This is a genomic window from Streptomyces sp. NPDC088733 (genome assembly GCF_044751185.1).
Classification (GTDB): domain Bacteria; phylum Actinomycetota; class Actinomycetes; order Streptomycetales; family Streptomycetaceae; genus Actinacidiphila.
Genome location: NZ_JBIVLH010000003.1, coordinates 491,734 through 602,637 on the forward strand (window position 1 = coordinate 491,734; position 110,904 = coordinate 602,637).

Genomic DNA, 110,904 nt, shown 5'->3' on the forward strand with positions numbered 1-110,904 from the left:
CCGGACGCGCCCCTTCCGGGGAGTTGAGGGTTGCGCGCGCGGCCCGGACGTGCTCGGACCCGCCCGGGGCGTCCCCCGGATGGGCTAAGTTGCGGGCCATGGCAAGTGTGCTCGTCGTCGAGGACGACCAGTTCGTGCGCTCCGCCCTCATCCGGCACCTCACCGACGCCACGCACTCCGTACGGAGCGTGGGCACCGCCCTGGAGGCGCTGCGCGAGGTGGCGCAGGTCGGCTTCGACGTGGTGATCCTCGACCTCGGCCTGCCGGACCTCGACGGGGCCGAGGCGCTCAAGATGCTGCGCGGCATCACGGACACACCGGTGATCATCGCGACCGCGCGGGACGACGAGTCGGAGATCGTCCGGCTGCTCAACGCCGGTGCCGACGACTACCTGATCAAGCCGTTCTCGGTCGAGCACCTGTCGGCCCGCATGGCGGCCGTGCTGCGCCGCTCGCGCGCCCGCGAGGCCGCCGAGGTGATGCGGGTCGGCGGGCTGCAGATCGACGTGCTGCGCCGGCAGGCCGTCCTGGACGGCGCACCACTGGACCTGACGCGGCGCGAGTTCGACCTGCTGTCCTTCCTGGCGGCCCGGCCCGGGGTGGTGGTGGCGCGGCGCGAACTGCTGTCCGAGGTCTGGCAGCAGTCGTACGGCGACGACCAGACCATCGACGTCCATCTGTCCTGGCTGCGCAGGAAACTGGGCGAGACCGCCGCCCGCCCCCGGTACCTGCACACCCTGCGCGGGGTGGGCGTGAAACTGGAGCCGCCGCTGTGAGATGGGCCCTGGTCAAGGTCTGCGTCGCGGTCACGGCGATGGTCGTGGTGGCCTTCGCGGTGCCGCTGGGACTGACGGTCAAGGAGATGGCGCGGGACCGCGCGATCGGCAACGCCGAACGCCAGGCCGCGGCCATAGGCCCGGCGCTGGCGATCACCACGGACCGGGTCCAGCTGGAACGCGCCGTCGCCTCCACGCAGGCGGGCGCCGACGGCCGGATCGCGGTGAGCGTGCCGGCCACGGAGGGCACCGACGGCGTACGCATCGGCCGCCCGCACGCCCCGGACGCCGACGTGGAGCGGGCCTCCCGGCTGGGCCGGGCCGCCACGGTGCCGGTGCCCGGCGGCTACGCGCTGCTCCAGCCGACCGCCGTCGGCTCCGGATCCGTGGCGGTGGTCGAGGTCTACGTCCCGGACGGCGAGGTGACCCGCGGGGTCACCACCGCCTGGGCGGTGCTCGCTGCCGTCGGCGTGGGGCTGATCATCGGGGCCGTCGCGGTGGCCGACCGGCTCGGTACCCGGATGGTCGGCCCGGCCAAACGGCTCGCGGACGCGGCCAACGGACTCGGCCGCGGCGACCTGACGGTGCGCGTCCCGGAGGACGGCCCGCCCGAACTGCGCTCGGCCGCCGTCGCGTTCAACGCCATGGCCGACCAGGTCGTGCAACTGCTCGCCAACGAGCGGGAACTGGCCGCCGACCTCTCCCACCGCCTGCGCACCCCGCTCACCGTGCTGCGGCTCAACGCCGCCTCGCTCGGCGACGGCCCGGCCGGCGAGCAGACCCGGCACGCGGTCGCCCAGCTGGAGCGCGAGGTCGACCAGATCATCCGCACCGCGCGCGCCCAGCAGGCGCAGGACAAGCCGGTGGCGGTGGGCTGCGACGCGGCCGCCGTGATCCGCGAGCGGATGGCCTTCTGGTCGGCGCTCGCGGAGGACCAGGGCCGCGAGGCCCGCACGGCCGGCGTCGACCGCCCGGTACGGGTCCCGGTGGCCCGCGCCGACCTGGTCGCCTCGCTCGACGCGATGCTCGGCAACGTCTTCCGCCACACCCCGGAGGGGACCGCCTTCGCGGTGGACGTGCACAGCGGTGAGGACGCCGTGATCGTCCTCGTCTCCGACGCGGGCCCCGGCATCAACGACCCCTCCGCCGCGATGCGTCGCGGCCAGGGCGCGGGCGGCGACGGCTCCACGGGACTCGGCCTGGACATCGTGCGCCGCCTCGCGGAGTCCACCGGCGGCGACGTCCGCATCGGCTCCTCGGTGCTGGGCGGCGCCGAGATCCGCGTCTGGATCGCCCTGCGCCCCTACGCCTCCGCCGGCAAGCGCACCCACCGCGTCGTCCGCCGCCGCCGCGGCCGCCGCCCGGCGGGCGCCCGGCCCACCGGCTGAGCCGGTGGAGGGGCACATGGAGATCTGGTCGGTCGTGGACGACGCCGACCGTGCGCGGTGGACGCTCGTGCCGTTCACAAGCGTCGGACCGCTCCGGTTCGGGATGAGCCCCGAGGACGCGACCGCGGTGATGGACGCAGGCGGCTTCGAGGCCGAACCGGACATCCCGTTCCGGCACGGGCCCCTGACGCAGCGGGTCCACTACCGCGTGAAGGGCGGCACCTCCATCAGCTCGCGGCCACCGCCTACTTCAGGCAGTCGGGCGCACTGGCCTCCGTCGCGGTCGACGCCCTTCGCGGGCCGCAGGTGAGCTTCGCCGGCATGTCGTTCGTCGGGCAGGTGCCGTCCGAGTTCGAGGACCGCTTCTACGCGTACGCGCACGGCGGCGGTCTCGCGGTGAACATCGCCACCGACGGCGAACCGGCCTCGGAGGAACTGGGGCTGGTGATCCGCCCCCAGCGGGCCCGCGACCGCCTTCTGACGCGGGCGTTCTTCACCGCCGGGTACGACGACTGGGCGGACACCCTGTTCGACACCGTCCCGGCGCAGGAGTGGAGCTTCCGCTGACGCCGCCACCGCGGCCACCGCGGCCACCTCAGGGACCAGCTGCCTCAGGCGTCGCTTAGCCGCACCTTAAGCGCGTCATAAGAAATCGAACTCACGCCCAGCTCGGGGCGTTTGTCCGAATACCCCTCGGTAGCGTGCCGGTTCATGAGGAACTCACATCGTCGTCGCCCCACGCGCAAGGCCGCCCTTCTCGGGGGCCTCACCGCGGGCGCGGTCGTCGCGGCCGGCGCCTTCGCTCTCGCGGGGTCGGCGCAGGCCGCCACCGTCGGTGCCGCGTACAGCAGGACCAGCGACTGGACCACGGGCTACACCGGCCAGTACGAGATCAGCAACTCCTCGGGATCGACGCTGTCCGACTGGACGCTGACGTTCGACCTCCCGGCGGGCACCAGCATCAGCTCGCTGTGGAACGCGACCTGGACGGCGTCGGGTCAGCACGTGACCGTGCGGCCCGCGAACTGGAACAAGGACATCGCCGCCGGGCAGTCGGCGCAGGTGGGCTTCGTCACGAAGTCCTCGGCGACGGCGGGCAACCCCCTCAACTGCCGGATCAACGGCGCGAAGTGCTCCGTGGACGACGGCGCGCCCGCCTCCCCCTCCGGCCGCCCCACCGCGTCCGCCACTCCGACGGCAACGCCCTCCCCCTCCCCCACCCGGACCGCGACGGCGACGCCGACCCCGACCCGGACCGCGACCCCCACGGCCACCCCCACCGCGACCGTGCCCCCGGCCTCCGGCACGACCGCCCGCTTCGCCCCGTACGTCGACACCTCGCTGTACCCGGCGTTCGATCTGCTCACGCACTCCAGGTCGACCGGTGTGAAGCAGTACACCCTGGCGTTCATCACGGACGGCGGCGGCTGCACCCCCAAGTGGGGCGGTGTGACGGACGTGGCGGCCGACGCGGTGGCCGCCCAGATCGGCGACCTCCGCAAGGCCGGCGGCGACGTCCGCGTCTCCTTCGGCGGCGCGTCCGGCTCCGAACTGGCGACCACCTGCTCCTCGCCCTCGGCGCTGGCCGCCGCGTACGGCAAGGTCGTCGACACCTTCAAGCTCACCAAGGTGGACTTCGACGTCGAGGGCGGCGCCATCGCCAACGCCACCGCCAACTCCCGGCGTGCCAAGGCGATCGCGCAGCTCCAGGCGGGCCACAGCGGCCTGGAGGTCTCCTACACCCTGCCGGTCATGCCGACCGGCCTCACCCAGGACGGCGTCAACCTGCTCGCGGACGCCAAGGCCAACGGGGTGCGCGTCGCCGCCGTCAACATCATGGCGATGGACTACGGCGCCTCCTTCAGCGGCGACATGGGCGGTTACGCCATCGACGCCGCGACGGCCACCCAGGCGCAGGTCAGGAGTGTGCTCGGGCTGTCGGACGCGGCCGCCTGGAAGGCGGTCGCCGTGACGCCGATGATCGGCGTGAACGACGTCAGCACCGAGGTCTTCAGGGTCGACGACGCCTCGCAGCTGGTGGCCTTCGCCAAGTCCAAGGGGCTGGCCTGGCTGTCGATGTGGTCCGCGACCCGCGACCGGCAGTGCCCCGGCGGCGCGAAGAACTCCGCTGACCCCACGTGCAGTTCGGTCGTCCAGGACGCGAGCGCGTTCTCCAGGGCCTTCGCCGCCTACAACGGCTGATCCCGCGGGATCACGCCGGCTCCTCCGGGGGCCACCGCCCCCTCACCAGCCATCTCCCGATCCCCCCACACGAGCGCCCCGGCCGGCAGTTCACATCCGCCCCGGCCGGGGCGCTCTTCTCATGTGCGCGGCCGCGCGGGCCCGTTCAGCAGTCCGTCCAGGAGCGCGGCGAGCCCGGCCTCGTACTGCGCTCGGCCCGACTCCTGCGCGGCGCTGAGCTCGGGGGCCAGGCCGGTCAGCGACGGGTAGCTCTCCGCGGGGAGTTCGGCGAGGCGCTCGCGGATCTGCTCGCGCAGATTGACCTCCTCGTCGCACATGGCGCGCTTGCGGCGCACGGCCCACATGGCGGAGCCCACCGTGTACTGCATGAGTGCGACCTGGCCGGCGGCGGCCGCGGCGGGCTCCAGGCCGGCGGAGCGCAGCAGGCAGAGCATGCGGTCGATGACGGACAGCGCCTCGTCGCCGCGCAGCGGACGGCTCGCCAGCAGCTGGAGGGCGGCGGGATGTTCGCTGAAGAGGCGGTACACCCCCACGCAGAGCTCGATGAGCTGCTCGCGGGGCGCACCGGTGTCCGGGGGGATCTCGATCTCGCCGAGCAGCCGCTCGTTGACGGCGTCGCTGATCTCCTCCTTTCCCTTGAAGTGCGAGTAGACGGCCATCGTGCCCACGCCCAACTCCTGGGCGAGCGCGCGCATGGTGAAGGCCTCGGGCCCGTCACGGTCGAGCAGCGCGACGGCCGCGTCGAGGATGCGGTCGGGGTTGAGCGTGTTGCGGGGGACGCGGCGCCGTGGGGAGCGGGCCGGCGGGGTGACAGTCATGAGGGATGCGTGTCCGGTCATGGGGAGCGGTCGGTGAGCGGTTTCCTTGATTCTCCCGCGTTCACAGGCAACCCATGACGGTCGCGCGGCGTCTTTTCGCACGCGTTCACGAGCACACATAGTTGAACCTCGGACGAACCAGGAGTTACCGGAATAGGCGGGGGTGGTGTTCAGGTTGCCTAGCGTACGTCGTACGGTATTCCGCATGACCTCTCACAAGGAGAGAACGGGGAGAACGGCCCGATGACCATGACCACCACCGCGCCACGAGCCGCCGCCTACCGGGGCGGCCTGCGCTGGTGGACCGAGCTGCCGCTGATCGCGGTGGTGTACGGCCTCTACACGACGGGACGCCTCCTGGTCCGAGGGGACGTGGCGCGGGCGGTGGACCACGGCATCGCCATACTCCACCTGGAGACGGCACTCACCCTGGACCCCGAACGCTGGCTCAACACCCTCTTCAGCCGTTACCGGGCGCTCGGCATTCCCGCCGACTTCTGGTACGCCTCCCTGCACTACCTGGTCACCCCCACCGTGCTGATCTGGCTCTGGCGGCGACGGCCGACCGTCTACCGCTTCGCCCGCACCTGGCTGATGACCTCCACCCTCATCGGGCTGATCGGCTTCACCCTGGCGCCGACCGCCCCGCCGCGGCTGCTGGCCGGGGGGCACGGCTTCGTCGACACCATGGCCCAGTACGGCTCCTACGGCTGGTGGGGCGGCGACGCGAGCGCCCCGCGCGGCCTCGGCGGGCTCACCAACCAGTACGCGGCCATGCCCAGCCTGCACGTCGGCTGGTCCCTGTGGTGCGGCATCGTCCTCTGGCGCCACGGGCGCACCCGCTTCGTCCGCGCGCTCGGCATCGCCTATCCGCTCGGCACGGCGCTCGTCGTCATGGGCACCGCCAACCACTACTTCCTCGACGCGGTCGCCGGCGCGGCGGTCATGGGCCTGGGCCACCTGCTGACGCGGCCCTTCCTGCGTGCCGTGGACGGCCTGCGGGACGCGGTCACCGCACGGTTCGCCCGTCCCGCGCGACCCGTCACCTCCACCGTCGTCGCCTCCTCGCGTGTCGCCGCCCCGGCGGAGCCCGCGGCGGAGCACCCGGCCGGTCACGCGGCCGTCCCGGCCCAGCGCGCGGCCCGGCCACCCGCACGGGAATCCCACGGCTGAACCGCGGTGGCCCCCGTTGTCGGTGGGGAGTGCGAGACTTGCGCGGGTGAGCACTACGCACGATCTGCGAGAGCGGTTGGCGGGGCTGCGCGGCCCGGGTACCGACCCGCGCCCGATGGACGCACGGGCACTGGCGGCGCTGGCGGCGAACCCGGGCTGCCGGCGCCGGGCGCTGCTGGACGCCGCGGGGGTGGACAAGGCGGCCGTGGCCGGCGTGCTGGGCAATCCGGCGCCGTTCGGGCAGTCGCAGTTCGCGTTCATCCGGGGCCACGCCTTCGAGGCCCGGGTCAAGGGGAACGGCTGCGCCGAACTGCTGCGCCTGCTGGGCGCGCCCGAGGACAGCGAGGTCGCGCTGCCCGACCTCACCGCGCCCGGTCCCGAGGGCCGCGTGGAGCGCACCCGCCTCGCGCTCAAGGAGGCCACCGCGGCGGCCCGGTGGACGGTGCTCGACCATCCGCTGCTGGCCCTCGAGGTCGCCGACTCGCCGGTCTACCTGGAGCCGGACGCGATCGCCGTGCGCCCCGACGGGTCGTGGACGGTGATCGAGGTCAAGTCCTTCCCGATCCTGGACGGTTCGGCGGACGCGGTGAAGGTCGGCGCCGCCGCACGGCAGGCCGCGGTCTACGTCCTGGCCCTGGAACGGCTCGGTTTCGGCACCCCGGACCACCGGGTGCTGCTGGTGTGCCCCAAGGACTTCTCCAACCTCCCGGTCGCCGAGGTCGTCGACGTCCGCAAGCAGCTGTCGGTCACCCGGCGGCAGCTCGCCCGGCTCACCCGGATCGAGGAGATCGCCGACACCCTGCCCGAGGGCACGACCTTCGACCTGCGGCTGGCCGACGACCGGCGCACCCCCACCCGCTCCGCGGCGGACCTGCGCGCCGCGGTGGAACTGCTGCCCGCGGCGTACGCCCCCGAATGCCTGGCCAGTTGCGAGCTGTCCTTCCACTGCCGCGACCAGGCCCGGGCCTGCGGCGCCGTGGAGGCACTGGGCCGCGGGGTCCGCGCCGAACTGGGCTCGCTCACCGATGTCGAGCAGGTGCTGGCTGCCGCGCTCGGCGACAGCGGCGCCGAAGCCGGTCCCGACGACCCCGCGGTGGCCGCGCTGCGCCGGGCCGCTGCCCTCCGTGCGGAGGCGCTGGGATGTCGCTGATCTCCGTACTGGCCAGGGCGGAGGCGATGGCGACCGGGCGGGCGACCCCGCTCGCGACGGTGCGCCACCGCCATCTGTCGGACCGGCCGCTGGTCCTGGTGCCGCTGACGACGGCCGGCGAGGTCGGCGCGCCCCTGGGCGCGCTCGTCGGGACCGAGCGCGCGGAACCCCGGCTGCTGACCGTGCCGCAGCCGCGCGACCGCGATCTGCGCTTCGCCTTCCTCGCCGAACTCGCCCAGATCGTGCTGCCCTATCTGGAGAGCTTCGCCGACGACACCGAGACCGAACCCGCGACCCGCAACCGGGAAGAGTCGGAGGTCTGCGCCGACGCGCCCCAGCTGCTGGTGGCCAACTCCGCGGCCGTGGAGTACGTCCGGCTGCTCGGCCGCTCCACCCGCTTCCGCCGCACCGCCGAGGACGACCCGGACGAACCGCACCCCGTGCCCGCCCGGGTGCCGCTGCTCGGCCGGTGGCTGACGCACTACGGGGAGCGCGCCCGCACCCCCGGCTCCTCGCTGCTGCTGTCGGCGACCGAACTGCTGACCCGGCACTGGGCCACCGGCCAGAGCAATCTGGAGGACCAGCACCTGGGCGCCCTGCTGGCCTGGATCGCCCCGCCCGAGGGCGTACCGGGCGCCGAGGCGGCGCGCCGCGCGGAGAGCGGGCGCCGCGCCGACGGGCTGCTGGAGTGCCCGCCGGCCGGACCCGCCACGGACCCCGTGTTCGACAACACGGTCCTCGCGCCCGCCACCGCCCGCTTCGACGCGGGCATCCGCGGCTCGGCGGACGAGATCGCCGCGCTGCTGGACGGCCAGATGCGGCCGACATGGGACGCGATCTGGACGTGCGTCGACCTGCTGCGGGAACTCCCCGAGGGCGCGCACGTCGAGGAGCGGTGGAAGCGCGACCGCTGGTCGTACACCTCGCACCGGGACCGGGTACGGGCCGGGGAGCCGCCGCAGCCGCGCCGCGACGACGCGGTCTCCGCGGCGCAGAAGCTGGCCGGGCGGGAGACCGCCCAGGTGCGGCTGGAGGCGCAGGAGGCGCTGGACGACCCGCTGGAGATGGCGGGCCGCCGGCTGGCCGGCCAGGCGTTCGCGGGCGAGGTGACGGACGTGCTGATGGCGATGAGCGAGGGCAAGATCCCCAAGCCGCGCCCGCTGGTGACCGTGACGACCGGGGACCGGCCGCATCTCGACCCGGACGCCAAGGTCTACCGCGCCCTGCCGGACGGGCGTACCCAGCAGGCGCAGTTCGTGGAGTGGGCCGGGCCCGGCGCCGTGCTGCTGCGGGTCGTCAACGGCATGGGCCGGTCCAAGGTCCCCGACCCCGGCACCGTGCCGGAGCCCGGGGACGCCGTGTGCTGGACGCTGTTCGAGCACGCCCCGCGCGGCGGCGCCGCGCTGCCCGAGCCGGAGGACACCCCGTGGACCCACGGCGGGCCGCCGGGCGCGGCGGCCGGCACCGCCGCTGCCGCCGGCACCCCCGCCGTGCTCGCCGAGAGCGCCGACCCCGCGACCGCGGAGGACTACCTGTGAGCCCGAGCCCGGTGAACGAGGCGGCCCGCGCCGCCGACGCCGCGACCGAGCGGATCCTGCACGACACCCTCCACGGCACGCACCGCGGCGTGGTCGTGGACTCCCCGCCCGGCGCGGGCAAGTCCACGCTGGTGGTGCGCGCCGCCCGGGAACTGGTGGCGGCGGGCGAGTCCCTGATGGTGGTCGCCCAGACCAACGCCCAGGTCGACGACCTCGTGGACCGGCTCGCGACGGCCGACCCCGGCCTGCCCGTCGGGCGGCTGCACGGCAGCGACTCCCCGCCGGACCCGGTGCTCGACCGGCACGCGTCGGTGCTGAAGTCGACCAAGGCCGCCGACTTGCGGGGGGCGAAGGTGGTGATCGCCACCGCGGCGAAGTGGGCGTTCACCGCGGCCGCCAAGGACGTCGAGCCCTGGCGGCACGCGATCGTCGACGAGGCGTACCAGATGCGCTCGGACGCGCTGCTCCAGGTCGCCGGGCTGTTCCAGCGGGCGCTGTTCGTGGGCGACCCGGGGCAGCTCGACCCGTTCAGCGTGGTCGGCTCGGAGCAGTGGGCCGGGCTGAGCTACGACCCGTCGGCCAGCGCGGTGGTCACCCTGCTGGCCCACAACCCGGGGCTGCCGCAGCACCGGCTGCCGGTGTCGTGGCGGCTGCCCGCCTCGGCGGCACCGCTGATCTCCGGCGCCTTCTACCCGTACACCCCGTTCCGCAGCGGCACCGAGCCCGGCGAGCGGCGGCTGTCCTTCGGCGTGTCCGGCGACGGTTCCGGCCCCGACCGCGTGCTGGACGAGGCGGCGCTGTCCGGCTGGGGGCTGCTGGAGCTGCCGGCCCGCCGCACCCCGCGCACGGACCCGGAAGCGGTGCGCGCGGTCGCGCTGGTGACGCGGCGGCTGCTGGACCGCGGCGGGGTGGCGCACTCCGAACGCGGCACGGCCCCGGTCGGCCCGGACCGGATCGCGGTGGGCACCGCGCACCGGGACCAGGCGGCGGCGGTCCGGGCGGCGCTGGCCGACCTCGGCGTCCGGGGTGTGACGGTGGACACGGCCAACCGGCTCCAGGGCCGGGAGTTCGACGTCACCGTGGTGCTGCACCCGCTGTCCGGGCGGCCCGACGCCACGGCCTTCCACCTGGAGACCGGCCGGTTGTGCGTGCTGGCCTCGCGGCACCGCCACGCGTGCGTGGTGGTGTGCCGGGCGGGCGTTCCGGAGCTGCTGGACGAGCACCCGTCGACGGAGCCGGTGCAGCTCGGCGTGACGGTGAAGTTCCCGGACGGCTGGGAGGCCCATCACGCGGTCCTCTCCCACCTCGCCGAGCACCGTGTGACCTGGCATTCCTGACGCGCCCCCGCCCGCTCCCCGCCTCACGGAGGTCCTCTTGCGCGAGGCGGGACAATGGAAGGCGCCGACGAACCTGGAGGTACGTACATGTCCGAGCCGCAGCCGGCTCACAACGCGGCGGGCAAGCCGCCCGCCCCTCGGCTGAAACCCGCCCAGCTGATCTTCGAACCGGCGGCGATCGCCGAGGACGAGGAGCACTTCTTCGACCTGGAGTCCATGGAGGACCCCCGGGAGCTGCTGGCGCGCTCCACCGAGCTGGCCCTCGCCTTCCGGGCGGCCGCTGACCGCGCCACCGAGTTCCAGGCCATGGCCGCGGCGCAGCTCGCCGACCCCAAGCGGTTCGACCGGCTGGTGCCGGCGGCGATCGCCGAGCAGGCGGGCTGGTCGGAGGACTACGCCAAGCGGATGATCGAGTTCGGCCAGGGCCTGCTGCAGGGCGGTTCCAGCGGCTCGTAACGCACGCATATATGCGGCCGGGGCACGGTACCCGACCTGCGGCCCGCGTGTCCCTCCTTCTACCGGATTGGCGTAACGAAACGTTCACGCACGGTAGTTGTATATGTCATGAGTGATGGGCAGTGGCATACATGGCCGGGGGGCACGATCGATTCTGCTTCCTCAGGCGTACCCGACGCGGCGGCCCCCGCCGCGTACCGGCACACGCAGTACGTGACCCCCGACGGGGCCGAATGGCTGGCCTCCGCCAGCTCCTTCCCGCGCAGCGTCCGGGCGCTGTGGTCCGCCCGGCCCACGGCTCCCACCGTGCTGCCCTGCGGCACGGCCTTCGACGTGGTGAACCTGCCCGCGCTCCTCGGCCGCCGGGTGCTGGAGCAGTTGTGGTCCGCGGGCCCGGGCTCCGGGCCAGCCGCCGAGTGCCGCGGGCGCATCCTGCTGCTCGTCGCGCCCGGCGCCGCGCAGCGGCTGCCCGCCCTGCTCGCCTGGGAGGAGTGGGGCAGACCCGTGCCGCCCCTGCTCTGCCACGGGGAGGGCGACTCGGTGTCCCTGCCCCCGCCCTATGCCGACTGCTCCACCGCCCGCTCCCGCTGGCTCGTCGCCCCCGACACCCGCCGCCCCTGGCTCCCGGGCGCCGCCGAGGTGCTGTGGGCCTGCGTACGGGCGGCCTGCTGACCGGCCGGACGGGCATCCGAATATCGATTTTTACCGGCCCGCAAGCGGATGCTAATCTCTACGACGTGAGCGAGCGCCGCTAGCTCAACTGGCAGAGCAGCTGACTCTTAATCAGCGGGTTCGGGGTTCGAGTCCCTGGCGGCGCACCATCATCGACGGGCGTCCTCCCTCCGGAGGGCGCCCGTCGCCGTGTGCGCGGCGGCCCGCGCCTTCTCCGTCCGCCACGGGTGGCGGTTGGTGACCCGCACCGTCCAGCCGTCGTCGTCCGGGTCGTGGGCGAGGACCTCGACGGTGAGCCCGGAGGCGGGGTCGGCGAAGTGCTCGCCGGGCCGGAACGGCGCGTCGTTCAGGGAGTTGAACGAGGCGCTGCTGTACTCGCAGGCCGTGGTGGCCGGGTGGGCGTCGCGGACGGTGATGGGGCCGTGGCCGGAGTCGACGTCGGTGCGGATCCGGTAGACGAGCACGCCCTCACGGCACGCCTCGGCGTCGTTGCCCCGGGCGGCACGGGCCTCGACCACGTAGGCACTGGTGCGGCCGAGCGGGACGACCACCGCCTTGCGGCCGCCGGCGACCTCGACCGGGGAGAGCCGCACCAGGTGCGTCGCGGCGTCGCGGACGCACAGGACCTGCGCGTCGTCGAGCCAGCCCAGACGCCACTTGTGCCAGGCGAACAGGTCGCCCTGGAGCCCCCAGTCCAGGGACATGCTGTCCCACTGGCCGGCCAGGCGGTCGGTGCGGCCGAACGCGTCGACGGAGTACAGGTCGGGCAGCCCGAAGGCATGGCCGTTCTCGTGGCTGAGCACCCGCGCGCCCGACTGGTCGTGACCGTATATCAGCGACACCCGGTCGAGGCGGGCTCCGTCGTCGGTGGTGGCCGCGGCGGCGCCGGTCCAGGTGACGGACAGCACCGCCTGGTCGGCGGGCGGGCCCGCGTTGGGCGTGACCAGGACGTTGACCAGGCTGTAGCCGGAGAAGTCGATCGACTTGTCGGCGACCCGCAGCAGGTCGCGCATCATCGCGGTGTGCGCGTTCCAGCCGTAGCCGCGCCCTATGCCGTACGCGGAGAAGGGGCGGGGCATGCGGATCCAGCGGAGCACCGGTGTGGAGGCGTAGCGCAGCCTGCCGTACGAGGCCCGGTGGAACCACTGCCGCACCGCGGGGAAGAACTCGCGGTAGCGCTCCTCCGCGGGGTAGGGGGCGCGCTTGTCGGGGAAGTCGACCATGAGCGTGAGGGCGCGCACGTCGCCGGTGGCGGCGGCGAAGTCGTGCCCGCCGTCGCCGAAGCCCTCGGACATGGCCGTGCCCGGCGCCGCGCGCAGGGCGCAGGGACGGTCGGCGGGCGGCAGGCCGGCGGCCGTACCGCTCCGGGTGACGGCGCTGCTGCCCGCCGCGAAGAGCAGCACGCAGGCCGTCACGGCCAGCGCCCTCGATCCGCGCACCGCCTAGCCCTGCGTGACCCGGACGGTCCAGGAACCGTCCTGGTGGCGGGCGATGACGTCGATCCGGGAGTCGGAGCCGACCTGGTACCCCTCGCCCGCGCGCAGCGGCGCGTCGGCCAGTGGCGGGTACACCGAGACCGGCGAGCAGCGGGAGGTGCGCGGGTGGCCGTCGATCACGTCCACCGGCCCGTCCCCGGAGGCGACGTCGGCCCGGACCCGGTACAGCAGGACGCCCTCGGTGCAGGTCAGCCGGTCGTTGCCGGTGGCCGCGCGGACCTCGACGGCGACGACGGACTTGAGCCCGGCGGGCACGACGAGGAGCTTGGTGCCGCCCGCCCGTTCGACGGGGGTGACCCGGTAGGTGTGCGTGCCGCTGTCGACGACGCAGTGGACCTGCGAGGAGCGCAGCCAGCCCAGCTTCCACTTGTGCCAGGCGAACAGGTCCGGTGCCAGTCCGAACTGACTGCCCATGATGTCCCAGTCCCCGACGTGGGTGTCCCAGTCGGCACGGCTGCCGGCCGGCGGCCGGTAGTACAGGTCGGGCAGGTCGAAGGCGTGACCGGTCTCGTGCGCCAGCACGTTGACGTCCGGCGGGTGGCTCTCGAAGACGGTGACGAAGCGGCGCAGTTCCACGCCGTCCGCGTGCAGCGGCGAGCCGAGGCTGACCACCTTGGTGGCGTCCGGGTCGACGCCGGGGGCGTCGGGGTCGGCGACGAGGTAGACGACCTTGTAGCGGCGGAAGTCCACGCGCCGGTCTGCGGCCGCCACCGCGTCGGTGAGGAAGCGCGAGCGCACGGGGGAGCCCCAGTCGCGTGCTATCGCGTACGCGGTGGAGGGCAGCGGCATGCGCAGCCAGACCGGCACGATGTGCGGCCGCAGCCGGAAGGCACCGTAGGAAGCGCGTTCGAAGTACTGGGCGGTGGCCGGGAAGTGGTCCTCCGCCAGCTGGTCCGGGGTGAGGCTGGGCCGCGCGTCGGGGAAGGACAGGAAGATCATCACCGCGTCGACGTCCCCGTGGGCCCGCGGATAGGAGGGGTCCCTGGACGACACGCCCTCGGAGTGGTGGGCGGTGCCCCGGGGCAGTACGCACACCTCGCCGCCGGCACCCCCCGCGGAGGGTCCGGTGACCATGGTCCAGGCGACCACGGCGGCAAACACGCTCATCGCCGCGACGGCGGCCCGCAGTGCGCGACGGTCGGCGCGCCGGGAGTCACTCCTGCGAACACGCCGATGCGCACGTATGGGTAGCCCTGGCAGCGGCACGTGGACCTCCCGGACGGTGTCGGGACACCCACATCACGCTGCTATGTTTTGCGGTGGTTCGCCCCCTTGTGCTGCTCCGCCCGGGTTACCGTCCGATCACTACAGTGCGTAATGAGTGACGAAAAACGATCAATTCAATTCACGACGCGATGAGAAATGACCAACGCCACACTCCGCACTTCGAGAATCACCGCGACGGCGGTGGCCGCGCCATTCGGGAAACCTCTATGATCGGCACATTTCCAGCATGAACACCGCCCCTTGGCGGACATCCGATCCCTCCACGGCCATGTGTGCGAGACGACAGCAATACGGGAGTCAGCGATGGGCGGACCCGCGGGAGGCCCCGACCTCGACCCCGAGACGACGGCCCCCACAGTCACTCAGTGTCATGCTCCGGCCCCGGAACGGTCAGCCTCCGAGGCCCACGACTACCGCGCCGCCTTCAACGTGGCGCGACTGCCGATGGCGTTGATCGGCCCCGACGGGCGGGTCCGTGAGGCCAATCCGGCGCTCGGCCAGCTGCTGGGCGCGGACCCGGTGCGGCTCACCGCGCTCACCGCCGCCGAACTGGTCGGCCTCGCGGGGGGCGCTCCGCCGGCCCCGCAGACAGAGCACGCACGACCGGCGGAGCACACCGGGCACGCCGAGGCCACGAGGCACGTCGAGTCCGCCGAGTCCACCGAGTCCACCGAGTCCACCGAGTCCACCGAGAGCCCCGAGGACACCGAAGGCCCCGCGAACGCGGCGAGAGCGGAGTACGCCGAGTACGAGGCCGTACTCACCGGCCGCCGCGAGGAGTTGCGCCGCACACGGCCGGTCCGCGGGCCGGACGGCCGCACCGTGTGGGCCGAGGTCGTCGTGGTGCCCGTCCCCGGCGGCGGGCTGCTGTCCGTGGAGGACCTCGGCGAACGGCACGAACTGCGCGAGCAGCTGCGGCATCTGCGCATGCACGACCCGGTCACCAGACTCCCCAACCGCCAGCTGTTCTTCGAACGCCTGGCCACCGCGCTGGAGGGCGCCGGCAGCCGGACCGGCCGGATCGGCCTGTGCTACCTCGACCTCGACGGCTTCAAGGCCATCAACGACACTCTCGGCCACCGGACCGGCGACCGGCTGCTCAAGGCCGTCGCCGAACGGCTGACCGACTGCGCGGCACGGCTCGGCCGCAGCGGGACGCTCGTCGCCCGGCTCGGCGGCGACGAGTTCGCCGTCCTCGTCGAGGACTCCACCGGCACCGGGCAGGCCACCGCCCTCGCCGAGTCCGTACTGACCGCGCTGCAGCACCCGTTCGACCTGTCCGGGCACCGGCTGGCGGTCTCCGCGAGCATCGGCGTGGTCGAACGGGAGGCGTCGGGGACCACGGCCACCGGCATCATGCAGGCCGCCGACACCACGCTGTACTGGGCGAAGGCGGACGGCAAGGCGCGCTGGACGCTGTTCGACCCCGAGCGCAACGCGCACCGCATGACCAAGCAGGCGCTGTCCAGCACGCTGCGGCAGGCGGTGGAGCGCGGGGAGTTCGTCCTGGAGTACCAGCCGCTGGTCGAGCTGGGCAGCGGCACGCTGCGCGGCGTCGAGGCCCTGGTGCGCTGGGAGCACCCGCACTTCGGGCTGCTTGGGCCGAACCGGTTCATCCCGCTGGCCGAGGAGAACGGCTCGATCGTCCAGCTGGGCCGCTGGGTGCTCGCCGAGTCGTGCCGCCAGGCACGGCAGTGGCAGAAGGACCACCCGGACGACCCGATCTTCGTCAGCGTCAATGTGGCGGTACGCCAGGTCTGGGACTCCGACCTGGTCGCGGACGTGGCGGAGATCCTGGACGACACCGGGCTGCCGCCCGAGCTGCTGCAACTGGAGCTGACCGAGTCGGCGGTGATGGGCTCGGCGGGCCGGCCGTTGCAGGCCCTGCACGCCCTGCACGAGATGGGCGTGCACATCGCCATCGACGACTTCGGCACCGGCTACTCCAACCTGGCCTACCTGAGCCGGCTTCCGGTCTCCACGCTGAAGCTCGACGGCACCTTCGTCCGGGGCTTCCGCGACACCCTGCACCCCAACCCCGCCGACGAGACGATCGTCGAGGCGCTGGTGCAGCTCGCCCACCGGCTCGGGCTGACCGTGACCGCCGAGTGCGTGGAGAACGCCGAGCAGGCGGAGCGGCTGCGGCGGATCGGTTGCGACACCGGTCAGGGCTGGCTGTACTCGCGCCCCGTCCCCCCGGAGCGGATCGCCGAGCTGCGGCGGGACGGCGGCGGGGACCGGGCGAGCGGCGACCGGGGAGAACCGGGGGAATAGGCGGAGCCGCTCTCCGGTTGTGCCTGCCCGTACGCAGCATCGACCGGCCAGGAGGCGACCGACCGCCGTGGAGACGAACGACCCCGTGCGAGGCAGCGCCCTCGGCACCGCACCCGTGCCCCTGTCCGTGCTCGACCTGGCGACCGTCGGCGCGGGCCTGACCGCGAGCGACGCGCTGCGCACCGGCGTCGAACTGGCCCGGCTCGCCGAGGCCCGCGGCTACGAGCGCTACTGGGTCGCCGAGCACCATTCCATGCCCGGGGTGGCCTCGTCCTCGCCCGCGGTGATCCTCGCCCACCTCGCCGCGCACACCGAGCGCATCCGCCTGGGGTCGGGCGGCGTCATGCTGCCCAACCACGCCCCGCTGGTCATCGCCGAGCAGTTCGGCACGCTGGAGGCGCTCGCCCCGGGCCGGGTCGACCTCGGACTCGGCCGCGCGCCGGGCACCGACGGCGCGACCGCCGCCGCGCTGCGCCGCACCGACCGGCTGAACGAGAGCGCCGACGACTTCCCGCAGCAACTCGCGGAGCTGGTGCGGTTCCTGGACGACGACTTCCCGAGCGGCCACCCGTACGCCCGCATCCACGCCATCCCCGGCCCCGTGCAGGGCACCTCGCCCGGCGGTGTGCAGTCGCCCGCGCGGCCGTCGGTGTGGCTGCTGGGCTCCAGCGGCTTCAGCGCCCGGCTGGCGGGCGCCCTCGGCCTGCCCTTCGCGTTCGCGCACCACTTCTCCGCGGCGAACACGGTGCCTGCGCTGGAGCTGTACCGCGAGTCCTTCCGGCCGTCCGCGGTCCTGGACAAGCCGTACTCCCTCATCGGCGTCGCGGCCCTCGCGGCGGACGACGAGAAGGAGGCCGCCCGGCAGGTGCTCACCGGCGCGCTGTCGATGCTGCGGCTGCGCATGGGGCGCCCCGGCCTCGTCCCGACGCCCGAGGAGGCCGAGGCGTACGAGTTCAGCCCCGCCGAGCGGGAGTTCGTCGACTCCTGGCTGGTCAACATCGTGCACGGCACGGCCGAGCAGGTCCGCGACGGGCTGAACGCGCTGGTGCGGCGCACGGGGGCGGACGAGCTGATGCTGACCGTGAACGCGCACAGCCCGCAGGCCCGCCTGCGCTCGTACGAACTGGTCGCCGACGCCTACGGACTGCCCACGGCCTGACCACCGGCGCCGGCCGGGCCGGGGGCAGTACCCCGGCCCGGCGGCCCGCGTCACACGTCGACGGCGACGTACTTGATCTCCAGGTACTCGTCGATACCGACGAAACCGCCCTCGCGCCCGATGCCCGACTGCTTGACGCCGCCGAAGGGCGCCGCGGGGGTGGACACCACGCCCTTGTTGAGGCCGAGCATGCCCGTCTCCAGCTGCTCGGCGTAGCGGATGCCGCGCCGCAGGCTCTCGGTGAAGACATAGGAGACGAGGCCGAAGACCGTGTCGTTGGCGAGCCGGATCGCCTCGTCGTCGTCGGTGAAGGTGACGACGGGCGCGACGGGCCCGAAGATCTCCTCGCGGAGCATCGCCGCGTCGGCGGGGACGTCGGCCAGCACGGTCGGCGGGTAGAAGTAACCCGGCCGGCCGGACAGCGGTTCGCCGCCGGTGATCACGCGGGCCCCGGTGCCCACGGCGTCGCGCACCAGGCGGTCGACCTTGCCGAGGCCGGCGCTGTCGATGAGCGGGCCGACCTGCGCGTCCGGCTCGGTGCCCCGGCCGACGACCATGGAGCCCAGCTTCTCGGCCAGCCGCCCGGTGAACGCCTCGGCCAGGTCCTGGTGCACGTACATGCGGTTGGCGGCGGTGCAGGCCTCGCCGATGTTGCGCATCTTGGCGATCGCGGCGCCCTCCACCGCCTTCTCCAGGTCCGCGTCCGCGCAGACGATCAGCGGGGCGTTGCCGCCGAGCTCCATGGAGGTGCGCAGCACGCCCGTCGCACTCTGCCCGATCAGCTTCTGCCCGACGCCCGTGGAGCCGGTGAAGGAGAGCTTGCGCAGCCGCGGGTCCTCCAGCAGCGGGGTGGACACCTCGCCGGGCCGTGAGGTGGTCAGCACGCCCAGCACGCCGTCGGGCAGCCCGGCATTGCCGAGGATCTCGGCCAGGGCCAGCATCGACAGCGGCGTCTGATGGGCCGGCTTGACGATCATCGTGCAGCCGGCGGCGACGGCGGGCCCGATCTTGCGGGTGCCCATGGCCATCGGGAAGTTCCACGGGGTGATGAGCAGCGCCGGTCCCACCGGCTGCCGCATCACCCAGATCCGGCCGTTGCCGTCCGGCGCCGTCGCCCAGCCGCCGTCGATGCGGACCGCCTCCTCGGCGAACCAGCGGAAGAACTCGGCGGCGTAGAGGATCTCGCCGCGGGACTCGGCGACCGGCTTGCCCATCTCCAGCGTCATCAGCAGCGCGAGATCGTTCTGCCGCTCGACGATGAGTTCGTACGCGCGCCGCAGGATCTCCCCGCGCTCGCGCGGCGCGGTGGCCGCCCAGCCGGCCTGGGCGGCGGCGGCCGCGTCCATCGCGGCACGCGCGTCCTCGGCACCGGCGTCGGGCACGGCGCACAGCGGCTGCGCGGTCGAGGGGTCCTCCACCTCGTACTCCCGGCCGTCCTTCGCCGGCCGCCACCGGCCGCCGATCAGCAGCCCCTTCGGTACCCGCTCCACGACCAGCTGCTCGCGCTTGGCGCTCATGTCGGTGCTGTCGCTCATCGCGGCTCCCTGCCTCTCGCGAACGGTCCGCGCAGTCGGGTACCCCTCCACACTCGCATGAATGCCTCCCGTGCGCCGGGGTAGGCGCGGCCCTCGTGCGGTCGGGTACCGCACGGCGACGAACTACCGGAGCGCAGCGACACCACCCGGGCGGAGGCGTACGGTTCGGCGGTCGTACGCGCGGCGCGATCGAGGCGGTGCCGAAGGGGCGGGCGGCGGCCGCCGTCACACCGGACATGACGCTGTGGCAGCGGATGCGGCTGCCGAAGGCCACCCCGCCGACGTCGCCGATCGCCGTCCGCGGCCTCACCTTCCGCAGGGGCCGGGCGCGTTCGGCTCGTCGTCTCCTTCGCCCCGAGCCCTGCGGACGTCAGCCGTGCACGGCCTGGGCGCCGACGGCGGCGAGCGCCGCCGGGCGCTCTCCGGCGGCCGGCAGCGGCGGGTGGCCGTCCGCCCGCGCGCCCGCGGTGCGACATCTCCCTGCTGTGCGTCACCCACGGGGTTCGCCCGGGACGTCTCCGACCGTGTGCTGATGTTCGACGGCGGGAGGGTGGTGGAGTCGGGTGCGCCGGAGCGGATTTTCGGCTCCCCGGAGCACCGCAGGACCCGGGAATTCCTCGGTGCGGTGCTCCGAGAGAAAGTGGTCCGTGCCCGGGGCATATGCCAGAGTGGCGCGTTCCTGCATATACGTCCGAAGGCGTTCAGACAAAGCTTCAACGGGCTCTACTCGAAACCGCTTTGAGGCTATCGTGGAATGCGGCCCGGCTGCCGGGTCCCGTCCGTCGTGCGCGGTGGCCGTGACCAGCAGCCACAGCAAGGACGCAAACGGTCACACCTGTAGGGGGACACCGTGGCGCTTGAGCACCGACAGGTCGCGCCGGTCTACGCCGTCCAGCACGCGCTGCGCGTGCTGGAGACCGTGGACAAGCACCGGCACGGCGTCAGCGCCGAGCAGCTCGCCCGCGAAATCGGCGTGCCCATCGGATATCTTTCGCAACTGCTCGCCATGCTCAATCGGGAGCGCTATCTCAACGCCCTGCCCGGTGGCGGGTACGCGGTCGGTGAATCGCTCGTCCTGCTGGGCAGCGCCAGCCGCGACACGGCGCTCGCCGAGAAGATCAAGAACGTGCTGATGACCCTGCGCGACGAGGTCGGCGCGGCGGTCTACTTCAGCCGGTACGACGACGGCGAAGTCAAGATCGTCGACTTCGCCGACGGCCCCGCGGCGCCGAAGGTCAACGAGTGGGTCGACTTCCGCTCCGCCGCGCACGCCAGCGCGGTCGGCAAGTGCCTGCTTACCCAGCTCGACCACAACGGCCGCCGCGACCACCTGTCGCGGCACAAGACCGTACGGCTGACCTCGAAGACCACGATCAGCGAGAAGATCCTGCTGACGAAGCTGGAGAGCCAGCCGGCCACCGCGCCCACCCTGGACCTCCAGGAGTACGCGATCGGCACGGTCTGCGCCGCCATCCCGGTCACCATCGGGGCGACGGTCGGCTGCCTCGCGCTCTCCCTGCCCGTCACCCAGGCCCACCGCCTCAAGGGCGCCGCCGACACCCTGAACGAGCGGGCGGCCCCCGTGCTGCTCTCGCTCGCGCTCTGACGTCCGACGGGACACAGAAGGGCGCCCCTCCCGGAGGAGGGGCGCCCTTGTGCTGTGCGCCGCCAGGGACTCGAACCCCGAACCCGCTGATTAAGAGTCAGCTGCTCTGCCAGTTGAGCTAGCGGCGCGTGCGAACGGGACAATCATACGGGGTCGGAGAGGGTGCTCATGACCACTCCCTCCGGACCGCGAGGCGCGGGGGCACACGGTTGTGCGGCACCGACGACATCGCGCCAAAACGCGGGCACCTCGGCGGGTGCCCGCGGTCGCCCTGTTTCCGGGGCGTGCTGAAGGGCCCGGCAAGAGGGGGGAGGTATGCCGGGCCCATCAGCGTGGGGGGAGGGGTGTAGCACTTGGGGGGTGTTGCGGGGTACTGCTCTTGGGGGGTTTGTTGCGCTTGGGGGGGTGTTGTCTTTGTGGGACGGCCCAGGGTGCTACCAGACGATGTCGTTGGCGGTGTGCCAGACGATGTCGCCTGGAGCAGGCTGCGCGGAGGCAGTTGTCGCGCCGATCAGCCCCAACGTAATGGCGGCGACGACGCCCAGAACTGCACGAAGGGCGTTGCGACGGAAGCTAGTCATGGCAGGCCTGTCCTGGGGGTGTGAGCTGGGGTGGTGCTTTAGGGGGTGTCGGTCCGGTCTGGGGGAACCGTACGACTGACTGAATTCTGTCGGACGCCGAGCCACGGGTCTCCACTTTTCACGTTCCGGATTCGGACATGGCCCTATGCGGACACATGGGACCGGATGGCCCCCGATGGGTCCATACGCGAGCGCCGACCCTTAACCTGATCGAAGCCGGGGGTGACGTGAAGCATTGGGGGTGCGAGCAGTGACCGACGACCTTCTGCGCGCCCGGGCGCAGGAACTCTACGCTCTGGCGCTCGCCGACGCCGACTGGACACCAGAAAGCGTCTGTGCGCTCACCGGCTGGTCACAGGGCGAACTGGACGCGACGCTGGACTCGTTGGCGGCCCTGGGCCTGGCCACGCAGTTCCCCGGTGCGCGCAGCGGCTGGTCGGTGCACTCCCCCGCGACGGCGATGGCACAACTCATCGAGGGCGGCCGGCGCCGGACCGATGAACTGGTGAACGCCATCACCGACACCCATCTCGCGCTGAGTCAGCTGGCGGCCGAATTCCAACCGGTCCACATCCGGCAACTGGCCGAGGCACGCATCGAGGTCGCCGCACAGCCCGCGCAGATAGCGGCGATCCTGGACGAGGCCGCCAGCACCGTGACCACCGAGATCCTCTCCATGCACGCGAGTGTGCAGGAGGAGCACCTGGGCGACGACCGCAACCGCGAGGCGCTCGGCCGCGGCGTACGCCAGCGTTCCATCTACCTCGCCACCGCGGCGGCGGTGCCGAACATACGCACCCACCTGCGGACCTTCGTGAACGACGGCGGCGAGGTGCGCACCGCGGCCACCCTCCCCATGAAGATGATCATCGTGGACCACGCGCTCGCCGTGGTGCCGGCCCTCGGGCCGGACGACCGCGCCGGCGGCTCCGCCATGGTGCTGCGCAGCCCCGCGATGGTCGGCGTGCTGCGGCAGATGTTCGAGCACTGCTGGGCGTCCGCGTCGGACCTGTTCACCGACGACGTGGGCGCGGCGCCCGCCGCCCGGCACCGGGAGGTCGTCCGGCTGCTGGCCTCCGGGCTGACGGACGAGGCGATCGGCCGCAAGCTGGGGCTGTCCGACCGGACGGTACGGCGGATCGTGGCGGAGCTGATGCAGCAGATAGGGGCCGACAGCCGCTTCCAGGCCGGGGTGAAGATGGTCCGCCTGGGGTGGCTGGACGACGACCCCGCACTGCTGGAGGACGTGGTCGGGGGCACCCCCGGTGGTCAGGTAGGATCCTCTCTGTCGGTGAGCGCCGCTAGCTCAACTGGCAGAGCAGCTGACTCTTAATCAGCGGGTTCGGGGTTCGAGTCCCTGGCGGCGCACAGACATGAAGGCGTCCCTCCTCCGGGAGGGGCGCCTTCGTTCGTCGTGCCCGCGAATCAACAGGCGGCATCCTCGGGGACTCGGTGCGAAAATATGCCGTAACGACGAGGCAGGGGCTCCAGCGGGGGCTCCAGCGGGCCTACGAGGAGGCCATGCACGCACACGACGCAACGCCGCCCGGTACGGACAGGGAGGCCCGGCCAGCTCCCGGGACCCCTTCGCCCGGAGGCCTGCTCGACCTTCTCGGGGTCGCGGCGATGGTCCTCGACCGGCACGGCCGGATCGTCCTGTGGAGCCCCGAGGCCGAGCGGCTGTTCGGCTACAGCGCGGCCGACGCGCTGGGCCAGAACGCCGGGCTGCTCATGGTGGAGCCCGCGAAGCTGGAACTGGTCACCGAGCTGTTCAAGCAGGTCAGGGCGGGTGCGGTGTGGCAGGGCGTGTTTCCCATCGTGCACGCCGACGGCACGGTCCGTGACATCGAGTTCCGCAACATGCGCATGCTCGACGTCGACGGCGGGGTCTTCGCGCTGGGGCTCGGCGCCGATCTGACGACCGTCCGCCGAGTCGAGACGGACATGGGCCTGTCGAGCAGCCTGGTCGACCAGTCGCCCATCGGGCTCGCGGTCTTCGACAACGAGCTGCGCATCGTGCGGGTCAACGAGGCCCTGGAGGGCATGTACGGCCTGTCGGCCGCGTCGATGCTCGGACGCACCATGCGCGAGGTCTCGCCGGGCATCGACGCCGTGGGCATCGAGGCGGCGATGCGGCGCGTCCTGGACACCGGGGAGCCGCTGCTGGACCTGGAGACGGTCGGCCGCACCTACGCCGACCTGGGGCGGGACCACGCGTGGTCGATCTCGTACTACCGGATCGAGGACCCCACCGGGCGGGTGCTGGGCCTGGCCACCTCGGTGGCGGACTTCACCGAGCGGCATCACGCCGCCGAGGAGATCGCGGCCGCCCGCGGCCGGCTGGCGGTGATCGCGGAGGCGGGCACCCGCATCGGCACCACCTTGGACCTCCAGCAGACCGCGCAGGAACTGGCCTCGGTCGTGGTGCCGATGCTCGCCGACATCGCCACCGTCGACGTGCTGGACTCGGTGATGCGCGGCGAGACGGTGTCCCGGGTGGCCTCCGGCGAGACCGCCGAATTCCGGGCCCTGGCCGTCACCGCGGCCGACGCCGGCGAGGCGATCGGGGCCGTCGACCCGGTGGGCGAGCCGGCCTCGTACCCGACCGACCGGCTGATCACCCGGGCGGTGCGGGAGGGGCAGCCGGTGGTGGTGCACCGGGTGAGCAGCCGCATGCTGCGCCGGATCGCCCGCGACGACCGGGCCGCCGCGCTGCTGCGCCGGGCCGGGGTGCACTCGTACCTGGCCGCGCCGCTCATAGCGCGCGGCGAGGTGCTCGGTGTGATCGGCCTCTACCGCACCCGCAACCAGAAGCCCTTCGACGACCAGGACCGCACCCTGGCGGTGGAGCTGGCGGCCCGGGCCGCGATATCCATCGACAACGCGCGGCTGTACGCGGGCGAGCGGCTGGCCGCCCTCACCCTCCAGCGGAGCCTGCTCCCGCACGAGCCGCCGACGGTGGACGGGATGGAGATGGCCACCCGCTACATACCCGCGGTCCGGGAGGTCGGCGGGGACTGGTTCGACGTCCTGCCGCTCAAGGACGGCAAAGTGGGCCTGATCGTCGGCGACGTGATGGGCAAGGGCCTGCGCGCCGCCGCGATCATGGGGCAGCTGCGCACCGCCACCCGGGCCTTCGCCCAGCTCGACCTGGCGCCGAACGAGCTGCTGCGGCACCTGGACGACATCATCGGCAGCGCCGAGGGGGACTTCATCGCCACCTGCGTCTACGCGGTGTGCGACCCGGGGACCGGCCGCTGCCAGTTCTCCACCGCGGGGCACCTGCCGCCGGTGCTGGTGCCACCCGGCGGTCGTGCCGAGCTGATCGACATCCCGAACGGGGTGCCGCTGGGCGTCGGCGGAATCGGATTCCGCATGGTGGAGCGGGAGCTCGCCGAGGGGGCCGTGCTGGCGCTGTTCACCGACGGGCTGGTGGAGGACCGCCGGCAGTCCCTGGACGTGGGGCTGCGGGCGCTGATGCGCGTCCTCAAGCTCAAGACCCGCCACCGGTCCCTGGAGGACACCTGCGACCTGGTGCTGGGCACCCTGCAGCAGTCGGCGGACGACGACATCGCCCTGCTGCTGGCCCGGATGGGCCCGGTCGCCGCGCCCGTGCCGTGACGGCGGCAGCCGCCTCCCGGGTTTCCCACTGCCCGCATTGTCTGTCTATGTTCGAAAGGTGAGGTCGTCACGCAGGAGAAAGCCCTACAGCGGCGGACCCGCTCTGCGGGTCCTCGATTCGGTCGTACCGGTCGGCAGCGGAATCCTGCTGCCCCTGCTGCTGATCATCGGCATCTCGCTGAGCGACTGGCTGAGCGGCCCGCAGATCTACCTCGCGCCGATGATGGTCATGGCGCCCGCACTGGCGAGCGTCTCCACGACCTGGCGGCGCACGCTGGGCGTCGGCGCGGCCGGGCTCGTCGCGCAGCTGGCGCTGCTGCCGTACGACGAGGTGCGCCTGCCGGACACCGGCACGCTGCTGCGGGCGCAGCTCGTCGCCTATGTCGTGGTCTCGCTCTTCGGCACCTACATCGCATGGCGCTACGAACAGGGCCGGCGGGTGTTCGCCGCCGTCCACTCGGTCGCCGAGGCCGCGCAGCGGGCGCTGCTGCTGCCACCGGGGCCGGTGGTGGGGGACCTGCGACTGGCGGTGCGCTACGTCTCGGCGGCCGACACCGCGCAGATCGGCGGCGACCTGTACACCGTGGTGGAGACGCCGCACGGCGTGCGCGCGCTCATCGGCGACGTGCGCGGCAAAGGGCTGGACGCGGTGCAGACGGCGTCGGTCACGCTGGGCTCCTTCCGGGAGGCGGCGTACGACGAGGAGACGCTGACCCGGGTCGCGCAGCGGGTGGACGCGAGCGTGGCCCGGCACATGGCCCCGGGTGAGTTCACCACGGCGCTGTTCCTCCAGTTCAACGACCCGGGGCAGGTGGGACTGCTGCACTACGGCCATGTGCCCCCGCTGCGGGTCGCCCCGGACGGCACGGTCACCTCGCTCGACCCGCCCGATCCGTGGGTGCCGCTCGGGCTGTCCCAGTTCGCGACGGGGCTGCCGCCCCGGCCCTGGCAGGAGACGCTGGGCCCGGACGACGTCCTGGTGCTGTGCACGGACGGGGTGATCGAGGCGCGCAGCGTCGCGGACGGCTCGTTCTACCCGCTGGCCGAGCGCGCGGCGCGGCTGGCCGCGGCGTCGGCCGGCGACCTGGAGGCGGCCGTCGAACGGCTCTACGCGGACCTGCTGCGGCACACCGGCGGCGGCCTCTCCGACGACGCGCTGCTCATGCTGGTCGCCCGCTCCTGAGCGTCGCCCGAGCGGCCGAACGACCGAACAGACGTACCAAATCGCTCATTTGGCCGGTTAGCGACTCTATTCCCACCTTGCGATCAAGACGGGCATTCAGGAAGGCTGGGGGCGCACGACATCTAAGCGCCAAACGGAATCTATCTGCCCGAAACGGGAGGACGGAGGTCCGTTTCGGCGCCTTTGACCGAGCGGGGCCAAGGGGAGACGGCCCCGGCGAGGGGGTGGGCCACCGGCGTGACCCAGCGCGGTCGCCTCCGCGACGAGCCGTAGCGGCATCGCGGGACCGGCGGCGGACCGCACACGCGTGTACACCCCGGGGGGCGGGGGGCCGCAACGCCCGGGACATCATCGCCGCGCGAGCGGCGCAGTTGCTTCGGGGGGAGCATTCCCATGCCGCTGACACCGACCGGCGCCCAGCAGTACACCACCGACCACCCAGGTACCGGCGCTCCCGGCACCGCGCCCGTCATCCCGCACCAGACCCGCCCGGGCCCGTCCCGGCCGCGGCCCGGCGCGGTGGCACCCCGGTACGACTACGAGCACTACAGCAGACTCGCCGGCCCGCTCACCGAGCCGGAGCCCGGCGTCCCCTACCGGGTGCGCTACCGCAGCCTGCTCGCCGAGGAGCCGCACCGGATCCGCGCGGCGCTGCTGCTCGGCGCGGCCCCGGTGCTCTCCGCGGTGCTGCTCGCCTGGCTGCTGCAGCCGGCGCACTGGACCCGCCGGGAGCACGCGCCGGGCTGGATGACCGCCTGCGACACGGTGATGCTGATATCCATCGGCCTGATCGAGCTCTTCCGGCTGATCAACGTGACGTCGAACGCGCACGCGACCCTCGTCGCCCGCGACCCGGTGCCCGTGGTCCCCGAGGAGGGCACCAAGGTCGCCTTCCTCACCACCTTCGTCCCGGGCAAGGAGCCCCTGGAGATGGTGCGGGCCACCCTGGAGGCCGCGATCCGGCTGCGCCACCGCGGCACGCTGGACGTGTGGCTGCTCGACGAGGGCGACGACCCCGAGGTCCGGCGGCTGTGCGACCGGCTGGGGGTGCACCACTTCTCCCGCAAGGGCGTGGAGAAGTGGAACCGGCCCACCGGCTCCTTCCGCGCGAGAACCAAGCACGGCAACTACAACGCCTGGCTGGACGCGCACGGCGACGACTACACGTTCTTCGCCTCGGTCGACACCGACCACGTCCCGCTCCCCAACTTCCTGGAGCGGATGCTCGGCTGGTTCCGCGACCCCGACGTCGCCTTCGTCGTCGGCCCGCAGGTGTACGGCAACTACGACACCGCGGTGACCAAGGCCGCCGAGAGCCAGCAGTTCCTCTTCCACGCCCTCATCCAGCGGGCCGGCAACGCCTACGGCGCCCCGATGTTCGTGGGCACCAACAACGCCGTGCGGATCAGCGCCATCAAGGGCATCGGCGGTCTGTACGACTCGATCACCGAGGACATGGCCACCGGCCTCGAACTGCACCGCCACCGCAATCCCGCCACCGGCCGCACCTGGCGCTCGGTCTACACCCCGGACGTGCTCGCCGTCGGGGAGGGCCCGTCCTCCTGGACCGACTTCTTCACCCAGCAGCTGCGCTGGAGCCGGGGCACCTACGAGACGCTGATCAAGCAGTTCTGGCGGCTGCCTTTCGCCCTGTCCCCGGGCAGGCTGCTCAACTACACGCTGATGGTCGTCTACTACCCGATGACGGCGGTCAACTGGATGCTCGGCGGCCTCAGCTGCGCCCTGTTCCTGGGGCTCGGCGCCTCCGGCGTCCAGATCGACTCCGAGGTCTGGATGATGCTCTACAGCGACGCCGCGGCCCTCCAGATCGGCCTGTACGTGTGGAACCGGCGGCACAACGTCAGCCCGCACGAGCCCGAGGGCTCCTCGGGAGCGGCCGGCATGGTGATGTCGGCGCTGTCGGCGCCGATCTACGCCCGCTCGCTGATCGACGCCGTGCTGCGCCGCAAGAGCCGCTTCGTGGTCACGCCCAAGGGCGACTCGGCCAGCCCCGACCGGCTGCTGACCACCTTCCGCACCCACATCCTGTGGACGCTCGTGTTCGGCGGGTCGCTGGCCGCGAGCTTCTTCAACGGCCACACCCACGCCGCGATGCGCACCTGGGCGGTGCTCGCGCTGCTGCTCGCCGCCGCGCCGGTCGCCGTCTGGTGGCTGTCGTCCGCCCGTACCAGGAGCGCCGCCCGATGACCTACCGACCGAGCCGCCGACTGCGGAAGATCGCCATCGGGAGCACCGCCGTGAGCGTCCTGGCCGGGATGAACGCGCCCGCGCTCTACGGCTGGACCACCTCGACCTACCACGACTACAAGATCGAGCAGCCGGAGTACAAGGCCGCGTACGGCCACTGGGAGCAGCTGGACGTCCCCAGGAAGTACCGGATCAACGCCATCCACGCCGCGCTGCTGCACACCGGGAAAGTGCTGCTCATCGCGGGTTCCGGCAATGACGAGACGAACTTCGGGGCCAAGTCGTTCAAGAGCGTCCTGTGGGACCCGGTGAAGAACACCTTCAAGGAGATCGACACCCCCAAGGACATGTTCTGCGCCGGCCACACCCAGCTGCCGGACGGCCGGCTGCTGGTGGCCGGCGGCACCGCCCGCTACGAGAAGCTGAAGGAGGCCGTGGACCGGGCGGGCGGCGCCATGCTGATCAAGAACGAGAACCCGGACGCGCCCCGGACGTTCCCGCAGGGCACGGTCTTCGTCAACAACGAGAACGGCCGCACCTTCCGCTCGGAGTTCCCGGTCACCGTGCCGCGGGCGAAGAAGACCACCGACAGGCGCACCGGCAAGGTCACGGTCACCGCGAGCGAGGTCCGGGTCTTCGTCCAGTCGCTGGTCAAGGGCGAGGCGGGGATCGTCAACACCGCCGCCCAGTACGGGATCCGGGGCCTGGAGGGCCGGGACCGGGACAACCTCTACGGGCTGGCCACCAAACTCGGCCTGGACAAGAAGGACTTCCAGGGGATCAAGGAGGCCTACGAGTTCGACCCGGTCGCCGAACGCTACATCCCGGTCGACCCCATGAACGAGGCCCGCTGGTACCCCACCCTGGTCACGCTCGCCGACGGGCGGGTGCTGTCGGTCTCCGGCCTCGACGACATCGGCCAGGTCGTCCCCGGGAAGAACGAGATCTACGACCCCCGGACGCGCACATGGAGCTACACCACCACGCGCTACTTCCCGACCTACCCGGCGCTCTTCCTCATGCAGGGCGAGAAGATCTTCTACTCGGGGGCCAACGCCGGCTACGGCCCGGCCGACCAGGGCCGCGTCCCGGGCCTGTGGGACCTGCGGACCAACCGCTTCACCCCGGTGGCCGGGCTCCGCGACCCGGGGGACCTGGAGACGGCCGCCTCGGTGCTGCTGGCGCCCGCGCAGGACCAGAAGGTGATGGTGCTGGGCGGCGGCGGGGTCGGCGAGTCCCGGTCCTCGACCGCGCGCACCGCCGTGGTGGACCTGAACGCGGTCCGACCCGCGTACACCGACGGCCCCGACCTGCCCGAGCCCACGCGCTACCTGAACAGCGTGCTGCTGCCGGACGACACCGTCTTCACCACCGGCGGCTCCCGCGACTACCGGGGGCGCGGCGGCAGCGACATCCTCACGGCGCAGATCTACGACCCGGTGCGCAACGTCTTCAAGGACGCCGCCGACCCGGCCGTGGGACGCGACTACCACGCCGAGGCCCTGCTGCTGCCCGACGGCCGGGTGGCGGTCTTCGGCTCGAACCCGCTGTACGGGGACGCGGCCGACACCACGCCGGGCTTCTTCGAGCAGCGCGTGGAGATCTACACCCCGCCCTATCTCTACCGGGACTCCAAGCCCTCGCTGGGCGAGGGCCCGCGGTCGGTGGAGCGCGGCGGCTCGATGACCTTCCCGACCCGGTACGCCGACCACATCGACACGGCGCGGCTCATCCGGCCGAGCGCGGTCACCCACGCCACCGACACCGAGCAGCGGTCGATCGCGCTGGACATCGCGCGCGGCAAGGGATCGGTACGGCTGACCGTGCCGCAGGACCCGTCGCTGGTGCCGCCGGGCTGGTACATGGTCGTGGTCACCGACGAGGAGGGCACGCCGTCCGCGGCGCGCTGGGTCAAGGTCTCCTGACCGCATCCGCCGGTGGCGGCCGGCCCGGCGCGCGGTGTCTCAGGACGACGCCGCGCGCCGGGCCAGTCCCAGGGCGTACTCGGGCCACCACTGGCCGGCCTTGGGGCCGCCCTTGCAGGTGCCGTCGGAGTCGCCGGGGCGCTTGATCCACAGATAGGCGTCGACCAGTTCGCTGCCGGTGTCGGTGGTCGGCGGGGTGCCCAGACCCCGGCCGGGCGGATTGCACCAGGCCTCGTCGTGACCGCCGTCGAACGGGCCGCGGCCGTTGCGGCTCGTGTCGATGACGAAGTGCTTGCCGCCGAGCAGTCCCGACAGTTGCGTGCCGTAGGCCGTGTTGGCCTCGGTAGTGTAGAAGTTCGAGGTGTTGAGGGCGAAGCCGTCGGCCCGCCCGATGCCCGCCCGGCGCAGCGGATCGGCCAGCCGCGCGGGGTCGCGCACCCAGCCGGCGTTGCCCGCGTCCAGGTAGACCGCGGTGTGCGGCAGTGCCCCCAGGGCGTCGACGGCGTGGCCGAGCAGGGCGTAGCGCTCCCGCGCGAAGCGTCCGGGGGTGCAGCCGTCGACCAGGTGCGTGAGCGCGTCGGGCTCCAGGACCACCAGGGCCTCGCGGTCGCCGATCCCGGCCGCGACCTCGTCCACCCAGGTGCGGTACGCCTCCGCGTCGGCGGCGCCGCCGCTGGAGTACTGGCCGCAGTCGCGGTGCGGGATGTTGTAGAGGACCAACACGGGGGTGCGGCCTGCGTCCTCGGCGGCGCGCGTCAGGCCCTCGGCCCGGCCGCGCGGGTCGTCGGGGCCGATCCACTCGGCGACCGGCCGGCCCGCGATCCGTTCCAGCAGGGCGGCGTCGGCGGCGCGGCCGGCGGCGCGCCACTGGCCGGCCTGACGCGCGGCGGAGGTGTCCGGGTTGACCCAGAAGGGCGCGCCGGCCATGGGGGTGCCGCGGCGTGCGGGCTCGTCCCGTCCGGCCCCCGCGGGATCGTCGCCGCGGGAGCAGCCGGCGAGGGCCGCCGCGAGCAGCCCGGCGGCGAACGCCGCGCGGGCGGCCTTGCGCGACGGGCCGGTGGAGGTTCCGTGCATCCACTCCCCCTTGGATGGCGGGACGGGACCGGTCTGCGTCAATCCTGACATACCGCGCCGTCAAAGTGCCCTCAGAACAGGGCAGTTGCCGTTTTCCCTGTCGAATGCCGCGGGTCTCCGGCATGGCAGAATCCCGGCGGAGCCGTGGCCGACGATGGCGGGAGCACGTCGTGACCGAACACCCGCACCGCCTCGCCGAAGTCCTGGTGGGGCTCGCCGACACCCTGGGCAGTGACTTCGACCTGGACGCGCACCTCGGGCGCGTGGCCGCGGCCTGCGTGGAACTGCTGGACGCGAGCGCGGCGGGAGCGCTGCTCGCCGGCCCGGACGGCACGCTGCGCGCCGCCGCCTCCGGCGCGGTCCCGGACCTGCTGCCCGCCCTCGACGAGGAAGGGCCGTGCCTGGACTGCTACCGGTGCGCGGCCACGACGGTCGTACCCGACCTGGCGCGCTGCGACGAGCTGTGGCCGCGCTTCGCGCCCCGCGCCCGCGAGGCCGGTCTGCACGCGGCGTACGCGGTGCCCCTGCGCCGGGGCCCGCAGGTGATAGGCGCGCTGGGCGTGCTGCGCGCGGGCCCCGGGCAGCCGCCCGAGGAGGACGTGGAACTGGCCCGCGCGCTCGCGGACGCGGCGGCCGTCGGAGTGCTCCAGCACCGCGCCCGGCGTGAACAGACGGTACTGGCCGAGCAGTTGCAAGGGGCGCTGGACAGCCGGGTAGCGGTCGAGCAGGCCAAAGGGCTGCTCGCCGAGCGGTGGGGTGTGGGCGTCGACGAGGCGTTCGCCGCGCTGCGCCGGTACGCCCGCAGCCACCGGATGCGCGTGGCGGAGCTGGCGACCCGCGTGGTGGCCGGCGGCTTCGACACCGACCGGCTGCGGGACGGCACGCCCTGACCCGCCCGGTCGCCGATTGTCAAGCCCTGGCCATAAGGGGGAAGCTGACGGTCCGTCTGCCCTAGGGTGGTGCCCATGTCCGACACCTCCCTCCTGACGAGCACCCCGTCCATCGCCTCGGTCCGCCGCCGCGCGGAGGGCGACAGCACGGTGGTCACCCTCGACGGCGAGGTGGACGTGCTGACCGCACCGCGGGTCTCCGCCGCGCTGGACCTGCTCACCGGGACGGACCGCCCCGACATCGTGGTCGACCTGCGGCCGGTCGACTTCATCGACTGCAGCGGACTGTCCGCGCTGGTGCGCGCGCGCCGCCGCGCGGAGCAGCAGCAGGGGCGCGTACGGCTGGTGTGCCGGGACGGGTTCACCCTGCGGACGCTGCGGACGACGCGGCTGACCCAGTACTTCACCATCCTGCCGGACTGGCCGGACGGGACGGGACCGACGGGTCCCGGGGCCTGAGGCGCGCCCCGTCCGCGCCCCCAACGCGCCCTGGCAGGGCCGAGATCGGCTGTTCTAGCCTGGCGGAAAGGGCGGCCCGGGACCCCGGTCGCCGGCAGAGCAGCCTCCTACGCCCACAGGACGTGGTCCGGCCATGGCCAAGCTCGCGGCCTCCTCACGACTGTCCCTGTCCGATCCGAAGAGATCCGCCCTCGACGTCTCCTGGACCTGCTCGCTGCGCCGCACACCCGGCAGCGACGCGCTCGCGGCACGCCTGAGCCGTGCCGCGCTGGAGACCCTCTCCTGCGGCCCGTCCGGCGCCCGGATCGCCCAGGCCGTACTGGTGGCCTGCGGCTATGTCGTCACGCACGGCCGGGCACGCCGTTTCCGCGTCACGCTCGGCGTGGAGGACGGGCACTGCTCGGTGTGCGTCACCGACACCGGCTACGACCAGCCGTCCGCACACGACGGCGGGGCGCCGCCGGAACCGCCGTCCTCCGCCGAGACCACCCGGCTGTGCCGGCAGCTCGCGGGCGCCGGGGAGGAGGAACCGCTGGACGGCGTGCAGGTGCACCACACCGCCGACGGCGCCGTCCTGGTCCGCTTCCGCACCCGCCTGCCCGAACCGGGCGGAACGCCGCCGGCCCATCGTTCTCCCCCGGACGCGCCGGACCACTCCCGCGGTCCGGGCACCCGAGGGTGAGGAGCGCCCGGCCGGCGGCCGCGAGGGGAGCGCGCCGCAGGCCGGGCGACCGGGCCGCCGTCAACCGCGGGGCTCGCTTGCCGCCCCCGGACGGTGCGCAGACAGCGCCACCACGGTCCGGCGGCCACGAGGGCAGCGCCCCCGGCGTCGCCGCGGCCTGCGCCGCGGCGACCGGCATCTCGGAGCCGTCGCGCACAGCAGCGAGCAACCGCAGCTCGCGGACGCCCGCCTCAACCGCGGGACGCGACCCGCACCCCGCAGCCCTCCCGGGCCAAGACCCACCGGCATCACGGCCGCCCGCGCCACGGGGACCAGCAACCCGGAGCCGTCCCTGGTCGGCGCGGCCCTCGCCCTCGTCCGCTTCCGCCCGACCGGCGGCCACGAGGGCAGCGCCGGCGCCGCTGCGGCCTCCGGCCCGGTGCCGTCGCGCACAGCGGCGTGCCGGGGACGAACAACCGCTGAACGACGCGCAAGTGCACCACACCGCCGACAACGCCACCCGCCGACCTGTCCGCTGTCCGCACCCGGCCGGCGGCCGTGAGGGGTGCACCGCGGGCCGGGCAATCGGAGCACCGACGGAACCACCCGGCTGTGACGGCAACCCGGGGAGGAACGACTGCTCGACCGCGCGCGCAGGTACAGGCGCCGCCCCCGGGCGCTGCGCGTCCAGCCCGCGGGCCCGTCAGTGAGGGCTCGCCCCTCACGAGCACCGGTGGCCTCGTGGCGGCCCGGGCCCCGGTGAGCGGCGGTACACATGCCGTCCCGGACGGCGTGCAGGTGCAGGCGCCGCCCCACCGGCGCCCCCGTCAGGCGCGGGGCGCGAGCCGCACCGTGCGGCCCTCGCGGGCCGAGACGGCGGCCGCTTCCAGGACCGCCAGCGTCGCGGCGGCCTGGGCCGCCGTGACCGGCGGCTCCGTGCCGTCGCGCAGGGCGGCGGCGACAGCCGCGTAGTACGCGGGGTAGTCGCCGGGGAGCGTCGGCTCGGGACGGACGTCGTCGCCGGCGCCCAGCAGGCCCCACGCGGACTCCGGCTCGGTGCCCCACACGCCGCCGGGGGCGGGGCGGGCGCCCTCGCGCAGATCGGCCTCCTGCGGGTCGAGGCCGTGCTTGACGTAACCGGCGGTACTGCCCAGCACCCGGAAGCGCGGGCCGAGCTGGGCGGTGGTGGCGGTCATCCACAGGTGGGAGCGGACCCCGCCGGCGTGGGTGAGGGCGACGAAGGTGTCGTCGTCGGCCTGGGCGCCGGCACGGCGCACGTCCCGCTCGGCATACACGCTCTCGGCGGGGCCGAAGAGGGTCAGTGCCTGGTCGACCAGGTGGCTGCCGAGGTCGTAGAGCAGACCGCCGACCTCGGCGGGGTCGCCGGACTCGCGCCAGCCGCCCTTGAGGTTCGGCCGCCACCGCTCGAAGCGGGACTCGAAGCGCCACACCTCGCCGAGTTCGCCGCGCTCCAGCAGTCCGCGCAGGGTGAGGAAGTCGTTGTCCCAGCGGCGGTTGTGGAACACCGACAGCAGCAGTCCGCGGTCGGCGGCGAGGGCGGCGAGCGCGTCCCCCTCGGCGGCGGTGGCCGCGAGCGGCTTGTCGACGACGACCGGCAGCCCGGCCTCCAGCGCGGCCGTGGCGAGCGGGACATGGGTCTTGTTCGGCGAGGCCACGACGACCAGGTCCAGCTCGTCCGCGCGCTTCCAGAGCTCGTCGGCGGACGCGGCGAGGCGGACGTCCGGGTACGCGGCGCGGGCCTGCGCCTGGCGCTCGGGGTCGCTGGTGACGACGGTGTCGAGGGCGAGGCCGTCGGTGGCGGAGATCAGCGGGGCGTGGAAGACCGAGCCGGCCAGGCCGTAGCCGACCAGTGCGACGCGAAGGGGTGCGGAAGCCATGCGCCCCACTTAAGCAACGCTGTTGCGAAAGCGCAAGCGTGCCCGACAATGGGCAGGTGAACAACGGAACCGCCGGAGCCAACCTGCCGGTGCTGCGCAGCCACAACACCGCGCTGGTGCTCGGGCTGCTCCGCACCGCGACCGTCGCCGACGGCGCGGGGATCAGCCGGCTGGAGCTCGCCGACCGCACCGGCCTCACCCCGCAGGCGGTCAGCAAGATCGTGGCGCGGCTGCGCGCGGACGGGCTGGTCGACGAGGCCGGCCGCGGCGCCCCCACCGGCGGCAAGCCGCGCACCCTGCTCCGGCTGGCCCGGCGCGCCCGGTACGCGGTCGGGGTGCACCTGGACCGCGACGAGGTCACCGTGCTCCTGGCCGATCTGGCCGGAGAGACCACCGACGCCCGCACCGCCCCCCTCGACCTCGGCCGGCCCGCCGACGAGGTGCTGCGGGCGGTCGCCGGCCTGGTGCACGCCACCGTCGCGGACACCCCGGGCGCGGACGGCGCGGTGCTCGGCGCCGGGGTCGCCTCCCCCGGACCGCTGGACCACGGCACGGGCGCGCTGCTGCGCATCACCGGCTTCCCCGCCTGGGACGGCTACCCGCTGCGCGACGCGCTCGCCGAACGCCTCGGGCTGCCCGTCGTCCTGGACAAGGACACCAACGCGGCCGCCCTTTCGGTGCTGTCGCCGCCGGACCGCACCGGCGCCGGGGACTCCTTCGGCTGCCTGCACCTGGGCAGCGGGCTCGGCGCGGGCCTGGTCCTCGGCGGCGCGCTGCACCGCGGCGCCCGGACCGGCGCCGGGGAGTTCGGGCACCAGGCGGTCGCCCTCGACGGGCCGCGGTGCGCCTGCGGCAACCGCGGCTGCCTGGAGGCGCTCTGCCTGGCCGCCGTCGGCCGCGGCGACCACGCCGGGGCCGCCCGGCTGCTCGGGCTCGGCGCGGCGAACCTGGTCTCGCTGCTCGACATCGACCGCGTCGTCCTCGGCGGGCGCACCGTACTGGCGCGGCCCGAGCTGTTCCGGCGCGAGGTCGGCGCCGCCATGGACGCCCGCACGCGGCGGTCGGCGGGCCGTACCGTCCCCGTCTCCCTCGTCCCGGACGGCGCGCACGCGGTCGCCCGGGGCGCGGCGCTGCTGGCCCTGGCCCCGCTGTTCGGCCAGACGGCGGGCGGCTGACCGCCCGTACGGGTAGCCGCCGGGGACCGCCCCGCGTCGTACACGCATATGAGCGTACGAACGTGGGAGCTTCGCTGCCCATGAGGTGGCGCAGCGCTCTTGCCATGGCGGCGGCCTCGGTCGTGCTGGCCTCGGCCCAGGCGACCGGTGAACCCTTCCCCGTGCGGGCCCGGCTGAAGGACGGCCCACCGGCCTTCGTGGCGGGCGCCGCGGCGCGGGAGTTCCGTGTGGAGCTGGAGAACACCACCGGGCGGGCCCGGCGCGACGTGCACCCGGTCATCGTCCTCGTCGACCGCGACCGCAAGCTGACCGCACGCCAGGTGCGCCTGGAGTACCGCACGTCCGCGACGGGCGGCGCGAAGGGGGCCGGCCGGTCCGGCGGGGCGCGCTGGCGGCCGGTGCCGGTGGCGCACACCGGCAACGACGAGAACATCGCGGTGGTGGGCGAGCACGACCCCGGCGTGGTCCTGCCCGCGCACCGCACGGTACGTGTCGCGCTGCGGCTGCGCTTCACCCCGGACGCGCCGCCGGGGCCGGTCGAGGCCTCGGCCACCGTCGTGCAGCGACGCGGCGCGGACGGCGACTGGGTCGGCGAGTCGGCGCCGTACCGCTTCACCGTCGCGCCGCCGGGGGACGGCTCCGGAGCCGTGCCGCCGACAGCCCCGGGCACTCCCCGGGAGACCGCCGGCGGCCCGGCGCCGGGCGGCACCGGGACGGCCCCTGGGGCGGGCGGCGGGCATCCGGGGGCCGGGGAACACCCCGGCGTACGCCCCGGTGAGGGGCCCGGAGGACACCCGGCCGAACGTCCCGGCGCGGGCCCCGGTGAACGTGCCGGCGACAGCGACAGCGGCGGCGCGGGCCCCGGCACCGACGGCGGCCGGGAGCCCGGCGCCACCGGCCGCCCCGGCGGCGCGGTCACCGGCAAGGGCGACGAGGGGGACCCCGGCCCGCGGGAGACCGCAGGCAGCCGGCTTCCGGACACCCCCGCCGCCTCCGCCGGGCCGCGCACCCGCACCCACCCGCCCGGCCTGGCCGACACCGGTCCCGCCCAGGACCCGAGGCCCGCCCTGCTCCTCATCGGCGCCGGTGCGCTGCTGCTGGCGGGCGGGGTCGTGCTGAGGGTCGGCCGCCGGAGGTGACCGGCGCACCGGCCGCGAACTCCCGCCCCCCGGTGGGTGATCGGCCGGTGAACGCCGCCCGGCGCGGCGCCCCCTGCCGCCTTCCGCGCCCGGTACCGGCGGCCGTCCGCCCCGCTCCGATCTGCGAGGATTCGCCGTGTGAACGACACCCAGGCGGGTGCGCCGGCCCGCGCCGGCATCCCCGAGCACGGCCGGCTTCCCAAGTACTTCGTCGTCAAGACGCGCTTGGAGGAGCTGCTCGGCGAGCTCGGCGAGGGGGTGCCGCTGCCGACGGAACGGGAGCTCGCCGCCCGGTTCGGCGTGGCACGGGAGACCGTGCGGCAGGCGCTGCGCGAGCTGCTGATCCAGGGGCGGCTGCGCCGCCGCGGCCGCGCGACGGTGGTCGCCGGCCCGAAGCTGGAGCAGCCGCTGTCGCTGGCCAGCTACACCGAGGGCGTGCGCCGCCAGGGGCGGGTGCCGGGCCGCAATCTGACCGCGCTCGACCGGATCGCGGCGGACGAGGTGCTGGCCGGGCAGCTGGGCATCGCCGCGGGCGGCACGGTGTGGCACATGGAGCGCGTCCTGCTCGCCGACGAGGAGCGGGTGGGCCTGGAGAGCACCTATGTCGCGGTGGAGCGCGTGCCGCGGCTGGACGTGGAGTTCGACCCGGACTCCTCCTTCTACGCGTATCTGCGCGAGCGGGTGGGCGTGGAGTTCGGCGACGCGGACGAGCGGATCGAGACGGTGCTGGCGACCCCGCGCGAGGCGCTGCTGATCGGCACCCCTCCCGCGCTGCCCATGCTGCTGCTGCACCGCCACAGCCGGGACACCGAGGGTGCGCCGCTGGAGCGGGTCCGGTCGCTGTACCGCGGGGACCGCTTCAGTTTCACGACCCATTTGTCCCGTACGTAACACGGAGAACCCTTTGCACCCTCCTCCAGAGGGCCTATAAAGTCACGAAAAGATAACGGGTCTAGTCCAAGATTGCGGGTCCGTTCACGACCGGTTCAGAAACCGGACCCGACCGCGCCCGCCGGCCGCACGACTGTGGTCCGCATGAGAGTCCTGATCGTGGGTGCCGGAGCACTCGGCACCCTTCACGCCTGGCACGCCGTCGACCGCGGACACGAAGTCGTCCACCTGGAACGGGAGACCGAGGCCCGCGGCGCCTCCGTCCGCAACTTCGGCCTGGTCTGGGTCGGTGGCCGGGCCTCCGGCGCCGAACTGGAGACGGCGCAGCGCGCCCGCGAGCTGTGGCAGCGCATCGGCGAGCGGGTACCCGGCGTCGGCTTCCGCGCCAACGGCTCGCTGACCGTGGTGCGCACCGAGGCCGAGCGCGCCGTCGCGGATCAGGTCCTCGCCTCCCCCGAGGCCGCCGCGCGCGGGCTGAAGTGGCTCGACGCCGCCGAGGTCCGGCACCGCAACCCGGCGCTGCGCGGCGAGTTCACCGGCGCCCTGCTGTGCGAGCGTGACGCGGCCGTCGAGTCCCGCGTCGCCCTCCCCGCGCTGCGCGCGCACCTGGCCGCCACCGGCCGCTACACCTTCCTGCCCGGCCGCGAGGTCCGCGACGTCGCGCCCGGCACCGTCCGCGACGACCACGGCGACACCCACCACGGCGACACCGTCGTGCTGGCCACCGGCGCCCACCTGACCGGACTCGTCCGCGAACTGGCGGGCCCCGGACTGCCGGTGCGCCGGGTCCGCCTGCAGATGGCGCAGACCGACCCGCTGGACGAGCCGCTGACCACCTCGGTCGCCGACGCCGACAGCTTCCGCTACTACCCCGCCTACGCCGGCACCGCGCTCGACGCCCTGCGCGCCGGGCAGCCCCAGCCGCCGGTCGCCGCCGAGCACCGCATGCAACTGCTCATGGTGCAGCGCCTCGACGGCGGGCTGACCATCGGCGACACCCACGAGTACGACGAGCCCTTCGCCTTCGACGTCACCGAGGACCCCTACGACCACCTCACCGCCACCGCGGAAGCGCTGCTCGGCCGCCCCCTGCCGCGCGTGCGCCGCCGCTGGGCCGGGGTGTACGCGCAGTGCACCGACCCGTCCCTGGTGGTGCACCGGCAGCACGTCGCCGACGGCATGTGGCTGGTCACCGGACCCGGCGGCCGCGGCATGACCTGCTCCCCCGCCATCGGCGAGGACACCGCCAACGAGATCGGCTGGTAACGGCAATGACCGACAGCACTTCCCCCACGCTCGTCGTGCTCGACATGGCCGGCACCACCGTCGCCGACGACGGCCTGGTCGAGCGGGCCTTCGTCCGGGCCGCCGAACGCCTGGGCGCCGAGCCCGACCTGGACTACGTCCGCCGCACCATGGGCGAGTCCAAGATCTCCGTCTTCCGCGCCCTGTTCGGCACCGAGGAGCAGGCGCAGCGCGCCAACACCGAGTTCGAGCTCGCCTACGCGGACCTCGTGGACTCCGGCGCCTGCGCGCCGCTGCCCGGCGCGGCCGAGGCCATCGCCGCCCTGCGCGAGCAGGGCCGCACCGTGGTGCTGACCACCGGCTTCTCCCGCACCACCCAGGACGCGATCCTGGCCGCCCTGGGCTGGCAGGACATCGCCGACCTCACCCTGAGCCCGGCCGACGCGGGCGGCCGCGGCCGCCCCTACCCGGACATGGTGCTCACCGCGCTGCTGCGCACCCGCGCCGCCGACTCCGTCCGCGAGATCGCGGTGGCCGGCGACACGGCGTACGACATGCTCTCCGGCGTCCGCGCCGGCGCGCCCGTCGTGGCGGGTGTGCTGACCGGCGCCCACGACGAGGCGGCGCTGCGCGAGGCGGGCGCCACCCACGTCCTGGACTCCGTCGCCGCGCTTCCCGCCCTGCTGGCGAAGGTCTGAGATGGGCATACGGTTCGAGGACGTGACGGTGGCCTACGGCCGCACCACCGTCCTGGATTCCTTCGACCTCACCGTGGAACCCGGCGAGGTGATGGCCCTGCTCGGCCCCTCCGGCTCGGGCAAGACCACCGCGCTGCGCGCCGTCGCCGGCTTCGTCACCCCGGCCCGCGGGCGGGTGTGGATCGACGGCCGCGACGTGACGAAGCTGCCGCCGTACAAGCGCGGCATCGGCATGGTCGTGCAGAGCTACGCCCTCTTCCCGCACATGCGCGTCGACAAGAACGTCGGCTTCGGGCTGCGGGCGCAGGGAGTGCCGCGTGCCGAGACCGCCGAGCGGGTCGAGCAGGCCCTGGCGCTGACCGGCATGGGCGAGTTCGCGCGGCGCTACCCGCGCGAGCTGTCCGGCGGCCAGCAGCAGCGCGTCGCCATCGCCCGCGCCCTGGCCGTACGCCCCCGGGTGCTGCTGCTCGACGAGCCGCTGTCCGCGCTCGACGCGAAACTGCGCTCGGGGATGCTGGCCGAACTGGCGCGCCTGCACCGCGAACTGCCCGACGTCTCCATGCTGTACGTCACCCACGACCAGATCGAGGCGCTGACCCTGGCCGACCGCATCGCGGTGATGGACCGGGCCCGGCTGAGGGACGTCGGCACCCCGCAGGAGCTGTACCGGCGCCCGCGCACCGAGTTCACCGCGTCCTTCGTCGGCAACGCCAACCTGCTGCCGGTCACCGTCGGCAAGGACGGCGCGGTCCGCTTCGCGGAGCACGACCTGCTCGCCCCCACCGGCGAGGCGGCCCCCGGCGCCGAGGCCACGCTCTGCGTGCGCCCGCACGCCGTGGGCCTGGGCGACGGGCCCAACCCGCTGCCCGGCACCGTCACCGGCATCCAGTGGCGCGGCGCCACCCACCGCCTGCTGGTGGAGACCGCGGGCCACCAGCTGATGGCCGACGTCACCGAGCTGCGCGACCCGCCCGCCCCCGGCGACACCGTCACCGTGCACTTCGCGCCCGACGACGCCGTCCTGCTGCCCGCGGGCACCGGGGGCGGTGACCGCGATGGCTGAGGCACGCCCCTGGGCGCCCCGCCTGCTGTGGGCGGGCGTCCCCGTCGCGGCACTGGCGGCGGCCTTCCTGTACCCGCTGGTGCTGCTGGTGTGGCAGTCGGTGTCCCCCGACACCGGCGGGCACTCCTTCGCCGTGTACGGCGACGTCTTCGGCTCCGAGGTCTTCCGGCGGGCGCTGGGCAACACCGTGTGGATCGCGGCCGCCTCGACGGCCGGCTGCCTGCTGCTGGGCTTCGTCCTCGCCCTGGTGATCGCCTTCGTGCCGTTCCCCGGCGCCCGCGCGGTCGCCCGCTTCGTCGACGTCTTCCTGTCCTTCCCGTCCTTCCTGATCACGCTGGCGCTGGTCTTCGTGTACGGGTCGGCGGGCATGGCCAACGGGCTGTGGACGGACGCCACCGGCGCCGCCGAGGGGCCGTTCGCCTTCCTGACCACACCGTGGGGCGTGATCCTCGCGGAGGTCACGTACTTCACGCCCTTCGTGATGCGCCCCCTGCTGGCCGCCTTCGGGCAGCTGGACCCCGCGCAGATCGAGGCCGCCTCCTCGCTGGGCGCCCGCGCCCCGCGCATCGTGCGGCAGGTGATCCTCCCCGACGCGCTGCCGGCGCTGGCGGCCGGCGGGAGCCTGGTGCTGGTGATGTGCCTGAACGAGTTCGGCATCGTGCTCTTCACCGGCGCCAAGGGCGTCACCACGCTGCCGATGCTCGTCTACACCAAGGCGATCCTGGAGTCCGACTACCCGGCGGCCTGTGTCGTCGCCACCGTCAACGTCGCCGTCTCGCTGGCGCTGTACGGCATCTACCGGGCGGTGAGCCGACGTGCTGGTGCATAGCCGCGGCGGCCGCTGGGCCGCGTGGGCGCTGTTCGCCCTGCTCTTCCTGCCGCTGTTCGCGCTGCCGCTGCTGGTGCTGGTGGCCGCGTCCTTCGCGGGCCACTGGAGCGGCGCGCTGCCGTCCGGCCCGACCCTGGACCACTACGACGCCGCCGTGCGCGGCGAGTCGCTGCAGGCCCTGACGACCAGTCTGGCCACCGCGGCCGCCGCGAGCGTCCTGGCGCTGACCGCGGGCACCTGGGCCGCGCTGTCCGCGCACGCGCTGGGCCGCCGGGCCCGGCGGGTGATGGACCTGCTGTTCATGCTGCCGGTCGCGGTGCCTTCGGTGGTCGCCGGACTCGCGCTGCTGGTCGCCTTCAGCAAGCCGCCCGTGCTGCTCAACGGCACCCGGACGATCGTGATCCTGGCCCACACCGTCCTGGTGACGGCCTTCGCCCACCAGTCGGTGACGGCGGCCCTCGGCCGTCTCGACCCCGCCTACGAACAGGCCGCGGCCAGCCTCGGCGCCCGCCCCTGGTACGTGCTGTGGCGGGTCCGCCTGCCGCTGCTGCTGCCCTCCCTGGGGGCGGCGGCCGGGCTCTGCTTCGCCCTGTCCATGGGCGAGTTGAGCGCCACGATGATGCTCTACCCGCCCGACTGGCTGCCCCTGCCGGTCCTCGTCTTCAGCGCCACCGACCGCGGCTCGCCGTTCACCGGCTCCGCCCTCGCGGTGGTCCTCATGGGCACGACGCTGCTCGTCCTGCTCGCTCTCTCCCGCATCCGCACCAAAGCCTCCTACCGATGACCCTCAAGGAGATCAGTCCCGCCATGTCCTCCGTCCCCCGCGTCACCCGCGTCCCCCGTCGCGCCCTGCGCGCCCCGATCGCCGTCCTCGCCTCCTCCCTCGTCCTCGGCGGCGCCCTCACCGCCTGCGGCGGCGACTCCTCCGCCTCCGACGCCAAGGAGGTCACCGTCTACAGCGCCGACGGCCTCAAGGGCGAGAACGGCGACGGCTGGTACGACCAGATCTTCAAGGACTTCGAGAAGCAGACCGGCATCAAGGTCCGCTACGTCGAGGGCGGTTCCGGCGAGGTCGTGCAGCGCGCCGTCCGCGAGAAGTCCAACACCCAGGCCGACGTCCTGGTCACCCTCCCGCCCTTCATCCAGCAGGCCGACGCCAAGGGCCTCCTGGAGAAGTACACCCCGAAGGGCGCCGACACGGTCGCCGCCCCGGACAAGTCCACGGACGGCACATGGACCTCGGTCGTCAACAACTACTTCGGCTTCGTCTACAACAAGCAGCAGCTGAAGACCGCCCCCACCACCTGGGACGAGCTGCTGGACGCCACGTACAAGAACAAGCTCCAGTACTCCACGCCGGGCGTCGCCGGCGACGGCACCGCGGTCGTCATCAAGGCGATGCACGACTTCGGCGGCAAGGACCAGGCCATGGACTACCTCAAGAAGCTCCAGGCCAACAACGTCGGCCCGTCCTCCTCCACCGGCAAGCTGGCGCCGAAGGTCGACAAGGGCGAGATCCTGGTCGCCAACGGCGACGTCCAGATGAACTTCGCCCAGGCCAAGTCGATGCCGAACCTGGGCATCTGGTTCCCGGCCGCCCAGGGCGGCAAGCCCACCACCTTCGCGCTGCCGTACGCCGGCGGCCTGGTCAAGGGCGCCCCGCACTCGGAGAACGGCAAGAAGCTGCTGGACTTCATGCTCGGCGAGGAGGCCCAGAAGCAGGTCAGCTCCATCGGCGGCGGCTTCGCCGCGCGCTCCGACGTGAAGGCCGACGACGCCAACGCCAAGGCGCTGGCCGGGATCCTCCAGGGCGTCGAGGTCTTCCAGCCGGACTGGGCCGACATCGACACCAACCTCGACACCTACGTCAAGGCCTGGCAGGACGCGACCGGCAGCTGACCGACCGCGGCACCCCCCGGCACCACGCACAGCACGCACAGCACGACCTGGACGCCCCTGCCCCGCCAGGGGCGTCCGGCTGTCCGCATCCGACGTGCACGACCCTTCGTCTGGAGGACCGTCATGCCGAACGGCATGTCCCGTCGCACCGTGCTCACCGCCTCCGCCGCAGGCGCCGCCCTGGTCGCCGCCGGCGGCCCGCTCGCCGGGCTCGCCCGCGCGGCCGCCCCCACCCTCCCGAACGGCACCAGCTCCGACAAGGTGCTGGTCATCGGCATGGACGGACTGCGCCACGACCGGATCGACGCCGCCAAGGCGCCGCACCTGAAGTCCCTGATGGCGAACGGGACCTACGGGCTCAGCCTGCTCTACGCCTCCCCGATGGCCGCCACGTCCTCCGGCCCCGGCTGGTCCACCGTCTCCACCGGTGTGTGGCCCGACAAGCACGGGGTGAGGGACAACACCTTCGCCGGCAAGAACTACACCCGCTACCCCGGCTTCCTGGCCCGCCTCGCCCAGGTGCGGCCGCAGTTGTCCACGTACGCGGCCGTCGACTGGAAGCCGCTGGACACCGAGGGCACCGTCACCGCGGGCGCCGACGGCAAGAACGTCTACGACGGCGACGCCGAGGGCTACCCGCTCCACGACGCCCACATCGCCGACGACGCCGAGCGCGTGCTGCGCGACCAGAACCCGGACGTCGCCTTCGTCTACTTCGGCAACACCGATGTCGTCGCGCACGCGGTGGGCGCCGCGAGCAGCACGTACCTGGACGCCATCGACGTCCAGGACGGCTACGTCGGCCGGCTGCTGGCGGCGGTCAAGGCCCGCCCCACGTACGCCTCCGAGCGCTGGACCGTCATCGTCGCCACCGACCACGGGCACCTCGACGCGGGCGGCCACGGCGGCAGCACCGTCGAGGAGCGGCGCACCTTCGTCCTGGCGCAGGGGCCGGGGATCGCCGCGGGCGCGCGGCCCGCCGACACCCGGCTCGTGGACGTCGCGGCCACCGTCTTCCAGCAGTTGGGCATCGTCCCCGACCCCGCGTGGGGCCTGGACGGCAAGCCCGTGCAGGAGCGCTCCACCGACCCCTTCGACGCGCTGCTGCCCGCGCTGGGCGGCCGGGTCGACGAGACCGGCATCCCGGCCTCCGTCCTGGGCTTCACGCACACCGCCCCCAGCGGCTGGTCGGTGGTGAACAGCGCGATGGGCACCGGCGGTGTCACCGAGTGGCGAGGCTGGTCCTTCGCCACCGACGAGTTCTGGTCCCGCTCGCAGCGCGACCAGTGGCGCGAGCTCAACGTCCGCTCCCGCGGGGTGTTCGCCGTCGCCGACTCCGACGAGTGGGACGACACGTCCCACTCGGGCGGCTACGACTCCACGCTGGTCACCCCCGCGTACGCCGTGACCGGCAGGAGCAGCGTCACGCTGTCCTTCACCACCTTCTACCGCCAGGAGGGCGCCCAGACCGCGCAGATCCTGGCCTCCTTCAACGGCGGCACCCCCACCGCCGTCAAGAGCTACACCTCCGACGTGGTCTCGCAGCCCCAGTCCGTGACGGTCGCCGTCCCGGCGGGCGCCTCCAGCGTGAGCTTCCGCTTCCGCTACACCGGGGCCAACAACTGGTACTGGGTCATCGACGGGGTCAAGGTCACCACCGCCTGACTAGGCTGGGGGCGCCGGCACGACGACGTGCCGGCGCCCCCTCACCTCAGCACCCCGCCGCACCGCAGGAGTCCGTCCCATGGCAGAACGCAAGCCGATCGAGTCCTGGCTCACCGACATGGACGGAGTCCTGATCCACGAGGGCACCCCGATCCCCGGCGCCGACGCGTTCCTCAAGCGCCTCAAGGAGTCGGGGAAGCCGTTCCTGGTCCTCACCAACAACTCCATCTACACCCAGCGCGACCTGCACGCGCGGCTGACCCGCATGGGCCTGCACGTCCCGGTGGAGAACATCTGGACCTCCGCGCTGGCCACCGCCCGCTTCCTGGACGAGCAGCGGCCCGGCGGCACCGCGTACGTCATCGGCGAGGCGGGCCTGACCACCGCGCTGCACGACATCGGCTACGTGCTGACCGACGTCGAGCCGGACTACGTGGTGCTGGGCGAGACCCGCACCTACAGCTTCGAGGCGCTGACCAAGGCCATCCGGCTGATCAACAACGGCTCCCGGTTCATCGCCACCAACCCCGACGAGACCGGCCCCTCGGCCGAGGGCGCGCTGCCCGCCACCGGTTCGGTCGCCGCCCTGATCACCAAGGCCACCGGCAAGGACCCGTACTTCGTCGGCAAGCCCAATCCGCTGATGATGCGCGCCGGGCTCAACGCCATCCAGGCGCACTCCGAGACCAGCGCGATGATCGGCGACCGGATGGACACCGACGTGCTGGCGGGCCTCGAGGCGGGTATGGAGACCTTCCTGGTCCTCACCGGGCTGACGCGGCCCGCCGACATCGACCGCTTCCCCTACCGGCCCTCGCGTGTGGTGGAGTCCATCGCCGATCTGGTGGACCTCGTCTGACCCGACCGGAGCAGCCCCGCATGCGGCGGCCCGTCAGAAAAGAGACCTTCGAAGTACCGGGGCCGACCGATCCGACAACGTGAGCCCGGGTGAGTGGAGGTTTTCATCATGGGCTCTGTCAGGGACGCCGCCCGCATTCCCCTGTGCGCCGCCGCGGCGGTGGCGGTGATCGCCGTCTGCGGTCCCGTCGCCGTCGCGGACGACGGCCCGGCCGGGAGCGGGGACGCCACCAGCCGGCTGTGGGAGCGCGCGGCCGGCGGGGGCGGCGGAGCCCAGGGCGGCGACCGCCAGGACTTCGGCAGGCAGGACGGCGGACGCGACAACGGCGACCGGGGCGACGGCGGACGCGACAACGGGGGCCGGGACGACAACGGCCGCGACAACAGCCGGGACAACGGGGGCCGCGACAACAACCGGGACAACGGCAACCGGGACGACAACGGCCGCGACAACGGCGGACGCGACAACGGGGGCCGGGACGACAACGGCCGCGACAACGGCGGACGTGACGACGACGGTGGTGAAGGCGGCCGCGGCGGAGGCGGGGGCGGCGGAGGCGGCGGGGGCGGGGGCGGGGGAGGAGGTGTCGTCGTCGGCGGCGGCGGTGTCGTCGGCGGGGGCGGTGTGACCGTCAACCCCGGTTCCGTCGGCCCGGGCGGCGACGTCGACGTCCGCACCCAGGAGTGCGACCGCGCCCAGTCGGGCACCGTCAGCTCCTCCGCCTTCGTCGCTCCCGTACGGCTCGCCCCGGCCTCGGACGGCGGCATGTACGCCTCCGCGGTGGTGCGCTCCGGGCTGGCGTCCGGCTCGTACAAGGTCTCCATCGAGTGCAACGGCCAGTCGCACGAGGGCCAGATCGAGGTCGGCGAGGGCACCGGGGACGGCGGCTTCCCGTCCGCACCGGTCCCCGCGGGTGGCGGTGCCATGGCCGCCGGCGTGGCACGGCACGCGGCCTCCGCCCCGCAGCCGGCCGGGGTGCCGGGCACCGTGGCCGCGGGTGTGCTGGCCGTGGCGGGGGCGGCCGGCCTGGTGATGCACCGGCGCCGCAGCCGGGACTGAGCGGTGCAGGGACGGACCGTCGCGGCCGCCACGGCCGCGGTCGTGCTCTTCGCGGCGTGGCTGAAGGGCTACGTCCACCCGGCCCCCGGGGACGCCATGGGCGCCCCGGGGGTCACCGCCACGTCCGCGCCCGGGGCGGACGGGCGCCCCACCCCGGTCTACGCCGCGCACACCCCGCTCCACCACGCCCGGCCGCTCAGCATCCGCATCCCCTCGGCCGGCATCGACGCCCCGCTCGTGGTGCGCGGGCTCACCGCCGACGGGGCCGTCGACCCGCCGCCGTTCACCTCGCCCGGGGTGGCGGGCTGGTTCGGCGCGGGCCCGGCGCCCGGCGACGCGGGCGCGGCGCTCGTCGTCGGCCATGTGGACACCCGCACCCGGGCCGCGGTGTTCTACAACCTCAGCACCGTCACGCCCGGCACCCTGGTGGAGGTCAACCGCTCGGACGGCTCGGTCGCGGAGTTCACCGTCGAGGGCGTGGAGATCGTCCCGAAGGAGGGCTTCCGCCCGGAGCGGGTGTACGGCTCGGGCGTCCGCCCCGAGCTGCGGCTGATCACCTGCGGCGGCACCTTCGACCGCGCGACCCAGAGCTACTCGGCCAACGTCGTGGTCTACGCGGCACTGACCGGCTCGCACACCCGGGCCTGAGCCGGTGGCGCCGCGGCGGCCCGAGGGGGCGTCAGACGCCCAGGTCGCGGATGAGCTTGGCCACGTGCCCGGTGGCCTTGACGTTGTACCAGGCGTGCTCGACCTTGCCGTGCTCGTCGACGACGACGGTGGAGCGGATCACGCCGGTCACCACCTTGCCGTACAGCTTCTTCTCGCCGAAGGCGCCGTACGCGGTCAGGACCGACTTGTCGGGGTCGGCCACCAGGGTCACCTTCAGCGACTCCTTCTCGCGGAACTTCGCGAGCTTCTCGGGCTTGTCGGGCGAGACGCCGATGACGTCGTAGCCGGCGCCCGCGAGGACGTCGAGGTTGTCGGTGAAGTCACAGGCCTGCTTGGTGCATCCCGGGGTGAGCGCGGCGGGGTAGAAGTAGACGATGACCTTGCGGCCGGCGTGCTCGGCGAGGGAGACCTCGTTGCCGTCGGCGTCGGGCAGGGTGAAGGCGGGTGCGGTGTCGCCGGGCTGGAGGCGCTCGCTCATGGGTGCAGTTCTCCGGTTCGGGGTGCCGACGGGCGCCGGCACGAGCGGACTGACAGACTGTCTGCACGGTACCGGTCGAGACAACGATGGAGGCTGCACGGTGTCGGATGGCAGGAGCCCGGCTCAGATCGAGGCGGACATCGCCCTGAAGCGGCGGGAGCTGGCCGCCACCCTGGACGAGATCGCCGTGCGGGTGCACCCGGCGACGATCGCCGCCGACACGAAGGCGAAGGTCGCGTCGGCCGTGGACCGCACCGCCGGACGGGCGTACGTGGCGGTCAACCGGGGCGTGACGGAGATCCGGGGGCACTTCGTCACCGAGGAGGGCGCGCCGCGCGTGGAGCGCATCGTGCCGGTCGCGGTGGCGGCCGTGGCACTGGTCACTGTGGTGGCCGGCCTCTCGCTGCGCAGACGACGCCGGTAACGTCGTACCTGTGAGTTCGCCATCGCATGACAAGCTTCCGATCCGCATGCTCCACGACCGTGTGCTGGTCCGTTCCGACACCCCCGAGGGGGAGCGCCGCTCCGGCGGCGGCATCCTGATCCCCGCCACGGCGGCCGTCGGGAAGCGGCTGGCCTGGGCCGAGGTGGTCGCCGTCGGCCAGAGCGTGCGCACCGTGGAGGTCGGGGACCGGGTGCTCTTCGACCCGGACGACCGCGCCGAGGTCGAGGTGCGGGGCACGGCCTACGTGCTGATGCGGGAGCGGGACCTGCACGCGGTGGCCGCCGAGCGGCTCCAGGGCTCGGAGGACTCCACCGGTCTTTACCTCTGATTTGCTATCGTCGCTCTCATCCCCCTGACGAGACGCGCCGTACCAGGGCCCATGCAAAGACGACGCACCGCCTGAGTCTTCAATGATCACGGAGGTGCTCGTCGTGGCATGGGTCCTGCTGTGTCTGGCCGGCCTGCTGGAGGTCGGCTGGTCGGTCGGCATGAAGTACACCGACGGTTTCACCCGGCTGTGGCCGAGCCTGGGCACCGGGTTCGGCATCGTCGCCAGCATGCTGCTGCTGTCGTACGCGGCGAGGACGCTGCCGATCGGCACCGCCTACGGGGTGTGGGTCGGGATCGGGGCGGCCGGGGCGGCGGTGCTCGGCATCGTGGTGCTCGGTGAGCCGGCGACCGCCGCCCGGGTCTTCTTCATCTGCCTGCTGCTGGTGGCCGTCGTCGGGCTGAAGGCGACCTCCGGTCACTGAGCTACTGGAAGCCGCCCCCGCCGCCTCCGTCGTCCCCCCCGACCGGGCCGCCGATCGGCAGCTCGGCGCCTCCGGGGCCGCCCTCGCTCGGCGGCGGGGAGCTGCTGGCCGGCGGCTCGGACGGGGACTGCGGCGGCTCCGACGAGGTCGGCGGCCCACTGGTCGTGGCCGGCGGCTCGGACGGGGTCTGCGGGGGCTCCGAGGAGGACGGCGGGGCGGAGCTGGCCGGCGGGGCCGAGGTGGCCGGGGGCTCCGAGGCGCCGGGCTCCAGCCGCAGGTGGAAGCCCTCCACCGGGGTGCCCTTCAGCGCGCCCGCGGTGTACTGCGCCCAGATCTGCGTCGGGAAGCCGCCGCCGTTGACCCGGTCCAGGCCGGTGGTGCCGTACAGCTGCTTCTGGGCGCCGGTCTGCGAGTCCTGCCCCATCACGGCGACCACGGTGGCCAGGTTCGGGGTGTACCCGGCGAACCAGGCGGCCTTGTCCTCCTCCGCCGTGCCGGTCTTGCCCGCGGCGGGGCGGCCGGAGGCCTGGGCGGCGGTGGCGGTGCCGCCCTGCACCACCGAGCGCAGGATCGAGGTCGTGGTGTCGGCCGCCTCCCGGCTGACCGCCTGCCGCGGCGCCCGCTCGGGCAGCCTCAGGTCCTCGCCGTTCTTGGTGACCTTCACCACCATGGTGTACGGGATGTACCGGCCGTGGTTGGCGAGCGTGGCGTAGGCCTGGGCCATGTCCAGCGGGCTGGCCTCCATGGTGCCGAGCGCCATCGCCGGGGTGCTGACCAGCTTGACCTGCTCGGGGACACCGAGCGCCCGCACCGTGCTGTTGACGTCGTCCGCGCCGACGTCCTGCGCCATCTGGGCGTAGACGGCGTTGACGGACTTGTCCATGGCGCGGGTGACGGTGATCGGCCCGTAGGAGACGTCGTCCTCGTTGGCCGGGGCGTAGCCGGTGCGGCCGTTGGGGCCGACGACCTCGCGCTTGTTGGTGCCGTCGTAGGTCGTGTACGGCGTGATGCGCCGGCCGCCCTGCGTGGTCGAGTCGTTCTGGACGGCCGAGGCGAAGATGAACGGCTTGAAGGTGGAGCCGACCTGGTAGTCGCGGCGCGTCGCGTTGTTGACGAACTGCTTGGTGTAGTCGATGCCGCCGTACATGGCGACGACCTTCCCCGTCGCCGGGTCGATCGAGGCACCGCCGGCCCGCACGTACTGGTCGGTCTTGTGCGCCTTGGGGTCCAGCTTGTCCAGGAGCTGCTCCTCGGCCGCCTTGACGAAGGCGTCCTCCTTCTTGCGGTCGATGCTCGTGGTGATGCGGTAGCCGCCGGAGCGCAGCGTCTCCTCGTCGAGGATGTGCGCCGAGGCCAGGTAGTCCTTGACCGCCTCGACCAGGTAGCCGCGCTGGCCGGACAGGCTGGTGGCGGGCTTGGCCTTCAGCGGGGTCGGGAACCTCAGCGAGGCGCGCTCGGTCCCGCTCAGCCAGCCCTCCTTGACCATGCCGTCCAGGACGTAGTTCCAGCGGGCCTGCGCCTGCGTCCGGTTCTCCGGGTGGGCGATCACGTCGTACTCGCTGGGGGCGTTGAGCAGCGTGGCGAGGTAGGCGCCCTCGGCCGTGCCGAGTTGGTCGGCGTCCTTGCCGAAGTAGGCCTGGGCGGCGGCCTGGATGCCATAGGCGTTGCGGCCGTAGTAGCTGGTGTTGAGGTAGCCCTGGAGGATCTCGCTCTTGCTCTTCTCGCGGTCGAGCTTGATCGCGATGAAGAACTCCTTGGCCTTGCGGACCGCCGTCTGGTCCTGGTTCAGGTAGTAGTTCTTCACGTACTGCTGGGTGATGGTCGAACCGGACTGCTTGCCCTTGCCGGTGACCGTGTTCCAGGCCGCGCGGATCATCGCCTTGGGGCTGACCGCGGACTCGTTGTAGAAGTTGCGGTCCTCCGCGGCGAGCGTGGCGTACTGGGCGGTTTTGGCGATCTGGCCGAGGTCGACGTTCTCCCGGTTGACCTGGCCGTCGCGTGCCAGCTGGCTGCCGTCGGAGTACAGGTACACGTTGCTCTGGGCGACCGCCCCCGCGTTGGCCTTGGGGATCTCCACCAGCTGGTACCCGATGACGAAGGCCCCGGCGCAGGCCAGCACGACCAGCAGGAAGGTGCCGACCACCGTCTTCCAGCCAGGGATCAGTCTGCGGATTCCGGTGCGCTTCGGCTTCTTTCCGGACGGCGCGGTTCCCCCGCCGCCGGGGGAAGCGTTGCTGCTGCTCATGTCTGTACTGACTCCTCCGCGGCCGCCGAGGGTTGTGCCGCGGCGGAACATCTTGGGTCAATCGTGCCGTACGACCCGGCGGACACTCACGCACCTTCGGGACAAAACGGTGCAATAGCGCGCGTCCGTGACAGGGCTGTGACAGCTCTGGAGCACACCGCGGACCCCACCACGGAGTGAAAAACCCGTGGCAGCGCGTGACGGCGGCCGGTAGCGTCGTGCGCTTGCGCCCGCTCCGGACGGCACGGACCGGGCCCGGCAAGAACAGCACGAACAGCATGAACGGCACGAACGGGAAGGTCGGGAGCAGGATGCGCCTGTACGCCGCCGTGGCGGCGAGCGGCTTCCGCCGGCACGCCACCTACCGGACGGCGACCGTGGCCGGGATCTTCACCAACACGGTCTACGGCTTCGTCATCGCCTACACCTACATCGCCCTCTGGGACGAACGACCCCACCTCGGGGGGTACGACCAGTCCATGGCGTTGACGTACGTCTGGACCGGCCAGGCACTCATCGCCGCCTGCGCACTGCTGGGCGGCGGCTTCCAGGACGAACTCATCGACCGCATCCGCAGCGGCGACGTCGCCGTCGACCTGTCCCGCCCCGCCGACCTGCAGGCCTGGTGGCTCGCCGCCGACCTCGGCCGGGCCGCCCACCAACTGCTCGCCCGCGGCGTGGTACCGATGGCCTGCGGCGCCCTCGCCTTCCGCCTCGCCCTGCCCACCTCACCCCTCACCTGGGCGTTCTTCCTGCTGTCGGTGCTCCTCGGGGCCGTCGTCAGCTTCGCCCTGCGCTACCTGGTGGTCCTCAGCGCCTTCTGGCTGCTCGACGGCAGCGGCGTGGTCACCGTCGCCTCGCTCGCCACGATGTTCTTCTCCGGCATGCTGCTGCCGCTCAACGCCTTCCCCGCGGCCCTGGGCGCCGTCGCCCGCGCGCTGCCCTTCTCCTCGCTCCTCCAGGTCCCCGCCGACATCCTGCTCGGCCGCAGCACCGGCACGGCACTCGCCGGCAGCCTGGCCTTCCAGGCGGGCTGGGCGGTGGCCCTGCTCGGCGCCGGCCGGCTCCTGCAGTCCGCCGCGACCCGCAAGGTGGTGGTCCAAGGTGGCTGAGGCACTGCGCACCTACGGACTCGTCGTGGGGATGTGGATCCGCTCCACCATGGCCTACCGCGCGTCCTTCGTGATGACCGCGCTCGGCAACTTCGCCGCCACCGCACTGGACTTCGTCGTCATCCTGCTGATGTTCTCGCAAGTGGACAGCCTCGGCGGCTGGAGCCTCCCCGAAATCGCCCTGCTCTACGGCACCGCCGGCACCTCCCTCGGCCTGGCCGACCTGGCCATGGGCAGCATGGAACGGCTCGGCAGCCGCATCCGCGACGGCACGCTGGACACCCTGCTGGTACGGCCCGTGCCCGTCCTGGCCCAGGTCGCCGCCGACCGGTTCGCGCTGCGCCGCATCGGCCGCGTCGTCCAGGGGCTGCTCGTGCTCGGCTGGGCGCTGGCCCGGCTCGACATCGCGTGGACCCCGCTGACGATCGTCCTGCTGCCCGTCAGCGTGCTCAGCGGCGCCGCCATCTTCGCCGCGGTCTTCATCGCGGGCGCCGCCTTCCAGTTCTGGGCCGGCGACGCCTCCGAGGTGCAGAACGCCTTCACCTACGGCGGCAACACCGTGCTCCAGTACCCGCCCTCCGTCTTCGCCAAGGACCTCGTGCGCGGCGTCACCTTCGTCGTGCCGCTCGCCTTCGTCAACTGGCTGCCCGCCCTGCGCGTCCTCGGCCGCCAGGACCCCCTCGACCTGCCCGGCTGGGTCGACTTCGCCCCGCCCCTGGTCGCCGCCGCGTGCTGCGCGCTCGCCGGCGCCCTGTGGCGGACCGCCCTGCGTTCGTACCGGAGCACCGGGAGCTGATACCGCCATGACCACCCCCGTCATCGAACTCGACCAGGTCGAGAAGGTCTTCGACGTCCGCCGCAAGACCGGCCTGATGCGCCGCGAACGCCGGCAGGTACGCGCCGTCGACGGCCTCACCTTCAGCGTCCCCGCCGGCGAGATGATCGGCTACATCGGCCCCAACGGCGCCGGGAAGTCCACCACCATCAAAATGCTCACCGGCATCCTCACCCCCAGCGCCGGCCGGCTGCGCGTCGCCGGCATCGACCCCTCCCGCGAACGCGCCCGCCTGGCCCGCCGCATCGGCGTCGTCTTCGGCCAGCGCACCACCTTGTGGTGGGACCTGCCCCTGCGCGACTCCTACGAACTGGTCCGCCGTATGTACCGCATCGAGGCAGCGCGCTACCGCCGCAACCTCGGCCGCTGCGTCGAACTGCTCGACCTCGCCCCGCTGCTGGACGTACCGGTGCGGCAGCTCTCCCTCGGCCAGCGCATGCGCGGCGACATCGCGGCCGCCCTGCTGCACGACCCCGAAGTGCTCTACCTCGACGAACCCACCATCGGCCTCGACGTCGTCAGCAAGGCCAAGGTCCGCGCGTTCCTCCGCGACGTCAACACCGAGCAGGGCACCACCGTCCTGCTCACCACCCACGACCTCACCGACATCGAGCAGTTGTGCCGCCGCGTCATGGTCATCGACCACGGCCGCCTGATGTACGACGGCGGCCTCGCCGGACTGCACGCCATCGGCGAGAGCGAACGCACCCTCGTCGTCGACTTCGCACACGAACTGCCGCCCGTGGAACTCCCCGGCGCCCGCTGCGCCCGCGTCGACGGCCCCCGCCAGTGGATCGCCTTCCCCGCCACCGCCAGCGCGGCACCCCTCGTCGCCGAACTCGCCGCCCGGCACGGCGTCGTCGACCTGTCGGTGCGCGAACCCGCCATCGAGGACGTCATCGCCCGCATGTACGCCACCGGCGGCGCCCCCGTGTGACGCCGCCGGCAACCGCCCAAGGGGAGCCCAGGGGGATCAGCGCAGCGAACCCAGCGCCGCCCGCACCCGCTCCACCGCGCCCGACGTGGTCGACGCGTGCGCCGAGAACCGCACCGAGTCCGTCCGCACCGACGGCGTGACCCCCTGCTCGTGCAGCGCCTTCGCGATCCGCTCCGGATCGGTGCCGGGCACCGCGAACGACACGATGCCCGCCCGCTCCTCCCGCGCCACCGGCGACAGCACCTCGCCGCCCGCCGCGCGCACCACCTCGATCAGCTCGTCCACCCGCCGCGCCACATGCGCCTCGATCGCGGCGACCCCCGACGACTCCACCAGCTCCAGCGCCACCGCGAAGGCCGCCGCCGTCACCGGGCTCAGATTGGTGATGCTCCAACGCAGCGCGTCGGGCGCCGGCGGATGCTCCACATCGTCGAAGACCGCGACGTCCGTCACGCCCGTCCAGCCCGAGAGCGTCGGCTCCAGCCGCTCCAGGGCCCGGTCCGACAACGCGGCGAAACCCGTCGCCCAGCTCGCCCGCAGCCACTTCTGGCCGCCCGCGACCACGACGTCCGCCGCCTGCCACGGCAGCTCCGCGACACCGAACGCCTGCATGGCGTCGACGATCAGCAGCCGGTCGCCGATCACCTCGCGCAGCGCCGCCAGATCGGCGCGGTAGCCCGTACGGAAGTCCACCGCACTGACCGAGACCGCCACCACCTCGTCCGTCAGGGCCGCCCGCACCGCGTCCGCGGTCGGCGCCGCATCCAGCCAGCGCGGCACCGCACGGCCCAGAGCCGCACTGCGCCGCCACGGATAGTGGTTCGCCGGGAAGTCCGCCGCGGGCACCAGGACCGCGCCCCCCGCCAGACCGAACGCCGCGTGGAACAACCCCGTCGAGGCATTGGGCAGCAGCGCCACATGCGCCGCGTCCGTACCCGCCAGCCGGCCCGCCGCCGCCCGCGCCCGCGGCTCCGCCCGCATCAGCTCGTTGACGGTGGTGTGATCCGCCTCGGCGGACTCGGCCAGCGCAGCCGCCGTCGCCGCCAGCACATCCCGCGAGGGCGGCCCGTAGCGGGCGAAGTCCAGATAGCCCTCGGGCTCGGTGAAACGCTCGGCGTAACCGGGCAGACCGCCCGCGAGATCCGTCATCGCCGTCCTTTGAATTGCTCGTGAAGTCCGTGCACACCCCGCCCCGCCCCCGGGCCTCCCCCCGTCACACCTTCGTGGCGGCGGAACCCCGCAGCAGCGCCGGCCGGACGGCCTCGGCCATCCGGCGGTAGCCCGCGTCGCCGGGGTGCAGATGATCACCGGAGTCGTAGCCGGGCAGCATCCTCGTCGGACGGTACGGGTCACGCAGCGCCTTGTCGAAGTCGATCACCGCGTCGTACACCGTGCCCGCCCGGATCGCCGCGTTGACCCGCTCCCGCACGGCCTCCGTCGCCGGACCGTACATCCCGTGGCCCTCGAAGGGCAGCAGCGTCCCGCCGATCACCCGGATCCCGCGCGCGTGACCGCGCGCCACGATCTCCCGCAGCCCGGCGACCACGGCGTCCGCGCTGCCCTGCTGCGGCGGCCGGATGATGTCGTTGATGCCCAGCTCCACCACCATCGTGCGCACCCCCGTCTGGGACAGCGCGTCACGCTCCAGCCGGCGCAACGCGCCCTGCCCCGACCCGGCGAAGCCGTCGCGCAGCACCCGGTTGCCGCTGATGCCCTCATTGAGGACACCCAGCCGCAGCCGCGGATCCGCCGAATCCGACAGACGGTCCGCCAGGTAGTCGGGCCAGCGGTGGTTCGCGCCGACCGAAGAGGCGAACCCGTCCGTGATGGAATCGCCGAGGAACACCACCGAACCCGCCGCCCGCGCGTTGAGGACGTCCACCGCGCTGACATACCGCCAGTACGGGCTCGGCGTCCTGAACGACCGGCCCGAGACCTGCCCGGTGTGCTCCCCCCGCGCCATGAACGAGATCTGCCGCGCCTCCGGATGGAACGTCACCGGCCCCGACGGCAGCGCCGCATACGTCGTGACCAGCAGATCGGCCCGCTCCGGCACCGCCAGTTGCACCGGGTCGCTGACAACACCCCCGCCCACCGGGACCGTCACCGACTCCTGCCCGGCGAACGTCAGCGCCCGCATCGTGCCCCGGACCGCCGCCGCCCCGCCCCCGGCGGACCGCGCCACACTCGCGTGCGCGAACACCAGCGGCGCGGCACCGAACGCATTGGACAGGTGCACCCGCACCGAGACACCGCCGACGCTGGTGCGCACCACGTTGCGGATCGACCATCCGGGGTATCCGTCCGCCGTACCCGGCTCCCCGTCGGCCGGAGCCGCGGACCACGTACCGACCCACGAACCCGCGGCCGCCGGCGCGGCGGTCCCCGCGCCCCCGGCCGCCAGGGACGGACGCCCCGTACGCGCCGAGACGTCCACACGGCCGACGATGACGAAAATCGCCGTCGAAACGACCACCACCAGGGCGGCGAGTGCGGCGAGCAGGGCATAACCGGTCGTTCTGGCCACGCAGTGCTCAACTCCTGGGCAGGGGGGTATCGGAAACCGGCGCGATCCGCCCCCACTCATGATCCCATGGAGAACGCCGGACCTGCCCGTCTGCTCTGTCGGACGGCGGGAACCCGTTGTTCGTTCCAACTGGTGAGTGTGGCGTGCGCAATACGCAAAAGGGAAACGAGGGCAACGGATGGAGAGGACTCCGGTGACCGGAACGGGCCAGAACGCGACTCCGGCGTTCTCCTACAGCCCCGCCGACGAGGGCAGGCGGCGCGGCGTCCGCCGCATGAAGGTGATCGCCACCGGCCTGCTGCTGGCCGCCACCCTCGTGTACGGCCTCGCCAAATGGGCCGAATCCGCGGGCGCCGGCGCCTGGAGCGGCTACGTCGCCGCCGCCGCCGAGGCCGGCATGGTCGGCGCGCTCGCCGACTGGTTCGCCGTGACCGCCCTCTTCCGCAGGCCGCTCGGCCTGCCCATCCCGCACACCGCCATCATCCCCACCAAGAAGGACGCCCTCGGCCGCACCCTCGGCGACTTCGTCGGCGAGAACTTCCTCTCCGAGACCGTCGTCCGCACCCGGCTCCGCAAAGTCGGCATCGCCCACCGCCTCGGCACCTGGCTCGAGGACCCCGAACACGCCGAACGCGTCACCGAACAGGGCGCGGCCGCCCTGCGCGGCGCCCTGACCGTACTGCGCGACTCCGACGTCCAGGCCGTCGTCGGCGAAGCCATCACCCGCCGCGCCGACGCCCAGGAGATCGCCCCCGGCATAGGGAAGATGCTGGAACGCATCGTCGCCGACGGCGGCCACCGCCGGATGGTCGACCTCGTCTGCGTACGCGCCCACGACTGGCTCACCGAGCACGGCGACTCCGTCATGAACGCCGTCCAGGGCGGCGCGCCCGGCTGGACCCCGCGCTTCGTCGACCGCAAGGTCGGCGAACGCGTCTACAAGGAACTGGTGCGCTTCACCGCCGAGATGCGCGACATGCCCGAACACCCGGCACGCGGCGCCCTCGACACCTTCCTCGCCGACTTCGCCACCGAGCTCCAGTCCGACCCCGACACCCGCAGGCGCGTGGAACGGCTGAAGAAGGACCTCATCGAACGCCACGAAGTGCAGGACCTCATCGAGTCCGCATGGGGCTCGGTGCGCGGCATGATCGTCGCCGCGGCCGAGGACGAGCACAGCGAACTGCGCATGCGCGCCCGCGCGTCCCTGCTGTCGCTGGGCGCACGCATGACCGAGGACCCCCGGCTCACCGCCAAGATCGACGGCTGGCTGGAGGACGCCGCCACCTACGTCGTCACCACCTACCGGGACGAGATCACCGCCCTGATCACCGACACCATCGCCGGCTGGGACCCCGAGCAGACCACCCGCAAGATCGAGGCCAACGTCGGCCGCGACCTGCAGTTCATCCGCATCAACGGCACGGTCGTCGGCGCGCTCGCGGGCCTGGTCATCTACACGGTGTCGCGAGTCCTCGCGGGATAGCGACAGCCAGACATCGGAGGAATCCCCGGGCCCATTGCCTCGGAGTTCCACACGCCGCACGCTCCACCGCCCGGACCGCCGCCGAGCACGCCCGGCCGCACCGTCCGCACCCTGGGCAGGGGGTTGCGGGCGGCACCCCCTCCGCTGGAGGATCACCCAAGACCTCCGATGACCGTCCCCATCGGAAACGAACCATCCGCCCTCCCTCGACCCACCGGAGAGTCTCGTGAAGCTGCTGCGAGTCGGCCCCGCCGGAGCCGAACGCCCGGCCCTTCTCGACCAGGACGGCGTCCTGCGCGACCTGTCCGCCCTCACCCCCGACATCGACGGCACCCTCCTCGCCGACCCCGCCGCCCTCGACCGCATCCGCGAGGCCGCCGAAGCCGGCACCCTGCCCGCCCTCGACGCCGACGACCTGCGCACCGGCCCCCCGCTCGCCGGCATCGGCAAGATCGTCTGCATCGGCCTCAACTACCACGACCACGCCACCGAGACCGGCGCCGCCATCCCCAGCGAGCCGATCCTCTTCATGAAGGCCCCCGACACCGTCGTCGGCCCCGACGACACCGTCCTCGTCCCCCGCGGCAGCCTCAAGACCGACTGGGAGGTCGAACTCGCCGTCGTCATCGGCCGCGAACTGCGCTACGCCGCCTCCCCCGAGGAGGCCCTCGCCGCCGTCGCCGGCTACACCGTCGCCCACGACGTCTCCGAACGCGCCTTCCAGATCGAGCGCGGCGGCCAGTGGGACAAGGGCAAGAACTGCGAGACCTTCAACCCCCTCGGCCCCTGGCTCGTCACCGCCGACGACGTCCCCGACCCGCAGGCCCTGGCCTTGCGGCTGTGGGTCAACGGCGACCTCAAGCAGGACGGCACCACGGCCGACCAGATCTTCCCGGTCGCCGAAGTGGTCCGCTACCTCAGCCAGTTCATGACCCTCTACCCCGGAGACGTCATCAACACCGGCACCCCGGCCGGCGTCGCCCTCGGCCGCCCCGAGCCCAAGCCGTACCTCCGGGCCGGCGACGTCGTCGAGCTCGAGATCGACGGCCTCGGCCGCCAGCGCCAGGTCCTCAAGGACGCGTAGCCCTCCCGGCCCTCCCCGAAGGGCGCCCGGCGCGACGCGCGCCGGGCGCCCTTCGGCCTTTCCCGGACGGCGTAACCGTCGTACGAACGGGTCATTATTCCGTGCGAAAGTGCAACACCAGATCGCATGGGGGATATGTGGCAGTCAGGTACACACGGGAGCTCGTCGAACGGGCGGTCGCGGATTGCCGGTCGTTGTCGGAGACGATCACCGCGCTCGGCGGGACACCCACGAACGGCAGCCGCGCCTACCTGCGCAAGCTGCTCGCCACCTGGGAGATCGACTGCACGCATTTCGAGCAGGAAGGGGTCCGCCACACCGAGCAGCGGCTACGAGCCGTCGTCCGGGAGTCGACGAGCATCGCGGACGTCGTGCGCCGGCTCGGCATCAGCCCGGTCGGCGGCAACCAGGCACACATCGGACGCCGCATCGCCCGACTGGGCATCGACACCTCGCACTTCACGCCGAACGCCGGGCCACGCCGTCCGCGGGTTCGGCTGGCGGATCGGCTGGTGCTCGGCACGCCGGTGGACGGACGCATCGCCAGCCACCGGCTGCACCGGTATCTGCTCAGCAGCGGCGTCCGGGACAGATGCGCGATGTGCGGTACCGGACCCGAGTGGAACGGCCGGCCCCTGCGTCTGGAGGTCGACCACGTGAACGGGGACTGGTGGGACAACCGCCCCGGGAACCTGCGGCTCCTCTGCCCCAACTGCCATGCGGCCACGGACACCTATCGCGGCCGAAAGCGTCCGGGGGCGGTCCGGTAGATGTCGCGCCTCTACGACAGCCCGGGCTACACCCGGGCCTCCCTCTCGCGCTGTGCGGCGGAGTCCACCAGTCTCGTCGACATGCTCCGGCGGCTCGCTCAGCCGCTCGGCAGCGGTCCTCTGGGCTATTTGCGGGAGCGATTGAAGCACTACGGCATCGACACGAGCCATTTCGTCGACGAACCGCTGCCCCGCAAGCAGCCCCGCAGGTACACAAAGGAGATCCTCGAGGATGCCACGTCCCGCTGCGGTTCCATCCGGGAGATCCTGGAGCACCTGGACGTGGCCCCGTACGACAGCGCCTACCGGCACATCGCCCGCAGGCTCGCCCATTTCGGCGTGGACACCTCCCATTTCTCTCAGCCCGCGACGAGCGGGCCCAGAGTGATCGGCTCTGACGAACTCCGCGCGGCGGTCAACGGGTCGACGAGCCTCGCCGGCATCATCCGGAGCCTCGGCCTGCCCGACAACGGGACGTGCAGGAGGAGGATCAAACGCGCCATCGCGGAACACGGGCTGTCCACCGCGCACTTCACGGGGCAGGCGCACGCCCGCGGCATCCCGTCGCAGAGGCGCAAGCCCGCGGAGGACATCCTGCGGCGGCTCGACGCCGGCAGTCCACGCACGAGCCGTCGCCAGCTCCACAGGGCATTGCAGGAAGTGGGCCTGGCCTACGTGTGCGGCGCCTGCGGCACGGGTCCCGTGTGGCAGGGCCTGCCCATCGCGTTGGAGATCGATCACGTCAACGGTGACCGGCTCGACAACCGGATCGGCAATCTCCGGTACCTGTGCCCCTCCTGCCACAGCCAGACCGCAACTTTTGCCGGGCGCGAGCCTCGGGCGACCGTGGGGCGGATGCCGGACCAGCAGATGTGAGGTCAACGGCACGGCTGTGGAGACGCCGAGCCAGTACCATATAGGCGGCTGGTGGCCGTGGCGGAATGGCAGACGCGCGCCGGTTTAGGTCCGGGTGAGCTTCGCTCGTGTGGGTTCGAATCCCACCGGCCACACCTCCAGAAAGGGCCACGTCGGTCGCTCCGACGTGGCCCTTCGCCTTTTCACCCCACCAGTTCCCGCACCACCGGCACCAGCCCCCGGAAGGCCTGGCCGCGGTGGCTGATGGCGTTCTTCTCCGCCGGGGTGAGTTCGGCGCAGGTGCGGGACTCGCCCAGCGGCTGGAGGATCGGGTCGTAGCCGAAGCCGCCGGTGCCCTCGGGGGTGAAGCGCAGCGTGCCCAGGAGGCGGCCCTCGACGACGTGTTCGGTGCCGTCGGGGAGGGCGAGGGCGGCGGCGCACATGAAGTGGGCGGCGCGGTGGGGGGTGTCGATGTCGGAGAGCTGGGCGAGGAGGAGGGCGAGGTTGGCGCGGTCGTCGCCGTGCTTGCCGGCCCAGCGGGCGGAGAAGATGCCGGGGGCGCCGCCGAGGACGTCGACGCAGAGGCCGGAGTCGTCGGCGACGGCGGGCAGGCCGGTGGCCTGGGCGAGGGCGTGGGCCTTGAGGAGGGCGTTCTCGGCGAAGGTGACGCCGGTTTCCTTGACGTCGGGGATCTCGGGGTAGGCGTCGGCGCCGACGAGTTCCACGCCGAGTCCGGCGTCGGCCAGGATGGCGTGGAGCTCGGCGACCTTGTGGGCGTTGCGGGTGGCGAGGACCAGACGGGTGTGCGGCATGGTCCGATTATCCCGGTCAGCCGGGGGCGCAGATCTTGGTGAGTCCGGCGGCGGCGTCGGCGACGGGAGTGACGTCGGGGGTCCGGCCGGCGTCGGCGGCGTCGCGGGCGTTGTCGACGGCTTTCTGGAGGTCGTCGACGGCCTTGGTGACGTCTGCGTTGTCGGTCTTGTCGCCGAGGGTGGCCAGGTGGTCGGCGATCTGGTCGAGTGCGGTGGCGGCACTTTGCGGGTCGTTGCCCGCGTTGCTCACCGCGTTCTGGAGGTTCTGGACGTCGCCGGCGACCTGGGCGGCGACGGTGGCGCAGTCGAGGGCCTTGTCGACGGCGTCGATGGCGTCGGCGGCGCCGCAGCCGGTGAGGGCGGCAGCGCCGAGGGCGGTGGCGGCGGCGAGTGCGGCGAGGCGGCGGCGGGTGCGTGAGTGCATGTCAGTACACACGCACCGGACCGCCGCCCGGGTTGCGTTCCGCAGACCTGTTCTTGGTCAGTTCTTGGTGGTCTGTTCGAGCTCTTCCAGTGCGGCGCGCTGCAGGGCGTCGAGTTCGGCGCAGCCCGCGACGGCCAGGTCGAGCAGGGAGCCCAGTTCCTTGCGGTCGAAGGGCTGGCCTTCCGCGGTGCCCTGGACCTCGACGAAGCGGCCGTCGCCGGTGCAGACGACGTTCATGTCGGTCTCGGCGCAGACGTCTTCCTCGTAGCGGAGGTCGAGCATGGGGACGCCGTCGATGATGCCGACGCTGACGGCGCTGACGGTGCCGTTGAGGGGCTGGGCCTTGGCGCGGAGGAGTTTGCGGCCGTGCATCCAGGTGACGGCGTCGGCGAGGGCGACGTAGGCGCCGGTGATGGCGGCGGTGCGGGTGCCGCCGTCGGCCTGGAGGACGTCGCAGTCGAGGACGACGGTGTTCTCGCCGAAGGCCTTGTGGTCGATGACGGCGCGCAGGGAGCGGCCGATGAGGCGGGAGATCTCGTGGGTGCGGCCGCCGATCTTGCCGCGTACGGATTCGCGGTCGCCGCGGGTGTTGGTGGCGCGCGGGAGCATGGAGTACTCGGCGGTCACCCAGCCTTCGCCGCTGCCTTTGCGCCAGCGGGGCACCCCTTCGGTGACGGAGGCGGTGCAGAGGACCTTGGTGTCGCCGAAGGAGACGAGTACCGATCCTTCGGCGTGCTTGCTCCAGCCGCGCTGGATGGTGACGGGGCGGAGCTGGTCGGGTGTGCGGCCGTCGATACGAGACATGGCGACGAGCCTAGTCGTATGTGCGCCGCGGGCCCGTGCCGGTTGCGGAACGGGCCCCGTGCGGGTGATCAGTTGTGGGGGGCCGGGGTCAGAGCATGTCCTCGATCTCGGCGGCGAGGGGGTCGGCGTCGGTGCCGATGACGACCTGGATGGCGTTGCCCATCTTGACGACGCCGTGGGCGCCGGCGGCCTTGAGCGCGGCCTCGTCGACGAGGGAGGGGTCGGCGACCTCGGTGCGGAGTCGGGTGATGCAGCCCTCGATCTCCTCGATGTTGTCGAGTCCTCCGAGCCCGGCGACGATCTTCTCTGCCTTGCTGGCCATCTGTAGCTCCTGGTTGTCTCGGCCGTTCGGTCCGATTTCACACGGTAGTGCAGGGGTGGACCGCATTTGCGGGGATGCATCTCTGACACAGCCGCGCCGCAACTGGTCTACACCACATTACCCGCCAGGAGGTAGTGACCATGAGCTCGGACGCCGCCGCAGGTCCGCGCCCCGGCCGCAGGTGGACGGGCACGCTCTTCCAGGGGCTGCAGAAGATGGGGCGCAGTCTGCAACTGCCCATCGCGGCACTGCCGGCGGCGGGCATCCTGAACCGGCTGGGGCAGCCGGACGTGTTCGGCGCGGAGGGCCTGGGCTGGGACAGCGTGGCGAGGGTGTTCAACGGCGCGGGCGGCGCGCTGCTGGACGGCTCGCTGGGGCTGCCGCTGCTGTTCGCGGTGGGTGTCGCGATCGGCATGGCGAAGAGGGCGGACGGTTCGACGGCCCTGGCGGCGGTCGTGGGTTTTCTCGTCTATTACGGGGTGCTGCACCAGTTCCCGCAGGAGTGCCCGCCCGGCACGGTCTTCACGCAGGCGAGCGCGATCAGCGGTGCCTGCGTCCCACCGGGCACGCCGTCGGCGGCGGTTCCCGCCGCGTACCAGGATCCCGGGGTGTTCGGCGGGATCGTGATCGGGCTGCTGACCGCCTTCTTCTGGCAGCGCTACCACCGCACGCGGCTGGTGGACTGGCTGGGCTTCTTCAACGGGCGGCGCCTGGTGCCCATCATCATGTCCTTCGTGGCGATCGCCTTCGCGGCGCTGTCGCTGTGGGTGTGGCCGCCGGTCGGCAGCGGCCTGACGAGCTTCAGCCAGTGGCTGAGCGATCTGGGGTCGTGGGGCGCGGGCATCTTCGGGGTGGCGAACCGGGCGCTGCTCACGGTGGGTCTGCACACGTTCCTGAACGTGTTCGTGTGGTTCCAGTTCGGCAGCTTCACGAAGCCGGACGGGCAGGTGGCGCACGGGGACGTCAACCGGTTCCTGGCGGGCGACCCGACGGCGGGGCAGTTCATGTCGGGCTTCTTCCCCGTGATGATGTTCGCGCTGCCCGCCGCGGCGCTGGCCATCACGCACTGCGCCCGCCCGGAGCGCCGCAAGGAGGTCGGCGGCCTGATGCTGTCGGTGGGGCTGACCTCGCTGGTCACGGGGATCACGGAGCCGGTGGAGTACTCCTTCTTGTTCATCGCGCCGGCGCTTTACGCGATCCACGCGGTGCTGACGGGGGTCTCGATGGCGGTCACCTGGGCGCTGGGGGTGCACGACGGTTTCAGTTTCTCGGCGGGTCTCATCGACTACGTCGTGAACTGGTCGCTGGCGACGAAGCCGTGGCTGGTCGTCCCGATCGGGCTGGTGCTCGCGGCGGTCTACTACGGGCTGTTCCGGCTGGTGATCACGCGGTTCGACCTGGCGACGCCGGGGCGGGAGCCGGTGGAGGTCGCGGAGGAGATGGCACAGGACAACCTCAAGGCGTAGCGGAGCCGCCACGCTCCGAAATGTGGTCTAGACCACACGGAGCCAAACGTTCCTCTGCGCGTCAAGTGCGTGTTAAGACTGGTCTACACCACTGAGTGGTTCAGACCAGGAGGAACTCCATGACGACCGCCACCCCGACGGCGGCTCCCGCAGCGAAGAAGCGGGGCTCCGGCCTTATCCAAGGCCTGCAGAAGGTCGGCCGCAGCCTCCAGCTGCCGATCGCCGTCCTGCCGGCGGCGGGCATCCTGCTCCGCCTGGGACAGCCCGATGTCTTCGGGGCCGACGGCCTCGGCTGGGACAAGGTGGCGTCCGTCTTCGCCACCGCGGGCGGCGCCGTCTTCGACAACCTTCCCATGCTGTTCTGCATAGGCGTGGCCATCGGCTTCGCCAAGAAGGCCGACGGCTCGACCGCGCTCGCGGCTCTCGTGGGCTTCCTGGTCTACAACAACGTCCTGAAGGCCTTCCCGGTCACCGAGGCGAAGGTGCAGAGCGGCGCGGACATCGCCGCCACGTACAACAACCCGGGCGTGCTCGGCGGCATCGTGATGGGCCTGCTCGCCGCCGTCCTGTGGCAGCGCTACCACCGCACACGGCTGGTGGACTGGCTCGGCTTCTTCAACGGCCGGCGCCTCGTGCCGATCATCATGGCCTTCGTCGGCACCCTGGTCGGTGTCTTCTTCGGTCTGGTCTGGGAGCCCATCGGCGACGCCATCAGCAATTTCGGCGAGTGGATGACCGGGCTCGGCTCGGTCGGCGCCGCGCTCTTCGGCCTGATCAACCGCGGTCTGATCCCGATCGGCATGCACCAGTTCGTGAACTCGGTGGCCTGGTTCCAGCTCGGTGACTTCACCAACTCCGCGGGCACCGTCGTGCACGGCGACCTCACCCGGTTCTTCGCCGGTGACGGCAGCGCCGGACAGTTCATGTCCGGCTTCTTCCCGATCATGATGTTCGGCCTCCCGGCCGCGGCCCTGGCCATGGCGCACTCGGCCCGGCCCGAGCGCCGCAAGGCGGTGCTCGGCATGATGCTCTCGCTCGCCCTGACCTCGTTCGTCACGGGCGTCACGGAGCCGATCGAGTTCTCCTTCATGTTCATCGCGCCGCTGCTCTACGCCATCCACGCGGTGCTGACCGCGGTGTCGATGGCGGTCACCTGGGCGCTCGGCGTCCACGCGGGATTCACGTTCTCGGCCGGCGCGATCGACTACATCCTGAACTGGAACCTGGCGACCAAGCCATGGCTGATCATCCCGATCGGCCTGTGCTTCTCGGTCGTCTACTACGTGGTCTTCCGCTTCGCGATCGTGAAGTTCAATCTCCCCACCCCGGGCCGCGAGCCCGAGGAGGAGATCGAGGACCTCACCAAGGCCTAGCGACCGCGGCCGCGCAGACGCACGAGGCCCCCGGAACCGACCAGGTTCCGGGGGCCCCGTGCGTGCCGGGGGCGTACCGGCGGCGTCAGATCTCGTAGACCGCGCCCGCCTTCGCCAGCTCGACCGGGCCGTCGTAGACCGCGCGGGCGTCGTCGAGGTTGACCTGGGGGTCGGTCCACGGCGGGATGTGGGTGAGGACGAGGCGTCCGGCGCCGGCGCGGTCGGCGTACTCGCCGGCTTCGCGGCCGTTGAGGTGCAGGCCGGGGATGTCCTCCTTGCCGTGCGTGAAGGAGGCCTCGCACAGGAAGAGGTCGGTGCCCTCGGTCAGGGTCGCCAGGGCGTCGCTGCGGCCGGTGTCACCGGAGTAGGTGAGGGTGCGGCCGGCGTGCTCGATGCGGAAGCCGTAGGCCTCGACGGGGTGGCTGACCGTTGCCGCGGTGACGGTGAAGGGGCCGAGCCGGAACGCACCGGGTTCGAGGGTGCGGAAGTCGAAGACCTCGCTCATGCACTTCTCGTCGGGCACGTCCCCGTAGGCGCTCGCGAGGCGGCGCTCGGTGCCTTCCGGCCCGTGGACGGGGATGGCGTGGGCGGGGCCGCCCTCGTGGCGGTAGTAGCGTGCGACGAAGTAGCCGAGCATGTCGATGCAGTGGTCGGCGTGCAGATGGCTGAGCAGGACGGCGTCGAGGTCGTAGAGACCGCAGTGGCGTTGCAGCTCGCCGAGGGCGCCATTGCCCATGTCGAGCAGCAACCGGAAGCCGTCGGCCTCGACGAGGTAGCTGGAGCAGGCCGAGTCCGCGGACGGAAACGACCCCGAGCAGCCGACGACGGTGAGCTTCATGTGCAGAAACCTCCGTGGATTGTTCCGGGGGTCTTGCGGTGGCGCGCCACGATGCCCCATTCCGTACGGGAATGGGGGGAGGGCGGGTGCGACCCGCCATGTGCTTGAGCGTAAGGCGCCCGGGCTGCCCGTGCTCCTCTGCGGAGCCCCGTTGTGGGCGGAATCACCAGTACGGCGCCCTCGCCGCCGGAACTTCGCCGGGACGGGGGCGCCGCTGAGGGGTGCGGGCGGGGTTCAGGCCCAGAGCTGGCCGTGGAGGGCGGCGACGGCCGCCTCGGTGGACTCGGCGGTGTAGATGCCGGTCGACAGGTACTTCCATCCGCCGTCGGCGACGACGAACACGATGTCGGCGCGCTCGCCCGCGCGTTCGGCCTTGCGGGCGACGCCGAGGGCGGCGTGCAGGGCGGCGCCGGTGGAGACCCCGGCGAAGATGCCCTCCTGCTGGAGCAGTTCGCGGGTGCGGGCGACGGCGTCGGCGGAGCCGACGGAGAAGCGGGTGGTGAGGACGGACTCGTCGTAGAGCTCGGGGATGAAGCCCTCGTCGAGGTTGCGCAGTCCGTAGACGAGGTCGTCGTAGCGCGGCTCGGCGGCGACGATCTGCACGCCGGGGACCTTCTCGCGCAGGTAGCGGCCGACGCCCATGAGGGTGCCGGTGGTGCCGAGACCGGCGACGAAGTGGGTGACGGAGGGGAGGTCGGCGAGGATCTCGGGGCCGGTGGTCGCGTAGTGGGCGCCGGCGTTGTCGGGATTGCCGTACTGGTAGAGCATCACCCAGTCCGGGTGCTCGGCGGCCAGTTCCTTGGCGACGCGTACGGCGGTGTTGGAGCCGCCGGCGGCCGGGGAGGGGATGATCTCGGCACCCCACATGGCGAGCAGTTCGCGGCGCTCGGAGGAGGTGTTCTCGGGCATGACGCAGACCATGCGGTAGCCCTTGAGCTTCGCGGCCATGGCCAGGGAGATGCCGGTGTTGCCGGAAGTGGGCTCCAGGATGGTGCAGCCGGGGGTGAGGCGTCCGGAGCGTTCGGCCTGCTCGACCATGTGCAGGGCCGGGCGGTCCTTGACGGAGCCCGTGGGGTTGCGGTCCTCCAGCTTGGCCCAGACGCCGACCTCGGCGGACGGGGACAGGCGCGGCAGCCGTACCAGCGGGGTGTTGCCGACGGCTGCCAGCGGGCTGTCGTACCGCATCAGGCCATTCCACCCGCGACGGCGGGGAGGATGGTGACGCTGTCGCCGTCGGTCAGCTTGGTGGAGATGCCGTCGAGGAAGCGGACGTCCTCGTCGTTGAGGTAGACGTTCACGAAGCGCCGCAGGTCGCCGCCGGCGGCGGTGTCGACGATGCGCTCGCGGATGCCGGTGTGGCGGGTGTCAAGGTCGGTGAGGAGCTCGTCGATCGTGCTGCCGCTGCCGTCGACGGCCTTGGCGCCGCCGGTGTAGCTGCGAAGGATGGTCGGGATGCGGACCTCGATGGCCATGCGGGGCTCCAGTCGGAAGGGCTCGTGTGGTGCGGGCGGCGGTGCGGCGTCCCGGTGTGCGCGGCCCGGCGGACGGGGTCCGGTGGGCGGCCCGGAGCGCGCGGGCGGGGTCGGCGCGTCAGGGGCGGGGACATGCCGCGCCGGCGAGGCGGCACAGGTCGACGTACAGCCGCGCCACGAGCAGGGTGCCCGGCGCCTTGTCGCTCACGTCGTGGAGAACCATGGGGTCATCGTATCGATTCCCCCCGGCCGCCAGAGGTGGTCGTCCCATGATGCGGACGTGGCCGTCTCAGGCGTAGGAGTCCACGATCTCGACGGGTTCCTCGGTGACCTGGCCGTCCACGATGCGGAAGGAACGGAACTGGAAGGGCCCGGCGTCGTCGGTGTCGGCGGTGGACACCAGCACGTAGTGGGCGCCCGGTTCATTGGCGTAGGAGATGTCGGTGCGCGAGGGGTAGGCCTCGGTGGCGGTGTGCGAGTGGTAGACGACCACCGGTTCCTCGTCGCGGTCGTCCATGTCGCGGTAGAGCTTGAGCAGGTCCCCGGAGTCGAACTCGTAGAACGTGGGTGAGCGGGCCGCGTTGAGCATGGGGATGTGCCGCTCGGGCCGGTCGCTGCCGGCCGGTCCCGCGATGACGCCGCACGCCTCGTCGGGGTGGTCGGCACGGGCGTGGGCGACGAGGGCGTCGTGCAGGGCACGGGTGAGGGTCAGCATGGTCGTCAGGATATGCAGTCGGTCTCCGTACGGGAGTACGGAGACCGACTGCCGGACACCGGGCCCGGGGGCCGGCCGGCGGGGCTACTCCTGGGCGAAGGCCAGTGGCTGGTCGGTGGGGGTGCGCCGCTTGGCGGCCTGGTAGCCGACGGCGAGCACGGCGAACCACACGAGCCACACGTACAGGCCGAGCCGGGTGTCGGGGTCGATCGCCATGAGGACGACGACGAGCAGCAGGGCCGCGATGGCGAGCCAGTTGGTGACGGGGGCGCCCGGCATCCGGAAGTCGGAGGCGGGCAGCAGCCCGGCGCGGACCCGGGCCCGGTACCGCAGGTGGGCGGCGAGGATCATGGTCCAGGTCCACAGTCCGGCGCAGGTGGCGACCGAGGTGATGTAGAGGAATGCCTTGTCGGGCGAGACGACGTTGACGATCACGCCGATGCCCATGACCAGGGTCGATCCGACAAGTGCGGGCAGCGGCAGGCTCCGGCCGCTGAGGTTGCCCATGGGACGGGGTGCCTCGCCGTTGACGGCCAGGCCGCGCAGCATGCGGCCGGTGGAGTAGATGCCGGAGTTGCACGAGGACAGCGCGGCGGTGAGGACCACGAAGTTCATGATCCCGGCCGCTCCGGGGATGCCGACCTGGGCGAAGACCTGCACGAACGGGCTGACGCCGGCGGTGTACTTGGTCCAGGAGAAGACCGACAGCAGGACGATCAGCGCGCCGACGTAGAAGATGCCGATGCGCACCGGGAGGGTGTTGATCGCCTTGCGCAGGGTCTGCTTGGGGTTCTCGGCCTCGCCCGCGGTGATGCCGACGAGTTCGACGCCGAGGTAGGCGAAGATGACGCCCTGCATGGCGAGCATGGCCTGCCAGGCGCCGTGGGGGGCGAAGCCGCCGTCGGCCCACAGGTGGGTGACCGAGGCGGTGTCGCCGGCGGAGGAGAAGCCGAAGGTGAGCACCCCGACGCCGATGACGATCATGGCGATGATGGCGGTGACCTTGATGCAGGAGAACCAGAACTCCAGCTCGCCGAAGAGCTTGACGGAGACCAGGTTCGCGACGAAGAGCACCACGAGGGCGACGGCGGCGGTGGACCAGACGGGGATCGCCGGCCACCAGAAGTTGATGTACGCGCCGGCGGCCGTGACCTCGGACATGCACGCGGTGACCCACAGCGCCCAGTACGACCAGCCGGTGGCGAAGCCGGTGAAGGGCCCGAAGAACTCGCGGGCGTAGTCGGCGAAGCTGCCGGAAGTGGGGCGGTAGGTGAGGAGTTCGCCGAGGGCCCGCATGATGAAGAAGATCACCACGCCGGCGGCGGCGTAGCAGGCGATGAGGCTGGGCCCGATGTTCGCGATGCCGGTGCTGGAGCCGTAGAAGAGGCCGGTGCCGATGGCGCCGCCGATGGCGATCATCTGGACCTGGCGGGCGTTCAGCGCCCGCTTGTAGCCCTCCGCTGTCGCGGTTCCCTCGGCCCCGCTGCCGGATTCGTGCTCGACCTGCGTCGAGGTCATGTCTGCTGTGCCTTTCTCCATGCCCGGCCGGCCGTGTACGGCTCGGCAGGGCTCCGATCCCCCCGGATGGCTGGAGGTGCACGCCGGGGTCGACCGGCCACGCGACCGACCGCGACTTGGGGTGGCGTCGCGGCCGGTGGTCGAGGATTCGTATCACGGGGCGGGCGTCGGGCACGCAGCGCAAATGTGTCATACGCCTCAGGGAGAAGCGGACAAAAGGTGCGCCGAACGGGAATGCGGCCGCCCGCGGTGACGTGATCGTTATCCGGATTTGAGCGCCCTCTGAGCGGACGGAGGGCGGACGGAGGGCGGACGACGGGCGTACGGCGGGCCGACGCGGGGGTGCCGGGGGAGGGCGGTGCGGAGCCCGGGCGGCGGGCTCCGCGATCACACCTGGAGGGTGGCCACCAGACTCTCCTGGAGGCCGCCGAGCCACAGGTAGGCGAGGACGAGCGGCTTGCGCTCGTCGGAGTCGGGGAGGTGGTAGAGCTCGTTCTCCTCGTCGTCGGTGACCTCCAGCCGGGACCCCAGCGTCAGCCGCAGGTCGTTGAGGGTCCCGAGCCACTGCAGCGCCTCGGCCTCGGTCAGGGTCAGCACCGCTCCCCCGCGGCGGCCCGGGCTCAGCGCGTCGAGGCTGCGCACCACGGCGAGGGCGTCGCCGCGCTTGCGGGCGCGCAGGTCGTTCTCGGTGAAGCGGCGGAACTCCGCCGAGTCGGCCGTCTCCTCGTAGGCGTCGGGGAACAGCCGGGCCAGGGCCGGGTCCTGCGGGGGCTTGGTCGGGCCGTCCTCGAAGAGGCCGGCGAACGGGTCGGCGGGTTCGCCGTCGCCGGTGCCGCTGTCGCCGTCGCCGGGCCCGATCAGCTCCAGGAGCTGGACGGCCAGGTTGCGCAGGATGGAGATCTCGACCTCGTCGAGCGCGACGGCGGCGGTGCCACCGGGCGTGGACTCGAAGTACCCGGGCATGTGTGTCTCAGCCGTCCTCATGGTGCTCGGCGGTGGTGGTCTGCGGGATCGGCGGTGCGTCCGGTCGTGCCGCGCAGCGGTGCGGTGGTGCTCAGCGGTCCTGGGTGAGCGTGGCCCACAGCCCGTATCCGTGCATCGCCTGCACGTCGCGTTCCATCTCCTCGCGGGTGCCGCTGGAGACCACGGCGCGACCCTTGTGATGGACGTCGAGCATCAGCTTGGTGGCCTTGTCCTTCGGGTACCCGAAGTACGCCTGGAAGACGTACGTCACATAGCTCATCAGATTGACCGGGTCGTTGTGGACGACGGTCACCCAGGGAACGTCCGGGGACGGCGCCTCGAAGGGGGCCTCGCTCGACTCGGTCCGTTCGATCTCTGCGGGGGCGACACTCACGGGTCCCATGCTGTCACCAGATCGCGCCCGCAGGGAAACCGGCCCCCGAGAAATCGTCACTCTGACGAGAGTTGGGGGTAGCATCCTCGCCATGAGCTCTGCAGACCTGGGGCTGCCCGTGGCCGTCCCCTCCACCGCGCTCTTCACCGACCGCTACGAGCTGACCATGCTGCAGGCGGCGCTGCGCAGCGGCGCGGCCGACCGCCGTTCGGTGTTCGAGGTGTTCACCCGCCGGCTGCCCGAGGGGCGGCGGTACGGGGTCGTGGGCGGCACCGGCCGCCTGCTCGACGCGGTGGAGAACTTCCGCTTCGACGACGGCATTCTCGGCTTCCTGGAACGCGAGCGGGTCGTCGACGCCGCCACCTTGAAGTGGCTGGCGGACTACCGCTTCCGCGGCGACGTCGCCGGCTACCCCGAGGGCGAGGTGTACTTCCCCGGCTCGCCGATCCTGCGGGTGGAGGGCTCCTTCGCCGAGGCCGTCCTGCTGGAGACCGTCGTGCTGTCCGTCCTCAACCACGACAGCGCCATCGCGGCCGCCGCCTCCCGGATGGCCGTGGCCGCGGCCGGCCGTCCGCTGATGGAGATGGGCGCCCGCCGGGCGCACGAGCTGTCGGCGGTGGCCGCCTCGCGCGCCGCCTACGTCGGCGGTTTTGTCTCGTCGAGCAATCTGGCCGCCGGTTTCCGGTACGGCCTGCCCACCATCGGCACCAGCGCTCACGCCTTCACCCTGCTGCACGACAGCGAGCGGGACGCCTTCACCGCCCAGGTGGAGTCGCTGGGCCGGGGCACGACCTTGCTGGTCGACACCTACGACGTGGCCGAGGCGGTCCGCGCGGCCGTCGAGATCGCCGGCCCCGAGCTCGGCGCGGTGCGCATCGACTCCGGCGACCTGCTGCTGCTCGCCCACCGGGTGCGGCAGCAACTGGACGACCTCGGCGCCAAGGACACCCGGATCGTGGTCACCTCCGACCTGGACGAGTACGCCATCGCCTCGCTGGCGGCGGCGCCGGTCGACGCGTACGGCGTGGGCACCTCCGTGGTCACCGGCAGCGGCCACCCGACCTGCTCGATGGTCTACAAACTGGTCGCCCGAGCCGCCTCCGACGCCCCCGACGCGCCCCTGGTGCCGGTCGCCAAGAAGTCGATGGGCGGCAAGACCAGCGTCGGCGGCCGCAAGTGGGCGGCGCGCCGGCTGGACGCCGACGGCGTCGCGGAGGCCGAGGTGGTCGGCACCGGTCCGGTGCCGGCGGCGCTGGCGGACCGGCAGCTGCTGGTGCCGCTGGTGACCGGCGGCGAGGTCGTCGCCCGGGAACCGCTGGAGGCCGCGCGCCTGCGGCACGTCGAGGCGCGCGCCGGTCTGCCCCTGTCGGCGACTCAGCTCTCCCGCGGCGAGCCGGCCCTGCCCACGGAGTACGCCGGCTGGTGAGGCCCCCTGCCGCGAACGGGACGCGGTACGTACAGTCGATGGACCGCGAGCAACGGAAGGACGGATCCCTGATGCACCGGGCACTGATCGTCGTGGACGTGCAGAACGATTTCTGCGAGGGCGGCAGCCTGGCGGTCGCCGGCGGCGCGGGGGTGGCCGCCGCGATCACCGACCTCATCGGGGACGCCGCGGCCGGTTACCGCTATGTCGTGGCGACCCGCGACCACCACATCGAACCCGGCGACCACTTCTCCGAGCGGCCGGACTACATCCACACCTGGCCGGTGCACTGCGTGGCCGGCACCGAGGGCGTGGGCTTCCACCCCAACTTCGCGCCGGCCGTCGCCTCCGGCGCGGTGGACGCGGTCTTCGACAAGGGCCACTACTCGGGCGCGTACAGCGGCTTCGAGGGCGCCGACGAGAACGGCACGGGACTGGCGCAGTGGCTGGGCGCGCACGGGGTGAGCGAGGTCGACGTGGTCGGCATCGCCACGGACCACTGCGTGCGGGCCACCGCGCTGGACGCGGTCCGGGCGGGTCTGCGCACCCGGGTGCTGCTGGACCTGACGGCCGGGGTGATGCGGGAGACGACGGACCGGGCGACGGACGAGCTGCGGGCCGCCGGCGCGGAGCTCACGGGCAAGCCGGTCGTGGGCGCGGCGTAGGTCGTGCCGCGGTCCTAGTGGGCGGCGGGGCGCCGGGCGGTCGGGCCCAGCAGGGCCGCGATGGACTGCCAGGGCTCGGCGGGGGCGGCGGGGATGCGGCGCCAGACCAGGCCGTCGGGGTGGTGCAGGACGGCGTTGATCTCGTCGCCGGTGGGCGGTTCGAGGTTGCCCGCGAGACGGGCGGTGCGAAAGCCCAGGTTACGCAGCCGGGTGAGGGCGCGCTGCCGGTTCGCGGAGACGACGATCACCCGTATGTGGTCGTCGGGTGAGCCGCCGGGCGAGGGCAGCCGGAGGGCGACGATGACGTCGCCGCTCGGGAGCCTGGTGAACCCGCCGCTGGCCATACGCACATGATCTGCGGATCGGCCCCCGTCCACCAGGGGACGGGGGCCGATCAGGTCACTTCGAGCGGTGTGCGATCACTTGTGGGACGGGCCGACCTTGATCGTGATAGTGCTGCCGTCCCGGGCCTCGTGCTCGATCGAGATGCGGGTGTTGGTGGGGGACACCTTCACACCGCCGGTCGGGTTCGCGGAGGACCAGTAGGTGTTCTTGTCGTCGAACACCGGGTTGCCGGGCTGGCTCGGGATCCGGGTGGCGACGCCGTTCTTGTGCAGGGTGATGGCGTCGGTGCGGGACGTGGTGAACGTGGAGTCGTAGGCCTGCACGCGGTTGCGCTGCAGCGTGCCGTCCTTCCACAGCAGCGGCTTCGGGTGGGCGTCGATCGGGAGGATCTTGCCCGCGCCCGGGTGCGCGCTGACGTTGTTGTCGTTCATCGAGGTGTCCCACAGCCAGACCAGCAGGCCGTTCTGGTAGGCGTAGTGCTCGACCCAGTTGTCCTTGGGCGCGGCCCAGCCGAAGTTGTACGGGCCGACCTTGAGGGTCTTGTCGTACGAGACGTACTGGCGGTTCTCGGCGATGTAGTACTGCGGGTACTCCGAGGAGAACGTGGAGCCCTTGGCGGTGAAGCCGTCGGCGGTCCAGCCGTTGTCGCCGTTCTCGGCGCCGTCGCTGAACACGGTCGCGCCGTCCGCGGTCAGCGTGATCGCGTCGGCCAGGAAGCCCTTCTGGGCCACGCCGCCGTCGCTCTGGTAGCGGAAGCGGAGCTTGACCGACGAGCCGGCGTACGCGCCGAGCGGGAACACCATGTCCTGGTAGGAGGCCGCGGTGCCGGTCAGGGCCGGCTTCCCGCTGGCGTCGCGCGGGAGCGGGGCGCCGCCGACGGTGCCGTCGACCGCGTTCCAGGTGGCGCCGCCGTCGGTGGACACCTCGGTGTAGAGGTAGTCGTAGTTCTCCTCGATGTCGTACCAGCCCTTGAGGGCCAGGCTCGCCGAGGACTTGCCGGTGAGGTCGACCGTGCGGGTGAGGGTGTTGCTCAGGTTGTCACCGCTGCCGCTCCACCACTGCTTGGTGCCCTCCGCCGGGGTGGCGAGCTCCGTGGTCACGGTCTTCTCGGGGAGCGTGACGACCAGGCCCTGCTTGTTCCTGGTGTTGTACTCCGAGACGCCGAGGGTGGTGGTCGACTTCGCACCGGCCTTGGCGGTGGCGTAGTTCAGCCAGCCCAGCTGGAGCTTGTCCCAGGCGGTCATGTCGCCGGGCAGGTCGCCGATGGCGTCCTTGCCGGTGCCGAGCCAGGAACCCGAGGACATCAGCGTCCAGAAGCCGGTGGAGTTCTCGGCGGTGTTGGTGGTGTCGTAGTGGTCCGGCAGACCGAGGTCGTGGCCGAACTCGTGGGCGAAGACGCCGAGGCCGCCGTTCTCGGGCTGCACGGTGTAGTCGCCGACCCACACGCCGGTGTCGCCGATCTGGGTGCCGCCGAGCAGGTTGCCGGCCGGGCCGGTCGCGCCCGCGTCGGTGCCGAAGGCGTACCAGCGGTGGGCCCAGATCGCGTCCTCGCCCTGGGCGCCGCCGCCGGCGGACTCGTCCTCACCGGCGTGCACGATCTGGAAGTGGTCGATGTAGCCGTCGGGCTCGTTGAAGTTGCCGTCGCCGTCGTAGTCGTAGCGGTCCCACTGGTCGTACTCGGCCAGCTTCGCCTTGATCTGGGCGGCGGAGTCACCGGCGGCCCTGCGCGCGTCGACCCACTTGTTCACCGCGTCGGCGACGAGGTTCCAGGTGCAGGTGTCGCACTTGTTGCTGCCGTAACGGGCTTCGTTCCAGTCGACCTTGACCCAGTCGGCGACCTCGCCGGCGACGGAGTAGCGGCCGGAGGACTGCTTCTCGTAGTACTTCGCCATCGACTCCTTGCCGGAGGCCTTGGAGAAGTACAGGTCCTGGAAGTGCTGCTTGTTGTAGTCCGCCTGCCACGCCGTGCTGTTGTCCTTGCGGCGGTCCGGCTTGGCGATGGAGTTGTGCGCGGGACCGGTGGTGCCGCCGTAGGCGGGGTCGGCCTTGTCCCCGAACTCGGCGAGGATCACGAATATCTTGTCGGTCTTCTCGCGCTTGAGCTCGACGTACTTGTTCCTGCCGAGCTTCACCACGCCCGAGGCGCCGCGGTCCTCGACCTTGGACTTGCCGGATATGACCTGTTCGATCGCCTGCTGGCGCTGGGACGCCTGACGCTCGCTCAGCGGGCCCTTCAGGTCGTGCGCGACCCGCTCCGCCCGAGCCGGGTCCTTCCGCACGGCGCCGGCCTGAGAGTCGGCCTGGGCTGCCGCGACGGGGAAGGCGCCGGCACCTATTGCGGCGATCGCCACGGCCAGAGCGGCGGATCTGATGGTCCGTCGGTGGCTTATCACTGTGATTTGACCTCCCTAGGGTGAGGCCATTGCACCGGAGTGACGTGAGAAAAGACAGATCTTGACTTGGTCATGACCGACAAGTACGGTGAGCGACCGGTCCGTTGCGCATAGCGGACGTTCCGGGCTGCCCAAGCGGCTGAACGGCGAACAGAGTTGGGTCCTCCGAAGATCGCGATGCGACCCCCTGCGCCCCCCATGCTTCCGTACCGTGGGTTAGGTCACGCTTACCGGATGTTCCGTCCGGGCATCCCGAAACGTAGAGTCGGTGGACGGCGTGCCACCTGTGAGCCACCCGAAAGACCGCCCTGGCCGACGCTTCGACACCATCGACGTACACGAGGACGGATCTGCCATGCCGCGTCCCACCCCCGCCCAGATCTCCTACGGTTCCGCGACCGTGGTGCTCTCGACCCTGGCGATGCTGCTGCTGTCCGAGGCACGTTCGGGCACCGGCGTCGCGGTCATCGCGGCCGCCGGGCTGCTGCTCGGCGTCCTGGTCGCCGTCACGGCGCCCCTGCCGGCCGCCGGCCGTCGCGCCCGCAGTGCGCCGGCCGCCACGCCGGTCCCACGCCCACGGGTGCGCGGCACCGCCGAACCGCGCGTCGAGGAGCACTCGCTGCACCGCTGAGCGATTCGCCGCACCCCCCGGCACGACAACGGCCCCGGAGTCTTCGCTCCGGGGCCGTCGTACATGTCCTTGCCGTCGGTCAGACCTTGACGACGACGGTCTTGGCCGCCTTGTCGTGCCAGCACTGGCGGTAGGGCTTGTCCCACAGGTGCGACAGCACGTTGAGCAGCGAGAGGATGACGCCGACGCAGGGCACGATGCCGATGAAGGAGTACACCGCCGCGCGGGCCCAGGCCGCAGAGCCGGGCGCGCTGCCGTCCGCGAGCTTCGCGACGCGGATCTTCATGACCTTCTTGCCGATGGTCTGGCCGGTGGACTGCAGCATCAGCGCCTCGTAGACGAACTGGCCGCCGAAGACGAGCAGTTCGATGACGAGGAAGGCACCGGTGTCCATGACCGACGTGCCCGTGACCACCAGGAGGATGATCAGCGCCACGAAGAACATGCCGAAGTCGATCAGCCGGGCGAGGAAGCGCTGGCCGCTGTCGGCCAGCGGCGGCATGCCCGCCAGGGCCGGGTCCACGGGCATCTGGCCGTAACCGGCGGGCGGCGCCTGCGGGTAGCCGTAGGGCGACGCGGGCTGCTGCGGGAACGGCGGCGGCTGCTGCTGGTCATAGGGGTTCTGGCCCTGAGGGTGAGGCTGCTGGCCGTACGGATTCTGGCCGTACGGATCCTGACCCCCCGAGCCGCCCTGCGGGTAACCGTAACCGGGCGGTTGATTCGAACTCATAGAGTGAGTAAATCAGCCGGGCATGACGTCGCATAGTGGCAATACGTCACGGCCCTGCGACGATCGTCGCGGTGATGTCTCAAGCCGCGGAGACCACCACGGTTTGCCCGGCTTTGTCGTGCAGACACTGCCGGTACGGCTTGTCCCAGGTGCACCACAGCACCTCGATGATCCAGAAGATCGAGCCGCAGCACGGGATGACCGGCACCAGGGAGTAGACCGCCTCGCGTTTGAGCGCCGCCGGGGTCGAGGGGTTGGTGCCGTCGGCCAGCATGCCGACCCGCACCTTGAGCAGCTTCTTGCCCAGGCTCTGCCCGTAGCGGGTGAGCATCAGCACCTGGTAGACGAGGTAGACCACCGCGTAGATCACGCCCTCGGCGAAGCCCTTGCCGTAACCGCTGGTGTAGTCGTAGGCACCCCAGAACGCCCAGGTGATCGCGTAGACGGGGATGCCGATGATCAGTCCGTCGACAATGCGGGCGAGCAGCCGGCGGCCCCGGTGCGCCAGCGGCGGCATCCCCGCGAGCGGGTCGGGCGTGGGCGCACCGCCGTACGGGGTGTCGTACGGACCGCCCTGCGGGGCGCCGCCGTAGGGGCCGCCCGGGTAGACCGGGGGCGGCTGGTCGTACGGCCCGCCGCTCGCCGGCGGAGTCCCGGACGGCGGCGGCGGGGAGGGCTGCTGCGGCTCCTCGGGAGGCTTCGCGAACGGGTCCTCGGGCCGGTCGGTGCTCATGCCCCGAGTGAAACCCGGACGCCGTGGGGACGCCTCCGGCGTGGTCCGTTCGGGTGGCGGTTCTCAGCGGTCCGCGGCCACGAAGGTGCGCGCCGCCTTGTCGTGCCAGCACTGGCGCCACGGGCGGTCGAAGGCGCACCACAGCAGGCCGAGGAAGCCGATCAGCAGGGCGGCCGGCACGGTGCGCGTGAGCCAGCGCAGCAGCGACCTGCCGAAGCCGGGTGCGTGCCGGTCCTCGATGTCCAGCACGCGCAGGCCGCACAGCTTCTTGCCGAGGGTGCGGCCCCACTTGGCGGTCGGCAGCACCTCGAACAGCACACCGGCGACGAGCGCGACACCGAGGACGATGCCGAGCTGCGTGCCCGTCGTGCCGTCGAGGAACCACACGGTGACCGTCCCGCCGGACAGCCGGGCGGCGTCCATCTTGTCCTGGACGTGCTCGTACGCGGCGGTGCCCAGTGGCACGGCGGCCGCGGCGACGACCGCGCCCGTGAGCAGCGAGTCCACGACCCGGGCGAGCAGCCGCTTGCCGAGCGGGCCGGGACGCGCCTGTTCCCGCGCGGAGGCGAACGGGTCGTCGGCGACGGGCCGCTGCGGCGCGGGCGTGCCGGGGGCCTGTCCGCCGGTCCCGCCGCCGCTGCCCGCGGTGCCGTTCTGCGCGGGCACCTGGGGCTGTCCCTGGCGGGCCAGTTCCTGCACCTGCTGGGCCCAGGGGACGGGGTTCGCGCCCCGTGCCACGGGGGCGCCCGCGGTGGGCGCGGAGGCGATGGCCGGGGCGGGCGCCGGCCCGGGGGCCGGCGGGGGCGCGGGGACCGGTGAAGGTGCCGGGGCGGGAGCGGGAGCGGAGACGGAGGCGGACGTGGGGGTGGGAGCGGGGGTCGGGGCGGAGGGGGCGACGGGGGCGGACGCGGCGGCCTGGGGCGCGCCCCCGTGCTCCTGCGCGCCCCACGAGATCCGCGGGGACGGCTCCTGCCGCGCCGGGTCGGCCGCCCATTGCGAGACGGACGGCCCGCGTTCGACGGCGGGCGCCTGCGGGTCCTCGTCGAGGAACATCGGGCCCGACTCGTCCACCGCGGGGGTGCGGCGCACCGGCGGCGCGGGAGGGGCGGGCGCCACGGGTGCCGGAGGGGCGGCGGCCACCGCCGGGCCGGGGACGAGCAGCGGGGCACCGGTGGGCGGCGCGAGGTTCTCACCGGGCTGCGGCGCGGGGCGGCTCGTGCCGGGGACCCACGAGGAACCGTTCCAGTACCGGATGTAGCCCGGGATGGACGGGTCCGGGTAGTACCCGGGGCCGGGCACACTCCCGCCGCTGATTCCGGAGGTCATCGGTGGCAACTCCCATCACGTCCCGTCACGGCCACGCGCTCGGCCGGTCCGCCGCCCGGCGGTCCAAGGAGGACATTAACGAAGAACGCACCATCCGGAAGAAAGAAACGAGGCCCGGCCCAGGATCCGCAATCCAGGGCATTTCATCGCACCGGACCGGCTACGCTTCCCGCTTGACGGGTGCCCAGGGGAGCGGGTGACCCGTCGTCAGGCCATGCCGTGCCGCGACCGGCGAACCATGTGTGTATCGCATGCATGCAACTGCCGTCACACCTTCGGGAAAAGTCTTCCCGATCATGGGAAGCCGCGTAATGGTGAGTGCCCAATGCGCTCTCTCCCGGTGCGGGCCCCGCGCAGCACCTCGCCGCGCAGTACCGCCAGGGGCCTTGTGCCGAGGAAAGGACGACGACGCCATGCAGACCGTGGTGGAACGGGAACTGGAGATGAACCTGGTGCTGTCGCCGGAGCGCAGCATCGCCGTGCCGGCCCGGCTGGCCTACCGGGTCGAGGACCCCTTCGCCGTGCACATCGCCTTCCACATCGGGTCGCAGTCCCCGGTGAACTGGACCTTCGCGCGGGAGTTGCTCGTCGAGGGGGTGTTCCGGCCCTGCGGCCACGGGGACGTGCGGATCTGGCCGACCAAGACCGACGGGCGCAGCATCATCTGCATGGCGCTGAGCTCACCGGACGGGAACGCGCTGCTGGAGGCGGCGTCCATGCCGGTGGCGGCGTGGCTGGAGCGCACACTGCGCGTGGTGCCGCCGGGGACGGAGCTGGACCACCTGGCCATGGACGAGCGCCTGGACGAACTGCTGGCCCCGACCGCGGGCACGGCCGGTGAGCCGCGGGACGACCTGTGGCTGCGCGATCCGTGGTCGGGGCTGGACGAGTCCCCGGAGGCCTAGCCGGGCGCCGGTGCGGGCGCGGCCTTCAGAACAGCTTGCCGGGGTTGAGGATGCCGAGCGGGTCGAACACCGCCTTGATGCCGCGCTGCACCTCCATGCCCACCGGGCCGAGTTCGCGGGCCAGCCACTCCTTCTTCAGCACGCCCACGCCGTGTTCGCCGGTGATCGTGCCGCCGAGTTCGAGCCCGAGCGCCATGATCGCGTCGAAGGACTCCCTGGCCCGCCGGGACTCCTCCAGGTCGGCCGCGTCGAAGCAGACGACGGGGTGGGTGTTGCCGTCGCCGGCGTGGGCGCAGACACCGATGGTCAGTTCGTGCTCGGCGGCGACGGCCGCGACCCCGTCGAGCAGGGCGCCCAGCCGGCCGCGCGGCACGCAGACGTCGTCGATCATCGTGGCGGTGGAGACCCGCTCCAGCGCGGGCAGCGCCATCCGCCGTGCCTGGAGCAGCATTTCGGACTCCATGGCGTCCTCGGCGGGGACGACCTGCGTGGCGCCCGCGGCCAGGCACAGCTCCCCCACCGCGGCCAGGTCGGCGGCCGGGTCGGGGGTGTCGAAGGCGGCCAGCAGCAGGGCCTCGGTCGACTCGGGCAGGCCCATCGCGGTCATGGCGTTGACCGCGCGCACCGTCGTGCCGTCCATGAGCTCCAGCAGGGACGGCACATGGCCGCCCGACATGATGTCGCAGACCGCGGCGCAGGCCGCCTGCGCGGAGGGGAACTCGGCGACCATCGCGAGCTGGGCGGGCGGGGCCGGCTTGAGCGCGAGGATGGCGCGGACGACGATGCCGAGGCTGCCCTCGGAGCCGACGAACAGCCGGGTCAGGTCGTAGCCCGCGACGCCCTTGGCGGTACGGCGCCCGGTGCGCATCAGGCGCCCGTCGGCGAGCACCACGTCCAGCCCGAGCACGTACTCGGCGGTGACGCCGTACTTCACGCAGCACAGGCCGCCGGATCCGGTGCCGATGTTGCCGCCGATGGTGCACTGCTCCCAGCTGGAGGGGTCGGGCGGGTAGTACAGCCCGCGTTCGGCGACGGCACGGGACAGCGCGGCGTTGACCACCCCGGGCTCGACGACCGCGACCCGGTCGACGGGGTCGATCTCCAGCACACGGTTCATCCTGGTGAGCGACAGCACGATGCAGCCCTCGGACGCGTTGGCCGCGCCCGACAGGCCGGTGCGGGCGCCCTGCGGCACCACGGGCACCCGCAGCGCGGTGGCGGTCCGCATGATGTGCCGGACCTCCTCGACGGTCCGCGGCAGGCAGACGACGGCCGGCGCTCCGGCCGGGCAGAAGCTCGCCATGTCGTTGGCGTAGGAGGTGGTGACGTCGGGGTCGGTGAGGATCGCCTCGGCGGGAAGCCCGGCGCGCAGCCGTTCGATGAGATCACCCATGCCCACAGCCTCGCACCGCCGGGGGCGGCGGGGAAGGACGCCGACCGGCGATCCCGCGGCGGCGGGCTCCCGGGACCGGGGACGCGGCCGGCGCCGGACCACGCCCTCCCCCGCGGGGGGGCGGTCCGGCGCCGGAATTCACGGCGAAGGGATCAGAGGTTGCCGCGGCGCTCCTGCTCGCGCTCGATCGCTTCGAAGAGGGCCTTGAAGTTGCCCTTGCCGAAGCCCATCGAACCGTGGCGCTCGATCATTTCGAAGAAGACGGTCGGGCGATCCTGGACGGGCTTGGTGAAGATCTGCAGCAAGTAGCCGTCTTCGTCCCGGTCTACGAGGATCTTCAGCTCCCGCAGGGTCTCGATCGGCACGCGGGTGTCGCCGGCCCACTCGCCGAGGGTGTCGTAGTAGGAGTCGGGCGTGTCCAGGAACTCAACGCCCGCCGCGCGCATGGCGCGCACGCTGGCGACGATGTCGTTGGTGGCGAGCGCGATGTGCTGGACGCCGGGGCCGCCGTAGAACTCCAGGTACTCGTCGATCTGCGACTTCTTCTTCGCGATCGCCGGCTCGTTGATGGGGAACTTGACCTTCAGCGTGCCGTCCGCCACGACCTTTGACATCAGGGCGGAGTACTCGGTGGCGATGTCGTCGCCGACGAACTCCTTCATGTTCGTGAAGCCCATGACGCGGTTGTAGAAGGCGACCCAGTCGTTCATCCTGCCGAGCTCGACGTTGCCGACGCAGTGGTCGATCGCCTGGAAGAAGCGCTTGGCCGGCGGCTCCACGATCGGCTCGGCGGCGACGTAGCCGGGCAGGTACGGGCCCTTGTAGCCGCCGCGCTCCACGAGGGTGTGGCGGGTCTCGCCGTAGGTGGCGATGGCGGCCAGCACGACCGTGCCGTACTCGTCCGAGACCTCGCGCGGCGCCTCCAGCCCGGTCGCGCCGTGCGCGAGGGCGTAGTCGTAGGCGGCGCGGACGTCGGGGACCTCCAGCGCCAGGTCGACGACGCCGTCGCCGTGGGCGGCCACATGCTGCTCCAGGAAGCGGCCGTGGTCGGTCGCGGCCCGGACGACGGAGGTGAACACGAACCGGGCACTGCCGGACTCCAGCACGTACGACGCGGTCTCGCGGCTGCCGTTCTCCGGTCCGGAGTAGGCGACGCGCTTCATGCCGAAGGCGGTCGAGTAGTAGTGCGCCGCCTGCTTGGCGTTGCCCACCGCGAAGACGACCGCGTCCATCCCCTTGACCGGGAACGGGTCGGCGTCGCCTGCGGTGCCGGGGGTGTGATCCAGGGTCTCAGTCATGGCGCCAGCCTCGCCCCGGGGGCCAAGGTGCGCAATAGTTCCAGGAACGAGTGAGCAATCTGTACAGCGGTTCGGGCATAACGGGCGGCATTCTGCACAGAGTGACCACTGTCACAGCGGCGACCACACGAGGGCGGCGGGACATCATGGGCATCGACCGACTGGACGGCCGGCTGATCGCGCTCCTCGCGCGGGAGCCGCGGATCGGCGTGCTGGAGGCCTCCCGGCGGCTCGGCGTGGCCCGCGGCACCGTGCAGGCGCGGCTGGACCGGCTTCAGGCCAATGGGGTGATCCGGGGCTTCGGCCCGCAGGTGGACCCGGCGGCGCTCGGCTATCCGGTGACGGCGTTCGCGACGCTGGAGATCAAGCAGGGCCAAGGCCCCGATGTGCGCGCGCACTTGAGGGCGGTGCCGGAGGTGCTGGAGCTGCACACCACGACCGGCCAGGGGGACATGCTCTGCCGCCTGGTCGCCCGGTCCAACGCCGATCTCCAACGTGTGATCGACCGGGTTGTGGGCTTTGATGGCATCGTGCGGGCCGCCACCGCGATCGTCATGGAGAATCCGGTCCCGCTGCGGATCATCCCGCTGGTCGAGCAGGCGGCACGGGACGCGGAACCGTGACCGGCGCCGCCGGCGGCGGGCGAGGCAGGCAGGTGGTGAGGCCGGATGAGCTTCTGGGCGTACCTCACCAGCCGCCGCGAGCAACTGCTGGCCGACGCCTACCAGCAGGCCAGCCTGGTCTTCCAGTGCATGGTGCTGGCCACCGCGATCGGGGTGGCGGTGGGCGTGCTCAGCTACCGCCGCGGCTGGACCGCGGGCCTGGCCGTCACCTCCACCGCGACGATCCTCACCATTCCCTCCCTGGCGCTGATCGGTCTGCTGATCCCCTGGCTGGGCCTCGGCGTCCCCCCGACGGTCACCGCGCTGACGCTGTACGGGCTGCTGCCGGTGGTGCGCAACACGATCGTGGGCCTGCGCGGGGTCGACCCGGCCCTGGTGGACGCCGCCCGCGGGATCGGCATGTCGCGCCCGGCGGCGCTGGCCCGGGTGGAACTGCCGCTGGCGTGGCCGCCGATCCTGACCGGCATCCGGGTGGCGACGCAGATGCTGATGGGCATCGCCGCGATCGCCGCGTACGCCTCGGGTCCGGGCCTCGGCAACGAGATCTTCCGCGGCATCGCCTCGCTGGGCAGCGCCAACGCCCTCAACCAGGTGCTGGCCGGAACGATCGGCATCGTCGTCCTCGCGCTGCTCTTCGACGCCGCCTATGTGCTGATCGGGCGGCTGACCATCCCGAGGGGGATCCGTGGCTGAGGCGGCGGGCGCGACCATCGAGCTGGAGCAGCTGACCAAGCGCTACCCGGGCAGCGCGGAACCGGCCGTGGACAGCGTGTCCATGGAGATCAAGGCGGGCGAGACGGTGATCTTCGTCGGGCCGTCCGGCTGCGGCAAGTCCACCACCCTGAAGATGATCAACCGGCTGATCGAGCCGACCTCCGGGCGCATCCGCATCGGCGGCGAGGACGTCACCGACATGGACCCGGTGAAGCTGCGCCGCAAGATCGGCTACGCGATCCAGTCCTCCGGGCTCTTCCCGCACATGACGGTCGCGGAGAACATCGCGCTCGTCCCCCGGATGGTCGGCTGGTCCAGGGCCCGGGTGCGGGAGCGGGTCGCCGAGATGCTGGACCTGGTGGGCCTGGACCCCCGCGAGTTCCGGGGCCGCTACCCCCGCCAGCTGTCGGGCGGCCAGCAGCAGCGGGTGGGCGTGGCGCGGGCGCTGGCCGCCGACCCGCCGGTGCTGCTGATGGACGAGCCGTTCGGCGCGGTCGACCCGATCACCCGCGACCACCTCCAGGACGAGCTGATCCGGCTCCAGCACGAACTGCACAAGACCATCGTCTTCGTCACCCACGACTTCGACGAGGCCATCAAGCTCGGCGACCGCATCGCGGTGCTGCGCGAACGCTCCCACATCGCCCAGTTCGACACCCCGGAGGCGATCCTGACGAACCCGGCCGACGACTTCGTCTCCGGTTTCGTCGGTGCGGGCGCCGCCCTGAAGCGGCTCAACCTCACCCGGGTCCGCGACGTGGGCGTCGCCGACTTCCCGACGGTGAGCGTGGACGACCCGCTGCAGTCGATCTTCGACCGGCTGCGGGCGTCGAGCCTGACCAACGAACTGCTGCTGCTGGACCGCAAGGGCCGCCCCTACAAGTGGCTGCGGCGCGGCGACCTCATGCGGGCCAAGGGCTCGCTCGCCCGCGCCGGGACGCTCGTGGGCGACACGGTCACCCGGGACGCGACGCTGCGGGACGCCCTGGAGGCGGTGCTGACCGACAGCAGCGGGCGGGTCGCGGTCACCGGCCGGCGCGGGGAGTTCACCGGCGTGGTGGACATGGAGACGCTGCTCAACTCCGTCCACGAGATGCTGGAGGCCGACCGGCTGGCGGCGCTGGAGCACCGGCACGACCTGGAGGAGCTGCGGGCCCCGCAGACCCGGGCGGAGCAGGAGGGCGCCGACCACGAGCCGGGGGCCCGCGCATGACGCGCCGCAGGGGCGCCGCGGACGCCGGCCTCCCGTCCGCCCCGGGGGACGGCGGGGCCCCCGGAGAAGGGGAATCAGGGGAGCCGTCCGCGCCCGGCGCCCCGCCCGGGCGGCGGCCCACCTGGCGGCACCTGGTGGTCACCCCCGCCGTGCTGGCCGCCGTGCTCGTCGCCACCTATGTGTGGATCACGTCGGTCCACCTCGACTCCATCGCCGCGAACGCCCTGGCGGGCGACACCGTACGGGTGCGGCTGTGGCAGCACGTCGAGCTGACCGCCTGGTCGACCTTCTGGGTGCTCGTCATCGCGATCCCGCTGGGCACCGCCCTGACCCGGCGCGGGCTGCGGGCCGCGGCGCCCGTCGTGACCGCGGTCGCCAACGTCGGGCAGGCGACCCCGGCCATCGGGATGCTGGCGCTGCTGGTGATCTGGCTCGGTATCGGGCCGCGCACGGCCCTGGTGGGCATGGTCGTCTACGCCGTGCTGCCGGTGCTGTCCAACACCATGGCGGGGCTCAGGGCGATCGACCCGACGCTCGTCGAGGCCTCGCGCGGCATCGGGATGTCGGCGCTGGGCACCCTGTCGCGGGTCGAACTGCCGCTGGCCGTACCGCTGATCCTCGCCGGGGTGCGCACGGCGCTGGTGCTGAACGTCGGCACGGCGACGCTCGCCACCTTCGTCGGCGGCGGGGGCCTGGGCGACATCATCACCACCGGCATCGTCACCCAGCGCATGCCGGTGCTGATCCTGGGCTCGGTGCTGACCGTGGTGCTGGCGCTGCTGGTGGACTGGCTCGCCTCGCTGGCCGAGCAGATGATGCGCCCGCGCGGCCTGGAGGACACATGAGCCGCCGCCGCACGACCGTTGCCCTGGCCTCGTGCGCGGCGCTGCTGGCCGCGGCGCCGGGCTGCGGGCTCAAGAGCGGCAGCCCGCTGGCCGACGACGTCCGTCCCGGCAGCCTCGGCCGGGGCCTGCCGCTGAAGGGCGCGACGCTGACGGTGACGTCCAAGAGCTTCAGCGAGCAGATCGTCCTCGGCTCGATGATCGGGCTGGTCTTCAAGGCCGCGGGCGCCGACGTGGTGGACCGGACGAACATCCAGGGCTCGATCGGGGCCCGCGAGGCCGTCCGGTCCGGCGACGCGGACGCCATGTACGAGTACACCGGCACCGCCTGGATCACCTACCTCGGCAACGACGAGCCGATCACCGACCCGCGGGCGCAGTGGCAGGCCGTCCACGACGCCGACCTGAGGAACGGCATCACCTGGCTGCCGCCGTCCACCCTCGACAACACCTACGCGCTCGCCACCACCCGGGCGAAGAACCGCCCCTACGGCCTGCGGACCCTGTCCGACGTCGCCGCGCTCTCGCACCGGAAGCCGTCGGCCGTCACCTTGTGCGTGGACAACGAGTTCGCCTCCCGCGACGACGGGCTGCCCGGCATGGTGAAGGCGTACGGCATGAACCTGCCCGCCTCCCACATCCGCAAGATGGACACCGGCGTCATCTACACCCAGATCCCGAAGCCGGGTTCCTGCCTGCTCGGCGAGGTCTACACCACGGACGGCCGGATCGCCTCCCTGCACCTGGAGGTCATGGAGGACGACAAGCACTTCTTCCCCAACTACGACGCCGCGCCCGTCGTCAACAGCAAGGCCCTCAAGCGCTGGCCGGCGATCCGGGACCTGCTGGACCCGATCTCGCGCAGGCTCACCACGGCCGTGGGACGCGAGCTCAACGCCAAGGTCGACGTGGAGGGCGAGGACCCGCGCGCGGTCGCCAAGGAGTGGCTGGTGAAGGAGGGCTTCATCACGGAGGGCTGAGCGGCCCCGCGGCGGGACGCAAAGAAGTCGTTGCAAAGAACTCTTTGCACCCTCTACGGTGGACGCGTGCCCGACGAACCCACCGCCGACGCGCCCGGCCCCGACGTCATCAGCCTCGACCCGCGCACCCTGCGCGGACTCGCGCACCCGCTGCGCATCCGGCTGCTCGCCGCCCTGCGCGAGTACGGCCCCGCCACCGCCTCCGGGCTCGCGGCCCGGCTCGGCGAGTCCAGCGGCGCCACCAGCTACCACCTGCGGCAGCTGGCGACGTACGGGTTCGTGGAGGAGGACCCCGGACGCGGCACCGCCCGCGAACGCTGGTGGAAGGCCGCGCACACCGGCACCCGCTTCAACGCGGCGGGCTTCCTCGCCCACGAGGACCCCGACGTACGCGCCGCCATCGGCCTGTTCGGCCGGGAGGTCGCCGCGGCCCACGCCGACGAACTGCGGACCTGGCTCGACACCCTGGACGACTGGCCGCCGCAGTGGCGCGAGGCCTTCGACCTCAGCGACTTCGCCCTGCGGCTCACGCCCGCACAGGCCCGCGCCCTGCGGGCCGAACTGCACGCCGTGGTGGAGCGCTACCGCGACACGGACACCGAACGGCCCGACGGCGACGACGCCGCGCTCGTCCACGTCCATCTGCACGCCTTTCCGCGCGCCGCGGACTGACCGCACCGACCACGGGGGACCCGCATGGACACCGGAACCGGCATATCCGACGGCACCGAACGGGCCACCGGGCCCGCACCCGATCCACGGCCGCTGCGGCTCGTGCTGGCCGCCAACGTCGTGTCGATCAGCGGCAACGCGCTCACCGTGCTCGCCGTCCCGTGGTTCGTGCTCCAGACCACCGGCAGCGCCGCCCGCGCGGGACTGGCGGCCTTCTGCGGGACACTGCCGGTCGTGGTCTCCGCGCTCGGCGGCGGACCGGTCATCGACCGCTTCGGACGGCGCAGGACGTCGGTGGTCTCGGACGCGGTGTGCGGGGTCGCCGTGGCCGCCATCCCGCTGCTGCACTTCGCCGGGGTGCTGCGCTTCTGGCAGTTGTGCGCGCTCATGGCGGTCAGCGGGCTCTTCCACGCCCCCGGCGAGACCGCCCGCGACGTGCTGCTGCCCGTGCTCGCCGAACGCGCCGGGACACCGCTGGGGCGCGCCGCCGGCTACTTCGACGGCGCCTCGCGCGGGGCACGCATGCTGGGCGCCTCGCTCGGCGGGGTGCTCATCGCCGTCCTGGGCGCGGAGGCGGTGCTGCTGGTGGACGCGGCGACCTTTGGAGTCTCCGCCCTGCTGATCGCCTTCGGCATCCGCGGACTGCGCGGCGCCGAACCGGCCCGGGACGCGGCACCGGCCTCCCTTCGCACCTACCGCGCCGAACTGCGCGAAGGCCTGGTCTTCCTCGTCCGCAGCCGGCTGCTGCTCGCCATCACGCTCATGGTCATGGTCACCAACGGCCTCGACGTGGGCTGGAGTTCGGTGCTGCTGCCCGTGCACGCCGAACGGGAACTCGGCGGCTCGGTCCAACTCGGCCTGCTCTCCGGCCTCTTCGGAGCCGGCGCCCTCGCCGGGGCGCTGGCCTACGGCGCACTCGGCCACCGGCTGCCCCGGTGGCCGGTCTACACCGTGTGCTTCCTGCTGTGCGGGGCGCCGCGGTTCGCGGTCGCCGCCTGGGTGCCCGGATGGGGCGCCCTGGCCGCGACGATGCTGATCGGCGGCCTGGCGGCGGGGGCGCTCAACCCGATCCTGTCCACGGTGACGTTCGAGCACATCCCCGACGAACTGCGCACCCGGACCCTGGGCACCCTGGGCGCCGGCGTCCTGCTCACCACCCCGATGGGCGGCCTCGCGGCGGGCTTCCTGGTGGACGGCATCGGGCTGCCGGCCGCACTGCTCGCCGTCGGCGCGGTCTACCTCGCGGCGACACTGTGCCCGCTGGTCTTCCCCTCCTGGCGCACGATGGACGCCCGCCGCACTTAGGGCCGCCGCCCTAGCAGCTGGGGACCTTGCCGCCGCTCTCGAGCGCCTTGAGGGCGTCGATCGCGCCGTCGAGCGTGGTCACCGGCACCAGGCGCATCCCCTTGGGGAGTTCGGCCCTGGCGTCGGCACACTCGCCCTTCGGCACGAGGAAGACGGTCGCCCCGTCGCGCCGGGCGGCCTGCTCCTTGAGCGGGACACCGCCGACCGCGCCGACCTGGCCGCCCGGCGTGATCGTCCCCGTACCGGCGATCCGGCGGCCCCCGGTGAGGTCGCCGCCGTGACCGTTGCCGTTGATCTTGTCGATGATGCCCAGGCTGAACATCAGCCCGGCGCTGGGCCCGCCGACGTCCGCGAGATGCAGGCCGACCTTCACCTTGGAGGGCGACAGCCCGAGGTGCGCCAGGGCGGCCGTGGTCGCGGCGTCCTGCGACTCGGTCATCTCCGCCTGGTTGTGCTTCTCGATCTCCTTGACGCTGCCGCCGGTCGGGTAGACCGCGTCCCGCGGCATCGCCGCCTGGTCGGTGGCGAACCACGCCTTCAGCACATCGCCGAACCGCACCACGGCGTCCGGGTTCGTCGCGGCGATCGTCGTCATCCGCAGCTGGCCGGAGGTGTCCCGCGTCGGGGTGCCGCTGACGGTGATCACCGGCTGGCCCTGGTCGCTGCCGAGCACGTCGGCCGTCAGCCCCGGCACGACGATCGAGATCGGCAGGGGGGCGAACCCGGCGACCGCCAGCAGGGCGACGACGAGGGCCGCGCACACGGCGAGGGTCCGGCTGCGGGCGGTGGCGAAGGGCATGGGGTGAATGTAGTTCACCGCGCCGGGTGGGACGCGCCACGGGCCTCCCCCGCACCCGCTACCGCAGGGCGTCCGCGACCTCCACCGCCGCCTCCACCACCCGCGGCCCGACCCGCTCGGGCACCGAGTCGGCGAGCATGACCACCCCGACGCTCCCCTCTATCCCGGGTACGCCCACCAGCGGGGCCGCCGCGCCGCTCGCGCCGGCCTCCAGCTCGCCGTGGGTCAGGACGTAGCCGGGCCCCTCCGCGCAGCGCGGGTCGGGCTCGTACGGCTGCGTGTTGCGCCCGGCGAGGATCGCGCGGCCCGCGGCACCGCGGTCCAGGGAGTGCCGGAATCCGGTGCGGTAGGCGACGTGGTAGTCGGTCCAGCTGGGCTCGACGACCGCCACGGCCAGGGCCTCGGTCCCGTCGACCAGGGTGAGGTGGGCCGTGGCGCCGATGTCCTCGGCCAGGGAGCGCAGTGCGGGGAGCGCGGCCTCGCGCAGCAGCGGATGCACCTGGTGCGCCAGGCGCAGCACGCCGAGGCCGACCCGGGCGCGGCCGCCGAGGTCGCGGCGGACCAGCGAGTGCTGCTCCAACGTGGCCAGCAGGCGGTAGACGACCGTGCGGTTGACGCCCAGCTTCATGGCGAGCTCGGTGACGGTGAGCCCGTGGTCGGTGTCGGCCAGCAGCTTCAGGACCCGCAGGCCCCGGTCGAGCGTCTGAGACGTCTCCGCGGTCACGACGCCCCCTTCTCGTGAGTGGTGGCACCTCTCTCACGGCGGGAAGCATGCCGGTCCCACGGCAGGGCGCGGAGAAGCCACCGGTCGGTCTGGCGGTACCGGCTGCGCCCCGAGGCTGCGGGCCACGGCGCGTTGGGTGACCGGAACGGTAGCGATGCGTACCGCTCAGCGGAAGACTTCGTCCACAATCCGGTCATGCGACCGGGCGTGCCGACCCGTCGAACGCAAATCCTCCCGCCGACGGCACGTCACACCGCAAGATTCACAGCACACCTGACAGCCCGTCACTAACCGGGGTCAGCGCATCCGGGTGGCCCACTCCTGGACCTTCTTGATGCGCTCGTTGAGCTGCCCCGCCGTCGCCTCCGCGCTCGGCGGGCCGCCGCACACCCGGCGCAGCTCGTTGTGGATCACCCCGTGGGGCTTGCCGCTCTGGTGGTTGTACGCCGACACAAGGGTGTTGAGCCGCTTGCGGAGCTCCAGCATCTCCTTGTGGCTGACCACCGGGCGCCGCTCGGCGGGCAGTTCCAGCAGATCCGCCTCCGCGTCCGGCTTCTTGCGGCTGTGCGCGATCTGCCGCGCCTGACGCCGCTGGAGCAGCATCTGCACCTGGTCCGGCTCCAACAGGCCCGGAATGCCCAGGTAGTCCTGCTCCTCCTCGCTGCCCGGATGCGCCTGCATGCCGAACTCGGCGCCGTCGTACAGCACCCGGTCGAAGACCGCGTCCGACTCCAGCGCCTCGAACGGCAGCATGTCCTGCTCGCCCGTCTCCTCGTCCTGCTCCTTCTCGGCCTCGGCGAGCTCCTTCTCGGACTCCGCGTACGGGTCCTCCTCGCCCTCCTTCTTCGGCCGGTCCAGGACGTGGTCGCGCTCGACCTCCATCTCGTTGGCGAAGTCCAGCAGCATCGGGATCGTCGGCACGAACACCGACGCGGTCTCACCGCGCCGCCGCGACCGCACGAAACGGCCCACGGCCTGCGCGAAGAACAGCGGCGTCGAGATCGTCGTGGCGTACACGCCCACCGCCAGACGCGGCACGTCGACGCCCTCCGACACCATGCGGACCGCCACCATCCAGCGGTCCTCGCTCGCGCTGAACTCCTCGATGCGGGACGAGGCGTTCGCGTCGTCGGACAGCACCAGGGTCGCCTTGTGGCCGGTGATCTCCCGGATCAGCTTCGCGTACGCCCGCGCCGACTCCTGGTCCGTGGCGATCACCAGCGCACCCGCATCCGGGATCGACTTGCGGACCTCCGTCAGCCGGGTGTCCGCCGCGCGCAGCACATTGGGGATCCAGTCGCCCGTCGGAGCCAGCGCGGTGCGCCAGGCCTGCCCGATCGCGTCCCTCGTCATCGGCTCGCCCAGACGCGCCGCGATCTCGTCGCCCGCCTTCGTCCGCCAGCGCATGTTGCCGCTGTAGGAGAGGAAGATCACAGGGCGGACGACACCGTCCGCGAGCGCGTTCCCGTAGCCGTACGTGTAGTCCGCGGAGGAACGGCGGATGCCGTCGTTGCCCTCCTCGTACGTCACGAACGGGATGGGATTGGTGTCCGAACGGAACGGCGTACCCGTCAGCGCGAGCCGGCGGGTCGCCGGCTCGAACGCCTCCTGGCACGCCTCGCCCCACGACTTGCTGTCGCCCGCGTGGTGGATCTCGTCCAGGATCACCAGGGTCTTGCGCTGCTCGCACCGGTTGCGGTGCAGCATCGGACGCACGCCCACACCCGCGTAGGTCACCGCCACGCCGTGGTAGTCCCGCCCCACCGGGCCCGCGCTGTACTCCGGGTCCAGCTTGATGCCTATCCGCGCGGCCGCCTCCGCCCACTGCTTCTTCAGGTGCTCGGTGGGGGCGACCACGGTGATCTGCTGCACCAGGTGGTTGTGGAGCAGGTACGAGGCCAGGGTGAGCGCGAAGGTCGTCTTGCCCGCGCCCGGGGTCGCGACCGCCAGGAAGTCACGCGGCTGCGTTTCGATGTACCGCTCGAGCGCGCCCTGCTGCCAGGCGCGCAGCTTGCCGGCGGTGCCCCAGGGGGCGCGTCCGGGGAACGCGGGCGAGAGGTGGTGCGAGGCGCTGGCGCTGTGCGGGGCGGTGGTAGTCACGGGCTCCGGGTGACGGGTTGGGGGTCGGGGGGCCGTCACAGCCTACCCGGGGGCGGCGTCCAGGGTTTTTCCCCGCCCTCCCACCCGTGTGCCCCAGGAAGTCTGGGCGCCCCGGCGCAAGTGGTGTGCGGGCCGGGTCCGGGGCCTCCGGGGCTGCACGTCCTGGACCGGATATTTACGTGCGTTTCCAGCACCCACCATCGTTCACCCCGGATACCGCACACAAATATGCCGAACGTCCAGAACATCCACCCCTACGACCCCGCCCCCTCCGTCTTGTCAAGCGCCTGATCCCCGGTGGTGGATATGGAGGCGGCCGTGGCCCGGGTCGCAGTCAGCGCGACGGAATCGGGCCAGCAGCCTTTCGGCCGAGGGGTGTCCGCAGGTGGGCACTCGCGCCCGATCCCCGGCGGGGGTAGGAAGGCGGCCAGGTCACCCGTCGGTGCGGCACGGTCGGCTGCGGTCGATGATCAGCCGGCAGCGCTGGGCGGCCTCGCGATCCTCTCGCGGCACTTCCCGGTGCATTGGCGATCCGGCGCGGTCCAAGTGCCGACAGGTGACGGCCGCGCAGCGCCAACGAGCGGCCTGGGCACGGTGCCGTCTACACCCCCCACCGGGGATCAGGCGCGTGACGAGACCTGAGGGGGCGGGGTCGGAGGGGTGGCGTTCTGGACACTGGAGCATATTTGGGTGCATGGCCCGGGGTGATCAGGCCGGGTGCCTGAGGCACCTAAATGTGCTGTCCAGAATGGCAGCCCCGGAGGGCCCGCACCCGGCCCCCACACAACGCGCGTCGGGGCGCCCTGACTTCACAGGGCACACGGGCGGGAGGGCGGGGAAAGAACCTAACGAGCCGCCAAGCCCCGCAGGGCCTGCCCGATCACCACCGGCTCCGCGACCGCGCCGGACGCCACCGCGATCACCAGATCGTAGGCCGCATCCTGGTCAGCCGACCGCAGATCAACCCCGTTGATATCCAGAAGCACCGCCGCCGCCAGCCACGCGGTCCGCTTGTTGCCGTCCACGAGCGGGTGGTTGGCGGCGATGCCGTGCAGCAGGGCGCCCGCGCCCGCGTAGAGGTCCGGGTACGCGGCGACGCCGAACATGCGGGCGCGCGGCCGGTGGACGGCCGACGCGAACAGGCCCGGCTCGCGCACGGCCGGCGGCAGGCCACCGCACGCGAGGCGGGCGAGCTCCGTGACCTCGGCCACAGTGAGATGGCGCACACTCACTCCCCGAGCCTGCGCAGCAGTTCCGCGTGGGCGTCCGCGAGGGCTTCCCCGGATGCCGTGACGGGGGCCGTGTCGGCCCCCTGGTAGGCGCGTACGGCCGTGCGCACGAGTTCGGCGACCGTGACGCCGTGCGCGTCGGCCAGGTCGTCGAGGGACTCCCACTCGGCGTCGGTGAAGACGAGGGTCAGCTCTTTCACACCGCGACGGTAGCCGCCCGGCGGGTTCGACTCACCCCGATTTCGGACGGAGCCGTGCCGCCACGGCGACGCCCGCGAGGCCGAGCACGCCCAGGGGCAGGAAGACGGCGGCGAAGGCGCCCCTCGCGCCGCCCAGGGCGGCGAACGTGGTGCCCGCGGCGGCGACCAGGACGACGCTGGCCAGCGCGTCGGAGACCTGGAGCGCGGCGGAGTTGGCGCCGGCCTCGGAGGGCGGCGAGAGCTTGAAGAGGATGACGCTCAGGGAGGAGATGACCAGGCCCGCTCCCAGGCCGCCCACGGCCCACGCGGCGGCGGAGCTCCAGACCGGGGCGGCGCCGATCAGCGGCAGGGCGACGCCGGCCGTGGCGGCGGCCATGAGGAACATGCCGATGACGACCATGCGGTCCCGGTGCGGTTCGAGGCGGGGGCGCCCCTGGATCCAGGACCCGATGCCCCAGGTGATGCCGCCGGAGGCGAGGGAGAGTCCGGCGAGGGTCGGCGACAGGTGCCGTTGCGTGACGAGCATGAGCGGCACGAAGGTCTCGGCGCCGAGGAAAGTGCCCGAGGCGACTCCGCGCAGCAGGACCACCGACGGCAGCCCGCGCGCCGCGCGGAACGTGCCGCGCGGCAGCAGTCCGAGGGCTGCCGGGACGATGAGGGCCGCGCCGGCCGCCGCGAGGACCAGGGAGAGCGGCCGAAGGTCCTGTCCGGCGTACTGGAGCAGCCCGGCGCCCGCGGAGACCGCCAGGGCGAGCCGGATGCGGCGGCCGTCGGGTGCGCGGCGGTCGTCCGGGGGCGGCTGGACGGGCATCCGGCGCATCGCGGGCAGGCCGATGAGCAGCGGGGGCACGATCAGGACCGGGATGGCGAGGAAGACCCAGCGCCAGCCGAACTGCTCGGTGACCGTGCCCGCCACGAGCGGGCCGACGATCGAGGGCACCACCCAGGAGGCGGCGAAGCCGGCCATGACGGCGGGCCGCAGCCGTTCGGGGTAGGCCAGGCTCACGACGACGTACAGGGCGACGATGACGAGTCCGCCGCCGATGCCCTGGACGGCGCGGCCGAGGACGAACAGCCACATCGACTGGGCGGCGCCGGAGATCAGCAGGCCGGCGGCGAAGGCGCCGATGCCGGTGACGAGAGGCGCGAGCGGGCCGCTGCGGTCCGACCACTGGCCGCTGACGACCATGGCGAACAGCGAGGTCGTGAAGTAGCCGGAGAAGGCGAAGGCGTACAGCGGCAGTCCGTGGAGCTCGCGCGCGGCGACCGGCATGGCCGTGCCGACGGCGGTGGCCTCGAACGCGATGAGCAGGACGACCGAGACCATGGCGAGGGTCAGCGCGCGGTAGCGGCTGCCCAGGACGGTGTCGGTGCCGGGGTCCGGCCCAAGGAGGAGAGGTCTGTCTGAATTGCCGGGAATCGGCTCGGCTTCGGCGGTCGTCACCCGGACAGGGTAAGGGGCGTAGGCGGCTGTCGCCCCTGGCGTCCATGAACATCGGGGTCGGCCTTTCGGCCCAGGACCGGAGATGGACCGCGCCGGGCCGGGAAGGCGTAGGCCATGCCGCACTGCACTTCGTACGACGGAACCGAGATCGCCTACCGCGACCAGGGGGAGGGCCCGGTGCTCCTCGCGCTCGCCGGCGGGCCCGGCCGCGACGCCGCGTACCTGGGCGACCTGGCCGGGCTGGACACGGTCAGGCGCCTCGTCGTGCCGGACGGCCGCGGGACCGGGGACACCGCGCCGGCCCCCGACCCGCTGGCGTACTCCTTCCCACGGCTCGCGCAGGACGTGGAGGCGCTGCGCCGCCATCTGGGACTGGAGCGCTTCGCCCTGCTCGCGCACGACGCCGCCGCCGCGACCGCGCAGGCGTACGCCGCCGAGTACAGGGACCGGCTGACCCACCTGGTCCTGGTCGCGCCCGGCTCGCGGCTGCAGGGCGTCCGCCCGGACGACGCCCGCGCGATCTTCGAGAGCCGGGCGGGCGAGCCCTGGTGGCCCGACGCCGTCGCGGCGCTGGGCGAGCTGGAGAGCGCCGACGACCTGGACCGGGTCCGCGAACTGCTGCTCCTGGTGGCCCCCATGGCGTACGGCCGCTGGGACGCCCCCCAGCGCGACCACGCCGCCGCCGAGGGCGCCCAGACGCACCCGGTCCCCCGCGCCGGCTTCTGGCAGGGCGTCGACGAACAGGCCCGGCAGTCCCTCCTGGACCGGCTGCGCGAGGTGACCTGCCCCGTCCTCGTCGTCACCGGCGACCGCGACGCGGTCACCGGCATGCGGGCGGGCGAGGTCGTCGCGGACTCCTTCCCGCACGCCCGCCTGCGGCCCCTGCACGCCGTCGGCCACTACCCCTGGGTCGACGAACCCGCCCTGTTCCGCCCGGTGGTGGAGGAGTTCCTGGCGAGCGGGGCGGCTCCCGGCCCCTCATGAACGGCGTATGGCAGTCCTGTTGCGGCCCCGCCCGATCCGTTGACCCGCCCCGGGCGGGGCCGCCTATGGTCGAAGCACGTCACAGACGCCCGGCCGTGTGCCCGAGTGGTTCAGGGGCTCGACTGCAAATCGAGTTACGTGGGTTCGATTCCCGCCACGGCCTCCACCGCCTTGACCAGGAAAAAGAATGGGGCGCCCCTCGGAAGAGGTGCGCCCCATCTGTCTGTCCGTCTCAGTTCCCGTCTCAGTTGACCGGCACGAGCACGCCGGCGGCGCCATCGTCGCCGTCATCCGGCCCGTCAGCGCCCGGCTTCCAGATCAGACCATCGACCTGCTTCGCCACCTCGGTCCGCACCGCGTCGACCATGTGCTGATAGCGGGCGGCCATGGCCGTTGTCGACCATCCCATGAGACCCATGACAGCGCGCTCGGGCACCCCGAGAATGAGCAGGACCGTGGCGGCCGTGTGGCGGGCGTCGTGCAAGCGGCCGTCCCGGACGTTCGCCTCAGCCAATAGAGCCTTCCACTCAGCCCAGTCCTTTCGGTGGGAAGCGATGCGCCCGTGTTCGTCGGGGAACACCCACCCACCTTCCACCCAGTGTTTCCCGGCCGTCTTCCGTTCCGCGTCCTGCGCCTCACGGTGGGCGCTCAGCAAGTCAACGAGCTGTTCCGGGAGACCGACGGCGCGACGGCCGGCGCGTGACTTGGTGCTGGACGTCTCGGGGTTGCTGCGCCGCCTCTGCGGGCAGTAGCCGGCCTTGCGTCCACAGGGTTCCGTGCACCCGTGCGCGTACTGCGGGCGGTGCCGACTGCGGCGGACCACCAGGAACCCACCCTCAAGTTCTACGTCCTGCCACTTCAGGCCCAGCACTTCCCCCTGCCGTAGTCCGAGAGCGAGGGCTACAGCCCAGCGTGCGGAGTTGCGGTGCTGGCTCGCTGCCCTCAGCAGACGTTGCACTTCCTGCACGTTGTAGGGCTCCACCTCGTACTCGTCCACCTTCGGAGCCTTTGCCAACAGGACCGGGTTCTTCCCGAGATGGCCGCGCCGTACCGCCTCGTTGAGGGCAGCGCGAAGCGTGCGGTGCGCGTGATGGGCCGTCGCGGGCTTGCTGCCGTTGGCCTGCATCTTCACGTAGAACGCTTCGATGTGCTCCGGCTTGAGCCTGTCGAGTCGGTGGGCGCCCAAGCCGGGAATGAGGTGCTTCCGTACAGAGACGCCGTACCCCACCATCGTGTTGTCGTTGGCCGTGAGGGGTGCGACGTTCTCAATCCAGTGCGTCAGCCACGCCTTGACCGTCCAGGGCTTGCCCGGCTTGCGCACGGTCTGGGCATCGCGTTGCCGCTCAAGCTCTCGTACGGCCTCCGTGACCTCTGCACGGGTCTTCCGTTCGACGTGACGCCGGTCCGGCTTGCCGTCGTCACGAACACCGACGGTGACCCGACCGTGCCACTTGCCGTCTTTGCCGAAGTAGATCGAACTGCGTCCGTTCGGCTGTCGAGTGCGCTTCTCTTGCTCTGCCACAGGCAGGCTCCTGTTCTTGGTGTCGGGATGGGTACCGGGGCGGCGGGTTGTCCTTGTCCGGGAGTGCCGCCGCCCCGGGCGTCGTCAGGCGGCGCGTTGGGCGGTGCGGAGACGGGTGACGTAGGCGGCCGGGGCGTCGGCGGGGACGCGGCGGAGACGGCCGACGGGTACGGACTCCAGCTCTCCGGTGCGGATGAGCGCGTAGCACGTCGTCCGGCCAATGCGGAGGCGGCGGGCAGCCTCCTCGACGGTGAGGAGGACAAGGGTCGGGTCATCGGCGGGGGGGAGGGGGAAGGTCGTCGGTTCGTCCACGTCTCACTCCTGTGAGGCTGAGTTCACGGGCAGATGCCGCCGCACAAACCGCAAAATCCGCAGAAAACCCGGTGTAGGCCGTTGACCTGCGATGTTGCGGCGTGCGGGTGGCAGGCGGGGGTGCTCCGCAGAAACCCGCAATATTCCGCAAAATTCAGGAGCGGCCGGCGGCCGGTCCCGGCGGGCGGGGTGGGGCTCGGATTTTTGCGGAATATCGCGGGATTGTGCGACGGGGCCCCGTCCGGGGTCCGGGTGGGGCTCCGTCGCAGGTCAGCGGGGGGTCCTGGCTTTATTGCGGATTTTGCGGTTTGTGCGGGAGGGGTTGGGGGCGGAACGGGGTCACCCGCCGCCGTGGTGCAGGGCGGGGTGGGCCAGTAGGCGGGGTGCCGGTGGGCGTCCGCGCTTGCCGGTGCGCTCGGGTTGGTAGGACCGCAGGTATCCGTGGTCTTCCAGCAGGGCGAGGGCGGGTTCGAGGTCGGCGATGGTGGGCACCTCGCTGCGGGACAGGACGCTGAAGACGTCCCGGCGGCTGACGTCCTCCCACCGGTTGTCCCTCAGCGCTTCCAGGACGCTGCGGGCGCGGGAAAGGACCGGGTCGGCGCCCATGACGTCGAACACGGCGAGGGCGTGGGCGGTGTAGTACTCCCCCAGTTCGATGGCCGCGCCCATGGTGGCGTCGGTAACGGGGTGGGCGTAGCCGTTGCCGCCGTGTTCGGCCAGGTGCAGCAGCGCGGCCATGCGGGCGGTTGCTCCGGCGAGCTTTCCGGCCCAGTTGGAGATGTGGCCCAGCGTGCCGCCGCGTGCCTTGAGCTGCGGTTCGATGCGCTGTTGGTAGGCGATCAGGGCCGCATCCGCTTCGGGGGTGAGCTGGATGACGGCCGGGTCGGTCCACTCCGCCAGGGACAGGGTGAGGTCGATGACCCGGGCGATGTAGGTGGCGGCTGTCTGTTCGGGGACCGGGTCGGTGATGATCTCGCGGTCGCCGACCGTGGATACCGGCAGGGAGTACAGGAAGCGGGCCAGCAGTCCGCGTCCCTCGAACCCTTTCACCTTGCCGATGTCCCGCAGGACGTCCGGCTGCACGGCGAGGCCGATCGTCAGTGCGGGGGCGTCGATGTACTCGCGGCGGGTCTGCCGGTTCACCCTCAGCCGGTCCCCGGCATGCCCTTTCAGGAAGACTTCCATGTTGGGGGCGCCGGAGTAGCGGCCGGCGATGATGTCGAAGATGCCGCCTTCCGCGCTCATCACCGACAGCCGGCCGCCCTGTTCGGCCATGAGCGAGGTGACCGTCTCGGGCGTCGAGTCGTCCGCCAACAGGACCGGTTCGGCGGGGACGGTGAGGGTGTCCGCGGTCTGCGCGAGGCCCACGGCGGTGGCCACCATGTCATCGCGCTTGTCACCGTCGGCGGACGCGGCCTTGGCGGCGGCCTTGTCAGCCGCTTCCTTGGCGAGCCTCGCCGTCAGCTCCGCCTCCACGATCACGGGCTTCATCGCAGTCTTGAGCTGTTTCTCCGCCTCATAGAGGGGGTTGGTCAGCAACGCGAATACGGCGGACTTTCGGTTAGCGGGCGGGAGCGCGACGACCGTGAACAGATTGGTTGGCTCCCGCCAGTTGCCACGCACGTGGACCACCGACCGGCCGCCGGCCGCCGTGGCGAGCACGGCGAGGGCGACCGAACCGGCGAGGTCCACCGGGGTCTGTGTCTCTTCCGCGACTGCCGCCACGAACTCCCCCAACCAGGCAGGGAGAACGTGGGCGGGGAACGGAGGACGCTCACGACGACCGGTGAGGGGAATAGGGTCCTCCCACACCTCTTGCGCCGTATCGTCCTCGCCGGGCGGTTCTGTCAGGGTGGGCAGTCCGGCCCACAGGTCGGGACTGTCCACAGGTTGTGGATTCATGCGGCCTCCCTCCCTTCGGCGGTGGCGGTGTGGGGGCAGACTCCGACACGGACGCGGGCCGTCAGCCTGGCCACGGCGGCCCGGCCCCGGGCGCGTTCGTGATGCCCGCAGGCACAGATCCAGTCCGCGACCGGTACGCCCTCGCACTGGATCTCAAGCCCCGGCGTGATGCCGGTGACGGTGACCGTCTGCGGGTCAGAACCAACGGCAGAAAGGACGCCCTTGCGGGCGGCGACCTTCGGTTCGCCGACGGCAGGCCGTGGCGGGCCCTGTACGGCGCCCTGAGGGCTGTTCGGGCTGGTTCGGAATGCTTTCATGGCGCGTGCCCCACAGCCGTCTCAAGGCCGTTGGCGACCGCGCGGCGGGCGTAGGCATCCGGGACGCCTACCGAGGCGGCGGCCGTCACGATTTCCTCGCCGATCGCGGCGAGTCCGCACGGTCCCGGGCACCCGGTGTGTTGTGCGGCGATGAACCGGGCGACGCCGAACGCCTGTGATCCGGCGCCGGATTCGGTGCGGGCCCGGACGAGGGCGAGGCCGCGTTCGAGGCCGGTGCGGACGTAGCGCTCGGTGTGGCGGCACCCGGTGGCCACCTGCCGCGACCACGTGGCGCGGCCGGGGAGCGAAGATGCCACCTCCCCGGGGGCGGGGGTGGTGTCTTCCTTCTCCAGCAGGGCGCGCACGGCCGCCGGGAGAACCGCGATACGGCCGGTTCCGGGTCCGAGCCAGCGGGCGTAGGACATGGCGGATTTGATGTCGACGCTCGGCCGGACCGCGTTGGACGACGGCATGGCGCCCCGGTAGAGCCAGTGCTCACCCCGTGTCGTCGGCACGGTGCGGGTGGCGGGCAGGGTCTCGCGGGCCCATGCGACGGCCGCCGCGTTGTCGAGGTCGACCACGGTCAGCCCGGCCCCGCCGGGGTGGTAGGCGACCGCCACGGCCTCGCGCCACACCGGCGCCCACACGGGCGAGTTGAGGACGTGCGGATCGGTGGTGGCGGCGGCCCACGCGTGGCACGGCGCCGGGCACCGGCACGGGCCCGCCGTCTTCATGTTGGGCCGCCCGCCGCAGGCGTTTCCCTTGCAGGAACGGCAGTTGCCGAACGGGACCTTGCCTTGCCGTAGAGGCAGGACCGGGACGCCTGCCGCCGCGAGGGCGAGGGCAGTGCGCAGGTGGCTCCCGTCCGCGGTATCCACATCGGCGGGGCGCCGGGCCCTGCAGTCAGGTGTCATGCTGTAGGTCTCCTGTTCTGCTACGTCGGGATAGGGAGACCGGGGGCGGCGGGTTGTCCTTGTCCGGGAGCCGCCGCCCTCGGGCGCAGCTAGTGGTTCTTGGCCCAGCGGGCGTATTCCTGGCGGACGTAGTCGCGCGGGTCGGCGGTGGCCTGCGGGCGCTCCGGCCAGTACCGGGCGCCGTGGTCGTCGCCCTCGCCGTCCCGGTCGTACGCGATGAGCCGACGGGCCGCCTCCGTGGCCACCTCGGCGGCGTCGCCGCTCTCGCCGTGCTGTTCGTCGCGCAGCGCGATGCGGTCCAGCAGCGCGGCCTTGCGGAGCCAGTACTCCCGGTCCAAGTCCTCGCCGAACGGCTTGTCGGCGACCGTTCCGGCGGTCCATCCGATCTCGCGGACGATGCTCGGGGCGAGCGCGTACGCCTCTTCCGGCGTGGGCCACGGGCCCAGTTCAGGACGGTGGTCAGCGGTGAGGTAGAGGCGGGCGCGCTCGCCGTCTCGGGTCGGGTACCGGCGCACGTCGCCGGTGGCGAACGTGGTGGTCAGTGCGGTGGTGACGCGGTCAGTGTCGGCGGGGTCGCAGATGACACGGATCTCGAACACGGGGACTCCTGTCAGCCGTAGAACTTGTTGCGCTTGATGACTGCCTTGCGGATGTTGACCGTGGTCCCGTCCCGTTTGCCGCTCGCACTGAAGACCTGCACGGCGATCCAGCCGCCGAAGATGACGGCGGCGAGGATGACGAGCTGCGTCACAAGCGCGGTCAGAGCAGCGATGAACGACGTGAGCAGCAGCAGTCCGCCGCACACGGCGAGGAATCCGACGCCCCCGAGGGCGACGTTCACCGCCGCGCGGGAGACGGCCGGCTTGGCGACGACGGGTTCGGGCTTGGCGGGTTCGATGGCGTAGCCAGTGACGACGCGGCCGTCGGGCAGGATGACGCTCGCCACGGACGGGATGGTGCCCGGCTGCATGGGCATGAGCGGGGCGGTGTGCGCGGGGGTGAGCGGGGTGGGGGTGTGGACTTCCACGGCCGCCGTCTGGTGCCCGTACGCGATGGGTTCGTTCACGGTGCTGGTCTCCCTTGCTGTCAGCGGCTGATGCCGGGTAGGGCGTCGGTGAGGGCGGTGACGAGCTGGTTGACGGTGTCGGCCGCGCCGGTGTGGGCGAGGTAGAACCCGAACAGGGCGACGACGACCACCGCGCCGGCGCCGACGGCCTTGAAGCGCAGTAGCAGGCCGACAACGACGGCGAGCAGCAGAACGAGCGGGATGGTGAGGGTCACGGAGCCTCCCGGGCGGGGTCAGCGGGTGCCGGCGCGGTAGGTGCGCGCGGCGCGGTTGTAGATCCAGCGGCCGACGCGTATGCGCTTGCCGGTGGCGTGGCAGCGGCGGCAGTCCTTGCCGCGCTTGGTCTTGCCCTTGCGGTCGGTGGTGAGGGCGTGGCCCATGCCGCCGCACCGGCGGCAGTCCCCGAACGGGCTGAGCCAGCACTTGACGACGTAACAGAACGTGACGATCAACAGGAAGGCGGTAGCGAGGACTGCAAGGCTCATCAGGGCCTCTCAGGGGGTTTGGAGGGGGTTTCCGCAGGTCGGCCGCTACGCGCTAGCGACCTGATCAGGGCCCGTTTGGGTCGCTAGCAGGGTTGCTACCGGTAGCGACGTCTGCCGCTACCGGTAGCACGCTGCGAGACCTATCCGGCGTCCCTCTTCCGGTTGCGCTCCGTAATTGCGGTGGCGATGTCGTCCCGCTTGATGCCGCGCTTGTTGACCTGTCCCTCGCCGTCGATGCGTCGGCTGATCTGCACGGTGCCGATACCGAACGGCTTGAGCGCGGCGGTGAGCGCTTCGGCCTTGGGCTTGGACTCCAGCTCCGCCCACGGGCCGTAGACGTCCGGGCGCAGGTCGGCAAGGCGGTCCACGATGGTCTCGGACCACACCTTGGCCTCGCCCTTGCCGAGCACGGCCGCGACATCGTCAAGGATCGTCGCGGACGTCTCCGGGGCCGGGGCCTCGCCGGCCGCATCGCCGGACAGCGTCCCTTCGGCCTCGCGCAGGGCGGCGGCGCGGGTCAGGATGCGGTCGGCGTCGCGGCCGTCGGCGAGGTAGGTGCGCACGATCCCGGAGTCGTCGGACATGCCCTTGAGCAGGCCCACGCCCTTGTGCGACTTGAGCAGTTTGGACGCGTCCAGCCCTTCCGAGTACGACCCGGCACCGAGGATGGTGTCCGAGACCTGGTAGGCGCCGACCCGCAGGGCGAACCGGGCCTGATGCTGGTCACGCAGCTCCGACGGGCATGCCTTGTCGTCCGGCTTCTGCGTCGCGGTCATCACCGAGACGCCGACCGCCGGGGCTACGCGGGCGAGGTAGACCATCAGGGACAAGATCTCCTTGCCGTGCTCGGGGTGGGTCAGGTACTCCTGCACCTCGTCCACCACGAACAGCGTGAGCGGCATGTTCAGCTTCTTGTCCCGGCTGATCTCCGGGGTGAGCTTGCCCTCCGGGCAGACGTGCAGCGGCAGTTCCGACAGCCGGTGGTACCGGTCCTCGACGTCCGCCTTCAGCTCCCGCAGCGAGGTCAGTAGGTGCTGAACCGGGTCGACCCCGTTCTTCGGCACGATCCCGAACCCGATGCGGTGCGCGACCTTGGCGAACATGCGCCAGTCCGGCGACGCCTTGCCGTCGAACACGTACAGCCGCACGTACGGGTCCAACGCGGCGGCCAGCGCGATCGTGCGGGCGGAGAACGTCTTGCCCTGCCGCGGAACGGCGCCGACCAGCAGCGACAGCCACAGCATCGTGGCCATGACCGGGTTGCCCCGCTCATCGACACCCCACGGGAAGGGCTTCCAGAAGTCCACCCGCGTGGCCCCCAGCAGCGGCGACTTGCCCGACGGGACGGCGAGCGGGTCACGGTCGGCGATCCAGTACGACACCCGCCGCCCGCTCGTCTCGTCCTTGTCCAGGAAGAGTTGGGTCGGGGCGATGTCCATACCGGAGGCGAGACGGGCGTGAGCCTTCACGGCGTCCTCGAACGTCTTGCCGTACGGCAGGTCCACCACCACGCGCCACCCGTCGCCGTCCCGGCCGATCGGCCGGGGGAACGCGATGGTCTGATCCTTGGTGGTCAGCCCGGATGCCTCATGGGCTCGGATGACGATGTCGGAGGACAGTCGCCGCTTGCGGAACGTGACCTTGGCCATGTCGATCAGCGGCCGGTCGGCCGGCGCCCCGGCCGCACCGAGGGTGGTGGTCAGCGTCGCCACGGCCAGCATGAGCAGCCACGACGGCGCCATGACGTACAGGGTCAGCGCGGCGGCCAGCCCGATGAAACCGCCGATCGTGGCCACGATTCCCCGCAGCCGGACACGGTCGTTACGCTGCCGCGACAGCTTCAGGTACTCGGCCGCGTCCTCGTTGGCGACAGAGGCGAGCCGAAGCGTCTTGCCCTCCGCGTCGAACACCCACCGGCCGATCGCAGTCGACCACCGCCACGCGCCGCGCGGCGAGTACATGCAGATCTTCGGCGTGTAGACCAGCGGCAGCCGGATCGCGTGGTAGCCGGCCACGGCGGAGTAGTGCCGGATGGCCCACTTGCGGACGGCCGTGCGCTGGTCAGGCAGTTTCACCCAGTCCGGCAGCACCGGCAACCGGGCCTTGTCCTTGGCCTGCATCCACTCCGCCACCGACGGCGGGTAGACCTCACGCGGTGGGTCGACCGGCGCCCCCTCCGACAGGCCGTCGGCCTCCGGGTCGTCGGTGTCGGGGAGTTCGGCCTCCCACTCCCCCGGCTTCACCACACCCTCGCCCGGCGCGGCCGGGGCGGGGGTGGTCGTCTTCTTCAGCGGGAACGGCAGCACGTCTGCCGTCGGCCGTTCGGTGCCCTCCGGGTCCCCGGCGGGCGTGAACGTGGTGGACTCAGTCACGATGTACCTACTCCATTGGGAGTCGAAGGGTCCGGCCGGCTTGCTGTGGAAGGTCGGGCGGCCGGACCCGGGGTTCAGGACGGTTCAAGCGACGCGCTGTTCTTCGGGATAGGAGCAGGTCACGCAGGTTCCGAGCGTGGGCGGGATGACGTATCCGGCATCCCGCAGGCACACGGGACACCGGCGGCGGGCCGCGTTGGCTTTGCCAAGCGCCGCCCACCGCGCCGGGGTCATCGGCCGGACCGGTTTGGCGAGGTCGATGCGGTACAGGTAGGCAACCAGAGGCGGGCGGCCCCGCCTCCGGGGACGTTCGAGCTCGGCAGCGACGCCCTGACCACCAGGGCGCAGGTCGCGGGCCCGCAGTTGACGACGGGTGGCGTAGCCGTCCGGGGCGAGGTGCCACCGGAAGACCGGCAGCGTGCTCATGCCGCGCCGCGCCGTCCCGGACGACGACCGGCCACCGACCCCAGCAGCCGCCCGAGACGGGCCCGGCGAGGACCAGAACGCCCCGAGCGCTTCGCCGCGTACATGGCTTCATCAGCGCGGCGCAGCAGCGCTGACAGATCCTCGCCCGGATGGTCGGCGGCCCGTACCCACCCCAGCGACACCGTGGTGTGCACTGCGGGGGCGGTGTCGACCGGCCGGGCCAGGACGCGGGCGAGGATGTGCAGCCGATCCGGCATCGTGCCGTCGCGGTCGATGACGACGGCGGCGAATTCGTCCCCGCCGAGCCGCCCCACGACACCGCCGGGGGTGGTGCCGTGGGCGAGACGGGAGGCGACCGTGGCGAGCAGCACGTCACCGGCCGCATGGCCGTGGGTGTCGTTGACCTGCTTGAAGTGGTCGACGTCCGCCAGCACCACCACGGCGCGCGGGTCGCGCAGCCGCCGGCGGGCCCGCCGAGTGAACGCCTCCCGCGTCCACAGACCGGTCAGCGGGTCACGGCGGGCCGTGGTCAACCGTCCGTGCAACCACCGAGCGTGAACTGCCCACCCGAGAGCAGGCACGACCGGTAACAGCGCGGTGAGGCTGCTCACGGCGCCACCGCCCCGGCGGCGCGTTCGGCGAGCAGGGCGTCACGCAGCATGCGGGCGTTGGCGGGCGAGGTGCGCAGGGCCCGGCGGATACCCTCCCCGGTCACCTGAGCGTCCGGGAGACCGGCCGTCGCCTTCCGCGCTTCCACCATGAGCTGTTCGGGAGTACGGCGGGTACGGGCCGATTTCGCGGAGGCCGGGACACGGCCCGTCGCCCGACGCGGGCCGGTCGACGCGGCCGGAACCGGACGAGCGGGCGCCGGCGCAATCGGGACCGGCTTCACCGTCGAAACGACGGCGGGCATCGGCTTCATGCCAGTACCCGACTTGCCGAGATCGACCGGCACCGGGTCGGGCACCGCAAGCCGTGACAGGACGACCGTGGGAGTGCTCGATCCCCGCAGGTCAAAGGTAGACCGTTCTCGACTACTTCCCGACGATTTCTCCATATTTGTGACTGCCGGAGAGATCGGGGTGGCGCTTCCGAACATCGAGGCGAGGGCCGCGTCCGCGCCGTCGGTGATCCGATCGCGCTGGACATCCAGCAGCCTCGATCCGAGCGCGGCGTCCCCGACCCCGACCTTGCGGGCCAGACGCCACGACGCCCGATCCGAGCGCTTCCGCACCCGGTCCACCGGATGGTGGGCGGCACGCGCGCGGTGGTAGGCGAGGGCCTGCACGATGTCGGCCGTGCGTCGCTCGTTCTCTGCGTCGCGGCCGTCGGTGTGGACCACGATCCGGCGGGCGAGGAACGCCATGCCCTCAGCCGAGACGGACATCCCCATCGGGGTCAGTGCGTAGACGACCGTGCGGCCAGGGTCCGGCGCGGCCATGGCGCCCATGACGGCGGCGGCGGCCGGCAGCGCCCACAGCCCCGCCCGCACGACGCGCGGCGAGGACTGGCCCAGCATGGTCAGTCCCAGCAGGACCAGGGCAAGCACGGCCGTGGCGCCCTCACCGGCACCGAGCGCACCGAGCGCGGTCCCCGTGCCGTAGGCATGACCGATATTGCTGTACGTGCCGATGCCGCCGACCACGCCCGTGGCGAGCATGGGAACGAACGCGGCCGTCAACACGCCGATCTGAACCTTGCTCAGGGGGTTGCGGGTCTCGTTCATGCCGCTTCCCCCGCTCCCGGCCGGTAGCCGCGGGCGGCGCGCAGAAACGGCACCGTGCGGGTCAGCGCGTCGGCGTACAGGGCGTCCCAACCAGCGATCTCGTCGCCGGCCTCCGCCTCCGCCCGCAGGTCAGCGAGCACGTGACGGGCCACATCCTCACGGGCCGCCCGGTCGTCGTCCGTCTCGGACTCCAGCGGGCCCCGGAACAGGTCGACGTCGATACCGAGCGCCAGTTCCGCGAACTCGAAGTCACCGTGCGCTTCCTGGCCGGCGACGAAAGTGCGCATTCGCATGGTGGATCTCTCCTCTGACTACGTCGGGTAGGGAGACCGAAAGCGGCGCGTTGTCCTTGTCCGGGAATGCGCCGCACCGGGCTGAGGGCCAACGCCGTAGGAAGCGGCGGGCCAAGCGCCCCGGGCGGAATCTGATTCCGCGCCCTTCACGGCTGGTTGCCGGGGCTGTCGAAGCGGAGTCGAGGACTTCACCGGATGCCGTCGCCACGGCCTACCGGTCCCGACCCTCGAACTGTCGGGGCACCCTGTTCGCACTGCTCGGTGCCAGCAGAACGACCACCAACCAGCCGCCCAACGGGGCACCGGAACCGGTCGCCGACGGTCATAACCCGGCCGTCACGGGCGGCGGGGCAAGCCCCGCCAAACTCACAACACTCTGTTGAGTTCTCAAAGAACCGACGCTTCCTTCGAACCCCTTTCGAGGGCCCTCCGGGCGCTGCACGGACGACGTACACGCCCCGCATCGCTGCGTGGTGTGTATTACCTACCACTCACGTTGGCAGATGGATTCCGCGCCGTCAACCCGTGGCTTTCGACTCGGACCCGCCGGCCCTCCCGTGCGGTGGTGGTTCAACTGTCGCCAGAAAATGAGGGCTTCGGGAGCGTGTACTTGGGGGTGCACTCGTGCACTCCTCCGTGCAATCCCTCTGCACCGTGGCCCTGACCTGCGTAGAGTGACGATGAGTCAAGCTGGTACTACGAACGCTCTCTGGGGGTTCGATGGCAGACCGGAACGCCAGACTGGCCGCGCTCATGCAGGAAGCCGACTT

General features: G+C 72.4%; 110 protein-coding genes, 5 tRNA genes, 1 pseudogene and 1 riboswitch (1 of these 117 only partly in view). Of the genes and pseudogenes, 65 read left to right on the forward strand and 51 right to left on the reverse strand.

All coding sequences use genetic code 11. The features are described from left to right. Positions 1-98: 98 nt before the first annotated feature. The 5 genes from ACIP64_RS08295 (at position 99) to ACIP64_RS08315 (ending at position 4,366) form a co-directional block, all read left to right on the forward strand. Positions 99-776 (forward strand): response regulator transcription factor, encoded by a 678-nt coding sequence (locus ACIP64_RS08295; RefSeq protein WP_401583022.1) that lies wholly within the window; start codon positions 99-101, stop codon positions 774-776. Further along, positions 773-2,164 (forward strand): sensor histidine kinase, encoded by a 1,392-nt coding sequence (locus ACIP64_RS08300; protein WP_401583024.1) that lies wholly within the window; start codon positions 773-775, stop codon positions 2,162-2,164. Before ACIP64_RS08295 ends, ACIP64_RS08300 begins: the two co-directional genes overlap by 4 nt. Before the next feature lie 16 nt (positions 2,165-2,180). Beyond that, positions 2,181-2,474 carry a hypothetical protein gene (locus ACIP64_RS08305; RefSeq protein ID WP_401583025.1) on the forward strand — a complete coding sequence of 98 codons (294 nt, stop codon included), beginning with the start codon at positions 2,181-2,183 and terminating at the stop codon, positions 2,472-2,474. Positions 2,475-2,485: 11 nt separating this feature from the next. After that, positions 2,486-2,731, forward strand: coding sequence for a hypothetical protein (locus ACIP64_RS08310; protein WP_401583027.1), 246 nt, complete (start codon positions 2,486-2,488; stop codon positions 2,729-2,731). 144 nt (positions 2,732-2,875) lie between these two features. Then, positions 2,876-4,366 carry a cellulose binding domain-containing protein gene (locus ACIP64_RS08315; RefSeq protein WP_401583029.1) on the forward strand — a complete coding sequence of 497 codons (1,491 nt, stop codon included), beginning with the start codon at positions 2,876-2,878 and terminating at the stop codon, positions 4,364-4,366. 119 nt (positions 4,367-4,485) lie between these two features. On the opposite strand, the gene ACIP64_RS08320 is transcribed toward ACIP64_RS08315, so the two are convergent. Next, positions 4,486-5,184, reverse strand: coding sequence for a TetR/AcrR family transcriptional regulator (locus ACIP64_RS08320; RefSeq protein WP_401583030.1), 699 nt, complete (start codon positions 5,182-5,184; stop codon positions 4,486-4,488). 243 nt (positions 5,185-5,427) lie between these two features. Here ACIP64_RS08320 and ACIP64_RS08325 point away from each other — a divergent pair, with 243 nt between their 5' ends. The 7 genes from ACIP64_RS08325 (at position 5,428) to ACIP64_RS08355 (ending at position 11,659) form a co-directional block, all read left to right on the forward strand. Then, on the forward strand, positions 5,428-6,357 hold the full coding sequence (locus ACIP64_RS08325) for a phosphatase PAP2 family protein (protein ID WP_401583031.1): 930 nt from the start codon (positions 5,428-5,430) through the stop codon (positions 6,355-6,357). Positions 6,358-6,472: 115 nt separating this feature from the next. Then, entirely contained in the window at positions 6,473-7,507 is a 1,035-nt protein-coding gene (locus tag ACIP64_RS08330; RefSeq protein ID WP_401583221.1) for a hypothetical protein, read from the forward strand. Continuing rightward, on the forward strand, positions 7,498-9,045 hold the full coding sequence (locus tag ACIP64_RS08335; protein ID WP_401583033.1) for a hypothetical protein: 1,548 nt from the start codon (positions 7,498-7,500) through the stop codon (positions 9,043-9,045). Before ACIP64_RS08330 ends, ACIP64_RS08335 begins: the two co-directional genes overlap by 10 nt. Further along, entirely contained in the window at positions 9,042-10,382 is a 1,341-nt protein-coding gene (locus ACIP64_RS08340; protein WP_401583035.1) for an AAA family ATPase, read from the forward strand. Before ACIP64_RS08335 ends, ACIP64_RS08340 begins: the two co-directional genes overlap by 4 nt. 87 nt (positions 10,383-10,469) lie before the next feature. Beyond that, entirely contained in the window at positions 10,470-10,838 is a 369-nt protein-coding gene (locus tag ACIP64_RS08345; RefSeq protein WP_401583036.1) for a hypothetical protein, read from the forward strand. A 108-nt stretch (positions 10,839-10,946) separates the two neighbouring features. Further along, on the forward strand, positions 10,947-11,510 hold the full coding sequence (locus ACIP64_RS08350) for a bifunctional DNA primase/polymerase (RefSeq protein WP_401583038.1): 564 nt from the start codon (positions 10,947-10,949) through the stop codon (positions 11,508-11,510). Positions 11,511-11,583: 73 nt separating this feature from the next. Beyond that, a tRNA-Lys gene (locus tag ACIP64_RS08355) sits at positions 11,584-11,659 on the forward strand. Here the strand turns inward: ACIP64_RS08355 and ACIP64_RS08360 are convergent. Both ACIP64_RS08360 and ACIP64_RS08365 read right to left on the reverse strand, forming a co-directional pair. Further along, positions 11,660-12,949, reverse strand: a complete 1,290-nt coding sequence (locus ACIP64_RS08360; protein WP_401583039.1) for a M6 family metalloprotease domain-containing protein — start codon at positions 12,947-12,949, stop codon at positions 11,660-11,662. A 3-nt stretch (positions 12,950-12,952) separates the two neighbouring features. Further along, entirely contained in the window at positions 12,953-14,113 is a 1,161-nt protein-coding gene (locus tag ACIP64_RS08365; protein WP_401583041.1) for a M6 family metalloprotease domain-containing protein, read from the reverse strand. Between the two features lie 423 nt (positions 14,114-14,536). On the opposite strand from ACIP64_RS08365, the gene ACIP64_RS08370 reads away from it, so the two are divergent. Next, positions 14,537-16,507 carry a putative bifunctional diguanylate cyclase/phosphodiesterase gene (locus ACIP64_RS08370; RefSeq protein WP_401583042.1) on the forward strand — a complete coding sequence of 657 codons (1,971 nt, stop codon included), beginning with the start codon at positions 14,537-14,539 and terminating at the stop codon, positions 16,505-16,507. A 67-nt stretch (positions 16,508-16,574) separates the two neighbouring features. Next, the gene (locus tag ACIP64_RS08375; protein ID WP_401583044.1) at positions 16,575-17,666 is read left to right on the forward strand and encodes an LLM class flavin-dependent oxidoreductase; all 1,092 of its coding nucleotides are present in this window, start codon (positions 16,575-16,577) and stop codon (positions 17,664-17,666) included. A gap of 50 nt (positions 17,667-17,716) precedes the next feature. Here ACIP64_RS08375 and ACIP64_RS08380 read toward each other — a convergent pair whose 3' ends face one another. Further along, the gene (locus ACIP64_RS08380; RefSeq protein WP_401583046.1) at positions 17,717-19,201 is read right to left on the reverse strand and encodes an NAD-dependent succinate-semialdehyde dehydrogenase; all 1,485 of its coding nucleotides are present in this window, start codon (positions 19,199-19,201) and stop codon (positions 17,717-17,719) included. Positions 19,202-19,672: 471 nt separating this feature from the next. Here ACIP64_RS08380 and ACIP64_RS08385 point away from each other — a divergent pair. Next, positions 19,673-19,832, forward strand: a pseudogene (locus ACIP64_RS08385) (L-cystine ABC transporter ATP-binding protein YecC); the annotation flags it as partial. 219 nt (positions 19,833-20,051) lie between these two features. Then, entirely contained in the window at positions 20,052-20,807 is a 756-nt protein-coding gene (locus tag ACIP64_RS08390; protein ID WP_401583048.1) for an IclR family transcriptional regulator, read from the forward strand. Between the two features lie 55 nt (positions 20,808-20,862). On the opposite strand, the gene ACIP64_RS08395 is transcribed toward ACIP64_RS08390, so the two are convergent. From ACIP64_RS08395 to ACIP64_RS08405, 3 genes are all read right to left on the reverse strand, one after another. Beyond that, a tRNA-Lys gene (locus tag ACIP64_RS08395) sits at positions 20,863-20,935 on the reverse strand. 306 nt (positions 20,936-21,241) lie between these two features. Continuing rightward, positions 21,242-21,388: a hypothetical protein gene (locus ACIP64_RS08400; RefSeq protein ID WP_401583050.1), complete on the reverse strand. Its 147-nt coding sequence runs from the start codon at positions 21,386-21,388 to the stop codon at positions 21,242-21,244. Between the two features lie 352 nt (positions 21,389-21,740). Beyond that, positions 21,741-22,376: a hypothetical protein gene (locus tag ACIP64_RS08405; protein ID WP_401583052.1), complete on the reverse strand. Its 636-nt coding sequence runs from the start codon at positions 22,374-22,376 to the stop codon at positions 21,741-21,743. On the opposite strand from ACIP64_RS08405, the gene ACIP64_RS08410 reads away from it, so the two are divergent. The 6 genes from ACIP64_RS08410 to ACIP64_RS08435 all read left to right on the forward strand — a co-directional run bounded on the left by ACIP64_RS08410 (position 22,365) and on the right by ACIP64_RS08435 (position 30,325). Continuing rightward, the gene (locus tag ACIP64_RS08410; RefSeq protein ID WP_401583223.1) at positions 22,365-22,721 is read left to right on the forward strand and encodes a LuxR C-terminal-related transcriptional regulator; all 357 of its coding nucleotides are present in this window, start codon (positions 22,365-22,367) and stop codon (positions 22,719-22,721) included. The two genes, ACIP64_RS08405 and ACIP64_RS08410, sit on opposite strands and share 12 nt — an antisense overlap. Beyond that, a tRNA-Lys gene (locus ACIP64_RS08415) sits at positions 22,684-22,756 on the forward strand. Before ACIP64_RS08410 ends, ACIP64_RS08415 begins: the two co-directional genes overlap by 38 nt. A 153-nt stretch (positions 22,757-22,909) precedes the next feature. Then, the gene (locus ACIP64_RS08420) at positions 22,910-25,009 is read left to right on the forward strand and encodes a SpoIIE family protein phosphatase (protein WP_401583054.1); all 2,100 of its coding nucleotides are present in this window, start codon (positions 22,910-22,912) and stop codon (positions 25,007-25,009) included. Positions 25,010-25,067: 58 nt separating this feature from the next. Further along, entirely contained in the window at positions 25,068-26,192 is a 1,125-nt protein-coding gene (locus ACIP64_RS08425; RefSeq protein ID WP_401583056.1) for a PP2C family protein-serine/threonine phosphatase, read from the forward strand. 393 nt (positions 26,193-26,585) lie between these two features. Further along, positions 26,586-28,400 carry a glycosyltransferase family 2 protein gene (locus ACIP64_RS08430; protein WP_401583058.1) on the forward strand — a complete coding sequence of 605 codons (1,815 nt, stop codon included), beginning with the start codon at positions 26,586-26,588 and terminating at the stop codon, positions 28,398-28,400. Further along, positions 28,397-30,325: a galactose oxidase-like domain-containing protein gene (locus ACIP64_RS08435; RefSeq protein ID WP_401583060.1), complete on the forward strand. Its 1,929-nt coding sequence runs from the start codon at positions 28,397-28,399 to the stop codon at positions 30,323-30,325. Before ACIP64_RS08430 ends, ACIP64_RS08435 begins: the two co-directional genes overlap by 4 nt. A gap of 39 nt (positions 30,326-30,364) precedes the next feature. Here the strand turns inward: ACIP64_RS08435 and ACIP64_RS08440 are convergent, their stop codons facing one another. Continuing rightward, positions 30,365-31,399, reverse strand: a complete 1,035-nt coding sequence (locus ACIP64_RS08440) for a glycoside hydrolase family 6 protein (RefSeq protein WP_401583062.1) — start codon at positions 31,397-31,399, stop codon at positions 30,365-30,367. Between the two features lie 170 nt (positions 31,400-31,569). On the opposite strand from ACIP64_RS08440, the gene ACIP64_RS08445 reads away from it, so the two are divergent. From ACIP64_RS08445 to ACIP64_RS08455, 3 genes are all read left to right on the forward strand, one after another. Next, a complete protein-coding gene (locus ACIP64_RS08445; protein WP_401583064.1) occupies positions 31,570-32,289 on the forward strand; it encodes an ANTAR domain-containing protein in 720 nt (239 codons plus the stop codon). 75 nt (positions 32,290-32,364) lie between these two features. Further along, positions 32,365-32,748: an STAS domain-containing protein gene (locus ACIP64_RS08450; protein WP_360906086.1), complete on the forward strand. Its 384-nt coding sequence runs from the start codon at positions 32,365-32,367 to the stop codon at positions 32,746-32,748. Positions 32,749-32,881: 133 nt separating this feature from the next. Beyond that, positions 32,882-33,430: a hypothetical protein gene (locus ACIP64_RS08455; protein WP_401583066.1), complete on the forward strand. Its 549-nt coding sequence runs from the start codon at positions 32,882-32,884 to the stop codon at positions 33,428-33,430. 806 nt (positions 33,431-34,236) lie between these two features. Here the strand turns inward: ACIP64_RS08455 and ACIP64_RS08460 are convergent. Continuing rightward, complete coding sequence (locus ACIP64_RS08460; RefSeq protein WP_401583068.1) at positions 34,237-35,307, reverse strand: Gfo/Idh/MocA family oxidoreductase; 1,071 nt, start codon at positions 35,305-35,307, stop codon at positions 34,237-34,239. A gap of 56 nt (positions 35,308-35,363) precedes the next feature. On the opposite strand from ACIP64_RS08460, the gene ACIP64_RS08465 reads away from it, so the two are divergent. From ACIP64_RS08465 to ACIP64_RS08525, 13 genes are all read left to right on the forward strand, one after another. After that, on the forward strand, positions 35,364-36,482 hold the full coding sequence (locus ACIP64_RS08465) for an ROK family transcriptional regulator (RefSeq protein WP_401583069.1): 1,119 nt from the start codon (positions 35,364-35,366) through the stop codon (positions 36,480-36,482). An 80-nt stretch (positions 36,483-36,562) separates the two neighbouring features. After that, a complete protein-coding gene (locus ACIP64_RS08470) occupies positions 36,563-37,621 on the forward strand; it encodes a hypothetical protein (protein ID WP_401583070.1) in 1,059 nt (352 codons plus the stop codon). 138 nt (positions 37,622-37,759) lie between these two features. Further along, the gene (locus ACIP64_RS08475; protein ID WP_401583071.1) at positions 37,760-38,512 is read left to right on the forward strand and encodes a GntR family transcriptional regulator; all 753 of its coding nucleotides are present in this window, start codon (positions 37,760-37,762) and stop codon (positions 38,510-38,512) included. Positions 38,513-38,656: 144 nt separating this feature from the next. Further along, entirely contained in the window at positions 38,657-39,778 is a 1,122-nt protein-coding gene (locus ACIP64_RS08480; protein WP_401583073.1) for a TIGR03364 family FAD-dependent oxidoreductase, read from the forward strand. 5 nt (positions 39,779-39,783) lie between these two features. Further along, entirely contained in the window at positions 39,784-40,455 is a 672-nt protein-coding gene (locus ACIP64_RS08485) for a phosphonatase-like hydrolase (protein WP_401583075.1), read from the forward strand. Position 40,456: 1 nt separating this feature from the next. Then, positions 40,457-41,518 (forward strand): ABC transporter ATP-binding protein, encoded by a 1,062-nt coding sequence (locus tag ACIP64_RS08490; RefSeq protein WP_401583076.1) that lies wholly within the window; start codon positions 40,457-40,459, stop codon positions 41,516-41,518. After that, positions 41,511-42,347: a 2-aminoethylphosphonate ABC transporter permease subunit gene (locus tag ACIP64_RS08495; RefSeq protein WP_401583078.1), complete on the forward strand. Its 837-nt coding sequence runs from the start codon at positions 41,511-41,513 to the stop codon at positions 42,345-42,347. The genes ACIP64_RS08490 and ACIP64_RS08495 overlap by 8 nt, the downstream gene beginning before the upstream one ends. Beyond that, positions 42,334-43,131: an ABC transporter permease subunit gene (locus tag ACIP64_RS08500; RefSeq protein WP_401583080.1), complete on the forward strand. Its 798-nt coding sequence runs from the start codon at positions 42,334-42,336 to the stop codon at positions 43,129-43,131. The genes ACIP64_RS08495 and ACIP64_RS08500 overlap by 14 nt, the downstream gene beginning before the upstream one ends. Then, the gene (locus ACIP64_RS08505) at positions 43,128-44,246 is read left to right on the forward strand and encodes a 2-aminoethylphosphonate ABC transporter substrate-binding protein (protein WP_401583082.1); all 1,119 of its coding nucleotides are present in this window, start codon (positions 43,128-43,130) and stop codon (positions 44,244-44,246) included. Before ACIP64_RS08500 ends, ACIP64_RS08505 begins: the two co-directional genes overlap by 4 nt. Before the next feature lie 123 nt (positions 44,247-44,369). Then, positions 44,370-45,911, forward strand: coding sequence for an alkaline phosphatase family protein (locus tag ACIP64_RS08510; protein ID WP_401583083.1), 1,542 nt, complete (start codon positions 44,370-44,372; stop codon positions 45,909-45,911). Between the two features lie 79 nt (positions 45,912-45,990). Then, positions 45,991-46,770, forward strand: a complete 780-nt coding sequence (locus ACIP64_RS08515) for an HAD-IIA family hydrolase (RefSeq protein WP_360906097.1) — start codon at positions 45,991-45,993, stop codon at positions 46,768-46,770. Between the two features lie 108 nt (positions 46,771-46,878). Beyond that, positions 46,879-47,829: a hypothetical protein gene (locus tag ACIP64_RS08520; protein WP_401583086.1), complete on the forward strand. Its 951-nt coding sequence runs from the start codon at positions 46,879-46,881 to the stop codon at positions 47,827-47,829. A 3-nt stretch (positions 47,830-47,832) separates the two neighbouring features. Next, the gene (locus ACIP64_RS08525) at positions 47,833-48,477 is read left to right on the forward strand and encodes a class F sortase (RefSeq protein ID WP_401583087.1); all 645 of its coding nucleotides are present in this window, start codon (positions 47,833-47,835) and stop codon (positions 48,475-48,477) included. A gap of 31 nt (positions 48,478-48,508) precedes the next feature. On the opposite strand, the gene bcp is transcribed toward ACIP64_RS08525, so the two are convergent. After that, positions 48,509-48,976, reverse strand: a complete 468-nt coding sequence (gene bcp / locus ACIP64_RS08530; RefSeq protein WP_401583089.1) for a thioredoxin-dependent thiol peroxidase — start codon at positions 48,974-48,976, stop codon at positions 48,509-48,511. A 100-nt stretch (positions 48,977-49,076) separates the two neighbouring features. On the opposite strand from bcp, the gene ACIP64_RS08535 reads away from it, so the two are divergent. The 3 genes from ACIP64_RS08535 to ACIP64_RS08545 all read left to right on the forward strand — a co-directional run bounded on the left by ACIP64_RS08535 (position 49,077) and on the right by ACIP64_RS08545 (position 50,173). Then, positions 49,077-49,400, forward strand: a complete 324-nt coding sequence (locus ACIP64_RS08535; RefSeq protein WP_360906101.1) for a DUF3618 domain-containing protein — start codon at positions 49,077-49,079, stop codon at positions 49,398-49,400. 46 nt (positions 49,401-49,446) lie between these two features. Next, complete coding sequence (locus tag ACIP64_RS08540) at positions 49,447-49,749, forward strand: GroES family chaperonin (RefSeq protein ID WP_389243518.1); 303 nt, start codon at positions 49,447-49,449, stop codon at positions 49,747-49,749. A gap of 7 nt (positions 49,750-49,756) precedes the next feature. Continuing rightward, positions 49,757-49,818: riboswitch (guanidine-III (ykkC-III) riboswitch) on the forward strand. Positions 49,819-49,852: 34 nt separating this feature from the next. Then, positions 49,853-50,173, forward strand: coding sequence for a DMT family transporter (locus ACIP64_RS08545; RefSeq protein ID WP_401583224.1), 321 nt, complete (start codon positions 49,853-49,855; stop codon positions 50,171-50,173). Between the two features lies 1 nt (position 50,174). Here ACIP64_RS08545 and ACIP64_RS08550 read toward each other — a convergent pair whose 3' ends face one another. After that, the gene (locus tag ACIP64_RS08550) at positions 50,175-52,418 is read right to left on the reverse strand and encodes a transglycosylase domain-containing protein (RefSeq protein WP_401583091.1); all 2,244 of its coding nucleotides are present in this window, start codon (positions 52,416-52,418) and stop codon (positions 50,175-50,177) included. A gap of 311 nt (positions 52,419-52,729) precedes the next feature. On the opposite strand from ACIP64_RS08550, the gene ACIP64_RS08555 reads away from it, so the two are divergent. From ACIP64_RS08555 to ACIP64_RS08565, 3 genes are read left to right on the forward strand one after another with little or no spacing between them, the layout of a single operon-like run. Next, positions 52,730-53,530 (forward strand): ABC transporter permease, encoded by an 801-nt coding sequence (locus ACIP64_RS08555; RefSeq protein ID WP_401583225.1) that lies wholly within the window; start codon positions 52,730-52,732, stop codon positions 53,528-53,530. Next, entirely contained in the window at positions 53,523-54,326 is an 804-nt protein-coding gene (locus ACIP64_RS08560) for an ABC transporter permease (protein WP_401583093.1), read from the forward strand. Before ACIP64_RS08555 ends, ACIP64_RS08560 begins: the two co-directional genes overlap by 8 nt. Positions 54,327-54,333: 7 nt before the next feature. Next, on the forward strand, positions 54,334-55,302 hold the full coding sequence (locus ACIP64_RS08565; protein WP_401583095.1) for an ATP-binding cassette domain-containing protein: 969 nt from the start codon (positions 54,334-54,336) through the stop codon (positions 55,300-55,302). A gap of 36 nt (positions 55,303-55,338) precedes the next feature. Here ACIP64_RS08565 and ACIP64_RS08570 read toward each other — a convergent pair whose 3' ends face one another. After that, positions 55,339-56,451 carry an aminotransferase class V-fold PLP-dependent enzyme gene (locus ACIP64_RS08570; RefSeq protein WP_401583096.1) on the reverse strand — a complete coding sequence of 371 codons (1,113 nt, stop codon included), beginning with the start codon at positions 56,449-56,451 and terminating at the stop codon, positions 55,339-55,341. A gap of 64 nt (positions 56,452-56,515) precedes the next feature. After that, positions 56,516-57,829 (reverse strand): SGNH/GDSL hydrolase family protein, encoded by a 1,314-nt coding sequence (locus tag ACIP64_RS08575; RefSeq protein WP_401583097.1) that lies wholly within the window; start codon positions 57,827-57,829, stop codon positions 56,516-56,518. Positions 57,830-58,007: 178 nt separating this feature from the next. Here ACIP64_RS08575 and ACIP64_RS08580 point away from each other — a divergent pair, with 178 nt between their 5' ends. The 5 genes from ACIP64_RS08580 (at position 58,008) to ACIP64_RS08600 (ending at position 62,179) form a co-directional block, all read left to right on the forward strand. Continuing rightward, positions 58,008-59,315 (forward strand): DUF445 domain-containing protein, encoded by a 1,308-nt coding sequence (locus ACIP64_RS08580; protein WP_401583098.1) that lies wholly within the window; start codon positions 58,008-58,010, stop codon positions 59,313-59,315. A gap of 226 nt (positions 59,316-59,541) precedes the next feature. Beyond that, a complete protein-coding gene (locus ACIP64_RS08585; protein WP_401583100.1) occupies positions 59,542-60,399 on the forward strand; it encodes a fumarylacetoacetate hydrolase family protein in 858 nt (285 codons plus the stop codon). Between the two features lie 194 nt (positions 60,400-60,593). Beyond that, on the forward strand, positions 60,594-61,169 hold the full coding sequence (locus ACIP64_RS08590; RefSeq protein ID WP_401583102.1) for an HNH endonuclease: 576 nt from the start codon (positions 60,594-60,596) through the stop codon (positions 61,167-61,169). Then, the gene (locus tag ACIP64_RS08595) at positions 61,170-62,045 is read left to right on the forward strand and encodes an HNH endonuclease signature motif containing protein (protein WP_401583103.1); all 876 of its coding nucleotides are present in this window, start codon (positions 61,170-61,172) and stop codon (positions 62,043-62,045) included. A gap of 51 nt (positions 62,046-62,096) precedes the next feature. Continuing rightward, positions 62,097-62,179, forward strand: a tRNA-Leu gene (locus ACIP64_RS08600). 48 nt (positions 62,180-62,227) lie between these two features. On the opposite strand, the gene rdgB is transcribed toward ACIP64_RS08600, so the two are convergent. The 4 genes from rdgB to ACIP64_RS08620 all read right to left on the reverse strand — a co-directional run bounded on the left by rdgB (position 62,228) and on the right by ACIP64_RS08620 (position 64,386). After that, entirely contained in the window at positions 62,228-62,836 is a 609-nt protein-coding gene (gene rdgB / locus ACIP64_RS08605; RefSeq protein WP_401583104.1) for an RdgB/HAM1 family non-canonical purine NTP pyrophosphatase, read from the reverse strand. Positions 62,837-62,852: 16 nt separating this feature from the next. Beyond that, positions 62,853-63,260 carry a hypothetical protein gene (locus ACIP64_RS08610; RefSeq protein ID WP_401583106.1) on the reverse strand — a complete coding sequence of 136 codons (408 nt, stop codon included), beginning with the start codon at positions 63,258-63,260 and terminating at the stop codon, positions 62,853-62,855. 57 nt (positions 63,261-63,317) lie between these two features. Beyond that, positions 63,318-64,064, reverse strand: a complete 747-nt coding sequence (gene rph / locus ACIP64_RS08615; RefSeq protein ID WP_401583107.1) for a ribonuclease PH — start codon at positions 64,062-64,064, stop codon at positions 63,318-63,320. 88 nt (positions 64,065-64,152) lie between these two features. Further along, entirely contained in the window at positions 64,153-64,386 is a 234-nt protein-coding gene (locus ACIP64_RS08620) for a PTS glucose/sucrose transporter subunit IIB (protein WP_360906114.1), read from the reverse strand. A 140-nt stretch (positions 64,387-64,526) separates the two neighbouring features. Here ACIP64_RS08620 and ACIP64_RS08625 point away from each other — a divergent pair, with 140 nt between their 5' ends. Both ACIP64_RS08625 and ACIP64_RS08630 read left to right on the forward strand, forming a co-directional pair. Then, positions 64,527-65,852, forward strand: coding sequence for a PTS transporter subunit EIIC (locus ACIP64_RS08625; protein WP_401583109.1), 1,326 nt, complete (start codon positions 64,527-64,529; stop codon positions 65,850-65,852). Between the two features lie 119 nt (positions 65,853-65,971). Further along, complete coding sequence (locus ACIP64_RS08630) at positions 65,972-67,225, forward strand: PTS transporter subunit EIIC (protein ID WP_401583110.1); 1,254 nt, start codon at positions 65,972-65,974, stop codon at positions 67,223-67,225. Between the two features lie 85 nt (positions 67,226-67,310). Here the strand turns inward: ACIP64_RS08630 and ACIP64_RS08635 are convergent, their stop codons facing one another. The 8 genes from ACIP64_RS08635 to clpS form a co-directional block, all read right to left on the reverse strand. Continuing rightward, the gene (locus tag ACIP64_RS08635) at positions 67,311-68,063 is read right to left on the reverse strand and encodes an MBL fold metallo-hydrolase (RefSeq protein WP_401583112.1); all 753 of its coding nucleotides are present in this window, start codon (positions 68,061-68,063) and stop codon (positions 67,311-67,313) included. Positions 68,064-68,297: 234 nt separating this feature from the next. Further along, positions 68,298-69,248 carry a PLP-dependent cysteine synthase family protein gene (locus ACIP64_RS08640; protein ID WP_401583114.1) on the reverse strand — a complete coding sequence of 317 codons (951 nt, stop codon included), beginning with the start codon at positions 69,246-69,248 and terminating at the stop codon, positions 68,298-68,300. Beyond that, positions 69,248-69,535 carry a MoaD/ThiS family protein gene (locus tag ACIP64_RS08645; RefSeq protein WP_401583116.1) on the reverse strand — a complete coding sequence of 96 codons (288 nt, stop codon included), beginning with the start codon at positions 69,533-69,535 and terminating at the stop codon, positions 69,248-69,250. Before ACIP64_RS08645 ends, ACIP64_RS08640 begins: the two co-directional genes overlap by 1 nt. Positions 69,536-69,653: 118 nt before the next feature. Next, positions 69,654-69,758 carry a putative leader peptide gene (locus ACIP64_RS08650; protein ID WP_319664451.1) on the reverse strand — a complete coding sequence of 35 codons (105 nt, stop codon included), beginning with the start codon at positions 69,756-69,758 and terminating at the stop codon, positions 69,654-69,656. A gap of 66 nt (positions 69,759-69,824) precedes the next feature. Continuing rightward, positions 69,825-70,250, reverse strand: a complete 426-nt coding sequence (locus ACIP64_RS08655; protein ID WP_401583118.1) for a Mov34/MPN/PAD-1 family protein — start codon at positions 70,248-70,250, stop codon at positions 69,825-69,827. Between the two features lie 84 nt (positions 70,251-70,334). Continuing rightward, positions 70,335-71,768, reverse strand: a complete 1,434-nt coding sequence (locus ACIP64_RS08660) for an amino acid permease (protein ID WP_401583120.1) — start codon at positions 71,766-71,768, stop codon at positions 70,335-70,337. Positions 71,769-72,155: 387 nt separating this feature from the next. Next, the gene (locus tag ACIP64_RS08665; protein WP_401583122.1) at positions 72,156-72,731 is read right to left on the reverse strand and encodes a DUF2017 domain-containing protein; all 576 of its coding nucleotides are present in this window, start codon (positions 72,729-72,731) and stop codon (positions 72,156-72,158) included. Between the two features lie 91 nt (positions 72,732-72,822). Beyond that, on the reverse strand, positions 72,823-73,134 hold the full coding sequence (gene clpS / locus ACIP64_RS08670) for an ATP-dependent Clp protease adapter ClpS (protein WP_401583123.1): 312 nt from the start codon (positions 73,132-73,134) through the stop codon (positions 72,823-72,825). An 82-nt stretch (positions 73,135-73,216) separates the two neighbouring features. Between clpS and ACIP64_RS08675 the strand changes: the two genes are divergently transcribed. Continuing rightward, positions 73,217-74,551, forward strand: a complete 1,335-nt coding sequence (locus ACIP64_RS08675; protein ID WP_401583124.1) for a nicotinate phosphoribosyltransferase — start codon at positions 73,217-73,219, stop codon at positions 74,549-74,551. Positions 74,552-74,622: 71 nt separating this feature from the next. Beyond that, complete coding sequence (locus tag ACIP64_RS08680; RefSeq protein ID WP_401583126.1) at positions 74,623-75,216, forward strand: isochorismatase family protein; 594 nt, start codon at positions 74,623-74,625, stop codon at positions 75,214-75,216. Positions 75,217-75,230: 14 nt separating this feature from the next. On the opposite strand, the gene ACIP64_RS08685 is transcribed toward ACIP64_RS08680, so the two are convergent. Both ACIP64_RS08685 and ACIP64_RS08690 read right to left on the reverse strand, forming a co-directional pair. Then, positions 75,231-75,560, reverse strand: a complete 330-nt coding sequence (locus ACIP64_RS08685; protein ID WP_360906125.1) for a hypothetical protein — start codon at positions 75,558-75,560, stop codon at positions 75,231-75,233. Between the two features lie 75 nt (positions 75,561-75,635). Beyond that, positions 75,636-77,954, reverse strand: coding sequence for an immune inhibitor A domain-containing protein (locus ACIP64_RS08690; RefSeq protein ID WP_401583128.1), 2,319 nt, complete (start codon positions 77,952-77,954; stop codon positions 75,636-75,638). A 355-nt stretch (positions 77,955-78,309) separates the two neighbouring features. Between ACIP64_RS08690 and ACIP64_RS08695 the strand changes: the two genes are divergently transcribed. Next, on the forward strand, positions 78,310-78,585 hold the full coding sequence (locus ACIP64_RS08695) for a hypothetical protein (RefSeq protein ID WP_401583130.1): 276 nt from the start codon (positions 78,310-78,312) through the stop codon (positions 78,583-78,585). A gap of 79 nt (positions 78,586-78,664) precedes the next feature. Here ACIP64_RS08695 and ACIP64_RS08700 read toward each other — a convergent pair whose 3' ends face one another. From ACIP64_RS08700 to ACIP64_RS08710, 3 genes are all read right to left on the reverse strand, one after another. Then, positions 78,665-79,315 carry an RDD family protein gene (locus ACIP64_RS08700; protein WP_401583131.1) on the reverse strand — a complete coding sequence of 217 codons (651 nt, stop codon included), beginning with the start codon at positions 79,313-79,315 and terminating at the stop codon, positions 78,665-78,667. Between the two features lie 79 nt (positions 79,316-79,394). Further along, positions 79,395-80,048 (reverse strand): RDD family protein, encoded by a 654-nt coding sequence (locus tag ACIP64_RS08705; RefSeq protein WP_401583133.1) that lies wholly within the window; start codon positions 80,046-80,048, stop codon positions 79,395-79,397. 63 nt (positions 80,049-80,111) lie between these two features. Then, complete coding sequence (locus tag ACIP64_RS08710; protein WP_401583135.1) at positions 80,112-81,374, reverse strand: RDD family protein; 1,263 nt, start codon at positions 81,372-81,374, stop codon at positions 80,112-80,114. A 413-nt stretch (positions 81,375-81,787) separates the two neighbouring features. On the opposite strand from ACIP64_RS08710, the gene ACIP64_RS08715 reads away from it, so the two are divergent. Continuing rightward, positions 81,788-82,279 carry an SsgA family sporulation/cell division regulator gene (locus tag ACIP64_RS08715; RefSeq protein WP_401583136.1) on the forward strand — a complete coding sequence of 164 codons (492 nt, stop codon included), beginning with the start codon at positions 81,788-81,790 and terminating at the stop codon, positions 82,277-82,279. Between the two features lie 25 nt (positions 82,280-82,304). On the opposite strand, the gene ACIP64_RS08720 is transcribed toward ACIP64_RS08715, so the two are convergent. Continuing rightward, positions 82,305-83,672, reverse strand: a complete 1,368-nt coding sequence (locus tag ACIP64_RS08720) for an FAD-binding oxidoreductase (RefSeq protein ID WP_401583138.1) — start codon at positions 83,670-83,672, stop codon at positions 82,305-82,307. 152 nt (positions 83,673-83,824) lie between these two features. Beyond that, the gene (gene hppD / locus ACIP64_RS08725; protein ID WP_401583139.1) at positions 83,825-84,970 is read right to left on the reverse strand and encodes a 4-hydroxyphenylpyruvate dioxygenase; all 1,146 of its coding nucleotides are present in this window, start codon (positions 84,968-84,970) and stop codon (positions 83,825-83,827) included. 146 nt (positions 84,971-85,116) lie between these two features. Here hppD and ACIP64_RS08730 point away from each other — a divergent pair, with 146 nt between their 5' ends. The 7 genes from ACIP64_RS08730 to ACIP64_RS08760 all read left to right on the forward strand — a co-directional run bounded on the left by ACIP64_RS08730 (position 85,117) and on the right by ACIP64_RS08760 (position 91,319). Further along, positions 85,117-85,593, forward strand: a complete 477-nt coding sequence (locus ACIP64_RS08730; RefSeq protein WP_360906165.1) for an Lrp/AsnC family transcriptional regulator — start codon at positions 85,117-85,119, stop codon at positions 85,591-85,593. 45 nt (positions 85,594-85,638) lie between these two features. Next, the gene (locus tag ACIP64_RS08735; RefSeq protein ID WP_360906134.1) at positions 85,639-86,286 is read left to right on the forward strand and encodes an ABC transporter permease; all 648 of its coding nucleotides are present in this window, start codon (positions 85,639-85,641) and stop codon (positions 86,284-86,286) included. Continuing rightward, positions 86,279-87,520 carry a betaine/proline/choline family ABC transporter ATP-binding protein gene (locus tag ACIP64_RS08740; protein ID WP_401583141.1) on the forward strand — a complete coding sequence of 414 codons (1,242 nt, stop codon included), beginning with the start codon at positions 86,279-86,281 and terminating at the stop codon, positions 87,518-87,520. The genes ACIP64_RS08735 and ACIP64_RS08740 overlap by 8 nt, the downstream gene beginning before the upstream one ends. Next, positions 87,517-88,365, forward strand: a complete 849-nt coding sequence (locus ACIP64_RS08745; RefSeq protein ID WP_401583143.1) for an ABC transporter permease — start codon at positions 87,517-87,519, stop codon at positions 88,363-88,365. The genes ACIP64_RS08740 and ACIP64_RS08745 overlap by 4 nt, the downstream gene beginning before the upstream one ends. Next, positions 88,362-89,342 carry a glycine betaine ABC transporter substrate-binding protein gene (locus ACIP64_RS08750; protein WP_401583145.1) on the forward strand — a complete coding sequence of 327 codons (981 nt, stop codon included), beginning with the start codon at positions 88,362-88,364 and terminating at the stop codon, positions 89,340-89,342. The genes ACIP64_RS08745 and ACIP64_RS08750 overlap by 4 nt, the downstream gene beginning before the upstream one ends. 66 nt (positions 89,343-89,408) lie before the next feature. After that, positions 89,409-90,014 carry a helix-turn-helix domain-containing protein gene (locus ACIP64_RS08755; protein WP_401583146.1) on the forward strand — a complete coding sequence of 202 codons (606 nt, stop codon included), beginning with the start codon at positions 89,409-89,411 and terminating at the stop codon, positions 90,012-90,014. 24 nt (positions 90,015-90,038) lie between these two features. Continuing rightward, positions 90,039-91,319 carry an MFS transporter gene (locus ACIP64_RS08760; protein WP_401583148.1) on the forward strand — a complete coding sequence of 427 codons (1,281 nt, stop codon included), beginning with the start codon at positions 90,039-90,041 and terminating at the stop codon, positions 91,317-91,319. A 10-nt stretch (positions 91,320-91,329) separates the two neighbouring features. Here ACIP64_RS08760 and ACIP64_RS08765 read toward each other — a convergent pair whose 3' ends face one another. The 6 genes from ACIP64_RS08765 to ACIP64_RS08790 all read right to left on the reverse strand — a co-directional run bounded on the left by ACIP64_RS08765 (position 91,330) and on the right by ACIP64_RS08790 (position 97,815). Continuing rightward, on the reverse strand, positions 91,330-92,118 hold the full coding sequence (locus tag ACIP64_RS08765) for a S16 family serine protease (RefSeq protein WP_401583150.1): 789 nt from the start codon (positions 92,116-92,118) through the stop codon (positions 91,330-91,332). 58 nt (positions 92,119-92,176) lie between these two features. Next, positions 92,177-92,842, reverse strand: coding sequence for a helix-turn-helix domain-containing protein (locus ACIP64_RS08770; protein ID WP_360906141.1), 666 nt, complete (start codon positions 92,840-92,842; stop codon positions 92,177-92,179). Positions 92,843-93,139: 297 nt separating this feature from the next. After that, positions 93,140-94,942 carry a DEAD/DEAH box helicase gene (locus ACIP64_RS08775; protein WP_401583152.1) on the reverse strand — a complete coding sequence of 601 codons (1,803 nt, stop codon included), beginning with the start codon at positions 94,940-94,942 and terminating at the stop codon, positions 93,140-93,142. Positions 94,943-95,787: 845 nt separating this feature from the next. Then, positions 95,788-96,153 carry a type II toxin-antitoxin system death-on-curing family toxin gene (locus ACIP64_RS08780; RefSeq protein WP_401583154.1) on the reverse strand — a complete coding sequence of 122 codons (366 nt, stop codon included), beginning with the start codon at positions 96,151-96,153 and terminating at the stop codon, positions 95,788-95,790. A 17-nt stretch (positions 96,154-96,170) separates the two neighbouring features. Further along, positions 96,171-96,371, reverse strand: coding sequence for a hypothetical protein (locus tag ACIP64_RS08785; RefSeq protein ID WP_401583156.1), 201 nt, complete (start codon positions 96,369-96,371; stop codon positions 96,171-96,173). 31 nt (positions 96,372-96,402) lie between these two features. Then, entirely contained in the window at positions 96,403-97,815 is a 1,413-nt protein-coding gene (locus tag ACIP64_RS08790) for an MFS transporter (RefSeq protein WP_401583158.1), read from the reverse strand. A 114-nt stretch (positions 97,816-97,929) separates the two neighbouring features. Between ACIP64_RS08790 and ACIP64_RS08795 the strand changes: the two genes are divergently transcribed. Both ACIP64_RS08795 and ACIP64_RS08800 read left to right on the forward strand, forming a co-directional pair. After that, the gene (locus tag ACIP64_RS08795; RefSeq protein WP_401583159.1) at positions 97,930-98,799 is read left to right on the forward strand and encodes an alpha/beta fold hydrolase; all 870 of its coding nucleotides are present in this window, start codon (positions 97,930-97,932) and stop codon (positions 98,797-98,799) included. Between the two features lie 91 nt (positions 98,800-98,890). Continuing rightward, positions 98,891-98,965: transfer RNA gene (locus ACIP64_RS08800), tRNA-Cys, on the forward strand. A gap of 78 nt (positions 98,966-99,043) precedes the next feature. Here ACIP64_RS08800 and ACIP64_RS08805 read toward each other — a convergent pair. From ACIP64_RS08805 to ACIP64_RS08865, 13 genes are all read right to left on the reverse strand, one after another. Next, positions 99,044-100,321 carry a tyrosine-type recombinase/integrase gene (locus ACIP64_RS08805; RefSeq protein ID WP_401583161.1) on the reverse strand — a complete coding sequence of 426 codons (1,278 nt, stop codon included), beginning with the start codon at positions 100,319-100,321 and terminating at the stop codon, positions 99,044-99,046. An 84-nt stretch (positions 100,322-100,405) separates the two neighbouring features. After that, the gene (locus ACIP64_RS08810) at positions 100,406-100,633 is read right to left on the reverse strand and encodes a helix-turn-helix domain-containing protein (RefSeq protein ID WP_401583162.1); all 228 of its coding nucleotides are present in this window, start codon (positions 100,631-100,633) and stop codon (positions 100,406-100,408) included. A gap of 339 nt (positions 100,634-100,972) precedes the next feature. Beyond that, entirely contained in the window at positions 100,973-102,520 is a 1,548-nt protein-coding gene (locus ACIP64_RS08815) for a YfjI family protein (RefSeq protein ID WP_401583227.1), read from the reverse strand. A 328-nt stretch (positions 102,521-102,848) separates the two neighbouring features. After that, positions 102,849-103,766 (reverse strand): bifunctional DNA primase/polymerase, encoded by a 918-nt coding sequence (locus tag ACIP64_RS08820; protein ID WP_401583164.1) that lies wholly within the window; start codon positions 103,764-103,766, stop codon positions 102,849-102,851. 89 nt (positions 103,767-103,855) lie between these two features. Continuing rightward, positions 103,856-104,365 carry a hypothetical protein gene (locus tag ACIP64_RS08825; protein WP_401583165.1) on the reverse strand — a complete coding sequence of 170 codons (510 nt, stop codon included), beginning with the start codon at positions 104,363-104,365 and terminating at the stop codon, positions 103,856-103,858. Between the two features lie 11 nt (positions 104,366-104,376). Beyond that, entirely contained in the window at positions 104,377-104,832 is a 456-nt protein-coding gene (locus ACIP64_RS08830; RefSeq protein ID WP_401583166.1) for a hypothetical protein, read from the reverse strand. A 20-nt stretch (positions 104,833-104,852) separates the two neighbouring features. Further along, entirely contained in the window at positions 104,853-105,047 is a 195-nt protein-coding gene (locus ACIP64_RS08835; protein WP_401583168.1) for a hypothetical protein, read from the reverse strand. A gap of 18 nt (positions 105,048-105,065) precedes the next feature. Further along, positions 105,066-105,317, reverse strand: coding sequence for a hypothetical protein (locus ACIP64_RS08840; protein WP_401583170.1), 252 nt, complete (start codon positions 105,315-105,317; stop codon positions 105,066-105,068). A gap of 140 nt (positions 105,318-105,457) precedes the next feature. Beyond that, positions 105,458-107,689: a cell division protein FtsK gene (locus ACIP64_RS08845; protein WP_401583171.1), complete on the reverse strand. Its 2,232-nt coding sequence runs from the start codon at positions 107,687-107,689 to the stop codon at positions 105,458-105,460. Positions 107,690-107,773: 84 nt separating this feature from the next. Then, positions 107,774-108,115 (reverse strand): RRQRL motif-containing zinc-binding protein, encoded by a 342-nt coding sequence (locus tag ACIP64_RS08850; protein ID WP_401583173.1) that lies wholly within the window; start codon positions 108,113-108,115, stop codon positions 107,774-107,776. Further along, positions 108,112-108,726 carry a GGDEF domain-containing protein gene (locus ACIP64_RS08855; RefSeq protein ID WP_401583174.1) on the reverse strand — a complete coding sequence of 205 codons (615 nt, stop codon included), beginning with the start codon at positions 108,724-108,726 and terminating at the stop codon, positions 108,112-108,114. Before ACIP64_RS08855 ends, ACIP64_RS08850 begins: the two co-directional genes overlap by 4 nt. Continuing rightward, positions 108,723-109,841, reverse strand: coding sequence for a conjugal transfer protein (locus tag ACIP64_RS08860; protein ID WP_401583176.1), 1,119 nt, complete (start codon positions 109,839-109,841; stop codon positions 108,723-108,725). The genes ACIP64_RS08855 and ACIP64_RS08860 overlap by 4 nt, the downstream gene beginning before the upstream one ends. After that, positions 109,838-110,128: a hypothetical protein gene (locus ACIP64_RS08865; RefSeq protein ID WP_401583229.1), complete on the reverse strand. Its 291-nt coding sequence runs from the start codon at positions 110,126-110,128 to the stop codon at positions 109,838-109,840. The genes ACIP64_RS08860 and ACIP64_RS08865 overlap by 4 nt, the downstream gene beginning before the upstream one ends. 759 nt (positions 110,129-110,887) lie before the next feature. Here ACIP64_RS08865 and ACIP64_RS08870 point away from each other — a divergent pair. Next, positions 110,888-110,904: the beginning of a hypothetical protein gene (locus tag ACIP64_RS08870; protein ID WP_401583178.1), read on the forward strand. It continues 1,321 nt past the right edge of the window; the window shows 17 of its 1,338 coding nt (coding positions 1-17); its start codon is at positions 110,888-110,890; the stop codon falls past the right edge of the window.

Coding starts and splice junctions, on each gene's coding strand:
- ACIP64_RS08295 (WP_401583022.1), top strand. CDS start 99: ATGGCAAGTGTGCTCGTCGTCGAGGACGACCAGTTCGTGCGCTCCGCC.
- ACIP64_RS08305 (WP_401583025.1), top strand. CDS start 2,181: ATGGAGATCTGGTCGGTCGTGGACGACGCCGACCGTGCGCGGTGGACG.
- ACIP64_RS08310 (WP_401583027.1), top strand. CDS start 2,486: ATGTCGTTCGTCGGGCAGGTGCCGTCCGAGTTCGAGGACCGCTTCTAC.
- ACIP64_RS08315 (WP_401583029.1), top strand. CDS start 2,876: ATGAGGAACTCACATCGTCGTCGCCCCACGCGCAAGGCCGCCCTTCTC.
- ACIP64_RS08320 (WP_401583030.1), bottom strand. CDS start 5,184: ATGACTGTCACCCCGCCGGCCCGCTCCCCACGGCGCCGCGTCCCCCGC.
- ACIP64_RS08325 (WP_401583031.1), top strand. CDS start 5,428: ATGACCATGACCACCACCGCGCCACGAGCCGCCGCCTACCGGGGCGGC.
- ACIP64_RS08330 (WP_401583221.1), top strand. CDS start 6,473: ATGGACGCACGGGCACTGGCGGCGCTGGCGGCGAACCCGGGCTGCCGG.
- ACIP64_RS08335 (WP_401583033.1), top strand. CDS start 7,498: ATGTCGCTGATCTCCGTACTGGCCAGGGCGGAGGCGATGGCGACCGGG.
- ACIP64_RS08345 (WP_401583036.1), top strand. CDS start 10,470: ATGTCCGAGCCGCAGCCGGCTCACAACGCGGCGGGCAAGCCGCCCGCC.
- ACIP64_RS08350 (WP_401583038.1), top strand. CDS start 10,947: ATGAGTGATGGGCAGTGGCATACATGGCCGGGGGGCACGATCGATTCT.
- ACIP64_RS08365 (WP_401583041.1), bottom strand. CDS start 14,113: ATGAGCGTGTTTGCCGCCGTGGTCGCCTGGACCATGGTCACCGGACCC.
- ACIP64_RS08370 (WP_401583042.1), top strand. CDS start 14,537: ATGGGCGGACCCGCGGGAGGCCCCGACCTCGACCCCGAGACGACGGCC.
- ACIP64_RS08380 (WP_401583046.1), bottom strand. CDS start 19,201: ATGAGCGACAGCACCGACATGAGCGCCAAGCGCGAGCAGCTGGTCGTG.
- ACIP64_RS08400 (WP_401583050.1), bottom strand. CDS start 21,388: ATGACTAGCTTCCGTCGCAACGCCCTTCGTGCAGTTCTGGGCGTCGTC.
- ACIP64_RS08410 (WP_401583223.1), top strand. CDS start 22,365: ATGTTCGAGCACTGCTGGGCGTCCGCGTCGGACCTGTTCACCGACGAC.
- ACIP64_RS08420 (WP_401583054.1), top strand. CDS start 22,910: ATGCACGCACACGACGCAACGCCGCCCGGTACGGACAGGGAGGCCCGG.
- ACIP64_RS08430 (WP_401583058.1), top strand. CDS start 26,586: ATGCCGCTGACACCGACCGGCGCCCAGCAGTACACCACCGACCACCCA.
- ACIP64_RS08435 (WP_401583060.1), top strand. CDS start 28,397: ATGACCTACCGACCGAGCCGCCGACTGCGGAAGATCGCCATCGGGAGC.
- ACIP64_RS08440 (WP_401583062.1), bottom strand. CDS start 31,399: ATGCACGGAACCTCCACCGGCCCGTCGCGCAAGGCCGCCCGCGCGGCG.
- ACIP64_RS08450 (WP_360906086.1), top strand. CDS start 32,365: ATGTCCGACACCTCCCTCCTGACGAGCACCCCGTCCATCGCCTCGGTC.
- ACIP64_RS08455 (WP_401583066.1), top strand. CDS start 32,882: ATGGCCAAGCTCGCGGCCTCCTCACGACTGTCCCTGTCCGATCCGAAG.
- ACIP64_RS08460 (WP_401583068.1), bottom strand. CDS start 35,307: ATGGCTTCCGCACCCCTTCGCGTCGCACTGGTCGGCTACGGCCTGGCC.
- ACIP64_RS08470 (WP_401583070.1), top strand. CDS start 36,563: ATGAGGTGGCGCAGCGCTCTTGCCATGGCGGCGGCCTCGGTCGTGCTG.
- ACIP64_RS08480 (WP_401583073.1), top strand. CDS start 38,657: ATGAGAGTCCTGATCGTGGGTGCCGGAGCACTCGGCACCCTTCACGCC.
- ACIP64_RS08485 (WP_401583075.1), top strand. CDS start 39,784: ATGACCGACAGCACTTCCCCCACGCTCGTCGTGCTCGACATGGCCGGC.
- ACIP64_RS08490 (WP_401583076.1), top strand. CDS start 40,457: ATGGGCATACGGTTCGAGGACGTGACGGTGGCCTACGGCCGCACCACC.
- ACIP64_RS08495 (WP_401583078.1), top strand. CDS start 41,511: ATGGCTGAGGCACGCCCCTGGGCGCCCCGCCTGCTGTGGGCGGGCGTC.
- ACIP64_RS08505 (WP_401583082.1), top strand. CDS start 43,128: ATGACCCTCAAGGAGATCAGTCCCGCCATGTCCTCCGTCCCCCGCGTC.
- ACIP64_RS08510 (WP_401583083.1), top strand. CDS start 44,370: ATGCCGAACGGCATGTCCCGTCGCACCGTGCTCACCGCCTCCGCCGCA.
- ACIP64_RS08515 (WP_360906097.1), top strand. CDS start 45,991: ATGGCAGAACGCAAGCCGATCGAGTCCTGGCTCACCGACATGGACGGA.
- ACIP64_RS08520 (WP_401583086.1), top strand. CDS start 46,879: ATGGGCTCTGTCAGGGACGCCGCCCGCATTCCCCTGTGCGCCGCCGCG.
- bcp (WP_401583089.1), bottom strand. CDS start 48,976: ATGAGCGAGCGCCTCCAGCCCGGCGACACCGCACCCGCCTTCACCCTG.
- ACIP64_RS08540 (WP_389243518.1), top strand. CDS start 49,447: ATGCTCCACGACCGTGTGCTGGTCCGTTCCGACACCCCCGAGGGGGAG.
- ACIP64_RS08550 (WP_401583091.1), bottom strand. CDS start 52,418: ATGAGCAGCAGCAACGCTTCCCCCGGCGGCGGGGGAACCGCGCCGTCC.
- ACIP64_RS08555 (WP_401583225.1), top strand. CDS start 52,730: ATGCGCCTGTACGCCGCCGTGGCGGCGAGCGGCTTCCGCCGGCACGCC.
- ACIP64_RS08565 (WP_401583095.1), top strand. CDS start 54,334: ATGACCACCCCCGTCATCGAACTCGACCAGGTCGAGAAGGTCTTCGAC.
- ACIP64_RS08570 (WP_401583096.1), bottom strand. CDS start 56,451: ATGACGGATCTCGCGGGCGGTCTGCCCGGTTACGCCGAGCGTTTCACC.
- ACIP64_RS08580 (WP_401583098.1), top strand. CDS start 58,008: ATGGAGAGGACTCCGGTGACCGGAACGGGCCAGAACGCGACTCCGGCG.
- ACIP64_RS08595 (WP_401583103.1), top strand. CDS start 61,170: ATGTCGCGCCTCTACGACAGCCCGGGCTACACCCGGGCCTCCCTCTCG.
- rdgB (WP_401583104.1), bottom strand. CDS start 62,836: ATGCCGCACACCCGTCTGGTCCTCGCCACCCGCAACGCCCACAAGGTC.
- ACIP64_RS08610 (WP_401583106.1), bottom strand. CDS start 63,260: ATGCACTCACGCACCCGCCGCCGCCTCGCCGCACTCGCCGCCGCCACC.
- rph (WP_401583107.1), bottom strand. CDS start 64,064: ATGTCTCGTATCGACGGCCGCACACCCGACCAGCTCCGCCCCGTCACC.
- ACIP64_RS08620 (WP_360906114.1), bottom strand. CDS start 64,386: ATGGCCAGCAAGGCAGAGAAGATCGTCGCCGGGCTCGGAGGACTCGAC.
- ACIP64_RS08625 (WP_401583109.1), top strand. CDS start 64,527: ATGAGCTCGGACGCCGCCGCAGGTCCGCGCCCCGGCCGCAGGTGGACG.
- ACIP64_RS08630 (WP_401583110.1), top strand. CDS start 65,972: ATGACGACCGCCACCCCGACGGCGGCTCCCGCAGCGAAGAAGCGGGGC.
- ACIP64_RS08635 (WP_401583112.1), bottom strand. CDS start 68,063: ATGAAGCTCACCGTCGTCGGCTGCTCGGGGTCGTTTCCGTCCGCGGAC.
- ACIP64_RS08640 (WP_401583114.1), bottom strand. CDS start 69,248: ATGCGGTACGACAGCCCGCTGGCAGCCGTCGGCAACACCCCGCTGGTA.
- ACIP64_RS08645 (WP_401583116.1), bottom strand. CDS start 69,535: ATGGCCATCGAGGTCCGCATCCCGACCATCCTTCGCAGCTACACCGGC.
- ACIP64_RS08650 (WP_319664451.1), bottom strand. CDS start 69,758: ATGGTTCTCCACGACGTGAGCGACAAGGCGCCGGGCACCCTGCTCGTG.
- ACIP64_RS08655 (WP_401583118.1), bottom strand. CDS start 70,250: ATGCTGACCCTCACCCGTGCCCTGCACGACGCCCTCGTCGCCCACGCC.
- ACIP64_RS08660 (WP_401583120.1), bottom strand. CDS start 71,768: ATGACCTCGACGCAGGTCGAGCACGAATCCGGCAGCGGGGCCGAGGGA.
- ACIP64_RS08665 (WP_401583122.1), bottom strand. CDS start 72,731: ATGCCCGGGTACTTCGAGTCCACGCCCGGTGGCACCGCCGCCGTCGCG.
- clpS (WP_401583123.1), bottom strand. CDS start 73,134: ATGGGACCCGTGAGTGTCGCCCCCGCAGAGATCGAACGGACCGAGTCG.
- ACIP64_RS08675 (WP_401583124.1), top strand. CDS start 73,217: ATGAGCTCTGCAGACCTGGGGCTGCCCGTGGCCGTCCCCTCCACCGCG.
- ACIP64_RS08680 (WP_401583126.1), top strand. CDS start 74,623: ATGCACCGGGCACTGATCGTCGTGGACGTGCAGAACGATTTCTGCGAG.
- ACIP64_RS08685 (WP_360906125.1), bottom strand. CDS start 75,560: ATGGCCAGCGGCGGGTTCACCAGGCTCCCGAGCGGCGACGTCATCGTC.
- ACIP64_RS08695 (WP_401583130.1), top strand. CDS start 78,310: ATGCCGCGTCCCACCCCCGCCCAGATCTCCTACGGTTCCGCGACCGTG.
- ACIP64_RS08700 (WP_401583131.1), bottom strand. CDS start 79,315: ATGAGTTCGAATCAACCGCCCGGTTACGGTTACCCGCAGGGCGGCTCG.
- ACIP64_RS08705 (WP_401583133.1), bottom strand. CDS start 80,048: ATGAGCACCGACCGGCCCGAGGACCCGTTCGCGAAGCCTCCCGAGGAG.
- ACIP64_RS08710 (WP_401583135.1), bottom strand. CDS start 81,374: ATGACCTCCGGAATCAGCGGCGGGAGTGTGCCCGGCCCCGGGTACTAC.
- ACIP64_RS08715 (WP_401583136.1), top strand. CDS start 81,788: ATGCAGACCGTGGTGGAACGGGAACTGGAGATGAACCTGGTGCTGTCG.
- ACIP64_RS08720 (WP_401583138.1), bottom strand. CDS start 83,672: ATGGGTGATCTCATCGAACGGCTGCGCGCCGGGCTTCCCGCCGAGGCG.
- hppD (WP_401583139.1), bottom strand. CDS start 84,970: ATGACTGAGACCCTGGATCACACCCCCGGCACCGCAGGCGACGCCGAC.
- ACIP64_RS08730 (WP_360906165.1), top strand. CDS start 85,117: ATGGGCATCGACCGACTGGACGGCCGGCTGATCGCGCTCCTCGCGCGG.
- ACIP64_RS08735 (WP_360906134.1), top strand. CDS start 85,639: ATGAGCTTCTGGGCGTACCTCACCAGCCGCCGCGAGCAACTGCTGGCC.
- ACIP64_RS08745 (WP_401583143.1), top strand. CDS start 87,517: ATGACGCGCCGCAGGGGCGCCGCGGACGCCGGCCTCCCGTCCGCCCCG.
- ACIP64_RS08750 (WP_401583145.1), top strand. CDS start 88,362: ATGAGCCGCCGCCGCACGACCGTTGCCCTGGCCTCGTGCGCGGCGCTG.
- ACIP64_RS08760 (WP_401583148.1), top strand. CDS start 90,039: ATGGACACCGGAACCGGCATATCCGACGGCACCGAACGGGCCACCGGG.
- ACIP64_RS08765 (WP_401583150.1), bottom strand. CDS start 92,118: ATGCCCTTCGCCACCGCCCGCAGCCGGACCCTCGCCGTGTGCGCGGCC.
- ACIP64_RS08795 (WP_401583159.1), top strand. CDS start 97,930: ATGCCGCACTGCACTTCGTACGACGGAACCGAGATCGCCTACCGCGAC.
- ACIP64_RS08820 (WP_401583164.1), bottom strand. CDS start 103,766: ATGACACCTGACTGCAGGGCCCGGCGCCCCGCCGATGTGGATACCGCG.
- ACIP64_RS08840 (WP_401583170.1), bottom strand. CDS start 105,317: ATGAGCCTTGCAGTCCTCGCTACCGCCTTCCTGTTGATCGTCACGTTC.
- ACIP64_RS08850 (WP_401583173.1), bottom strand. CDS start 108,115: ATGAGCACGCTGCCGGTCTTCCGGTGGCACCTCGCCCCGGACGGCTAC.
- ACIP64_RS08860 (WP_401583176.1), bottom strand. CDS start 109,841: ATGAACGAGACCCGCAACCCCCTGAGCAAGGTTCAGATCGGCGTGTTG.
- ACIP64_RS08865 (WP_401583229.1), bottom strand. CDS start 110,128: ATGCGCACTTTCGTCGCCGGCCAGGAAGCGCACGGTGACTTCGAGTTC.